Annotated in this window: 70 protein-coding genes and 2 pseudogenes (1 of these 72 running past the window's edge); 42 read left to right on the plus strand and 30 right to left on the minus strand. The window is 75.5% G+C overall.

Going from position 1 to position 115,343, the window contains the following annotated elements:
* The 3 genes and pseudogenes from ACFY2K_RS13930 to ACFY2K_RS13940 all read left to right on the plus strand — a co-directional run.
* Positions 1-1,164 (plus strand): annotated as a pseudogene (locus ACFY2K_RS13930) (hypothetical protein); the annotation flags it as partial.
* Positions 1,161-1,298, plus strand: a complete 138-nt coding sequence (locus tag ACFY2K_RS13935; RefSeq protein WP_387711441.1) for a hypothetical protein — start codon at positions 1,161-1,163, stop codon at positions 1,296-1,298. The pseudogene ACFY2K_RS13930 and the gene ACFY2K_RS13935, both read left to right, overlap by 4 nt.
* Positions 1,295-2,284 (plus strand): ABC transporter ATP-binding protein, encoded by a 990-nt coding sequence (locus tag ACFY2K_RS13940; protein ID WP_380526129.1) that lies wholly within the window; start codon positions 1,295-1,297, stop codon positions 2,282-2,284. The genes ACFY2K_RS13935 and ACFY2K_RS13940 overlap by 4 nt, the downstream gene beginning before the upstream one ends.
* A gap of 12 nt (positions 2,285-2,296) precedes the next feature.
* On the opposite strand, the gene ACFY2K_RS13945 is transcribed toward ACFY2K_RS13940, so the two are convergent.
* Both ACFY2K_RS13945 and ACFY2K_RS13950 read right to left on the minus strand, forming a co-directional pair.
* Complete coding sequence (locus ACFY2K_RS13945) at positions 2,297-2,479, minus strand: hypothetical protein (protein WP_380399440.1); 183 nt, start codon at positions 2,477-2,479, stop codon at positions 2,297-2,299.
* 150 nt (positions 2,480-2,629) lie between these two features.
* Positions 2,630-4,174 (minus strand): AMP-binding protein, encoded by a 1,545-nt coding sequence (locus tag ACFY2K_RS13950; RefSeq protein WP_380589334.1) that lies wholly within the window; start codon positions 4,172-4,174, stop codon positions 2,630-2,632.
* Positions 4,175-4,319: 145 nt separating this feature from the next.
* On the opposite strand from ACFY2K_RS13950, the gene ACFY2K_RS13955 reads away from it, so the two are divergent.
* The 5 genes from ACFY2K_RS13955 to ACFY2K_RS13975 all read left to right on the plus strand — a co-directional run bounded on the left by ACFY2K_RS13955 (position 4,320) and on the right by ACFY2K_RS13975 (position 8,423).
* Positions 4,320-4,988, plus strand: coding sequence for an AAA family ATPase (locus ACFY2K_RS13955; RefSeq protein ID WP_387711444.1), 669 nt, complete (start codon positions 4,320-4,322; stop codon positions 4,986-4,988).
* Positions 4,989-5,016: 28 nt separating this feature from the next.
* Complete coding sequence (locus tag ACFY2K_RS13960) at positions 5,017-5,592, plus strand: O-methyltransferase (protein ID WP_387711446.1); 576 nt, start codon at positions 5,017-5,019, stop codon at positions 5,590-5,592.
* A gap of 42 nt (positions 5,593-5,634) precedes the next feature.
* Positions 5,635-6,177, plus strand: a complete 543-nt coding sequence (locus tag ACFY2K_RS13965) for a GNAT family N-acetyltransferase (RefSeq protein ID WP_380589343.1) — start codon at positions 5,635-5,637, stop codon at positions 6,175-6,177.
* 119 nt (positions 6,178-6,296) lie between these two features.
* Positions 6,297-7,538 (plus strand): serpin family protein, encoded by a 1,242-nt coding sequence (locus ACFY2K_RS13970; RefSeq protein WP_387711448.1) that lies wholly within the window; start codon positions 6,297-6,299, stop codon positions 7,536-7,538.
* Between the two features lie 132 nt (positions 7,539-7,670).
* The gene (locus tag ACFY2K_RS13975; RefSeq protein ID WP_380526117.1) at positions 7,671-8,423 is read left to right on the plus strand and encodes a thioesterase II family protein; all 753 of its coding nucleotides are present in this window, start codon (positions 7,671-7,673) and stop codon (positions 8,421-8,423) included.
* A 72-nt stretch (positions 8,424-8,495) separates the two neighbouring features.
* On the opposite strand, the gene argJ is transcribed toward ACFY2K_RS13975, so the two are convergent.
* On the minus strand, positions 8,496-9,650 hold the full coding sequence (argJ, locus tag ACFY2K_RS13980; RefSeq protein ID WP_380526115.1) for a bifunctional glutamate N-acetyltransferase/amino-acid acetyltransferase ArgJ: 1,155 nt from the start codon (positions 9,648-9,650) through the stop codon (positions 8,496-8,498).
* Positions 9,651-9,949: 299 nt separating this feature from the next.
* Here argJ and ACFY2K_RS13985 point away from each other — a divergent pair, with 299 nt between their 5' ends.
* The gene (locus ACFY2K_RS13985) at positions 9,950-11,188 is read left to right on the plus strand and encodes a styrene monooxygenase/indole monooxygenase family protein (protein WP_387711451.1); all 1,239 of its coding nucleotides are present in this window, start codon (positions 9,950-9,952) and stop codon (positions 11,186-11,188) included.
* 46 nt (positions 11,189-11,234) lie between these two features.
* Here the strand turns inward: ACFY2K_RS13985 and ACFY2K_RS13990 are convergent, their stop codons facing one another.
* Positions 11,235-12,725, minus strand: a complete 1,491-nt coding sequence (locus ACFY2K_RS13990) for a carboxylesterase/lipase family protein (RefSeq protein WP_387711452.1) — start codon at positions 12,723-12,725, stop codon at positions 11,235-11,237.
* Between the two features lie 222 nt (positions 12,726-12,947).
* On the opposite strand from ACFY2K_RS13990, the gene ACFY2K_RS13995 reads away from it, so the two are divergent.
* The 5 genes from ACFY2K_RS13995 (at position 12,948) to ACFY2K_RS14015 (ending at position 17,819) form a co-directional block, all read left to right on the plus strand.
* Positions 12,948-13,994, plus strand: coding sequence for a TIGR03617 family F420-dependent LLM class oxidoreductase (locus ACFY2K_RS13995; protein ID WP_387711454.1), 1,047 nt, complete (start codon positions 12,948-12,950; stop codon positions 13,992-13,994).
* Positions 13,995-14,206: 212 nt separating this feature from the next.
* Positions 14,207-14,650 (plus strand): hypothetical protein, encoded by a 444-nt coding sequence (locus tag ACFY2K_RS14000; RefSeq protein ID WP_387711456.1) that lies wholly within the window; start codon positions 14,207-14,209, stop codon positions 14,648-14,650.
* Positions 14,647-16,437: a GMC family oxidoreductase gene (locus tag ACFY2K_RS14005; RefSeq protein WP_387711458.1), complete on the plus strand. Its 1,791-nt coding sequence runs from the start codon at positions 14,647-14,649 to the stop codon at positions 16,435-16,437. The genes ACFY2K_RS14000 and ACFY2K_RS14005 overlap by 4 nt, the downstream gene beginning before the upstream one ends.
* The gene (locus tag ACFY2K_RS14010; RefSeq protein ID WP_380526102.1) at positions 16,434-17,276 is read left to right on the plus strand and encodes a hypothetical protein; all 843 of its coding nucleotides are present in this window, start codon (positions 16,434-16,436) and stop codon (positions 17,274-17,276) included. Before ACFY2K_RS14005 ends, ACFY2K_RS14010 begins: the two co-directional genes overlap by 4 nt.
* 69 nt (positions 17,277-17,345) lie before the next feature.
* Positions 17,346-17,819 carry a hypothetical protein gene (locus ACFY2K_RS14015; RefSeq protein WP_380526100.1) on the plus strand — a complete coding sequence of 158 codons (474 nt, stop codon included), beginning with the start codon at positions 17,346-17,348 and terminating at the stop codon, positions 17,817-17,819.
* Here ACFY2K_RS14015 and ACFY2K_RS14020 read toward each other — a convergent pair.
* From ACFY2K_RS14020 to ACFY2K_RS14040, 5 genes are all read right to left on the minus strand, one after another.
* A complete protein-coding gene (locus tag ACFY2K_RS14020; RefSeq protein WP_387711460.1) occupies positions 17,785-18,828 on the minus strand; it encodes a bile acid:sodium symporter family protein in 1,044 nt (347 codons plus the stop codon). The genes ACFY2K_RS14015 and ACFY2K_RS14020 overlap by 35 nt on opposite strands.
* A complete protein-coding gene (locus tag ACFY2K_RS14025; protein ID WP_380526096.1) occupies positions 18,825-19,142 on the minus strand; it encodes a hypothetical protein in 318 nt (105 codons plus the stop codon). Before ACFY2K_RS14025 ends, ACFY2K_RS14020 begins: the two co-directional genes overlap by 4 nt.
* The gene (locus ACFY2K_RS14030) at positions 19,139-20,023 is read right to left on the minus strand and encodes an oxaloacetate decarboxylase (RefSeq protein WP_380526094.1); all 885 of its coding nucleotides are present in this window, start codon (positions 20,021-20,023) and stop codon (positions 19,139-19,141) included. Before ACFY2K_RS14030 ends, ACFY2K_RS14025 begins: the two co-directional genes overlap by 4 nt.
* Positions 20,024-20,437: 414 nt before the next feature.
* Entirely contained in the window at positions 20,438-21,313 is an 876-nt protein-coding gene (locus ACFY2K_RS14035; protein ID WP_380526092.1) for a class I SAM-dependent methyltransferase, read from the minus strand.
* A gap of 236 nt (positions 21,314-21,549) precedes the next feature.
* Positions 21,550-22,101 (minus strand): PadR family transcriptional regulator, encoded by a 552-nt coding sequence (locus ACFY2K_RS14040; protein WP_380526090.1) that lies wholly within the window; start codon positions 22,099-22,101, stop codon positions 21,550-21,552.
* Between the two features lie 147 nt (positions 22,102-22,248).
* On the opposite strand from ACFY2K_RS14040, the gene ACFY2K_RS14045 reads away from it, so the two are divergent.
* The gene (locus tag ACFY2K_RS14045; protein WP_387711463.1) at positions 22,249-23,586 is read left to right on the plus strand and encodes an MATE family efflux transporter; all 1,338 of its coding nucleotides are present in this window, start codon (positions 22,249-22,251) and stop codon (positions 23,584-23,586) included.
* Between the two features lie 65 nt (positions 23,587-23,651).
* Here ACFY2K_RS14045 and ACFY2K_RS14050 read toward each other — a convergent pair whose 3' ends face one another.
* Positions 23,652-24,140: a flavodoxin family protein gene (locus ACFY2K_RS14050; protein ID WP_380589381.1), complete on the minus strand. Its 489-nt coding sequence runs from the start codon at positions 24,138-24,140 to the stop codon at positions 23,652-23,654.
* Between the two features lie 1,059 nt (positions 24,141-25,199).
* Here ACFY2K_RS14050 and ACFY2K_RS14055 point away from each other — a divergent pair.
* The 6 genes from ACFY2K_RS14055 to ACFY2K_RS14080 all read left to right on the plus strand — a co-directional run bounded on the left by ACFY2K_RS14055 (position 25,200) and on the right by ACFY2K_RS14080 (position 67,075).
* Entirely contained in the window at positions 25,200-26,582 is a 1,383-nt protein-coding gene (locus ACFY2K_RS14055) for a serine hydrolase domain-containing protein (protein WP_387711465.1), read from the plus strand.
* 165 nt (positions 26,583-26,747) lie between these two features.
* Positions 26,748-45,554 carry a non-ribosomal peptide synthase/polyketide synthase gene (locus tag ACFY2K_RS14060; protein WP_387711467.1) on the plus strand — a complete coding sequence of 6,269 codons (18,807 nt, stop codon included), beginning with the start codon at positions 26,748-26,750 and terminating at the stop codon, positions 45,552-45,554.
* Positions 45,555-45,567: 13 nt separating this feature from the next.
* Positions 45,568-65,682: a non-ribosomal peptide synthase/polyketide synthase gene (locus ACFY2K_RS14065; RefSeq protein ID WP_387711469.1), complete on the plus strand. Its 20,115-nt coding sequence runs from the start codon at positions 45,568-45,570 to the stop codon at positions 65,680-65,682.
* Between the two features lie 40 nt (positions 65,683-65,722).
* Complete coding sequence (locus ACFY2K_RS14070) at positions 65,723-65,926, plus strand: MbtH family protein (RefSeq protein WP_375897473.1); 204 nt, start codon at positions 65,723-65,725, stop codon at positions 65,924-65,926.
* Positions 65,927-65,961: 35 nt separating this feature from the next.
* Positions 65,962-66,474, plus strand: coding sequence for a GNAT family N-acetyltransferase (locus ACFY2K_RS14075; RefSeq protein ID WP_380530687.1), 513 nt, complete (start codon positions 65,962-65,964; stop codon positions 66,472-66,474).
* 73 nt (positions 66,475-66,547) lie between these two features.
* Positions 66,548-67,075, plus strand: a complete 528-nt coding sequence (locus tag ACFY2K_RS14080; RefSeq protein WP_387711471.1) for a DinB family protein — start codon at positions 66,548-66,550, stop codon at positions 67,073-67,075.
* Here ACFY2K_RS14080 and ACFY2K_RS14085 read toward each other — a convergent pair.
* Together ACFY2K_RS14085 and ACFY2K_RS14090 are read right to left on the minus strand one after the other, a co-directional pair.
* Positions 67,062-68,438 carry an MFS transporter gene (locus ACFY2K_RS14085; RefSeq protein ID WP_380589392.1) on the minus strand — a complete coding sequence of 459 codons (1,377 nt, stop codon included), beginning with the start codon at positions 68,436-68,438 and terminating at the stop codon, positions 67,062-67,064. The genes ACFY2K_RS14080 and ACFY2K_RS14085 overlap by 14 nt on opposite strands.
* Complete coding sequence (locus ACFY2K_RS14090) at positions 68,435-69,055, minus strand: TetR/AcrR family transcriptional regulator (protein ID WP_387711473.1); 621 nt, start codon at positions 69,053-69,055, stop codon at positions 68,435-68,437. The genes ACFY2K_RS14085 and ACFY2K_RS14090 overlap by 4 nt, the downstream gene beginning before the upstream one ends.
* A 74-nt stretch (positions 69,056-69,129) precedes the next feature.
* Between ACFY2K_RS14090 and ACFY2K_RS14095 the strand changes: the two genes are divergently transcribed.
* The gene (locus ACFY2K_RS14095) at positions 69,130-69,309 is read left to right on the plus strand and encodes a hypothetical protein (RefSeq protein ID WP_380530675.1); all 180 of its coding nucleotides are present in this window, start codon (positions 69,130-69,132) and stop codon (positions 69,307-69,309) included.
* A 39-nt stretch (positions 69,310-69,348) separates the two neighbouring features.
* Here ACFY2K_RS14095 and ACFY2K_RS14100 read toward each other — a convergent pair whose 3' ends face one another.
* Positions 69,349-69,525 carry an antitoxin gene (locus ACFY2K_RS14100; protein WP_380530672.1) on the minus strand — a complete coding sequence of 59 codons (177 nt, stop codon included), beginning with the start codon at positions 69,523-69,525 and terminating at the stop codon, positions 69,349-69,351.
* Positions 69,526-69,672: 147 nt separating this feature from the next.
* Between ACFY2K_RS14100 and ACFY2K_RS14105 the strand changes: the two genes are divergently transcribed.
* Together ACFY2K_RS14105 and lpdA are read left to right on the plus strand one after the other, a co-directional pair.
* Positions 69,673-71,265, plus strand: a complete 1,593-nt coding sequence (locus ACFY2K_RS14105) for a M28 family metallopeptidase (RefSeq protein WP_380530669.1) — start codon at positions 69,673-69,675, stop codon at positions 71,263-71,265.
* 275 nt (positions 71,266-71,540) lie between these two features.
* Positions 71,541-72,947, plus strand: a complete 1,407-nt coding sequence (gene lpdA / locus ACFY2K_RS14110; RefSeq protein ID WP_380399381.1) for a dihydrolipoyl dehydrogenase — start codon at positions 71,541-71,543, stop codon at positions 72,945-72,947.
* 64 nt (positions 72,948-73,011) lie between these two features.
* Here lpdA and ACFY2K_RS14115 read toward each other — a convergent pair whose 3' ends face one another.
* Together ACFY2K_RS14115 and ACFY2K_RS14120 are read right to left on the minus strand one after the other, a co-directional pair.
* Entirely contained in the window at positions 73,012-73,743 is a 732-nt protein-coding gene (locus tag ACFY2K_RS14115; RefSeq protein ID WP_380533089.1) for a sigma 54 modulation/S30EA ribosomal C-terminal domain-containing protein, read from the minus strand.
* A gap of 121 nt (positions 73,744-73,864) precedes the next feature.
* Entirely contained in the window at positions 73,865-74,203 is a 339-nt protein-coding gene (locus tag ACFY2K_RS14120) for a GNAT family N-acetyltransferase (protein ID WP_380399378.1), read from the minus strand.
* Positions 74,204-74,452: 249 nt separating this feature from the next.
* On the opposite strand from ACFY2K_RS14120, the gene ACFY2K_RS14125 reads away from it, so the two are divergent.
* Positions 74,453-75,664, plus strand: a complete 1,212-nt coding sequence (locus tag ACFY2K_RS14125; RefSeq protein WP_380589425.1) for a PP2C family protein-serine/threonine phosphatase — start codon at positions 74,453-74,455, stop codon at positions 75,662-75,664.
* Between the two features lie 35 nt (positions 75,665-75,699).
* On the opposite strand, the gene ACFY2K_RS14130 is transcribed toward ACFY2K_RS14125, so the two are convergent.
* Positions 75,700-76,953, minus strand: a complete 1,254-nt coding sequence (locus ACFY2K_RS14130) for a threonine/serine exporter family protein (RefSeq protein WP_380399374.1) — start codon at positions 76,951-76,953, stop codon at positions 75,700-75,702.
* Positions 76,954-77,047: 94 nt separating this feature from the next.
* A complete protein-coding gene (locus ACFY2K_RS14135; protein ID WP_387711475.1) occupies positions 77,048-77,734 on the minus strand; it encodes a Tat pathway signal sequence domain protein in 687 nt (228 codons plus the stop codon).
* Positions 77,735-78,015: 281 nt separating this feature from the next.
* Between ACFY2K_RS14135 and ACFY2K_RS14140 the strand changes: the two genes are divergently transcribed.
* Entirely contained in the window at positions 78,016-79,608 is a 1,593-nt protein-coding gene (locus ACFY2K_RS14140; protein WP_387711479.1) for an alpha/beta fold hydrolase, read from the plus strand.
* Between the two features lie 69 nt (positions 79,609-79,677).
* On the opposite strand, the gene ACFY2K_RS14145 is transcribed toward ACFY2K_RS14140, so the two are convergent.
* Complete coding sequence (locus ACFY2K_RS14145; protein WP_380522922.1) at positions 79,678-80,319, minus strand: DedA family protein; 642 nt, start codon at positions 80,317-80,319, stop codon at positions 79,678-79,680.
* 243 nt (positions 80,320-80,562) lie between these two features.
* Here ACFY2K_RS14145 and ACFY2K_RS14150 point away from each other — a divergent pair, with 243 nt between their 5' ends.
* The 3 genes from ACFY2K_RS14150 to ACFY2K_RS14160 are packed head-to-tail and all read left to right on the plus strand — an operon-like array spanning position 80,563 to position 84,018.
* Positions 80,563-81,936, plus strand: coding sequence for an MFS transporter (locus ACFY2K_RS14150; protein WP_380522923.1), 1,374 nt, complete (start codon positions 80,563-80,565; stop codon positions 81,934-81,936).
* 25 nt (positions 81,937-81,961) lie between these two features.
* Entirely contained in the window at positions 81,962-82,642 is a 681-nt protein-coding gene (locus ACFY2K_RS14155; protein ID WP_380522924.1) for a response regulator transcription factor, read from the plus strand.
* Positions 82,639-84,018 (plus strand): sensor histidine kinase, encoded by a 1,380-nt coding sequence (locus tag ACFY2K_RS14160; RefSeq protein ID WP_380522925.1) that lies wholly within the window; start codon positions 82,639-82,641, stop codon positions 84,016-84,018. The genes ACFY2K_RS14155 and ACFY2K_RS14160 overlap by 4 nt, the downstream gene beginning before the upstream one ends.
* A gap of 28 nt (positions 84,019-84,046) precedes the next feature.
* Here ACFY2K_RS14160 and ACFY2K_RS14165 read toward each other — a convergent pair whose 3' ends face one another.
* From ACFY2K_RS14165 to ACFY2K_RS14200, 8 genes and pseudogenes are all read right to left on the minus strand, one after another.
* Positions 84,047-84,418: a fic family toxin-antitoxin system, toxin component gene (locus tag ACFY2K_RS14165; RefSeq protein WP_380522926.1), complete on the minus strand. Its 372-nt coding sequence runs from the start codon at positions 84,416-84,418 to the stop codon at positions 84,047-84,049.
* Between the two features lie 167 nt (positions 84,419-84,585).
* Positions 84,586-84,945: pseudogene (locus tag ACFY2K_RS14170) on the minus strand (hypothetical protein); the annotation flags it as partial.
* Between the two features lie 252 nt (positions 84,946-85,197).
* Positions 85,198-86,154, minus strand: coding sequence for a TAXI family TRAP transporter solute-binding subunit (locus ACFY2K_RS14175; RefSeq protein ID WP_387711483.1), 957 nt, complete (start codon positions 86,152-86,154; stop codon positions 85,198-85,200).
* A 119-nt stretch (positions 86,155-86,273) separates the two neighbouring features.
* Positions 86,274-88,100: a phospholipase C gene (locus tag ACFY2K_RS14180; RefSeq protein ID WP_380589443.1), complete on the minus strand. Its 1,827-nt coding sequence runs from the start codon at positions 88,098-88,100 to the stop codon at positions 86,274-86,276.
* Between the two features lie 415 nt (positions 88,101-88,515).
* A complete protein-coding gene (locus ACFY2K_RS14185; RefSeq protein WP_387711485.1) occupies positions 88,516-90,012 on the minus strand; it encodes a SufS family cysteine desulfurase in 1,497 nt (498 codons plus the stop codon).
* Positions 89,999-91,414 carry a family 2B encapsulin nanocompartment shell protein gene (locus ACFY2K_RS14190; protein ID WP_380642517.1) on the minus strand — a complete coding sequence of 472 codons (1,416 nt, stop codon included), beginning with the start codon at positions 91,412-91,414 and terminating at the stop codon, positions 89,999-90,001. The genes ACFY2K_RS14185 and ACFY2K_RS14190 overlap by 14 nt, the downstream gene beginning before the upstream one ends.
* Positions 91,415-91,711: 297 nt before the next feature.
* Positions 91,712-92,233, minus strand: a complete 522-nt coding sequence (locus tag ACFY2K_RS14195) for a signal peptide protein (protein ID WP_380522931.1) — start codon at positions 92,231-92,233, stop codon at positions 91,712-91,714.
* 159 nt (positions 92,234-92,392) lie between these two features.
* Positions 92,393-94,339: a glycoside hydrolase family 5 protein gene (locus ACFY2K_RS14200; protein WP_387711487.1), complete on the minus strand. Its 1,947-nt coding sequence runs from the start codon at positions 94,337-94,339 to the stop codon at positions 92,393-92,395.
* 350 nt (positions 94,340-94,689) lie between these two features.
* Between ACFY2K_RS14200 and ACFY2K_RS14205 the strand changes: the two genes are divergently transcribed.
* From ACFY2K_RS14205 to ACFY2K_RS14215, 3 genes are all read left to right on the plus strand, one after another.
* The gene (locus ACFY2K_RS14205) at positions 94,690-94,845 is read left to right on the plus strand and encodes a DUF6131 family protein (protein WP_380522933.1); all 156 of its coding nucleotides are present in this window, start codon (positions 94,690-94,692) and stop codon (positions 94,843-94,845) included.
* A gap of 236 nt (positions 94,846-95,081) precedes the next feature.
* The gene (locus ACFY2K_RS14210) at positions 95,082-96,500 is read left to right on the plus strand and encodes an APC family permease (protein WP_387711490.1); all 1,419 of its coding nucleotides are present in this window, start codon (positions 95,082-95,084) and stop codon (positions 96,498-96,500) included.
* A gap of 93 nt (positions 96,501-96,593) precedes the next feature.
* Positions 96,594-98,231 carry an amidohydrolase gene (locus ACFY2K_RS14215; protein ID WP_380522935.1) on the plus strand — a complete coding sequence of 546 codons (1,638 nt, stop codon included), beginning with the start codon at positions 96,594-96,596 and terminating at the stop codon, positions 98,229-98,231.
* 18 nt (positions 98,232-98,249) lie between these two features.
* On the opposite strand, the gene ACFY2K_RS14220 is transcribed toward ACFY2K_RS14215, so the two are convergent.
* Positions 98,250-98,888 (minus strand): TetR family transcriptional regulator, encoded by a 639-nt coding sequence (locus ACFY2K_RS14220; RefSeq protein ID WP_387711492.1) that lies wholly within the window; start codon positions 98,886-98,888, stop codon positions 98,250-98,252.
* A gap of 66 nt (positions 98,889-98,954) precedes the next feature.
* Here ACFY2K_RS14220 and ACFY2K_RS14225 point away from each other — a divergent pair, with 66 nt between their 5' ends.
* Positions 98,955-100,418 carry an FAD-dependent monooxygenase gene (locus ACFY2K_RS14225; RefSeq protein ID WP_380642526.1) on the plus strand — a complete coding sequence of 488 codons (1,464 nt, stop codon included), beginning with the start codon at positions 98,955-98,957 and terminating at the stop codon, positions 100,416-100,418.
* A 60-nt stretch (positions 100,419-100,478) separates the two neighbouring features.
* Here ACFY2K_RS14225 and ACFY2K_RS14230 read toward each other — a convergent pair whose 3' ends face one another.
* Complete coding sequence (locus ACFY2K_RS14230) at positions 100,479-101,180, minus strand: TetR/AcrR family transcriptional regulator (protein WP_380642528.1); 702 nt, start codon at positions 101,178-101,180, stop codon at positions 100,479-100,481.
* Positions 101,181-101,647: 467 nt separating this feature from the next.
* Between ACFY2K_RS14230 and ACFY2K_RS14235 the strand changes: the two genes are divergently transcribed.
* The gene (locus ACFY2K_RS14235; RefSeq protein WP_387711495.1) at positions 101,648-104,425 is read left to right on the plus strand and encodes an SdrD B-like domain-containing protein; all 2,778 of its coding nucleotides are present in this window, start codon (positions 101,648-101,650) and stop codon (positions 104,423-104,425) included.
* 170 nt (positions 104,426-104,595) lie between these two features.
* Complete coding sequence (locus ACFY2K_RS14240) at positions 104,596-105,390, plus strand: hypothetical protein (RefSeq protein WP_387711496.1); 795 nt, start codon at positions 104,596-104,598, stop codon at positions 105,388-105,390.
* Positions 105,391-105,414: 24 nt separating this feature from the next.
* On the opposite strand, the gene ACFY2K_RS14245 is transcribed toward ACFY2K_RS14240, so the two are convergent.
* Positions 105,415-107,091, minus strand: a complete 1,677-nt coding sequence (locus tag ACFY2K_RS14245; protein WP_387711498.1) for an FAD-binding dehydrogenase — start codon at positions 107,089-107,091, stop codon at positions 105,415-105,417.
* Positions 107,092-107,206: 115 nt separating this feature from the next.
* On the opposite strand from ACFY2K_RS14245, the gene ACFY2K_RS14250 reads away from it, so the two are divergent.
* The 5 genes from ACFY2K_RS14250 (at position 107,207) to ACFY2K_RS14270 (ending at position 112,161) form a co-directional block, all read left to right on the plus strand.
* Complete coding sequence (locus ACFY2K_RS14250) at positions 107,207-108,382, plus strand: helix-turn-helix domain-containing protein (RefSeq protein WP_387711500.1); 1,176 nt, start codon at positions 107,207-107,209, stop codon at positions 108,380-108,382.
* An 89-nt stretch (positions 108,383-108,471) separates the two neighbouring features.
* Positions 108,472-109,680, plus strand: a complete 1,209-nt coding sequence (locus ACFY2K_RS14255) for a glycosyltransferase (RefSeq protein WP_387711502.1) — start codon at positions 108,472-108,474, stop codon at positions 109,678-109,680.
* Positions 109,681-109,828: 148 nt separating this feature from the next.
* Positions 109,829-110,812 carry an aldo/keto reductase gene (locus tag ACFY2K_RS14260; protein WP_380642544.1) on the plus strand — a complete coding sequence of 328 codons (984 nt, stop codon included), beginning with the start codon at positions 109,829-109,831 and terminating at the stop codon, positions 110,810-110,812.
* A 40-nt stretch (positions 110,813-110,852) separates the two neighbouring features.
* Positions 110,853-111,200, plus strand: a complete 348-nt coding sequence (locus tag ACFY2K_RS14265; protein ID WP_380593066.1) for a hypothetical protein — start codon at positions 110,853-110,855, stop codon at positions 111,198-111,200.
* Positions 111,201-111,327: 127 nt separating this feature from the next.
* Positions 111,328-112,161: a polysaccharide deacetylase family protein gene (locus tag ACFY2K_RS14270; RefSeq protein WP_380593067.1), complete on the plus strand. Its 834-nt coding sequence runs from the start codon at positions 111,328-111,330 to the stop codon at positions 112,159-112,161.
* A gap of 60 nt (positions 112,162-112,221) precedes the next feature.
* On the opposite strand, the gene ACFY2K_RS14275 is transcribed toward ACFY2K_RS14270, so the two are convergent.
* Entirely contained in the window at positions 112,222-113,802 is a 1,581-nt protein-coding gene (locus ACFY2K_RS14275) for an acyl-CoA synthetase (protein ID WP_387711505.1), read from the minus strand.
* 355 nt (positions 113,803-114,157) lie between these two features.
* Between ACFY2K_RS14275 and ACFY2K_RS14280 the strand changes: the two genes are divergently transcribed.
* Entirely contained in the window at positions 114,158-114,409 is a 252-nt protein-coding gene (locus ACFY2K_RS14280) for a DUF6296 family protein (RefSeq protein WP_380593069.1), read from the plus strand.
* A gap of 219 nt (positions 114,410-114,628) precedes the next feature.
* Positions 114,629-115,343, plus strand: the beginning of a protein-coding gene (locus tag ACFY2K_RS14285; protein ID WP_387711507.1) for a hypothetical protein. It continues 716 nt past the right edge of the window; the window shows 715 of its 1,431 coding nt (coding positions 1-715); it begins with the start codon at positions 114,629-114,631; its stop codon lies beyond the right edge, outside the window.

Consider the following 115,343-nt stretch of genomic DNA (forward strand, 5'->3'; position numbering starts at 1 on the left):
GGTGCCACCGTGCTCGACACCGTCGACCACGTCCGCACCCGGGCCGCGCGGATCGCCACCGGCGGGGACATCGGCGTCTCCCTGCCCGACTACGCCACCCTCACCGAGTCCTTCACCAAGGCCGCCGACGCCCTGCCCGGCGTCCACGCCTCCACCGGTGCGTGGGTCGAGCCCAAGGCCCGCTTCGTCGGCGCCGACCAGGACTACACCGAGGCCTACCTGGTGGTGGTGGATCCGGCGGCCTACGCCGAGATCTCCCGCACGGTCGGGGTCGGCGAGTTCGACGGGGCGAAACTGGCCGGCACGTCGGGCGGCCGGGACACCCCGGTGCCCGCCCTGGTCAGCCGCGACCTGGCCAAGCGGCTGGCCGCCGGGCCGCCCCAGGTGCGCACGCCCAACGGCAACGCCCTGCGCCTGAGCGTCGTCGCGACCGTCGCCGCGACCCCGGCCCTGCCGGACCCGGGCAAGCCCTTCGTCGTGGTTCCGGCCGGTCCCGCCTGGGAGCGGCTGCCGGACGCGAAGCGGGTGAACAAGTGGTTCGCCGTCGGGGACATCGACCCCGAACGGGTCAGGTCGACCCTGCGGGACAACGGCGGCGCCCAGCCGACGGGTCTGGCCAAGCTGGTCGCGGACGACGCCGCGGCCGCCGGCAAGGGCACCCACGGCCTGCCCGTGGGGTACACGGTGCACAGCAGCGCGGAGACGGTCACCGTGCTCGCCGACGATCCGTTGCAGCACGCCGCCGAGCGGCTGTTCTGGTACGCGGCCGCCGCCGGAGCCGGCTACGCCCTGCTCGCCGTCCTGCTGACGCTGTTCCGCGCCGCACCCGAGCGCACCGCCGTCCTCGCCCGCCTGCGCACCATGGGCCTGCGCCCCCGCCAAGGACTCGCACTGATCATCACCGAGGCACTGCCGCAGACCCTCGCGGCCGCCGTCGGCGGCGGCCTGGCCGCCCTCGCGGCCGTCGCCCTGCTCGGCGGCGCCTTCGACATCTCCACCCTCGTCGGCGCCAAGGTCGGCGACGCCATCACCCCCGTCCTGCTCCCCGTCCTGCTGCCCACCACCGGCCTCGCCCTGCTGGTCGGCCTCGGCATCGTCCTGGAGACCCTCATCGCCGGCCGACGCCAGATCGCCACCGAACTCCGCGCCGGGGAACAGGCATGACGCCGCGAGGGGCGGCCCGCGCCGCCGCCGTGGGAACCACCGGCACCGGCCGGGCCGAGCGCACCGACCGGACCGCACAGACAGACCGCACCGACCGGGCCGACCGGACCGTCGAGACAGGAGAGCAGCCGTGAAGAGCACCCCCCAGGAGCGGCCGGCGGTCGAGGCCCCCAGCCTCCAGGAGCTCCGGCAGCGGGCCCTGGCCGCCGCCTCGCCCAAGGCCTACGGAGCGGGCTCGGCCATCGTCTGCGACCGGCTGGTCCGGATCTTCAGCGCCGAGGGCATCGAGGTCCAGGCGCTGCAGGGTCTGGAACTGACCATCCAGCAGGGCGACCTGGTGGGCCTGGTCGGTGCCTCCGGCAGTGGCAAGTCGACCCTGCTGACCATCCTCGCCGGACTCGACGTGCCGACTGCGGGCACCGCCACCGTCGCGGGCTGCGACCTGCTGGAGATGTCCGCCAAGGAACGGCTGCGCTACCGCCGCGAGGTGGTCGGCTTCATCTGGCAGCAGACGGCCCGCAACCTGCTGCCGTTCCTGACCGCGGCCGAGAACATCGCCCTGCCGATGCAGTTGCGCGGCCGCCGGAGCGGGGGGACCGGCCCGAAGCAGCAGGCCGCCCGGGTGGCCGAGCTGATGGAGGCCCTGGAGATCGGGGAACTCGCCCACCGGCGCCCCAACGAGCTCTCCGGCGGCCAGCAGCAGCGGGTCGCCATCGCGGTGGCGATGGCCAACAACCCGCCGGTGCTGCTCGCCGACGAGCCGACCGGTGAGCTGGACTCCGAGACCGCGGGGGTGATCTTCGAGTCCTTCCGCACCGTCAATCGGGAGCTCGGCACCACCGTCGTGATCGTCACCCACGACCCGATGGTCGCGGGCGAGGTCCGCCGCACGGTGGCCATCCGGGACGGGCGGACCAGCAGCGAGGTGCTGCGCCGCACCGTGACGGACGAGCACGGCGAGGAGTCGGTCAGCGAGCGCGAGTACGTGATGCTCGACCGCGCCGGCCGGGTCCAACTGCCCGTCAAGTTCCTGGAGTCGCTCGGCATGGAGCACCGGGTGGCGGTCGACCTCGCGGCCGACCACATCGAGGTCCGTCCGGACGACCTCGCGGGGAGCTGAGGGGGCGGTTCCTCAGCCGTCGCCGCCCGTCCGCTGGAAGAGGCCGCTGCCCTCGGCCTCCTGCCGGAGGTCGGGTGGCGCGGCTCCGCCGGTGCGCTCCCCCCGGGAGGGGGCGGTGCAGCGGGCGAAGAGGAACAGGGCACCGGCCGCCGCGGCGAGGATGCCGAGTGCGGTCAGGACGCGTAGCCAGGTCAAGGGGTGCCTCCTGGGGGCGGTGCGAGGGAGCGCCGCCGGGGTGTATCGGCAGCTCGGCCCGCACGGTCGAGTGCCCACCGTGGGGTTCTTCCCGTCGGCTGGTGCGCAACAGGTGGCCTACGCGGGCGCTCGAAGCACCGGAGGGGCGCGTCACATGGTTTCGCGCGCCCCTGTGGCGATGACGGTCCGCCCGCGCCGCTCCTCGGCCAGCGTGCGCAGGGCCGGCAGGTCGGGCTTGCCCAGCCCGGTCAGCGGGATCGCGGGGAGCAGCAGGACGGTGTCCGGGACGCACCGGGCGTCCCCGCGCTCCCGGACCCAGCGGCGCAGCTGGTCCGCCGTCACCCGGGCGCGCGGAGCCACCGCGACGGCGGCGTGGACGCGCTCCAGGCGGTCCGGGTCGGTGCTGGTGAACATCACCGCCTCGTGCACGTCCGGATGGCTGCGCAGCGGCTCCTCGACCTGGTGGGGGAACACATTGTGCCCCTCGACAACGGCCATCGCGTCCCGTCGGCCCGCCACCGTCAGATAGCCCGCCGCGTCCAGGCTGCCCAGGTCCCCGGTGTGCAGCCAGCCCTCCCGCAGCACCCGCGCGGTCAGCTCCGGGTCCCGCCAGTACCCGGCCATCGCGGTCGGGGTGCGGACGCAGATCTCCCCGGTCCGGCCCGGCGGCAGCGGCGCGCCCTCCTCGTCCAGGATCCGCACCCCGGTGTCCGGGTACGGGCGCCCGGCGGTGCTCAGCAGCCTCGGGTCCAGGTGCTCGTCCGGACTCAGCCGGGAGACCGGCCCGCACTCCGTCAGGCTGTACGTCTGGTGCAGCACCCGGCCCAGCCGCCGGGTCGCCTCCGCCAGCCGGCGCGGCGAGGGCGGACAGCCGGTGTAGCCGACCCGGCGCAGGCTGCCGGTGTCCGTCCCGGCCAGCAACGGGTGGTCCAGCAGCCGGTAGAGCAGGTGCGGCGGCAGGTACACCCGGGACACCCGGTGCCGCTCCACGGCCGCGAGCACCTCCTCGGCCGCGAAGCCCTCCTGCAGCACCACCGTGCCCCCGGCCGCCAGGGCGAGGTCCGCACTCGTGCCGCCGCCGTGCGCGAGCGGGGTGCAGAGCAGGAAGGACGCCCCGGACAGCAGCGCGGGCCGGGGCGGACGGGCGAAGCGGCGCAGCACGCCCTTCGGCCGGCCGGTGGTGCCACTGGTGAACCGGATCGCCATCACGTCCTCGGGGCGGCAGCGCGGCTCCAGCGGGGCGGCGGAGCAGGCCGCGGCGAGCTCGACGAGGTCCGTGCCGAAGGCCGTCGGGCCGAGGGCGAACACCCCCGCGGCGGGCAGCGCCCGCGCCACCGCCCCGGCCGCCGCGGCGTACCGGAGGGGGTCGAAGACCAGCGCCGCGGTCTCGGCGAACCCGGCCAGCGCCACCACGTCGGCGACCGGGAGGTCCGGGCCGGGCATCGCCACCCGGCAGCCCAGCAGGTTGGCCGCCAGCCGGACCAGCACCGCCTCCGGGGTGTTCCCGGCGAGCACGGTGACGCCGTCCCCGCGCCCGAGCCCGGCCCGGTCCAGCGCGCGGGCCGTCCGGAACACCGCGTCCAGGCACTCCCGGGCGGTCAGCGCCGTGGTGCCGCGGGACAGGGCCGTCCGCCCCGGATCCCGCGCGAGTCCGTCCAGCACCAGCCCGGTGTACGTCCCGCCGGCCTCTGTCATGCCCACCCTTCCGCTGTCTGACGAGGCGTCAGTCTAGGGCGCGGCACCACCACGGGTGCCCGGTGGGTGGGGCCCGCTCCGTACGACGGTGCGGGCGCCCGGCTTGTTAGGGTCGGCGGTCGATCGGACAGGGAACAGGGGAGCGGTGGACAGCGGCGAGTCGGGGACGACGGGGACGGCGGAGATGACGGGGGCGGCGGTGCTGGCGCCGCGTGGGGTGCTGGACCTGCGGGGTGCGGCCGGGGGGCGGTTCGTCGTGGAGTACCCGGCCGGGGCCGTGGTGGTGGTCTCGGGCCTGCCCGGGGCCGGCAAGAGCACGCTGCTGCGCCGCTGGTCGGCCGGCGGCGGGGCCGCGACGGTGGACCCGCGGACGGTGCACGAGGCCTGCGAGGCGGTGATGCCCGCGCGCCTGCCGTACGCCGTCTACCGGCCGTGGGCGCGACTGGAGCACGTCCGGCTGCTGCGGAGCTCGGTGCGGCGCGGTGGACCGCTGCTGGTGCACGACTGCGGCAGCCGCGCCTGGATGCGACGCTGGCTCGCCCGGGAGGCCGGCCGGCAGGGCCGCGAACTGCACCTGGTGCTGCTCGACGTCGGCGCCGCCACCGCCCTCGACGGCCAGCGGGCCCGCGGACGGCACGCCTCCGCCCGGGTGTTCGCCCGGCACCACCAGGGCCTGGCACGGCTGTCGGCGGCGTTCACCCGGCACACCCGGTCCGGCGGACCGCCGCCGACCCCGGAGGCGGCCTCCGTCCTGCTGCTGGACGCCGTCTCCCGGTCGAGGGCGGAGACGGTCGCCTTCGGGCGGGCGGCATGATGGCCCGGAACCGGTGAAGGGGTGGCGGATGGCGGACGACGGGGAACGGGGCGTTCCCGAGCGGGTGGCGGCGGCCGAGCGGGGCGCCGCCCGGCTGGGGTTCGGGAAGAGCTGCACCCGGGAGGTCGGCCGGCTGCTGGCGTTCGCCGCGGCGGCCAAGCCGGGCGGTAGGGTCGCCGAGAGCGGCACGGGTGCGGGCGTCGGTACGGCCTGGCTGCGCAGCGGGCTCGGGCCGGGCGGGCGGCTGGTCACGGTCGAGCGGGACGGGCGACTGGCCCGGGAGGCCGCGGCGCTGTTCGCGGGGGACGAACGGGTGCGGGTGCTGCACGGGGACTGGCGGCTGCTGGCGGAACACGCGCCGTTCGACGTGTTCTTCTGCGACGGCGGCGGCAAACGCGACGACCCCGACCGCGTGGTCGACCTGCTCGCCCCCGGCGGCCTGCTGCTGATGGACGACTTCACGCCCTCGCCGCACTGGCCGCCCCGCTACGGCGGTGAGGTCGACCGGCTGCGCCTGCACTACCTGACGCATCCGGCGCTGGCGGCGAGCGAGGTGCTGACCACGCCCGGCAGTTCGGCCGTGCTGGCGGTGCGACGGGCCTGACCCCGGCCCGGTGGCGGGGACGAACGGGGGGATGATGGGCGGATGGTGACGATCGAGACCTCCCGGCTGGTCCTGCGGCGCTGGCGCGAGAGCGACGTGCCGGTGATGGCCGAGGTGCACGCGGACCCCGAGGTGATGCGGTGGATCGGCGACCGGCGCGTCCTCGGCCCGGAGCTGAGCCGGGCGGCGGTCGAGCGGTGGGAACGGGCCTGGGAGGACGAGGGGTTCGGCCTGTTCGCGGTGGAGCTGCGCGAGACCGGCGAACTCGCCGGGTTCGCGGGCCTGGCGGTGCCGCTGTTCCTGCCCGAGGTGCTGCCCGCCGTCGAGATCGGCTGGCGGCTCGGCCGGTCGTTCTGGGGCCGGGGCATCGCCACCGAGGCGGCGACGGCGGCGCTGCGGTTCGGCTTCGAGGACTGCGGGTTGGAGCGGGTCGTCAGCATCGCCCAGATCGGCAACACCGCCTCCGAGCGGGTGATGGCCAAGCTCGGTCTGCGGGTCGAGCGGGAGACCACCGTCCCCGGCAACGGCAACGCCGTCCGGGTCCACGAACTGACCCGCGCGCGGTACCTGGGCCGGGAGTCCTGACCGGGAGTTCTGACCGGGAGTCCTGACCGGAGAGCCCCGGCCGGGAAAACCGCTGGCCCCGCCCGGTGCGACGGTCCTAGAGTCTGCGCGCACCGGAACCAGCGAGCACGGGGGAGCAGATGAGCAGGGCCGAGGCCGTACGGGCCGCGAACGCGTTGGGGGAGCGCTGGGTCGGGGAGGCCGGTCTGCGGCAGGGGTCCGTCCTGATGCCGGCCGGCGTCTGGCCGCTGCTCGGGCTGCTGGCCCCGGCCGGAAGCGCCCCCGTCCAAGGCGAGTTGGCGCAGGCGCTCGGGGTGCCGGTCGCGGCCGCCGCCGAGCGCGCCCGCGAACTGCTCGGCCTGTTGCGGGACATCCCCGCGGTGCGCTCCGCGCTGGGGGTCTGGACCGACGACCGGCTGCGGCTGCGCCCGGAGTGGCGGGCCTCCGTCCCGGCGGACCTGGTCGGGCGGTTGAGCGGTGACACGGAGCAGGACAAGAAGCTGCTGGACGCCTGGGCGAGCGAGCAGACCGACGGAGCGATCGACGAGATGCCGGTCGGGTTGAACCCGGACAGCCGGCTGGTGCTGGCCTCGGCGCTCACCCTGCGGACGGACTGGATCCGGCCGTTCCAGGACTTGGGGGGAATCGGCGGGAACCACACGGACGACTGGGGCCGGCCCGTCCGCTACCTGACCGGGGCGACGCGCCTGCTGGACCGTGCAGCCCTGCTGGAGACGCCCGCGGGCCCGGTCACCGAGTTCCAGGTGCTGGGGTACGGCGACATCACCGTGCACCTGCTGCTCGGCGAGCCGACGGCCGATCCCGGCAGCGTGCTGGCCGCCGGGATCGGGTCGCTCTCGCAGCGCCACCGCCGCACCACCGCCGACCGGTTGCCGGTCGGCACCACCGGCCCCGGGCTCTCGGTCGGGGCGCTGGCGCGGTACGAGCCGGAGGACCTGCTGACCGTGGGCGTCCCGCAGTTCACCGTGGCGGCCGACCACGATCTGCTGGCCCGCAAGGAACTCTTCGGGCTGACGACGCTCAGCACCCCGTCCGCGACGGAGGACCGGCTGCCCGGCCTCCAGGTCGGCGGGCTGCCGCTGTTCGCCGACAGCGCGCGCCAGAAGGCCACCGCGACCTTCGGCGCCCGCGGGTTCCGGGCTTCCGCGGTGACGGCGATCGGGATCATGGCGGGCGGCGCCGCGGCCGTGTCGCGGCCGCCGTTCCTGCAGCGCCACGTCAGCGTGGAGTTCGGCGGCCCGTTCGGCTTCCTCGCCGTCCACCGGCTCTCCCGGCTGGTGCTGGCGGCGGGCTGGGTGACCGAACCGGACGCGGCCGTGGACCCCAGGGGGGACTGGTCGGAGGAGGACGAGGACTGGTGAGGACGGGCAGGTGTCGGCGCGGTGTCCGGAGCGCCGGAATCCGGGTCGCCCACCGTAACCGCCCCCGGTGGCGCGGGTGCACTGCGAGACTGGGGTGAGCAGAGTCCGTCACGGAGAGAGGTCACACCCCGCATGCCCAGCAGCGCAGCCGTCGACAACCCGTGGTTCCGCCGGTTCAACCCGTCCGACTTCGCTCCCGCCCGGATCGTGATCTTCCCGCACGCCGGCGGATCGGCCAGCTACTACATGGACTACACCAACGCGCTGGCGCCGTACGCCGACGTGCTGGCCGTCCAGTACCCGGGCCGGCAGAACCGCTACGCGGAGCCGACGATCGACTCGGTGCCGGAACTCGCCGAGCAGGTCTACCAGGAGCTGCGCGGCTGGATGGACCGCCCGGTCGTGTTCTTCGGGCACAGCATGGGCGCGGCGGTCGCCTTCGAGGTCACCCGCCGCTTCGCCCGGGACGGCCTGGCCGGGCCGGAGCGGCTGTTCGTCTCGGCCGGCCGCGCGCCGTCGCTGCCCCGGGACAGCGCGGTGCACCTGAGGTCGGACGACGGCATGCTGGAGGAGATCGTCCGGCTCGGCGGTACGGACGAGCGGATCCTCGACGTGCCGGCCCTGCGCGAGCTGATCCTCCCGGCGCTGCGGGCCGACTACACCGCCATCGAGACCTACCTCGCCGCGCCGGACGCCGTCGTCCCGCAGCCGATCACCGCCCTGGTGGGGGAGAGCGACGCCAACGCCACGGTGGAGCAGGTCGCCCAGTGGGAGCGGCACACCACCGGGGGGTTCAGCCTGCGGGTCTTCCCGGGCGGGCACTTCTACCTGGCGGAGCAGATCGACGCCGTGGTGCGGCTGCTCACCGCGCACCTGCGGGGCTGACGGTACGTCGCGTTCCTGTCCCGGCCCTGGTTCCGGCCCCGTCCCGAGGGGGAGCGGGGCCGGGCCGGGGCGTCAGGTGGTGTAGGCGGAGTTGAGCCGGACGTACTCCTCGGTGAGGTCGCAGCCGTAGACGGTGAAGGCGCCGTCGGCGATGCCCAGGTCGATCCGGATCACCACCTCGTCGCCGCCGAGGTAGCGGCGGGCCTGGTCGAGCAGGGCCTCGCCCGGCTCCTCCGGGTACATCGGGAGCTCGTCGAAGCCGATCCGGACGGCGGCCGGGTCGATGTCGGTCTCGTCCCGGAGCTTGCCGACGGCCATGGTGATGCGGCCCCAGTTCGGGTCGGCCCCGTGCACGGCGGCCTTGACCAGCGGGGAGTTGACCACGCTCTTGCCGACGCGCTTCGCCTGGGCGGCGTCACGGGCACCGGTCACCCGGACCTCGATCAGCTTGGACGCGCCCTCGCCGTCCGAGGCGATCTCCCGTACGAGGTGCAACGCGCACTCGTCCAGGGCCTGTTCGAAGGCGGCCGGGTCGACCGGGCCGGCCAGTCCGTTGGCGAAGAGCGCCGCGGTGTCGCTGGTGGAGGTGTCGGTGTCGATGCTGAGCGCGTTGAAGGTCCGGTCCATGACGCGCCGGAACAGGGTGTCGAGCCGGTCGGCGGGAAGGTCGGCGTCGGTGAAGAAGAAGGTCAGCAGGGTCGCCATGTCGGGTTCGATCATGCCGACGCCCTTGGCGATGCCGACCAGGACGGCGTCGCCGCAGCGGACCCGGACCTCCTTGTGGCGGGTGTCCGTGGTCATGATGGCCTTGGCCGCCGCGGTGTAATCGGCCGCCGGGAAGGGCCAGTTCAGGGCGGAGAGCCCGGCGCGGATGCCGTCCATGGGGTACGGGCGACCGATCACGCCGGTGGAGGCGATGACGAGTTCCTCCGGGGGGATCCCGACGATCCCGGCGACCCGGTCGCGCACCTCGGCGGCGTTGTCCGCCCCGGTGCGCCCGGTGGCGACGTTGGCGTTGCGGGACAGCACGACCATCCCGCGACAGGCCCCGAGGGCGGCCGCCCCGCGGCTGAGCAGGACGCTGGGGCCGGCGAAGCGGGAGCGGGTGAACACCGCGGCCGACCGGCAGGGGACTTCGGAGACGACGGCCGCGAAGTCGTCCTCGACGTCCTTGAGGCCCATGTTGGTCGTGACGGCGCGGAAGCCGCGGGGTGCGACGGGCTGCATGGTGGATCGATCCCTCTCCGAGTGGGCCCGGCGCGGGGCGCGGTGGGCGGCCTCGAACCCGGAGTCGGTGAATAGATTTGCGGAGAACTGAATACATCAAACATTTCGGCGTGGTCAATGAGTTATCTCAGTGCATGACTATGCGAACGGGTTCGACGGTCGGAGCGGCCCGGGAGAGGGCTCGGGGTTCCGTCGCGTCCGGCCCCTGCCGGTGGCCCGGCGGCTCGACTACTGTGCCTGGTTGATGGACCGTCAACGGATCGTCAACGGATCGTCGACAGAGCCCGGGAGGCTGCCGCATGCGCCGGATCGCCGTCGTCGGAGCGGGCCAGGCCGGCCTCCAGCTCGCGCTCGGGCTGCTGGCCGACGGCTGCGAGGTGACGCTGGTCGCCGAGCGCACCCCGGACCAGCTGCGGGACGGGCGGGTGCTGTCCACCCAGGCGATGTTCGGCCCGGCGCTGCGGATCGAGGCGGCGGCCGGGCTGGACCTGTGGGCGGCCGAGGCCCCGGCGGTGCACTCGGTGGACGCGGCGCTGGTGGTGCCGCCGGGCGTCCGCGCGCTGGAGTTCACCATGACCCTCGACGAGCCGGCCCGGTCCGTCGACCAGCGGATCAAACTGTCCCGCTGGCTGGAGCTGTTCGCCGAGCGCGGAGGCTCGGTCGAGTACCGCTCCCTGGACCGAATCGGGCTGCACGAACTGGCCCGCCGGCACCAGCTGACCGTGGTCGCGACCGGGCGCGGCGAGCTCGCCGGGATCTTCCAGCGCGACCCCCGGCGCTCGCCGTTCGACCGGCCGCAGCGCGCCCTGTCCTGCCTCTACGCGCACGGCGTCGGGGCGCCCGACCCGGCCGCCGGGCCCAGGGCCCGGATGCACGCCCTGCCCGGCCTGGGTGAGCTCTACCTCCAGCCGGCCCTGACCCGTACCGGCCCGTGCGACATCCTGCTCTGGGAGGCGCTGCCCGGCGGCCCGCTGGACGTGTTCGGCGACGGGCCCGCACCCGACGTCCACCTCGACCGGATCCGCGCCCTGCTGGCCGAGCACCTGCCCTGGGAGGCGGAGCTGTGGCGGGAGGCCGAACCCACCGATGCCGGGGCCGGGCTGTCGGGTGCGGTCACCCCGACCGTCCGCCGGCCGGTGGCCGAACTGGGCTCGGGCGTCGACGCCGTGCACGTGCTGGGTGTGGGCGACGCGGTGGTGGTCAACGACCCGATCACCGGCCAGGGCGCCAACGGCGCCGCCCGCGCGGCGCAGGCGTACCGGCGGGCGATCCGCGAGCACGGCGACGCCCCGTTCACCGCGGACTGGATGTGCCGCACCGCCGAAGGGTTCTGGCAGCGGCACGCCCGCCACGCCGTCGACTTCACCACGGCCCTGCTGACCATGCCGGACCACCTCCAGGGCGTCTTCGCGGGCGCGGCGGAGCACCCGGAGGTCGCCCGTCGGCTGGCCAACACCTACGCCGAGCCGAGCGACCACGCCGCCTGGCTGGCCACGCCCGAGCTGACCGCCGGGTACCTGGCCTCGGTCGGGCGCTGAACGTCCATACGGGCGGGGGGAGGACCCCGCCCGGGCCGGGGGAGCGTCAGACCAGGTCGAAGCGGGTCGGACCGCCCTGCGCCCAGATGCCGCGGGAGGCCTGGTCCGGGTAGCGGACGGTCTCCGAACGGGCGCTGAGGACCCGGGTGAGCTGCTGCTCCGGCTCGTGGGCGGCCCAGCCCGGGTCGCCGGTGCCGACGAAGCGGACCCAGGCCTGCTGGAGCTCCCGGGAGACCGCGACGGCCTCCGGGGCGGGCGGGTCGCCGAGGAAGTGCCGGCCCATCGGGCTGTCCAGGGAGCCGAAGGCCAGTGGGACGTCCAGGCCGTGGCAGGCGCCGAACGCCCCGCCCAGGGCCGGGGCCGGGTAGGCGAGTTGGAAGAGGTGGGAGGTGCCGCCGGCCGCCGTGTTGCCCTCGGCGAGGTGGAGCGAGGGGATCCGGAACAGCGCGTCGGAGAAGACGGCCCCGACCAGGGTGTCGGGCGTGGCGCCGGGGAAGGCGGCGCGGTAGGCGTCCGGGCCGCCCGGGTGCGGGGCGAGCAGCGCCAGCGCGGTGCGGGCGTCCTCCTCGGTGAAGGCGCCGTGCCGGCCGGCCAGGACGGCGAACAGCCGGAACTCCTCCCGGGCGTGACCGACCAGCAGCTCGATGCCCTCGGCCCGTCCGGCGGCCAGTGCCGTCCAGGGCTCCTCGGTGAGGAGCTCGCCGTCGACCACCGGCACGGTGGGGACGCCGGTCTGGGCGAGCCGGCCCCAGCGCGCGAGATGCCCGGGGAGGGCGGCGCCGAGCCCGGTGACGGCCTCGGCCAGCTGCCAGGGGTCGATGCCGGCGAGGCCGGCCGCGGTGGGGGCGGCGCCGAGCCGCTCCGCCAGGGCGGCGGTGATCTCGGCGGCCAGCGCGGGGGTGGCGAGGTTGCCGCCGACGGAGTGGGCGATCGCCCGGTGGAACAGGCCGCGGGCCCGCGGCACGGCCAGCAGCGCGGCCACCGAGGAGGCCCCGGCCGACTGGCCGGCGACGGTGACCCGGGCGGGATCGCCGCCGAACGCGGCGATGTTGTGCCGCACCCACTCCAGGGCCGCGATCTGGTCGAGGAAGGCGCGGTTGGCCGGGGCGCCGTCGAGGAGGGCGAAACCCTCGGCGCCCACCCGGTAGTTGACGGTCACCACGACCAGGCCGGCCCGGGCCAGCTCGGTCTGGTCGTACAGCGGGTCGCCCGCGGTGCCGGAGATGAAGCCGCCGCCGTGCAGCCAGACCAGCACCGGCAGCCCGGCCGAGTCCGGGTGCGGGGTGCAGACGTTGAGCGTCAACCAGTCGGTGCCGGTGGTCGGTTCGGCCTGGAGGGGGCCGGACTGGGGGACGACGGGGCCGTACGCGACGGCCTCGCGGACGCCGTCCCAGGGCTCGGGCGGTACGGGGGCGGCGAAGCGGAGCGGGCCGACCGGGGGCCGGCCGTAGGGGATGCCGCGGAAGGCGGCGAGGCCGCGGTCCACGAAGCCGCGGACGGCTCCTGCGGTGGTGCGGGCGACGGGCTGCACGAGCACGGGACGCTCCTCCCTCGGAATGCCTCCAGCGTTGTCGGTCAGTTGTACATCAGCCGGATGGGCGCCGGGTACGTCCCGGGGGCGCTGTACGGGGAGGAGGTCCGGCCGGCCCGTGACGGCGTGGCAGGCTGGGCGGGTACCGCCGCCGCACGGCACCGGACCACCGCCGTCCCCACCGCACCAGCCCCGCACGACGCAAGCCCCGCGACCAGGAGCACCCGCATGGACCGACCCGCCTCCCTCCGCCTCGACGCCACCGCCTCCGGGCACCCGGCCGGCATCCTCGACGCCGCCGAACAGGCCGAACGCCGGGGCATGGACCGGCTGGTGGTCGCCGAGACCGCGTACGACCCGTTCCTGCAGCTCGCCCGCGCGGCCGACCGCACCGCGTCGATCGAGCTGGCCACCGGCATCGCGGTGGCCTTCGCCCGCACCCCGATGACGCTGGCCTACCAGGCCTGGGGGCTGCACGCGGCCTCCGGCGGTCGGGCCGTCATCGGGCTGGGCTCGCAGGTCAAGCCGCACATCGAGAAGCGCTTCGGGATGCCCTGGGACCGGCCGGCCGTCCGGATGCGGGAGTACGTGCACGCGGTGCGGGCGATCTGGCACAGCTGGCAGACCGGTGAACGGCTGCGGTTCCGGGGCGAGTTCTACACCCACACGGTGATGACGCCGGTGTTCTCGCCCGACCCGGTCCCCTCCGGGGTGCCCCGGATCCTGCTCGCGGGCGTCGGGCCGCTGATGACCCGCACCGCCGGGGCGGTGGCGGACGGCTTCCTCGCGCACCCGTTCTCCTCCACCGCCTACCTGACCGAGCAGGTACTGCCCGGGCTGGTCGAGGCGCGGGCACGGGCGGAGGCCGAGGGGGCGGAGTGGACCGGGCGGCCGTTCGAGACGGTCGGCAATGTGCTCACCGCCACCGGCCGGACCGAGGAGGAGCTGGCGGCCAACCGGGCGGGGGTGCGCGAGCGGCTGGCCTTCTACGCCTCCACCCCGGCCTACCGCCCGGTGCTGGCGCAGCACGGCTGGGAGGGGTTGCAGGAGGAGCTGCACACCCACTCGGTGCGCGGGCGCTGGGCCGAGATGACGGCGCTGGTCTCCGACGAGGTGTTCGACGCCTTCGCGGTCTCCGGCACGGTCGAGGAGGCCGCCCGGGAGATCCACCGCCGGTACGCGGGGCTGGTCACCCGGCTGTCCGTCAACCTGCCCGAGGACGCGGATCCGGCGCTCGGCCTGGACGTGCTGGCGGCGGTGCGCGCGCTGGGCTGAGCGGAAACTGTCCAGGAACTGCCGTACAGGGATGGTGATCGGTCGTGAACTGATCAAGATGCGTCACATTCGGGCAAGCCGCCCTCGGTGGTCCGCCCGGGAGGGAGGATCACGCTGAGCAGGCGGACCGTGCCCGGTGGGCAGCGGCCTGTCATGTCTTGGCCATCCGCTCCTGGCCGTCCGCCGACGATCCCGGGGGTGCCCGCGTGTCCGTGTCCGACGATCGCACCGCAGCCGACGACCCGTACGGGCCCTGGGGGCCCGCCGAGGAGGACGAACTCGCCGACCTCGACGAGTTCCTGCGCGTCAGCGCCGAACTCACCGGCTTCGACGTCCCCGAACTCCGCGCCACCGGCATGGCCGACGAGCACCACCGCACCACCCTGGCCCACCGGGTCCGGGACGAGCACGCCCTGGTCCACCTCTGGTACGTCGGTGCCTGGCCCGGCGAGGCCCCGAGCTCCACCCGCGCCCACGACCACGGACTGGTCTGGCGGACCTTCCGGGGCAGCCCGCCCGGCGCCGCCGCCCCCGGGTACGGCAGCTGGGCCGAGGCCCCGTCCGGCAGTGCCCCGTCCGGTAGTGCCGCGTCCAGCACTGCCGCGTCCGGCAGCGCCCCGTTCGGCGGCGCGTCGTCCGGAGGTGAGCAGCAGTGAGCGCCCACTGGGACGCCGTCGTGGTCGGGGCCGGCTTCGCCGGCAGCCTGGTCGCCCAGCGCCTCGGCGCCCGGGGATGGCGGGTCCTCGTCCTGGAAGCCGGCCGGCCCGCACCGGGCAGCGCCGAGACCTCCGCCGCCCACCGCGCGGCCGGCGGCGGCCCGCCCACCTCGCCCTACCCGCACAACCCCGACGCCCCCTCACCCGACGTCACCGACCTCACCGGCCACCCGGACGGCGGCTACACCGCCGACGGGCACCTGCGCCAGTACGGCCCGCTGCCCTACGCCAGCGGCTACCTGCGCGCCAACGGCGGCACCGGACTGCTCTGGACCGGCCTCACCCCGCGCATGCACCCCGAGGACTTCCGCACCGGCGACCTCGGCCACGGCCGCAGCTGGCCGATCGGCTACCACGACCTGGAACCCCACTACCGCGACGCCGAACAGGAACTCGGCGTCGCCGCCGACGCCGAGGAACAGCGCCGCGCCGTCGGCCTGCCCCTCCCCGCGGGCTACGCCTACCCGATGCGGGCGATCCCGGCCAGCCACCTCGACCGGCAGCTGGCCCGCGCCCTCGACGGCCGGACGGTGCGCGACCCCGCCATGACCGACCCGGCCCGGCTCGCCGTCACCCGCACCCCGCACGCCCGCAACGGCCTGCCCACCCGGCCCGGCACCGGCCACGGCGCGCCCTGCGCCGGGAGCGCGAGCTGCGTCCCCGCCTGCCCGGGCGGCGCCAAGTACACCCCGCTGCGCACCCAGGCCCGCTGGGCGCCCGCCGTCGAACTGCGCACCGAGGCCGTGGTCAGCCGGGTGCTCGCCGACCCGGGGACCGGACGGGCCACCGGGGTCGAGTACCTGGCCGGCGGCACGGCGCACCGGGTGACCGCCGACCTGGTGGTGATCGCCGCGCACGCGATCGAGAACGCCCGGCTGCTGCTGCTGTCCGGCCTGGCCAACCGCAGCGACCAGGTCGGCCGGAACCTGATGGACCACCCCGCGCTGCTCACCTGGGGGCTGATGCCCGGCCAGGTCGGCCCCTACCGGGGGCCCGGCTCCACCAGCGGACTGGAGGCCTTCCGCTTCGGCGGGGCCCGCCGGCACCGGGCGCCGTTCCGGATCGAGATCGGCAACTGGGGCTGGTCCTGGGCCGGCGGCGACCCGGCGACCGAGGCCGCCGCGCTGCTCGCCGCCGGGCTGCGCGGCAAGGAGCTGCGCGAACGCCTCGGTGACCGGCTCGGGCGGCAGTTCTCGCTCCAGTTCGAACTGGAGCAGCCCGCCGACCCGGCCAACCGGGTCACCCTCGACCCGCAGCGGCGCGACCCGCTCGGCCTGCCCGCCCCCGCGATCCACTACGACCTGGACGGCTACGTCCGCGAGGGCATGGCCTCCGCCCGGGCCGTCTCCGACCAGCTCTTCGCCCTGCTGGGCGCCGAGGACCACACCGCCTACCCGGGCGCGGGCTGGCCCGGCCGGCTGGAGCACCGCGGCGCCGTCCACGGCTACCGGGGAGCCGGCCACGCCGGCGGCACCCACCTGATGGGCGATTCCCCCGGCAACTCCGTGGTCGACCAGTGGCAGCGCTGCTGGGACCACCCCAACCTGTACGCCGTCGGCTGCGGCTCGATGCCCTCGCTCGGCACCTCCAACCCCTCGCTCACCATGGCCGCCCTCGCGCTGCGCAGCGCCGAGCGGATGCACCAGGACCTGCTGGAGCTGCGGCGGCCGGCCGCCCTCTCCCCGCCCCGCACGCCCGTACCCCCCTCGATCTCGGAGCCCTCATGACCGGCCTGCCGCTGCCGCCCGTCCCGGAGCCGTACCACCTGCCCTTCCACTACGGCGCGCTGCACAACATCGGCGTCGACTACCTGGTGGACCCGGAGCGGGCCCGCCGGCTGCTCGACAAGCGCCACCCCGGGCTGAGCGCCGCGACCTTCGACGGCGGGGCCTGCGTCTCGCTCAACTACCAGCTGTACTTCGCCCAGTACCCGAACGGCGGCGGCATCACCGAGGAGCTGGAGATCAACCTGATCGCCCACCCGGTGTTCGCCGAGGACCGCATCCCGGTGGTCAACTACGGCCAGTACGCCCGGGGTTACGACCAGACCAAGCTGCTCGGCATCGCCCGGCTGCACGTGCTGTGCGACAACCCGCTCGCCATCGACGCCGGGCGCCGGCTGTACGCCGAACCCAAGCACCCCGGCTGGTTCGAGACCACCCTGCCCTCCCTCAACGCGGCCGCCGTGCGCGAACGGTGGAGCATCTCCTGCCGCCGGGGCGAACTCGGTCCGGAGGGGCTGCGCCGCCACCAGGAGGAGATCCTCGCCCTGGACGTCGACCTGGTCGGCCTCACCCCCGAGCCGGTGAACAACACCCCGATCACCGGCTACGGCACCGACGACGAGGGCCGACTGCTCGCCGGACCGCTCAACGTCCACCAGCCGTACCGCTACTACGCCCTGGACGACCGCACCGCCGACCGGGTCCGGCTCGACCTCGGCAACCCGGCCGAGGAGGCCGCCCGCGACCTCGCCCAGCTGATCGGCGAGGCCCCGGCGGCCGGTGTCTGGACCTACCAGTCCGCGCCGGTGGCCGCCCACCACCGCGCCTACTACGTCCGGTGACGGCGCGCCCCTCTCCGGAGTGAAACCGCGTCGCCGAGGAGGACGGGCCCCGCTAGTCTCGCGTCCGACATGGACGACACCCACGAGATCGACGGGCTGAGCGACTTCGAGGCGCTCGACCACCTGCACGAGCCCGGGGCCTACCTGCGGCTGGCCCGACGGACCGCCCAGCCCGGGGTGCTGCGCGTGCTGGCCCGGTGCGAGTACTCCTTCGTCTGGCACGAGATCGCCCGTAACTCCGCTGCGCCCGTCGATGTGCTGGTCGCCCTCGCACCCCGGCGGCACGACAGTTGGGACGACAACTGCCTGCTGCGGTTGTTAGCCGCCCGCCCAGAGCTCACCGGCGAGGCCCTGGACGGGGTGGTCGAGCTGGTGGCCGAGCGGCTGCGGGAGGGCGAGCGGCCGTACGCCGCGGTGCTGCTGCTGGCCCGGCGGCCGGGGGTGACGGAGGAACGGCTGAGCCGGCTGGGGCACCTGCCCGGTGCCTCCAGCCGGCTCCGCCGGGGGATCAGCCGTGCGCTGGCGGCCCGCCCGCCGGGCTGAGTTCGGCCGCGGGCTGCCCGCCGGTCGCGGCCGGCTCGGGTGCCCGGGCGGCCCAGCGCCCGGCCAGGACGGTGCCGACCACCAGTTGGAGCTGGTGGTAGGCCATCAGCGGCAGCACCATCACCCCCGCCTCCGACCCGAACAGCACGGTGGCCATCGGCAGCCCGTTGGCCAGGCTCTTCTGCGAACCGCACAGCATCGCCGCGATCGCGGCCGGGCGGTCCAGCCCCAGCCCGCGCGCCCCGAGCCCGGTGGCCGCCAGGGTGGCGGCGAGCAGCGCCAGCAGCACCACGACCATGCCGAGCAGGGCGAACGGCGTCGCCTGGTGCCAGATGCCCTGGGCCACCGCCGCGCTGAACGCCGTGTAGACGACCAGCAGGATCGAGCCGCGGTCCACCGGGGTCAGCAGCCGTTTGTGACGGGCCACCAGGCCGCCGATCCACGGCCGCAACACCTGCCCCAGCAGGAACGGCGCCAGCAGCTGGAGCCCGATCCGCAGCAGCCCGTCCGCCGACAGCCCGGCGTGCGAGCCGAGCAGTCCGGCGACCAGCAGCGGGGTGAGCACCAGCCCGGCCAGGCTGGAGTACGTCCCCGCGCAGATCGCCGCCGGGACGTCGCCCCCGGCGGCGCCGGTCAGCGCCACCGAGGACTGCACCGTGGACGGCACCAGGCAGAGGAACAGCACCCCGGCCTGCAGCTGTTCGGTCAGCGGAACCGGCGTCAGCAGCGCGGTGGCCAGGCCGAGCAGCGGGAAGAGACCGAAGGTGGCGGCGAGCACCAGGCCGTGCAGTCTCAGGTGGCGCAGCCCGGCCAAGGTCTCCCGGGTGGACAGCCGGGCGCCGTAGAGGAAGAACAGCAGGGCCACGGCGAGGTCGCAGGCCGTCGCGGCGAACCGGGCCCCGGCGCCGGAGGCCGGGAACAGCGCGGCCAGGCCCACCGTGCCCGCCAGCGCCAGCAGGTACGGGTCGAACCTGCGCCACCACGACGGGCGTTGGGCGCGGGCCGTCACGGCCCGGCTCCGCCGCCGACCGGGCTGCCGGCCGGGCCCCCGGTCAGGCTTCCGGCCAGGCCCCCGACCAGGGACCCGGCGCCGTCGTGGTCGCTGCCCGCCGAGCCGCCGCCCTGTTGGAGGTTGGCCGTGCGGTCGACCTCCAGCCAGGAGTCGGCGTGCGAGTTGTCGACGACCGTGATCAGGCTGCCGCCCGCGGCGGCCGGGGCCGCGCCGACCGCGAGCAGGGCGCACGCCCCGGTCAGCCCCAGGACGGTGGCCCGCAGCGCGGCGGCCGCCGAGGACGGGGCGGGCCGGCGCGGCCCGGGGCTCAAGCCGTCACGTCCGCGAGCCGCCGGGAGCGCGTGATGTTGCGCTCCAGCAGTTCGGTGGACTCCCGCACGCCGACCGGCTTGGCCAGCTCGGCCTGGGAGGGCAGGCGCCCGTCGGCGCTCTTGAGGCCGGTGAGCGCCTCGTCGATCGCCCGGTGGGCCGCGAACAGGCACGGCGTGCTGTAGATCGCGACATCCACCCCGAGCTCGGTGAGCTCGGTGAGGGACAGCCGGGGGGACTTGCCGCCCGCGATCTGGTTGAACAGCAGGGGCTTGTCGCCGACCTCCTTGCGGATCCGGCGGATCCACTCCTCGCTGCGCACGCCGTCCACCAGGACCACGTCGGCGTCCGTCTCGGCGAGCGCGCGGGCGCGGCGCAGGATGTCCGCCTCCTCGGTGGCGTCGGTGCGGGCGACCACCAGGAGGTCGGTGCGGTCGGCGAGGACGAGTTCGAGCTTCGTCAGGTACTCCTCCAGCGGGAGGACCTGCTTGCCGTCGGCGTGCCCGCAGCGGCGCGGGCGCTTCTGGTCCTCCAGGATCACGCCGGAGGCGCCGATGGCCTCCAGCCGGCGCACCACGTGGCAGGCGACCTCGGGATCGACGTAGCCGTCGTCGATGTCGACCAGCAGGTGGTGCGTGGGGAACGCGCCGCGCAGCCGTTCGACGAAGGCGACCATGTCGGGCCAGGCGATGAAGCCGATGTCCGGCAGGCCGTAGTACGAGGCGGCGAAGCCGAAGCCGGAGACGAACATGCCGTCGTAGTGCTCGGCCGCGATGGAGGCCGAGTACATGTCGTGGACGCCGATCAGGGGCGTGGTGCCCTGGTCCGCGATCGCCGCGCGGAGCCGCTGCCCGGGGCCCGCGGAGGTGGAAGCGTGGAACATGGGTCTCTCCTGACTCGCAAGGATTTTGCCTGAACTTGGCTTTCTCAAGACCAAATCGAGGTGCCATCACTATGCGGTCTTTAAAGGTCCATGGGCAAACCTTTAATAGAGATTCACCCATGTGAGTGAACGAATTTTCGACAATGCGTCAGTCATATGAAGTAAACATTCCGGGTCTGATCTGAGTTCGATACGAGTCCGGGATGACGGCCGGGTGACGGCGGTGCCACGGCCCGCTCAACGGCGCGGAGCGGCGCCGCAACGCGGACCGCCGCCGCAGCGGTCGCTGCGACGGCGGTGGTGGCGGAGGTGCTGGTGGGGCTCCGGCGGGCCCCCGGGACGGTGTCCGGGGGCGCGTCGGATCTGTCGGGATCGCGCCGGAGCGGGGCCGGGGCCGGGGCTGCTCCGGTGGGGTCAGGCGCTCGGGGTGGGGCGCACGGCGCGGCGTTCGCGCAGGGTGCGCAGGACCCGGCGGGTGGCGCGGGTGGCGACCGGGGGGAGGAGGTCCAGGGCGATCCGGCGGGAGGCCGAGCGCTGGAGCTGGGCGGGCGTCTTGACCTGGTAGTTGAGGCGGAGGACCTGGTGGCCGGCGATGCTGTCCTCGTCGACGGCGTAGTCCTCGGCCCGCCAGTCGCGGGCCAGCAGGGTCCGGCGGGCGGCGGCGGCGTCCCCCCAGGTGCCGTAGAACTTCATCGGGGTGAGCAGCACCGGCTGGAGTCCGCCGGTGAAGACGGCCTCCCAGACGGCGGCCGAGACGCCCGGGGTGTGCTCCGAGCGGTAGTCGTCCAGCGAGATCAGACCGTCCTCGGCGAGCGCGGCCCGGGCCACCAGGATGTCCCCGCTGACGTGCTCGTACAGGTGCGAGGCGTCGACGTGGACGAAGCGGCAGCTGCCCGCCGGGATCCGGCCGTCGGCCAGCACCGAGGTGGGGGCCTGGACGATCTCGGGCAACTCGGCGTGGAAGGCGAGGTAGTTGGACTCGAAGGCGCTGCGGGTGAGGGTCTTGCGGTAGGACATGGACATCTCGGCGGCGTTCTCCGCGTCGGAGGCCTCGGAGTCGAAGAGGTCGCAGACGGTCAGCCGCTCGCCCGGCCGGAGGTGGTCCCCGAGCAGGACGGCGCTGCGGCCGAGGTAGCTGCCCAGCTCCAGGATGTCCCCGCTGACCCCGGCGGCCGTCTGGGCGGACAGCAGATGGGAGAACGCGGCCCGGTCCAGGCCGAAGAACCAGCCCGGGATGTCGTCCCGCCGGAGCGGGGCGGGGCCGGTGGCTGCGGTCTCTTCACTGGGCACGGCTGCCTCCAGGGGGCGGGCGGGGCGCGGTGGTGGATCACGCCGGCGGAGGGTCGCCGTGGTCGTGAGGCAGGCCATCATAGCCACGCCCGGGCTGCCCCGGGGCGGGTTCGGAGGGCGTGGTTCCGCGCCGGGGCGGGGCCGTTCGACGTGCCGTTCGGGCCGCTGGTCCGCGCCCCTTGGGGCGCCCGGGCGGTTCGGGCGCCACCGGTTCGCGGTGAGGCGCTGTCAGGGGGTCACCGCGGACCGGCGGCGCCCGCGGCGCCCTCCAGCCCGGCGATGGTCTCGGTCAGCCAGGCGCGCTCGGCGGCGCCGGAGGCCCGGGCGACCAGCAGCATGCCGCGCCGGAACGGGTTCGGCTCCCGCTCGGCGGTGACCGGTCGGCCGTCCCCGTCGTAGAAGAAGCTGCTCGGCGCCTCCAGGAAGTCCAGTCGGCGCCGGAGCACGGCGGCCTGCCGGTCCGGGTCGGCCAGGTGGTGGAGGAAGGCGGCGAGGGTGAAGAAGCGGATCTGGTCGGTGATCTCGGCCTGTTCGGGGTCGGCCAGTCGCCGCAGCAGCTCCACCCGGCCCTCCGGGGAGAGTTCCAGGGTCTGGCGCGGTGCGGCGCCGCTGCCGGGTTCGGTGCGGCGGTGCAGCAGGGCGGCCTTCTCCAGCCGGGTGATCGCGGGGTAGAGCGCGCCGTCGCTGACCGGACGGACGTGACCGGCCAGCCCGGTGATCCGGGACTTGAGTTCGTAGCCGTGCAGGGGCTGGTCGTACAGGAAGCCGAGGATCGCGAGGGTCAGCACGGTCGGAGCCCTTTCGTCGGAGTGCGCCCCATGATGCGCCCCGTACCGCGGATGATGCTACCTCTTGTCGAGGTGCCTCGATTCGATGTATATCCATTCGAGGCAGTCGCCCGCTCCGGTGCGGGTGGCGCGACGATGGGGGAACCCGTGCGTGAACAGTCCGTCCGGCTGGCCTTGTTGGCCGGACCGGTCTACGCGGAACTGCTGTCCGGAGTGGTCGCCACGGTGATCGGGACGCTCTGGGTGGCCGGGCTCGGCGGGGCCGCCGTCGCCGCCGTCACCCTGGCCGGAACCCTGGAGAACCTGCTGCTCGGACTCGTCCTGGTGGTGTCCTCCGGCGTCAGCGTCCGGCTCGCCCGGGCCCTCGGCGCCGGGGACCGGGACGGGGCCGGGCGGATCACCCACGCCGCCTGGCGGCTCTGCGCGCTCGGCACCCTCGCCCTCGCCGCCCCCGGCTTCCTGCTCCGGGACCGGATCGCGGAGGCCTTCCTCGACGGCGAGGCCGCCGTCAGGGCCGCCGAATACCTCACCGTCGCCTTCCCGGCCTTCGGGCTCTTCTTCGCCCAGCGGGTCGCCGACGAACTCTTCAAGGGCGCCGGCGACACCCGCACCCCGATGCGGATCGCGCTGCTCTCCAACGCCCTGCTGCTGGTCCTCGACCCGCTGCTGATCCTCGGCGCCGGCCCGCTGCCCGCCCTCGGCGTGACCGGCGCGGCGCTCGCCCTGACCGCCTCCCGGGCGATCGCCCTCGCCGTCACCCTGCGGTTGCGGCCCCGGGCCGGCGGGCCGGTCCGGGGCGTCGGCCCGGCGGCCGTCGGCATCCTGCGGGCCGGTGCGCCGTTCGGACTGGACTTCACCGCCCGGATGGCCGTCGGCACGGCCCAACTCGCCCTGGTCGCGGGCTTCGGGGTGGCGGCGGTGGCCGGGTACGGCATCGGCTACCGGCTGCTGCTCCTGCTCACCATGGCCTTCTACGCGCTGCGCCAGGCCGCCGCCCTCCGGGCCGCCCACCTCGCCGGGGCCGGCGCGCCCGAGCCGCTGCGCGACCTCCGGCACGCCACCGCCCGGCTCGCCGTCGGGCTGGGCGCCGCGGCGGCGCTGCTGGCGGCGGGCGCGGCCGGCCCGCTCACCGCGCTGTTCGCCGACGACCCGGCGGTGGCCGCCCAGGCCACGGGGTTCCTCCACCTGACGGCCCTCTACCTGCTGCCGTACGCCCCGGCGGTCGCCCTCGGCGGCTACCACCAGGCGACCGGGGCCGGGCGGGCGCTGGTGGTGTCGGCGGTGTGCGGGCTGGGTGGGCAGTTGGGGGCGGCGGTGGTGCTGTCGCACTGGTGGGGGGTGGACGGGGTGTGGGTCGGCCAGGGGGTCGGTGCGGTGGTGCAGTTGGTGCTGTTGGTGGTGCTCACCCGGCGTGGGGACGGTGGCGGAGGGGATCCGGGGCTGGGCGTGGCGCGGGCCCGGGTGGCGGGCCTCCGGGGCAGGTAGGCGGTCCGGTGGTCGGGCGGGGGCCCGGCCACCGGACCCGGGGTGCGGGGTTCGGGACGTCGGGCTCAGGACGTCGGCGTGGTCGCGCTCCGCAGGCGCTCGGCGAAGGTGTGGGCGGCCGCGAGGTCGCGGCTGTCGGGGCGGTGCTTGTTGATCCCGCCGACCAGGCGGAACGGGAGCCAGGTGTCGTGGCCGCGGGCCGTGAAGCCGTCGACGATCCGGAAGCCCTTCACCGCCAGGGCGCGCTCCGTCGGCCGGGTGAAGGGGCGGAAGCCGGGTTCGGGCAGGCCGCTGGTGGCGAACACGAAGGCCCGGCAGGGGTGTTCGGCGGACGGGAGGACGGACGGAACGGTGCTCACGAAGCGCCGCAGGCGCGGGTGGAGGCGGCCGGTGAAGACGCCCGAGCCGAACCCGACCAGGTCGTAGCCGGTGAGATCGGCCGGGTCCAGCTCCTCCGGTGCGACCACCGGCGCGGCCAGCGGCCGGGCGATCGCCTCGGCGATCCGTCGGGTGTTGCCGTGGGACACCGAGACACACACGATGACGGCCTTCATGGTGAGGACGCTCCCTTCGTTCTTCGTCGTGCAGGTACCGGATGGACCGGGCAGCGCGGCGGAACGTGACATCGGGGGTCGTGGCATCGCGGGTCGTGCGCCGCCGAGCGGCGCGCGGCCCGGGCCCCGTGCGCCGCTGATCCCCGCGAGCCGTCCCGAGCCGCCGTGCGCCGTTGCGGAACGCGAGTCCCCCGGTACGGCGCACCACGGTGCGCCGCCGGCTCCGGGAACACCGCGCGGCACGTCCGAACCACGGGCCCTCCCCTTTCACCCCCGATATCCTCCGTCGCATTTCCGCACAGCCGTCCCGAGCGTCATTGTGGCCACTCTGCGGTGTCGGTGAAAATCTGGTTCCGGCCCGTCGGGATCCGACGGCCACGGTTTCGGCCAACCAATTCACAGGCGTCATCAGGTGTTCCGTCCGTGGTCGGGAGCCACACCAGGGATTTCGTCGGTCCGTTTCCCATGAGAATTGCTTTCCGTTCAATCGGAAGGGGTTGCGGGCGGGTGATCCGCCGTGAAGACTGTTCCGCGTTCGTCTTTCGAACGTTCGGTCCGTCAAGGATTGCGCTGTCTCCCGGGGCCGTTGCGGAGAGGGTTCCGCACGGTGGTCGCGGGGGAGGGGCGCAGGGGGGATTGCGATGCCGGGTGGGGCGACCCTGCGGGGTGCGGGCCGACGGGCCCGCAGGCCGGAGTGTCCGGGGTGCCAGTCCGGTCCCGTCGGCCCGGGCCGGGTATTCGGCCGCGCGGGGCTTTCCGCGTAGCGGGAAAAACGGGTCGTATTCGTGCCGTCCGGCCGCCGCGCGCCGTCGTGGCCCGGAGCGCCCCGTGTGCGCCGTCGTCGCGCCGTGCCGCGCCGGGAGGCGCCTCCATTCCCGTTCGTGTCGGGCCGGTTGCTGCCGGACGGCGTTCGGTCGATCGCGTTGTGCGCGCGGTACTTCGCGCTGCGCTGCGCCGCCGGCCGTGAATCCGGCAGAGCGTTCCTCGGCAATCCGGAATTCCTTCACGGGCGCGCCGTCGCGTCCGCACCCGAGAACCAGTCAACGGGAGCCACCGCCCATGCCGTACCCCGTTTCCGCGCCGGTCCGCGAGCGCGTTCCGCAGCTGCTGCGGCGCGAGTTGCAGCACCGGCTCGACACGCTCGCGCGCCGCCACCGGGTGCCCGGGGCCCAACTGGTCCTGGACACCGGGGCGGAGGTCGTCGCCCTGCACACCGGCGTGGCCGACGCCGCCACCGGCGCGCCGCTCACCGGGGACACCGCCGTACCGGTCGGGTCGCTCACCAAGCCGTACACCGCGGCCCTGGTGGTGCTGCTCGCCGACGACGGGGACCTCGACCTCGACGACCGGGTCGCCGCGCACCTCCCCGAATTCCGCCCGCTCCGCGAGGTGACGATCCGTCAACTCCTTGGCCACACCGGCGGACTGCCCACCGGACCGGACTCCGACACGGCCGCCCGGAGCACCGCGGCGCACTACCTGGCCGCGGTCTGCACCGCCCGGGACGCGCTGTTCCCGCCCGGGACGGGCTTCTCCTACTCCAACGCCGGCTACGTCGCCGCCGGGCGCCTGGTGGAGACGGTGACCGGGATGCCCTGGCCGGAGGCCGTCGCGACCCTGCTGCTGGAACCGCTGGACACCGTGCCCGCCTTCCTCGGTCCGCTGCCGGCCGGCCCGGCCGCGGCGGGGCGCCCGCTCGCCGCCGGGCACGCCTTCAACGCCGCGACCGGCCGGGTCCGGCCGGTCCGGCAGAACCTGGCCCCGGTGGAGGCGCCCGCCGGGGCGCTGCTGCTGAGCGCCGCCGACCTGGCCGTCTTCGGCGCCGCCGCGATCGGCCGGGCCAAGGCACTGCCCGCGGACGTCGCCGACGAACTGCGCCGCCCCCAGCCCGGGGCCCGCCCGGGCGCGCTCGCGGACGGCTGGGGCGCGGGCCTGGCGCTCTACCGGCAGGACGGGCGGCTCTGGTGCGGCCACGACGGCAACGCCATGGGCACCTCCTGCCACCTGCGGGCCGAACCGGACGGCGGGACGGTGGTCGCCTTCACCGGCAACGCGGGCAGCGCCACCGCACTCTGGCGGGAACTCGCGGCAGAACTGGCCGAGTTGACCGGAATCGCGGTGCCCGCCGCGATCGCCCCGGTGGCCGCGGGGGAGCAGGAGCCCCGGGGTGTCCCGGCCGAACTGCCGGAGTGCGCGGGCGACTACCGCAACGGCGGGATCCGGTACCGCGTCGAGGCGGCGCACGACGGAGGGCTCACCCTCTCCGTGGACGGCGACCTGCCGCTCCCGCTGCGCTGCTACGCCGACCTGCGCTACGACCTGATCGCGCCCGACACCGGCCTGCCCGAGCCGGGCGGGTGGTTCCACCGCGACCCGGCCACCGGGGTGGTCGACCTGGTGCAGGTGTCCGGGCGCACCGCGCGGCGGACCGGGCCCGCCTGAGCCGCCGCAGGCGGCGCCTGCCGTCGCACCGCCGCCGTACCACCGTCGTACCGCCGTGCACCCCCACGCTCGTGCACTGCCGCCACACCGTTCCCGCAGCACCGAGGGCCGGCCTCCGCCCGGGTGCCCGCGCAGCCTCCTCCCCGTCCGGAAGGACCTCCCGCCATGGCCGAGTGGCCCGCCCAGCCCGTGCGTCCGTCCGCCCCGCCGTCGGCCCGCGACACCGCCGGGGCGCCGGACGGCGTCACCGGCCCGCGCCCGGCGGGCCGTACCCTCGACGGTCTGTTCGCCGCCCGGGTGGCCGAGGCGCCGCACGCCCCGGCGCTGACCGACGGCTCGCGCACCTGGAGCTACCGGGAGCTGTCCGACCGGGTCGACCGGCTGGCCCGCGCGCTGAGACGGCGCGGCGCGGGCACGGACCGCACGGTGGCGCTGGTCCTGCCGCGCTCGATGGAACTGGTCGCCGCCGAGCTGGCCGTCGCCCGCTCCGGCGCCGCCTTCCTGCCGGTGGACCCGGACTACCCGGCCGAGCGGCGGGCGCTGATGCTCGCCGACGCCGCGCCCGCCGTGGTGCTGGACGACCCGGACCGGGTCGCCGCGGCGCTGGAGGCGGAAACAGAAGGAGCCGTGGAAGCCGAAGCCGGAGCCGCAGCCGCCGGGCCCGGCACCGACCACGCGGCGTACGTCATCTACACCTCGGGCTCCACCGGGACCCCCAAGGGCGTGGTGGTCACCCACCGGGGCATCGCCGGGTTCACCGCCGCGGCCGTCGAGCGCTACGCGGTGCGCCCCGGCGACCGGGTGCTGCAGTTCTCCTCGCCCAGCTTCGACGCCTCCGTGCTGGAACTGTTCATCTCCGTCCTGGCCGGTGCCACCCTGGTTGTCCCGCCGGACGGCCCCTGGCTGGGCGCGGAGCTCGCCGCGGTGCTGGACGAGCACCGGATCACCCACGCGCTCGTCCCGCCCGCCGCGCTGGCCACCGTGCCCGCCGGGGCCGGGCGCCACCTGCGCACCCTGATCGTCGGCGCCGAGGCCTGCCCCGCCGAGCTGGTCGACCGCTGGGCACCCGGCCGCCGCATGATCAACTCCTACGGCCCGACCGAGGCCACCATCGTCGCCACCTGGACCGGACCGCTCGCCGCCGGCAGCGGCACCCCGAGTATCGGCGCGGCGCTGCCGCACGCCCGGGCGTACGTGCTCGACGAACGGATGCGCCCCCGGCCGGCCGGCACCGACGGCGAGCTGTACCTCGGCGGCGAGGGCGTGGCCCGCGGCTACCTGGGCCGCCCCGGCCTGACCGCCGCGCGTTTCCTGCCCGACCCCTTCGGGCCGCCCGGCGCCCGGCTCTACCGCACCGGCGACCGCGCCCGGTGGACCGCCGACGGACAGCTGGAGTTCCTCGGCCGGCTCGACCGGCAGGTGAAGGTCCGCGGCTTCCGGATCGAACCGGGCGAGATCGAGGCCGCGCTGCGCGCCCACCCGGCCGTCGACCAGGCCGTCGTGGTGGTCCGGGAGGACGAGCCGGGCCGGACCCGGCTGGTCGGCTACGCCACCCCCGCCGACCCGCAGCACGCCCCCGACCCGGCCGGCCTGCGGTCCGCCCTGGCCGCGGCCCTGCCGGCCCACCTGGTGCCCTCCGCCGTGGTCGTCCTGCCCGCCCTGCCGCTCACCCCGCAGCTCAAGGTCGACCAGCGCGCCCTGCCCGCCCCCGCCCGCCCCGACACCGCCGAACCGCTCGCCCCGCGCACCGGCCGGGAACGCGCCCTCGCCGCCATCTGGGCGGAGGCCCTCGGCCTCGACGCGGTCGGCGTCGGCGAGGACTTCTTCGAGCTGGGCGGCGACTCGATCCTCGCCGCCCGCACCCTGGCCCGGATCGCCGAGCGGCTCGGCGCCCGGCTCACCCTCCGGGACGTCTTCACCGCCCGCACCGTCGCCGCCCTGGCCCCGCTGCTGGACGACCGGCCGGCGGACGCGGCGCCGGAGCCGATCCCGCCCGCCCCGCGCGGCGGTCCGCTGCCCGCCTCCAGCGCCCAGCGCCGGCTCTGGTTCCTCGACGACCTCGAGGCCGGCGGCACCGAGTACAACACCGGCGCGGCGCTGCGGCTGCGCGGGGTGCCCGACGTCGAGGCGCTGCGCCGCGCCCTGCACCGGCTGGCCGGCCGCCACGACGCGCTGCGCACCACCTTCGCCACCCTCGACGGCCGGCTCGTCCAGCACGTCGCCGGGACGGCCGAACTGCCGCTGCGCACCGCCGACCTGGCCGCGCTGCCCGCCGAGGAGCGCGCGGCGGCCGCCGAACGGCTGCTGACCGAGGAGCTCGGCCGCCCGTACGACCTGGCACAGGGGCCGCTCACCCGGGCGCTGCTGGTCCGGCTCGCCGCGGAGGACCACCTGCTGCTGCTCGGCCAGCACCACATCGTCACCGACGGCCGCTCGGTCGCCGTGCTCACCCGCGACCTCGCCGCGCTCTACCGGGCCGAGGCCACCGGCGCACCGGACGGGCTGCCCGAACCCGCCCTCCAGTACCCCGACTTCGCGCACTGGGAGCAGCACCGCCGGGGCACGGACCCAACCGCCGACCTCGCCCACTGGAAGCGCTGCCTGGCGGACCTCCAGCCGCTCCAACTGCCCACCGACCGGCCCCGGCCCGCGCTGCGCGGCACCGCCGGGGCGGCGCACCGCCACCATCTCCCGGCCGAACTGGTGGCCCGGCTGCGGAACCTCGCGACGGGCCGCGGCACCACCCTGTTCACCCTGTTCGCCGGGGCGTCCGCGCTGCTGTTCTCGCGCTACTCCGGCCAACGGGACGTCGCCTTCGGCACCGTCACCACCGGGCGCGACCGGCGGGAGCTGGAGGACGTCACCGGCTTCTTCGTCAACACCGTGGTGCTGCGCGCCGACGTGGACGGCAAGGCCACCGTCGACCGGTACGTGGAGGACCTGCGCGCCGTGCTGCTGGACGCCTTCGCGCACGCCGCCGCGCCGTTCGACCGGGTGGTCGAGGAACTCGCCCCGCCCCGGGACCCGAGCCGGACCCCGCTGGTGCAGGTGCTGGTCGTCCAGCAGAGCCCCACCGCCCCGGCCACCGCCGGCGGCCTGCACTTCGCCGACCACCCGCTGCCCCGCCCGGCCGCCCGGTTCGACCTGGTGCTGGAGTTCACCCCCGACGGGGCCGGCGGCTGCACGCTGACCGTCGAGTACAGCACCGACCTGTACGACGGGCGCACGGTGGCCCGGATGAGCCGGCACCTGCACCGCCTGCTGGCCGGCATGGCGGACGGTCCGCAGCGCGTCCTCGACGAACTGCCGATGCTCTCCGAGGAGGAGCAGCGCACCCTGCTCGACTCCTGGAACCCGCCGGCCACCGGCCGGGCCGGGGCGCCGGGCGCCGTCCTGCCCGCCCTGTTCGAGGCGAGGGCCGCCGAGGCCCCCGGGCGGACCGCCGTGGTGCACGGACCGGTGCGGCTGGACTACGCGGAGGTGAACCGGCGCGCCAACCGGCTCGCCCGGCTGCTGGTCTCCCGGGGCGCGGGCCCGGAGCGGCTGGTCGCGCTCTGCCTGCCGCGCTCGGCGGAACTGCCGGCGGCGGTGTGGGCGGTGCTGAAATCCGGTGCGGCGTACCTGCCGGTGGACCCGGCGTACCCGGCCGAGCGGATCCGGCTGCTGCTGGCGGACGCCCGGCCCGCGCTGGTCCTCGCCACCCGGGAGACGGCGGCCGCGCTGCCCGGGGGGTGCCCGGTGCTGCTGCTGGAGGACTGCGCCGCTGCTCCCGGGGCCGACGCCTCAGGGGTTGACGCCGACCTGACCGACGCCGACCGGCTCGGCCCGCTGCTGCCGGACCACCCCGCGTACGTCATCCACACCTCCGGCTCGACCGGCCGCCCCAAGGGCGTCGTGGTCACCCACCGCAGCGTCGCCGCGCTCGCGGACTGGGCGGCGGAGCGGTTCGGGGCCGACGGGCTGGCGCACGTGGTCGCCGCGACCTCGCTCAGCTTCGACGTCTCGGTCTTCGAACTGCTCTGCCCGCTGCTGGTGGGCGGGTCCGTCGAGGTGGTCGCGGACCTCACCGTCCTCGCCGAGGCCGGAGCCGAGGCCGAGGCCGACGCCGGGGGCCCGCGCCCGGTCGGCCTGCTCAGCGGCGTGCCCTCGGCGCTCTCCCGGCTGATCGCCGGGGGCACCGCCCCGGTCGCCCCGGACACCGTGGTGCTGGCCGGCGAGGCGCTCTCCGCCCGCGCGGTGCGCGACCTGCGGCGGGCCCTGCCCGGCAGCGCCGTCGCCAACCTCTACGGCCCCACCGAGGCCACCGTCTACGCCACCGCCTGGTTCGCCGGTGACCGGCTGCCGGACCGGGCGCCGCCGATCGGCCGCCCGCTGGGACTGACCAGGGCGTACGTCCTGGACGCCGGGCTGCGCCCGCAACCCCCGGGAGTGGTCGGCGAGTTGTACCTCGGCGGGGGCGGCCTGGCCCGCGGCTACCTGGGGCGCGGCGGGCTGACCGCGGCCCGCTTCGTGGCCGACCCGTACGGCGGGCCCGGGACGCGGATGTACCGCACCGGGGACCTGGTGCGGTGGAACGCCGACGGGGACCTGGAGTACCTCGGCCGGATCGACCAGCAGGTCAAGGTCCGCGGCTTCCGGATCGAACTGGGCGAGGTGGAGGAGGCGCTGCGGCGCTGCCCCGGCGTGGTCGAGGCGGCCGCCGCCGTCGCGGAGAGCGGCGGCCACCGGCGCCTGGTCGGCTACGTGGTGCCGGGCCCGGCGGGCGGGGTGGAGCCCGAGGCGGTGCGGCGCGCGCTCGCGCTGACCCTGCCGGACCACCTGGTGCCCGCGGTCGTCGTCCTGCTGCCCGCCCTGCCGCTCAACCCCAACGGGAAGCTCGACCGCGGCCGGCTGCCCGACCCGGGGCCGCTCGCCCGGACCGTCCGCCACGTCGCCCCCCGCACCCCCGCCGAGCAGGCGCTCGCCGCCATCTGGACGGATGTGCTGCGGCTGGAGCGGGTCGGCGCGGACGACAACTTCTTCGACCTCGGCGGCGATTCCATCCTCGGCATCCAGGTGGTCGCCCGGGCCCGGCAGGAGGGCCTGCCGCTGACCTCCCGGGACCTCTACCGGCACCAGACCGTCGCCGCGCTGGCCCGCTGCGCGGACGCGGCCGAACGGCCCGCCGCCGTCGCCCCGGTGGCCGCCACCGGGACGGCGGTGCCGACCCCGATCCAGCGCTGGTGGCTGGAACGTTCCGCCGGACGGGCCGGGCACTTCAACCAGGCGCTGTCACTGCTGCTGCCCGCGGAGGTGGATCCGGCGGCGCTGGAGGAGGCGCTGAACGACCTGGTCGCGCACCACGACGCCCTGCGGTCCTCGTTCGTGACGGCCGGTGGGGCGGAGGCCGCGCACTGGCGGGTCGAGGAGCGCACGCCCCGGCTGCGGCTGGGCCGGCACACCGGGCCCGACGGTGACACCCCCCACTTCGGACCTTTCGCGCTGCACGGCGCCGGACACCGCCCGCTGCTGCGCGCCGTACTGCACGACCGGGGCGCCGGGCGGCCGCCCGTGCTGCACCTCGCCGTCCACCACCTGGTGGTCGACGGGGTGTCCTGGCGGGTGCTGCTGGAGGACCTCGACACCGCCTACCGGGCCCGCCGCGCGGGCCGGGACGGCGCGGCCGCCCTGCCGCCGAAGTCCACCCCGCTGCGGCAGTGGGCCGAGCGGCTGGCCGGGTTCGCCGCCGCAGGAGGCTTCGAGGACGAGACGGAGTACTGGGCGCACGCCCTCCCCTCGCCGTCCGCGGACGGCCAGGACCCCGAGCCCTTCCCGGCCGAGGACCGGACGGCCCCCGACGACTACGCCTCGGCCCGCTCGGTGACCGTACGGCTCGACCCCGCCGCCACCGCCGCCCTGCTGCGCACCCTGCCCGAGACCTACCGCACCCGGGCCAACGACGTGCTGCTGTCCGCCCTCGGGCGGGCGCTGCGCGGGGCGGGCGGGCCGACGCAGGTGCTGGTGGACGTGGAGGGGCACGGGCGCGAGGAGCTCTTCGCCGAGCTCGAACTCGGCCGGACCGTCGGCTGGTTCACCACTCGGCACCCGGTCGCGCTGGCCGTGCCGTCCGAGGCCGGCTGGGACGCCGTGCTCAAGCAGGTCAAGGAGCAGCTGCGGGCCGTCCCCCGGCGCGGGCTCGGCTTCGACGCCCTGCGCCACCTGGGCCGCCCCGGCACGGCCCCGGCCGCGCCCACCGCCCGGATCAGCTTCAACTACCTGGGCCGGATGGACGTTTCGGGCGGAGGTGGCAGCGGTGACGACCGTGCGGACGACGGGGCCGGGCTGCTGCGCGGCACCTTCCGCCCGCTGGAGCTGGACGCCGACCCGGGGGTCGAGCGCCCGCACCCCCTGGAGATCGTCGGCCGACTCGTCGACGAGGCGGTGGAGTTCACCTTCCACTACGCCGAACCCCGGCACCGGCGGGCCACCGTCGAGGCGCTCGCCCGGCGCTACGCCGAGGACCTCGCCGACCTCGCCCGCTTCGCGGTCAGCCCCGGCGCCGCCGGGCGGACCCCGTCCGACTTCCCGCTGGCCCGGCTCGACCAGGCGGCCGTGGACCGGATCACCGGCGAGGACCCGGGCGCGGTCGCGGACGTCCTCCCGCTGACGCCCACCCAGGCCGGCATGCTCTTCCACGACCTCGCGGACGACGGCGGCGGCGCCTACTTCCAGCAGCTGGACTTCGTCCTGGACGGCGTGCCCGACCCCGGCCGGCTGGCCGCGGCCTGGCAGTGGGTCTCCGACCGGACCGAGGTGCTGCGCGCCCGGGTCCGCTGGCAGGACGTCCCCGAGCCGCTGCTGGTGGTACACCGCCGGGCGGAGCTGCCGGTCACCGAACTGGACTGGCGCGAGGTCCCCGAGCCCGAGCGCGCCACGCGGCTGGCCGACCTGCTGGACCGCGACCGGGCCCGCGGCCTCGACCTCGACCGGGCCCCGCTCCAGCGGCTGGCGCTGATCCGGCTCGGTGAGGACCGGGTGCGGGTGCTGTGGTCCTTCCACCACCTGGTGCTGGACGGCTGGAGCCTGTTCCAGGTGCTCACGGACGTCTTCGCGGCCCACGCCGCCCTGGCCCGGTCCGGCCCGGAGGGAGGCGCACCGTCCGGCACCGTCCCGCCCGGCACCGTCCCGCCCGGCACCGTCCCGTCCGGCACCGTCCCCGACCGCCGCCCCTACCGTGACTACCTCGCCTGGCTGGCCGGGCGGGACACCGCCGAGGCGGAGCGGCACTGGCGCACCCGGCTGGCCGGGGTCACCGAGCCGACCCCGCTGCCCTACGACCGCGAGCCGCGCGGCAGCCACCGCGCGGAGTCCAGCCGGACCCTGCCGTTCACCCTGCCCGCCGCCGCGACCCGGGCCCTGGAGGAGCTGGCCCGCGGCGCCGGCCTGACCCTGAACACCCTGGTCCAGGGCGCCTGGGCGGTCCTGCTCGGCCGCGGCGCGCACCGCGGCGACGTGCTGTTCGGCACCACCTCCTCGGGCCGCCCGCCCGAGCTGCCCGGGGTGGAGTCGATGACCGGGCTGTTCATCACCACCCTGCCCACCCGGACCGCGGTGCCCGCCGACGGCACCCTGCTGGACTGGCTGCGCGGGCTCCAACGGGAGCAGAGCGAGGACCGCCGGCACGGCTTCCTGCCGCTCACCCGGCTCCGGGAGGCCACCGGACTCCCCGAGCAGGCCGCCCTGTTCGACAGCATCGTGGTCTTCGAGAACTACCCGGTCGACGACGGTGCGGCGGCCGCCCACGGCCTGCGGCTGCGCGAGCTGGACGGGATCGAGACCACCAACTACCCGCTCGCCCTGCTGGCCCACCCGGGGCCGGAGCTGTCCCTGCGGCTGTGCTACGACCCGCGGCTGTTCGACCCCGGCACGATCCGGCGCACCGCCCGGCAGCTCACCGCCCTGCTGACCGCGCTGCCCGAGGGCGCCGACCGCCCGCCCGCGCGGATCCCGCTGCTGTCCGCGGGGGAGCGCCGGAAGGTCCTGGTCGACTGGAACGCCACCGCGGTCGAGCGGCCGGAGCGGGACGTCGCCGAGCTGTTCGCCGAGCAGGTGCGGCGGTCGCCCGGGGCGGTCGCCCTGGAAGCGGGCGAGGAGCGCCTGAGCTACCGCGAACTCGACGCCCGCGCGGCCGCCCTGGCCGCCCGGCTGGCGGCGCTCGGGGTCGGCCCGGAGCGCCCGGTCGGGGTCCTGATGGATCGTTCCGTCGCCCTGGTCGTCGCCCAGCTGGCGCTGGTCCGCACCGGCGGGGTGTACGTCCCGCTGGACGGCCGGGCCCCGCGCGAGCGGCTGCACGGGATGCTCACCGCCGCCGGTGCGGACCTGCTGCTCACCGACGCCGACCGGGCCGGCACCGCGGCCGGACTGCGCCCGGACGAGCGGGTGCTGCTGGTCGACGGCGGCCCGGCCGGCCCGGAGCCGGAGCGCTTCGAGCCGACGCCCGTCCACCCCGACCACCTCCAGTACCTGATGTTCACCTCCGGCTCCACCGGCACCCCCAAGGGCGTCGCCGTGCGCCGCCGGGACGTCGCCGCGCTCGCCCTGGACGGCGCCTTCGCCGGGCACGACCGGGTGCTGGTGCACTCCCCGCACGCCTTCGACGCCTCCACCTACGAGCTGTGGGTGCCGCTGCTGCGCGGCGGCACCGCCGTCCTGGCCCCGCCCGGGGACGTGGACGCCGCCGTGGTCCGCCGCGCCGTCACCGAACAGGGCGTGCGCTGCCTGTTCCTGACCATCGGCCTGTTCCGGGTGCTCGCCCAGGAGGACCCGGGCTGCCTGCGCGGCGCCCGCGAGGTGTGGACCGGCGGCGAGGCGGTGCCGGGCGCCGTGGTGCGCCGGGTGCTGGAGGCCTGCCCCGGACTCACCGTGGTCGACGTCTACGGCCCGACCGAGACCACCACCTTCGCCACCCGCCGGGCCTTCCGCACCGGCGACCCGCTGCCCGCCGTGCTGCCGATCGGCCGCCCGCTGGACAACACCCGGGCGTACGTCCTGGACGGCGCGCTCCAGCCGCAACCCCCGGGCACCACCGGCGAGTTGTACCTGGCCGGGGCCGGCCTCGCCCGGGGCTACACCGGGCGGCCGGGGGAGACCGCCGCCCGCTACCTCGCCGACCCGTACGGCCCGCCCGGCGGCCGGATGTACCGCACCGGGGACACCGTGCGCTGGAGCGAGGACGGCGACCTGGAGTTCGTCGGCCGCGCGGACGACCAGATCAAGATCCGCGGGTTCCGGATCGAACCCGCCGAGATCGAGGCCCGGCTGACCGCCCACCCGGCCGTCGCCGAGGCCGTGGTCGGCCTGCACCAGGACGGCAGCGGGCGCAAGCGGCTGGTCGCCCACCTGGTGCTCACCGAGAGCGCCGAGAGCGCCGACCATGCCGATACCCCCGATACCGCCGCGAACGCCGAACCCCCCACCGCCGCCGCCCTGCGCGCCCACCTGGCCGCCGAGCTGCCCGACTACATGCTGCCCACCGCCTTCGTCACGGTCCCCGCACTCCCGCTGACCGCCAACGGCAAGGTCGACCGCCGCCGGCTGCCCGCCCCCGACCGCGCCCCGGCCGGCGGCGCCGCCCACCGCGCCCCGCGCACCGACGCCGAACGCGCCCTGGCCGGGATCTGGGCGGAGCTGCTCGGGGTCGAGCGGGTCGGCCTCGACGACGACTTCTTCCTGCTCGGCGGCGACTCCATCCTCAGCATCCAGGTGGTCTCCCGCGCCCGCGCCGCCGGCCTCGCGCTCTCCCCGCGCGACCTCTTCCGGCACCCCACCGTCGCCGCCCTGGCCGCGGCCGCCGGCACCGCCGTGACCGTGGTCGGCACCGAACCGGTCGGCGGCGAGGTCGGCCTGACCCCCATCCAGCACTGGTTCCTCGACGCCGCCCCGGCCGAGGCCCACCACTTCAACCAGTCCGTGGTGGTGGAGACGCCCGGCACGGTCGACCAGGACGCCCTGCGCCGTGCCCTGGCCGCCCTCCGGGCGCACCACGACGCCCTGCGCTGCCGCTTCACCCCCGGCCCGGACGGCACCTGGCAGCAGCACTGCGAACCCGCCGACACCACCGCCCCCGAGCTGCTGACGGTCCACCACCGGGACGAGGAGGCGGCCGTGACCGCGGCCGCCCAGGCCGGCTTCCGGCTGGACACCGGCCCGCTGCTCACCGCCCGGCTGTTCCGGCCCGGCACCGCCGGCCCGGCCCGGCTGCTGCTCGTCGTCCACCACCTGGTGGTCGACGGCGTCTCCTGGCGGGTGCTGCTGGAGGACCTGGAGACCGCCTACCGGCAGGCCGTCGAGGGCCGCCCGCTGCGGCTGCCCGCCCGCACCACCTCCGTCCGGGAGTGGGCCCGCCTGCTGCGCGCCCGCGCCGAGTCCGGCGGCTTCGCCGGGCAGCGCGCCCACTGGGCCGAGGCCGCCCGGGCGTGCGCCGCCCCGCTGCCGGTGGACGGCGAGGGCGCCGACACCGCCGCCGAACTGCGCTCGGTGACCGTCCGGTTGGACCGCGAACGCACCGACCGGCTGCTGCGCCAGGTGCCCGCCGTCTACCGCACCCGGATCGACGACGTGCTGCTCACCGCGCTCGGCCGGGTGCTGGCGGACTGGACCGGGCGGCGCACGGTGGCGATCGGCCTGGAGGGCCACGGCCGGGAGGACGGCCTGTTCGAGGGCGTCGACCTGTCCCGTACGGTCGGCTGGTTCACCTCGCTGTACCCCGTCGCCCTGGACGTCCCCGACGCCCCCGGCGGGGACTGGGGCGCCGCGCTCAAGTCCGTCAAGGAGCAGCTGCGCGCGGTGCCGGACCACGGCCTCGGCTACGGCGCGCTGCGCCACCTGGCGCCCGACGGCGGACTCGCCGACGCCCCCGCGCCCGGCATCAGCTTCAACTACCTCGGCCGCTTCGACTGGTCCGCCGAGGGCGCCGCCCTGGTGCGCGCCGTCCCCGGCGGCCTGGGCGGTTCGGAGGCGCCCGGCACCGAGCGGCCCCACCTGCTGGACGTGGTCGCCCGGGTCGAGGGCGAGGAGCTGGAGATCGCCTGGTACTACGGCGCCGGCCGGCACCGCGCGGACACCGTCACCGCCCTCGCCGAGGCGATGCTGCGCGCGCTGGAGGGGATCCTCGCGCACTGCGCCGAACCGGGCGCCGGCGGGCGCACCCCCGCCGACTTCCCGCTGGCCCGGCTGGACCAGGCGGCGGTGGACCGGATCGTCGGGGACGGGCGCGAGGTCGCCGACGTCCTCCCGCTGACGCCGATGCAGGCGGGCATGCTGTTCCACAGCCTGCTGGAGCCGGCCGGGCGCACCTACGTCAACCAGGTGCAGCTGGTGCTCACCGGGGTCACCGACCCGGGGGCGCTCGCCGAGGCCTGGCAGCGGACCGCGGACGCCAACCCGGTGCTGCGCACCCGGCTCAGCTGGCAGGACACCGCCGAGCCGGTCCAGGTCGTGCGGCGCCGGGCGGCCCTGCCGATCGCCCACCACGACTGGTCGGACCGGCCCGCCGAGCGGGTCGCCCGGGACACCGCCCGGCTGCTCGCCGCCGACCGGGAGGCCGGGATCGACCTGGCCACCGGGCCGCTGCTGCGACTCTCCCTGGTCCGGCTGGGCGCCGACCGGGTGCGGGTGGTGTGGACCTTCCACCACGTGCTGCTCGACGGCTGGAGCGCGGCCCAGGTCTTCGACGAGGTCTGCGAGCGCTACGCCGCGCTGACCGAGGGCCGGCCGCCGCAGCTCGTCGAACGCGCCCCCTTTGCCGACCACCTGCGCTGGCTCGCCGCCCAGGACGGGGCGCGGGCCGAACGGTACTGGCGCGACACCCTGGCCGGCTTCCCCGCGCCCACCGAACTGCCCCGGGACCGGCGCCCCGCCGGGGCCCACCGGGCCAGCTCCGGTGCCAAGGTGCGGATCGGCCTCGGCGCCGAACTCTCCGAGCGGCTGCGCGACACCGCCCGGCAGGCCGGGCTGACCGTCAACACCGTCCTCCAGGGCGCCTGGGCGCTGCTGCTCTCCCGCTACGGCGGCGGGGACGACGTGGTGTTCGGCACCGTCGTCTCCGGGCGGCCCGCCGAACTCCCCGGCGTCACCTCGATGGTGGGGCTGTTCATCAACGCGCTGCCGACCCGGGCGCGGATCGACGAGCGCCGCCCGCTGCGGGAGTGGCTGCACGCGCTGCAGGGCGCCCAGTCGGAGGCCCGCCGGTACGACTCCGTCTCGCTGGCCCAGCTCCAGAACTGGAGCGAACTGCCCGGCGGGACGGCCCTGTTCGAGAGCATCGTGGTCTTCGAGAACTACCCCTTCGACGCCGGTGCGCTGAGCCGGCACGGCCTGGCGGTGGAGACCGAGAGCGTCCAGGAGCCGACCAGCTACCCGCTCAGCGTGGTGGTCGCCCCCGGCGATTCGGTCGTGATCGACCTCGACCACGACCCGGCCGCCTTCGACACCGCGACCGTCGAGGGCCTCGGGGCGAGCCTGCGCACGCTGCTGGCCGGGTTGGCGGCGGGCCTCGACCGGACCGCCGCCGAACTGCCCCTGCTGGCAACGGAGTCGGGCCGCGAGCTGGTCCGACGCCTCGGCGGCGCGGTGGTCGAGCCACCGGAGCGCACCCTGCCCGAGGCCTTCGCCCGGCAGGCCGCCCGCACCCCCGACGCCCCGGCCGTCCGCTCCGGCGGCACCGTGCTGAGCTACCGGGAGCTGGACGAGCGCTCCAACCGGCTGGCCCGGCTGCTGATCGCGGCCGGGGCCGGCCCCGAGCGCTTCGTCGCGCTCGCGCTGCCCCGCACCGCGGAGCTGGTGGTGGCCCTGCTGGCGGTGCTCAAGAGCGGCGCCGGCTACCTCCCGGTCGACCCCGGGTACCCGGCCGAGCGGATCGCGTACCTGTTCGAGGACGTCCGGCCCGAGGCCGTGATCACCGACTCCGGCGCCGGGCGGCGCCTCCCCGCGGGCGGGTTCACCCGGATCCTGCTCGACGACCCGGACTGCGCCGCCCGGCTCGCCGCCGCGCCCGCCGAGGCGCTGGACGTGCAGGAACGATCCGCCCCGCTGCTGCCCGGGCACCCGGCCTACGTCATCCACACCTCCGGCTCCACCGGCCGCCCCAAGGGCGTGGTGGTCGCCCAGGCCTCCGTGCTGGCCCTGACCGACTGGGCGGCAAGGGAGTTCACCGGCCGCGGCCTGGACCACGTGCTGGCCGCCACCTCGCTCAACTTCGACGTCTCGGTGTTCGAGATCTTCTCGCCGCTGCTCGCCGGCGGCTGCGTGGAGCTCGTCCGGGACCTCCTCGCCCTCACCGAGGGCTCCGGGCCCCGGCGGGCCGGGCTGGTCAGCGCGGTGCCCTCCGCCCTCGGCGGACTGCTGGCCGGGAACGCCGTCCGCCTCACCGCCGACACCGTGGTGCTGGCCGGCGAGGCGCTGCCCGCCCGCACCGTACGTCTGGTCCGGGAGGCCGTCCCCGGCTGCCGGGTCCTCAACGTCTACGGCCCCACCGAGGCCACCGTCTACGCCACCGCCGCCGTCTGCGACCCCGCCGACCCGGCCGACCCCGCTCGTCCCGCCGATCCCGCTGGCCCTGCCGACCCCGACCGCGACCCGCCGATCGGCCGCCCGGCCGGCGGCGCCCGGGCCTACGTGCTGGACGGGCGGCTGCGCCCGGTGCCGGTCGGCGCCCCCGGGGAGCTGTACCTGGCCGGCACCGGCGTGGCCCGCGGCTACCTGCGCCGCCCCGGCCTCACCGCCGCCCGCTTCCTGCCCGACCCCTTCGGCCCGGCCGGCGCCCGGATGTACCGCACCGGCGACCTGGTGCGCTGGGGTGCCGACGGCCGACTGCGCTACCTCGGCCGCGCCGACGACCAGGTCAAGGTGCGCGGCTTCCGGATCGAACTCGGCGAGCTGGAAGCCGCGTTGGCCCGCCACCCGGAGGTGGCGGCGGCCGCCGCCCGGGTGGTCGAGCAGGACGGCCACAAGCGGCTGGTCGGCTACGCCGTCCCCCGCGACGGCCGGCTGCCCGACCCCGTCGAGTGGCGGGACTTCCTCGGCCGGAGCCTGCCCGACCACCTGGTGCCCGCCCTCGTGGTGCCGCTGGAGCGGCTGCCGCTCGGCGCCACCGGCAAACTGGACCGGCGCGCCCTGCCCGTACCGCAGTGGCACGCCCCGGCCGACGCCGCCGCGCGGCCGCCCCGCACCGCCGCCGAACGCACCCTCGCCGCGATCTGGTCCGAGGTCCTCGGCGTGCCCGAAGTCGGCGCCGACGACAACTACTTCGCCCTCGGCGGCGACTCCATCCTGGGCATCCGGATCGTCTCCGCCGCCCGCCGGGCCGGCCTCGCCCTGACCCCCCGCCACCTGTTCGCCCACCAGACCCTGGCCGAACTCGCCCGCGCCGCCGAGGAGTCGCCGAACCCGGGCGGCACCGCCGAACAGGGCCCGGTGACCGGCGACGCCCCGCTCACCCCCGTCCAGCACTGGCTGTTCGACACCCTCGACGGGGACCCGGCCCGGCTCACCCAGTCGCTCGCCTTCCGGCTCGCCCCCGACACCGACGAACACCTGCTCCGGGCGGCGCTGGCCGCCGTCCTGGCACAGCACGACGCGCTCCGGCTGCGCTACCGGCGCCGGCCGGACGGCGGGTGGCGGCAGTACGGCAGCGCGCCCGGGCCGGACCCGGAGCTGCGCACCCACCACCTGCCGGGCGCACCGGAGTTCGAGGCGCTGCGCCGGGAGCTGACCGAGGGCTTCGACCTGGCCGCCGGACCGCTGCTGCGCGCCGCCCTCTGCCACCTCGCCGACGAACCCCACCCCGTCCTGCTGCTGGCCGCGCACCACCTGGTGGTGGACGCGGTGTCCTGGCGGCTGATCCTGGAGGACCTGGACACCGCCCACCGCGCCCTGCGCGCGGGGCAGCGGCCCGACCTCGGCCCCAAGACCACCTCCTTCCGCGCCTGGGCCGAACGGCTCGCCGCACACACCGCCGCCGGCGGCTTCGACGGCGAACTCGCCCACTGGCAAAGCCCGGAGGGCGAGGCCGGGGCCGTCCTGCCGACCGACCTGGACGGCGCCGACACCGCCGCCGTCGAGGAGTCGCTGACCGTCGCCCTGGACGCCGAGCGGACTGCCCGACTGCTCCAGGACGTCCCCGCGGCCTACCGCACCCGGATCGACGACGTACTGCTCTGCGCCCTCGGCCGGGTGCTGGCCCGCTGGACCGGACGCGACCGGGTGAGCGTCGCCCTGGAGGGCCACGGCCGGGCGGAACTCCTCGACGGCGTCGACCTCTCCCGCACCGTCGGCTGGTTCACCACGATGTACCCCGTCACCCTGGACGTCCCCCGGGCCGCCGACACCGGCACCGTGCTCAAGGCCGTCAAGGAGAACCTGCGCGCCGTCCCGCACGGCGGCCTCGGCCACGGCGCCCTGCGCCACCTGCGCAAGGCCCCCGGCCTCGCCGGAACCCCGCAGCTCGGCTTCAACTACCTGGGCCGGCAGGACTGGACGCCCGCCCCCGGCGGCCTGCTGCACGCCCCGTACGGCGCGCTCACCGGCGGGCTCGACCGCACCGCCCGGCGCCCCCACCTGCTCGACGTGCTCGGCCGGGTGGCGGACGGGCGGCTGGAGTTCACCTGGTCCTACTCCCGCGAACGGCACCACCGGGCCACCGTCGACCGGCTCGCCGCCGAACTCCTCGACGAACTGCGGGAGATCGTCCGCCACTGCGCCGAACCCGGCGCCGGCGGCCGCACCCCGTCCGACTTCCCGCTCGCCCCGCTGGACCAGGCCGCCGTCGACCGGCTGGTCGGCACCGGACGGGAGGTGACCGGGATCCAGCCGCTCACCCCCACCCAGACCGGCATGGTGCTGCACGGCCTGGACGAGGCCGAACACGGCCTGTACGTCGAGCAGCTCACCTTCGTGCTGGACGGCGCCCGCGACCCGGAGCCGCTGGCCGCCGCCTGGCAGCTGGTCGTCGACCGCACGCCCGTGCTGCGCACCGCCGTCGCCCTCCACGACGTGCCCGTCCCGCTGCAACTGGTGCACCGGCACGCCACCCTGCCGGTCACCCGGCACGACTGGAGCGGGCACACCGAGCGCGAGCGCACCCGGCGGCTGGAGGCGCTGCTCGCCGACCGGCGCTCCCGCCCGATGGCGCTGGACCGCGCCCCGCTGCTCCGGCTCGACCTGGTCCGGCTCGGGCCGGACAGCATCCGGGTGGTGTGGACCTTCCACCACGTGCTGCTGGACGGCTGGAGCGTCTTCCACGTGCTCGCCGACGTGCTGGCCGCGCACGCCGCACTCCTCGCCGGGCGGGCGCCGGAGCTGCCCGAACGCCGCCCCTTCGCGGACTACGTGAGCTGGCTCGCGGCCCGCGACACCGGCGCCGCCGCCGAGCACTGGCGCACCGCCCTGGCGGGCCTCACCGCGCCCACCGCCCTGCCCTACCACCGCAGGCCCGCCCCCGGCGACACCGCCCGCTCCGGGCAGTGGCTCTCGCACCGGCTGACCGCGGCCGACACGGCGCTGCTCCAGGCCTTCGCCCGCCGCCACCGGCTCACCCTCAACACCCTGGTGCAGGGCGCCTGGGCACTGCTGCTCGCCCACCGCAGCGGCGACGCCCGGGTGTGCTTCGGCACCACCGTCTCCGGGCGCCCCGCCGACCTGGCCGGCGCGGACGACATCGTCGGCCTGTTCATCACCACCCTGCCCGCCCTGGTCACCGTGGACGGCACCCGGCCCTGCGCCGACTGGCTGCGCGGCCTCCAGGAGGAGCGGGCCGAGGACCGCCGGTTCGAGCACCTGCCGCTCGCCGCGATCCGGGCGCTGAGCGAACTCCCGCCCGGCACACCGCTGTTCGACAGCCTGGTGGTGCTGGAGAACTACCCCGTCAGCGCGGCCTCGGCCGGCGCCCACGGGCTGCGGATCCGCGACCTGGACGCCCGGGAGGCCACCAACTACCCGCTCACCGTGGTCGTCTCGCCGGGCGAGCGGCTCGCCGTGGAGCTCGGCCACGACCCCCGCCACCTCGACCGCGCGACCGCCGAGAGCCTGGCCGACCAACTGCTGCACATCCTCACCGCGCTGGCCGGCAGCGACGGCGCCGCCAGGCTGGACGACCTCGACCTGCTGCCGCCCCGGGAACGGCGGAGGCTGCTGCACGGGCCGGCCCGCCCGGCCCTCGACCCGGTCACCCCGGCCACCCTGCCCGCCCTGGTCGAGGCCGCCGTCGACCGCAGGCCGGACGCGGTGGCCCTGAGCGCCGACGGCTCGGAGCTGACCTACGCCCAACTTGAGGCCCACGCCAACCGGTTGGCGCACCGGCTGATCGCCCGCGGCGCCGGACCCGGCACCCTGGTCGCCCTGCTGCTGCCGCGCTCGGCGGACATGCTGCTCGCCGAACTCGCCGTGGCCAAGACCGGTGCCGCCTTCCTCCCCGTCGACCCCGCCTACCCGGACGAGCGGGTGGAGGCGATGCTGCGCGACGCGGCCCCCGCGCTCACCCTGGACGCCAAGGAGACCGCCGCCCTGCTCGCCGCCGGACCGGACGGCGGCCCCGAGCACCGCCCCACCGACACCGACCGGACCCGCCCGCTCGACCTCGACGACCCCGCCTACGTCATCTACACCTCCGGCTCCACCGGCACCCCCAAGGGCGTCGTGCTCACCCACCGCGGCCTGGCCGCCTTCGCCGCCGCCGAGGCCGCCCACTACCGGATCGCCCCCGGCGACCGGGTGCTGGCCTTCGCCACCCCCAGCTTCGACGCCTCCGTGCTGGAACTCTGCCTGGCCCTGCCGCACGGCGCCCGCCTGGTGGTGCCCGCCCCCGGGCCGCTGCTCGGCGACCGGCTCGCCGGCCTGCTGCGCGCCGAGCGGATCACCCACACCCTGCTGCCGCCCGCCGCCCTGGCCACCCTGCCCGCCGACACCCCCGGGACGCTGCCGGACCTCAGGACCCTGATCGTCGGCGCCGAGGCCTGCGGCCCCGAGCTGGTCGCCCGCTGGGCCCCGCACCACCGCATGGTCAACTCCTACGGCCCGACCGAGGCCACCGTGGTCGCCACCTGGTCTGCGCCGCTGACGGCGGACGGCGCCGCACCGCCGATCGGCCGCCCGCTGCCCGGCACCGGAGCCCGCGTCCTGGACGCCCGGCTGCGGCCGGTGCCCGACGGCACGCCGGGCGAACTGTGGCTGAGCGGGCCCGGGTTGGCCCGCGGCTACCTCGGCCGGCCCGGACTGACCGCCGCCCGGTTCACCGCCGACCCGTACGGACCGCCCGGCAGCCGGATGTACCGCACCGGCGACCTGGTGTGCCGCGACCACCGGGGCGAACTGCACTTCCTGGGCCGCACCGACCACCAGCTCAAGCTGCGCGGCCACCGGATCGAGGCGGGCGAGGTCGAGGCCGTCCTGGTGCGCCACCCCGCGGTGCTGGACGCGGTGGTGAGCATCCGCGAGGACGAGCCCGGACTGCCCCGGCTGGTCGCCCACGTGCTCGCCTCGCCCGGCGAGCCACCGACCGGTGCGGAACTGCGGGCGCTGGCCGCCCGCTCACTGCCCGGCCACATGGTCCCCACCGCCTTCGCCGTCCTCGACCGCTTCCCGCTCACCCCCGGCGGCAAGACCGACCGCGCCGCGCTGCCCGCACCCCGGCCGGTCGAACCGGGCCCCGCCGAGCGGGTGGCACCCCGCACGCCCACCGAGGAGGCGGTCGCCGCGATCTGGGCCGACACCCTGGGCACCGCCGTCGGCGTCACCGACGACTTCTTCCTGCTCGGCGGCGACTCCGTGCGGGCCCTGCTGATCGCCTCCCGCGCCAACGATGCCTTCGGCGTCACGCTCACCCCCCGCGACGTGCTGGTCTCCCGCACCGTGGCCGACCTGGCCGACCTGGTGGAGGACCAGGTGCTGAGCGAACTCGAAGCCGCCGCGTCCGGCGGCCCCGACGATGACGAACGGTGAGGATCCGACGACCATGACGCCTTCGACGCCTTCGACACCCCCGGGGCCCGCCCGGCGGGACCGCGCGGCCGCCCTCCCCGCCGACCTGCGGGAAGCGCTCCGGCTCCGGCTGGCCGGGAAGTCCGCCGCCGCCCCGGCGGGCATCCCGCGCGCCGACCGCGACCGGCCGCTGCCGCCGTCCTCCGTCCAGCAGCGGCTCTGGTTCCTGGACCGGCTGCGGCCCGGCGACCCGCGCTACAACAGCGCGCTCGCCGTCCGGTTCACCGGGCCGCTGGACGCCACGGCGCTCCGCGGGGCGCTGGCCGCCGTGGTCGCCCGGCACGAGGCGCTGCGGACCGTCTTCGAGGAGGCCGACGGCCGCCCGGTGCCGACCGTACGGCCGGCCGGGCCGGTGCCGCTGCCGGTCCACGAGGTCGACGGCTCCGACCTCGACGCCCTGCTCCTCGCCGAGTACTCCCGCCCGTTCGACCTGCGGCACGGCCCGCTGCTGCGCGCCCTGCTGCTGCGCGAGTCCGCGCACTCCCACGTGCTCCAGCTGACCGCCCACCACATCGTCACCGACGGCTGGTCGATGGGCGTGGTCCTGGACGAACTGTGCACCGGCTACGCGGCGCTGGCCCGCGGCGAGGCCCCGCAGCTGCCGCCCGTCGCCGTCCAGTACCCGGACTACGCGGCCTGGCAGCGCGAGCAGCAGACCGGGGCCCGGGCGGACAGACAGCTGGCCCACTGGAAGGAACGCCTGACCGGAGCGGTGCCCCCCGAACTGCCGCTGGACCACCCCCGGCGCGGCGAGGAGGCCGGCCCCGGCGCCGTCCACCCCTTCACCGTCCCCGCCGCGCTCACCGCCCGGCTGCGCGAGCTCGCCGCCGAGCGGCAGGGCACCCTGAACACCGCCCTGACGGCCGGCGTCCAGGCGCTGCTGGCCCGCTGGTCCGGGCAGGCGGACGTCACCGTCGGCTCGCTGACGCCCGGGCGCGTCCGCACCGAACTGGAGCGGGCCGTCGGCTGCTTCGTCAACACGGTCGTGCTGCGCACCCGGGTCGACCCGGCCGGCTCCTTCCGCGACCTGCTGACGGCCGCCACCGGGACCGGCAACGACGCCCTCGCGCACGGCGACACACCCTTCGAGCGGGTGGTCGAGGCGGTGGCCGCGCCCCGCGAGGCCGGCCGCAACCCGCTGTTCGACGTCCTGGTGCTGCTGCACCCCGCACCGCCCGCGGCCACCGCCCCGGCCGGTACCGCGATCACCCCGGTGGACGTGCCCCGGCAGGCCGCCACCTTCGACCTCAGCGTGGAGTTCGTCCCCGACGGCGAGGCGCTCACCGGCCTGCTGGAGTACCGCGCCGACCTCATCGACCCGGCCACCGCCCGCCGCACCGCCGACCAGCTGCTGCGCCTGCTGGCCGGCGCCGCCGCCGAACCGGACCGCCCGCTCGGCACCCTGCCGCTGCTCTCCCCGGCGCAGACCCGGCAGCTCCTCCACGACTGGAGCGGCACCGGGCTGCCCGTCGAACCCGCCACCCACCCCGACCTGCTGGCGCGCCGGGCGGCCCTGACGCCCGACGCCCCGGCCCTGGTCGCCGGGGGCGAGGCGCTCGGCTACGCGGAGCTCAACACCCGCGCCAACCGGCTCGCCCACCAGCTGATCGCCCGCGGCATCGGCCCCGAACAGCTGGTCGCGCTGCACCTGCCGCGCACCGCCGACATGATCACCGCGATCCTGGCCGTCTGGAAGACCGGCGCCGGCTACCTGCCGCTGGACCGCGCGCTGCCCGCCGAACGCGTCGCGTTCCTGCTCGCGGACGCCCGCCCGGCGCTCGTCCTGGACGAGGCGGCGCTGCGCGCGCTGCCCGCCGACGGCCCCGCCACCGACCCCGGCGACGCCGACCGCACCGCCCCGCTCGACCCCGCCAACACCGCCTACGTGCTGTACACCTCCGGCTCCACCGGCCGCCCCAAGGGCGTCGCCGTGCCGCACCGCGCGCTTGCCAACCTGCTCGCCGCCCACCGGGCCGGGTTCGTCGCCGAGGCCGGCGGCGGCCCGCTGCGGGTCGCGCTGACCGCCTCGTTCTCCTTCGACACCTCCCTGGAGGGCGTGCTGCTGCTGGCCGACGGCCACCCGCTGCACCTGGTCGACGAGACCACCCGGACCGACCCGGCCGCGCTGGTCGAGTACGTGGTCCGCCACCGCATCGACTTCCTCGACCTCACCCCCTCCTACCTGCGCCAACTGCTGCCCGCCGGGCTGCTCGACGACCCCCGGCACCGCCCCCGGGTGCTGATGCTCGGCGGCGAGGCGGTCGGGCCCCGGCTCTGGCGCGAACTCGCCGCCCACCCGGACGTCGCCGCGTACAACTACTACGGCCCCACCGAGTGCACCGTCGACGCGCTGGCCTGCCGGATCGCCGCCGAGGACCGCCCGCTGATCGGGCGTCCGCTGCCCAACCTGCGGGCGTACGTCCTGGACGACCGGCTCCGGCCGGTGCCGCCCGGGGTCGGCGGCCAGCTCCACCTGGCCGGCGAGCAGCTCGCCCGCGGCTACGCCGGCCGCCCCGGGCTGACCGCCGCCCGGTTCACCGCCGACCCGTACGGGCCGCCCGGCGCCCGGATGTACCGCACCGGCGACCTGGCCCGCTGGACGGCCGACGGACGGCTGGAGTACCTGGGGCGCGCCGACGACCAGGTCAAGGTGCGCGGCCACCGGATCGAGCCCGGCGAGGTCGAGGCGGCCCTGCTGGACCTGCCCGGGGTCGCCGCGGCCGCCGTCGCCGCCGTACCCGACGGGCACGGCCACACCCGGCTGGCCGCCTACCTGGTGTTCGCCGACGGCGCCGCCCGGACCGCCGCCGACCTGCGGGCGGCGCTGCGCCGCACCCTGCCCGACCACCTGGTGCCCTCCTCCTACACCGCCCTGGAGGCGCTGCCGCTCAGCACCAGCGGCAAGCTGGACCGCCGGGCCCTGCCCGCCCCCGAAGTCCACGTGACGGAAAGGGAGTTCGTCGCCCCGCGGACCCCCGAGGAGCAGACCCTGGCGGCGATCTGGGCCGAGGTGCTCGGCCTGCCCCGGGTCGGCGCCACCGACAACTTCTTCGAACTCGGCGGCGACTCCATCCTGAGCATCCAGGCCGTCTCCCGGGCCCGCGCGGCCGGGCTGCTGATCGGCTCCCAGGACGTCTTCCGCCACCAGAGCGTCGCCGACCTGGCCGCCGCCTGCCTGGCCGCCGCCGCCCGCCCGGCCGCCACCGCACCGGCGCCGCGCCGTCCGGACGGACCCGCCCCGCTCACCCCGGTGCAGGACTGGTTCCTTGCCGACCACGGCCCGCTGCGGCACTTCACCATGTCGCTGCTGCTCGACCTGCCGCACCGGCTCGACCGCCCCGCCCTGGAAGCCGCCCTGCGGGCCCTGGTCACCGCCCATCCGGCGCTGCGCACCCGCTTCACCGACGGCCCCGGCAGCCGACGGCAACAGCCCGTGGACACCCCGCCGGACGCCGCCCTGCTGAGCACGGCCGACCCGGCCGGCGACCGGGCCGAGGCCGCCGACGCCGCCCGCGCCCGCCTCGACCCGGCCACCGGCGCCCTGCTGGGCGCCGTGCTGTGCCCTCCGGCTGACGACGGCGCCCGGCCCCAACTCCTGCTGACCGCCCACCACCTGGCCGTGGACAGCGTCTCCTGGCGGGTGCTGCTCGCCGACCTCGAACAGGCCTACCGGCAGGCCGAGTCCGGCGCCACGCCCGAGCTGGAGCCCGAGCCGGTCCCGTTCACCGACTGGGCCCACCGGCTCGCCGGACACGTCCGCGCAGGCGCCCTCGACCCGGCCCTCCCGTACTGGACGGACCAGGCCGGGCAGCCGGCCCACCCGCTGCCCGTCGACCACCCCGGCACCCCGACCGCCGGCTCCGTCCGCACCCTGCGCACCCGGCTGGACGCCGCCACCACCGCGGCCCTGCTGCGCAGCGTCCCCGAGGTCTACCGCACCCAGGTCAACGACGTGCTGCTGAGCGCCCTCGGCCGGGCCCTCGCCGACTGGACCGGCCGGGCGGAGGTCACCGTCGCCCTGGAGGGCCACGGCCGCGAGGACCTCTTCGACGGCCTCGACCTCAGCCGTACGGTCGGCTGGTTCACCACCCGGTACCCCGTCACCCTCGCCCCCGCCGGGACGGCCGACGCCCCCGACTGGGGCGCCACCCTCAAGCGGGTCAAGGAGCGGCTGCGCTCTCTCCCGCACCGGGGCCTGAGCTTCGAGGCACTGGCCAGGCTGCGCCGGGACGACCCGGCGGCCCGCGCCCTGCGGGACGTCCCGCTGCCGCAGGTCTGCTTCAACTACCACGGCCAGTGGACCGCGCCCGCCGGTGGCGACTTCGCCCCGGCCGGCCCGGCGCCCGGCCGGGAGCTCGCCCCCGGCGAGCCGCTGGACCACCTGCTGGACGTCTCCGCCGTGGTCGCCGACGGCGAGCTGGAACTCACCTGGCACTACAGCGACCAGGTGCACGCGAGCGCCACCGTCCGCGCCCTCGCCGACGCCACCGCGGCCGCGCTGACCGCCGTCGTCGAGCACTGCGCCCGCCCCGGCGCGGGCGGCCGCACCCCCTCCGACTTCCCGCTCGCCGGGCTGGACCAGGCCGCCCTGGACCGGACCGTCGGCGACGGCCGGGACGTCGAGGACCTGCTGCCGCTCACCCCGCTCCAGGAGGGCATGCTCTTCCACCGCCTGGTCGGCGGCCCCGACGACGTCTACCTCGACCAGGCCGCCCTGCTGCTGGAGGGCGTCACCGACCCGCAGGCCTTCGCCCTGGCCTGGCAGCGGGTCACCGACCGCACGCCCGCCCTGCGCACCTCGGTGGTCTGGGAGGGCGTCCCCGCCCCGCTCCAGCTGGTGCGCCGCGGCGTCCGGCTGCCCGTCACGGTGCACGACCTGCGGGCCCTGGACCCGGCGCAGCGCGCCGAACGCCTGGAGCGGCTGCGCGCCGAGGACCTCGCCCGGGGCCTGGACATCGCCACCGCCCCGCTGACCAGGCTCACCCTGGTCCGGCTGCCGGAGGCCCGGGTGCAGCTGCTCTGGACCTCCCACCACCTGATCCTGGACGGCTGGAGCCTCGCCCAGGTGCTCACCGAGGTGTTCGAGGAGTACGCCGCCGTCACCACCGGCACCGCCCCCGCCCCTGCGGTGCGCCGCCCCTTCGGCGACTACGTCCGCTGGCTGGCCGCCCAGGACGCCGCCGCCGCCCGGGCCCACTGGCGCGGCGTGCTGGCGGGCTTCGCCGGCGCCACCGCGCTGCCCGTCGACCGGGCCCGGCGCGAGGCCCACCGGGCCCGCTCGGCGCAGAGCCACCGCGCGGGCCTGTCCGAGGAGGTCTCCGGACGGCTCGCCGACACGGCCCGCCGGGCCGGGCTCACCCTCGGCACCGTGGTGCAGGGCGCCTGGGCGCTGCTGCTGGCCCGGTACGCCGGTGAGCCGGAGGTGCTGTTCGGCACCACGGTCTCCGGCCGCCCCGAGGACCTGCCCGGCGTGGAGTCGATGATCGGCCTGTTCATCAACACCCTGCCCACCCGGGTCCGGGTGGAGAGCGGGCGCACCGCCGCCGACTGGCTGCGCGCCCTCCAGGAGGCCCAGGCCGAGGCCCGGCGGCACGCCGCCGTCTCGCTCGCCGAACTCACCGGGTACAGCGACCTGCCCCCCGGCGGCGCGCTGTTCGACAGCATCGTCGCCTTCGAGAACTACCCCTTCGACGACGCCCGCGCGGCCGGCGCCGGGGTGCGGCTGGCCGAGGTCTCCTCCCGGGACGCCACCAACTTCCCGCTGGTGCTGCGCGCCCACCAGGGGGAGCGGCTCGGCCTCGACCTCGGGTACGACCCGGAGCTGTTCGACGCCGACACCGTCCGCGCGCTCGCCGGGCGGCTCTGCCTGCTGCTCGCCGGGCTGGCCGACGGCCTGGACCGGCCGCTGCGCGAACTCGCCTGGACCACGCCCGAGGAGCGCCGCCGGGCGACCGGGCCGGTCACCCTCCCGGCCCGGCCCCGGAACACCCTGGTGGACCTCTTCGAGGCCCAGGCCGCCCGCACCCCGCACGCCCGGGCCGTCAGCCACGGCACCGAGCACCTCGACTACGCCCAACTGGACGCCCGGGCCTCCCGGGTGGCCCACCGGCTGGCCGAACTCGGCGCCGGGCCCGAGCGGTTCGTCGCCCTGGCGCTGCCCCGGACGGCCGACCTGGTGGTGGCCGTGCTCGCCGTGCTCAAGGCCGGTGCGGCCTACCTGCCGCTCGACCCGGACCTGCCTGCCGAACGCCGCGCCGAACTGCTCGGCGACGCCGCCCCGGTGGCCCTGGTGACGCTCGACCGCACCGACGCGGACGTCCCCGTCCTGGCACTGGCCGACCCGGCCGTGCGCGCCGACCTGGAGCGCCGCCCGGCCGCCCCGCTCGGCCCCCGCCACCGCCCGCTGCCCGACAACCCCGCCTACGCCATCTACACCTCCGGCTCCACCGGCCGCCCCAAGGGCGTCGTGGTGCCGCACGCCAACGTGGTCCGGCTGTTCGACCACACCCGGGAACTCCTCGGCTTCGGCCCGCAGGACGTCTGGACGCTGTTCCACTCCTACACCTTCGACTTCTCGGTCTGGGAGCTCTGGGGCCCGCTGCTGCACGGCGGCCGACTGGTCGTGGTGCCCGCGGACACCGCCCGCGACCCGGAGGCGTTCCTGCGGCTGCTCGCCGACGAGGGCGTCACCGTGCTCAACCAGACCCCGTCCGCGTTCCTGCCGCTGGTCCGCGCCGACGCCGAACACCCCGAACTCTCCCGGCGGTCGGCGCTGCGCACGGTCGTCTTCGGCGGCGAGGCGCTGGACGTCACCCGGCTCGCCGACTGGTACGCCCGCCACCCCCAGGACGCCCCGCGCCTGGTCAACATGTACGGCATCACCGAGACCACCGTGCACGTCACCCACGCCCCGCTGGACGCCGCCACCGCCGCCGCGGGCGGCCCGGCCCCGCTCGGCGACGGCCTGGCCGACCTGCGGCTGTACCTGCTGGACGCCGACCTCGCAGCCGTCCCCCCGGGCGCGGTCGGCGAGCTGTACGTGGCGGGGGAGGGGCTGGCCCGCGGCTACCTCGACCGGCCCGGGCTGACCGCCACCCGCTTCCTCGCCGACCCCTTCGGCGCCCCCGGCACCCGGATGTACCGCACCGGCGACCGGGCCCGCCGCTCGGCCGACGGCAGCACCCTGCACTACCTGGGCCGGTCCGACCAGCAGGTCAAGATCCGCGGCTTCCGGATCGAGCCCGGCGAGGTCGAGGCCGCCCTGCTCACCCACCCCGGCGTCGGCCAGGCCGCCGTGGGGGTGCACCAGGACGCCGCCGGCACCCGCCGGCTGGTCGCCCACGTCGTCGCCGGGGAGGGCGCGACCGAGCCGCCGTCCGCCGCCGACCTGCGCGCCCACCTGGAGCGGCTGCTGCCCGCCTACCTGGTGCCCGCCGGCTACGTCCCGATGGCGGCGCTGCCGCTCACCCCCAACGGCAAGCTCGACCGGCGCGCGCTGCCCGCCCCCGGCCCGGACGGCTACCCGGGCACGGCCGGCCGGGACCGCACCGCACCGCGCACCCCGGCCGAGCAGCTGGTGGCGCGGGCCTGGGCGGCCGTGCTGGACACCGGCGAGGTCGCCGCCGAGGACGACTTCTTCGCGCTCGGCGGCGACTCCATCCTCGCCGTCCGGGCCACCGCCCGGCTGCGCGAGGCCTTCGGGCGGGCGGACCTGTCCCCCCGGGTGCTGTTCGACCACCCGGTGCTGGCCCGGCTCGCCGAGGCCCTCAGCGCCGGGGGAGGGCAGCCCGCCGGATCCCGCCCCGCCGACGGCCCCGTCATCCCGGCCGTCATCCCGGTCCTCGCGGACGCCGACGCCGCCGAACCGCCGCTGTCGTACGCCCAGCAGCGGCTCTGGTTCCTCGACCGCTTCCAGCCGGGCGGCACCGACTGGACCACGCTGTCCGTGCTGCGGCTGCGCGGCACGCTCGACCGGGGCGCGCTGGGCGCGGCCCTGGACGCCCTGGTCGCCCGGCACCCGGCGCTGCGCACCACCTTCGCCGAACGGGACGGCGTGGCCCGGCAGGTGGTCCACCCGCCGTACCCCGTCGAGCTGCCCTGCGAGGACCTCGACCCGGCCGCCCTGGACGCGCTGCTGGAGCGGATCGCCGCGACCCCCTTCGACCTGGCCGCCGGCCCGCTGCTGCGCGCCCGGCTGGCCCGGACGGCGGCGGAGGAGCACGTGCTGGTCCTGGCGGTGCACCACATCGTCACCGACGGCTGGTCGATCGGCGTGCTCGGCCGCGACCTCGCCGAGCTGTACGCCGCCGCGCTCACCGGCCGCCGCCCCGAACTGCCCGAACTGCCCGTCCGCTACGCCGACTTCGCCGCCTGGCAACGCGGCCGCGGCGACCGGGCCGAGGCGGAGCTCGACCACTGGCGGGAGACCCTGGCCGGGCTGCCGCCGCTGGAGCTGCCCACCGACCGTCCGCGTCCGGCCGTCCGCGGCACCGAGGGCGCGCTGGTCAGCTTCACCCTGCCCGCCGAGCTGACCGGGCGGCTGCGCGAGCGCGGCCGGGAGGCCGACGGCACCCTGTACACCGTGCTGCTGGCGGCCTGCCAGGTGCTGCTGGCCCGCTGGTCCGGTCAGCGGGACTTCGCCGTCGGCACCGTCACCTCCGGCCGCGAGCACGGCGAACTCCACGACGTGGTCGGCATGTTCGTCAACACCCTGGTGCTGCGCGGCAGCGTCCGCCCGGAGGAGCCGTTCCGGGCGCTGCTGGCCCGCGCCCGGGGCACCCTGCTCGACGCCCTGGCCCACCAGGAGGTGCCCTTCGAACGACTGGTGGACGCCCTCCAGCCGGAGCGGGACACCAGCCGCACCCCGCTGTTCCAGGTCATGGTGGCCCTGCACAACCTCGGCGCCGAGGCGCCCCGGCTGCCCGGGCTGACGGCGGAGCCGCTGACCCCGCCGGTGCGCACCGCCGGCTTCGACCTCTCCTTCGACTTCGTCGAACGCGACGGCGGCCTCACCGGCCACCTGGAGTACAGCACCGGGCTGTTCGACACCCGCACCGCCGAACTGCTGGCCGAGCGGCTGACCGTGCTGCTGACGGCCGTCGCCGACGGCCCGGACACCCCCGTCGGCGACCTGCCGCTGATGACCGCCCAGGAGCGCGAGCGCACCCTGCGGCAGGGGCGCGGCGAACCGCTGCCGCAGGCACCCGACACCACCTTCACCGCCCTGTTCGAGGCCCAGGCCGCCCGCACCCCGCACGCCACCGCCCTGGTCGCCCGGGACACCACCCTCGACTACGCCGCGCTCAACGCCCGGGCCAACCGGCTGGCCCGCCACCTGGTCGCCCTCGGCGCCGGCCCCGAACAGCTGGTCGCGGTCCGGCTGCCGCGCACCTCCGCGCTGGTGGTCGCCCTGTTCGCGGTGCTCAAGACCGGCGCCGCGGTGCTCTTCGTCGACCCGGAGCTGCCCGAGGAACGCGCAGCCCTGCTGCTCGACGACGCCCGGCCACGGGCCGTGCTGACCGAACGGACCCTGCGCGACACGGCCTGGCAGGCCCTGCCCGACCACGACCTGACCGACGCCGACCGGACGTCGCCGCTGCACCCGGCCGGCACGGCGTACGTGGTCTTCACCTCCGGCTCCACCGGCCGCCCCAAGGGCGTCGCCGTCGAACACCGCCAACTGGTCAACCTCTGCCGGGACCACCGGCTCGGCCTGGTCGACCCGCACACCGCCGACGGCGAGCGGCTGCGGGTCGCACTCAGCGCCTCCTTCTCCTTCGACACCAGCTGGGAGGGCCCGCTGCTGCTCGCCCTCGGCCAGGAGATCCACCTGATCGACGAGGACGTCCGGCTGGACCCGCAGGCCTTCTGCGCGCTGGTCGCCGACCGCCGCCTCGACCTGGTCAACGTCACCCCGTCCTTCCTGCGCGAACTCACCGCCGCCGGGCTGCTCGCCCCCGGCCGCCACCACCCCCGGCTGCTGCTGGTCGGCGGCGAGGCCGTCCCCGCCACCACCTGGCGGCAACTCGCCGCCGCCCGCGCCGACTTCGGCGTCACCGCCTACAACGTGTACGGGCCCACCGAGTGCACCGTCGACGCCACCTGGGCCCGCTGCGCCGACCACCCCGAGCACCCCGTCATCGGCCGCCCCGGCCGGGGCCTGAGCGCCCACGTACTGGACGGCGCCCTGCGCCCGGTGCCGCCCGGCATGCCGGGGGAGCTCTACCTGGCCGGCGCCCAGGTCGCCCGCGGCTACCTGAACCGGCCGGGCCTGACCGCCGCCCGCTTCCTCGCCGACCCGTACGGCCCGCCCGGCTCCCGGATGTACCGCACCGGCGACCTGGCCCGCCGCAATGCCCGCGGCCAGCTGGAGTTCCTCGGCCGGGCCGACGAACAGGTCAAGATCCGCGGCTTCCGGATCGAACCCGGCGAGGTGGAGGCCGCCCTGCTGGCCCACCCGGACCTCGCCGACTGCGCGGTCGCCGCCCGCGAGCACGCCGGACGCACCGTGCTGGTCGGCTACCCGGTCCCGGCCGCCGACCGGGTGCCACCCGCCGACGAGCTGCGGACCTGGCTGCGCCGCACCCTGCCCGACCACCTGGTGCCCGCCGCCTTCGTCCCGCTGGCCCGGATCCCGCGCACCGTCAGCGGCAAGACCGACCGCCGCGCCCTGCCCGCACCGCCCGCCCAGCCCGACCGCTCCACCCCGTACGTCGCCCCGGCGCCCGGCACCGAGCAGCGGCTCGCCGAGATCTGGGCCCAGGTGCTCGGCGTCGAACGGGTCGGCGCCCGGGACAACTTCTTCGCGCTCGGCGGCGACTCCATCCTGAGCATCCAGATCGTCTCCCGCGCCAGGTCCGCCGGGCTGGCGCTGACCACCAAGGACGTCTTCCGGCACCAGAGCGTGGCCGAACTCGCCCTGATCACCGAAGAAGTGATCGAACGTCAGGAGACCGGGCCGGAGCCCGCCGAGGCGCCGCTCACCCCGATCCAGCGCTGGTACCTGGACGCCCGCCGCCCCGGCGAGCCGCTGCGCTTCACCATGACCCAGCGCCTGGAACTCGCCCCCGGTACCGACCCGACGGCCCTGCGCGAAGCCGTCCACGCCCTGGTCCGGCACCACCCGGCGCTGCGCACCCGCTTCCGCCCCGGCCCGGACGGCTGGCGCCAGGAGGTGGCCGAGCAGCCGCCCGGCGGCCTGTTCGCCCACCACCCGGCCGCCGGCCTCGACCCCGCCGCCCTGGAGGCCGAGGTCCAGCAGGCCACCGACGCCGCCCAGCGCTCGCTCGACCCGGTCGAGGGCCGCACCGTGCACGCCCTGTTCTTCGACCGCGGCGAGCGGCAGCCCGGCCAACTCGTCCTCACCGTCCACCACCTGGCCGTCGACGGGGTCTCCTGGCGGATCCTGCTCGCCGACCTCGAAACCGCCCACCACGCCGCCCGCACCGGCGCCCCGGTCGAGCTCCCGCCGGAGGGCACCACCCACGGCCGGTGGGCCGCCCGGCTGGAGCGGCACACCCGCGCGGGCGCCCTGGACGCCCACGCCGCGTATTGGACCCGCACCGGCGCCGCCCCGGCCGGGCTCCCCGCCGGCCGCCCCGGCGCCAACACCCACGCCGGCGCCGCCACCCTCGCCGTGACCCTGGACCGGGCCACCACCGCGGCCCTGCTGCGCGAGGCGCCCGCCGCCTACCGGACCCAGGTCAACGACGTGCTGCTCAGCGCCCTGGGCCGCACCCTGGCCCGCTGGTGCGGCCGGGACGAGGTGCTGATCGGCGTCGAGGGGCACGGCCGCGAGGACCTCTTCGACGACCTCGACCTCTCCCGCACGGTCGGCTGGTTCACCGCCGAGTTCCCGCTCGCCCTGCGCGTCGACCCGGACGCCGACTGGCACCACACCCTGCGGGCCGTCAAGGAGCAGCTGCGGGCCGTCCCGCTGCGCGGCCTCAGCCACGGCGCGCTGCGCCACCTCCACCCGGACGGCCCGCTGACCGGCGGCGCCGCCCCGCAGGTCGGCTTCAACTACCACGGCCGCTTCGACCCCGGCGGCGTCGGATCCGGCGACGGCCCCGGCTCCGACGGCCTGGTCCGCGGCCAGCTGCCCCCGGCCGGGCGCGACACCGACCCGGACGAGCCGCGCCCCTACCTGCTGGAGGTCACCGGAGCGGTCCAGGACGGCCGCCTCGAACTGGCCTGGACCTACCCCGCGGAGATCTACGGCGAGGCCACCGTCCGGGGCCTCGCCGAGGAGATGCGCACCGCCCTGCGGGAACTGGCCGAGCACTGCGCCCGGCCCGGCGCCGGCGGGCGCACCCCGTCCGACTTCCCGCTGGCCGGCCTGGACCAGGAGCAGTTGGACCGGCTGGTCGGCGACGGCCGCGCGGTCGAGGACGTGCTGCCGCTGACCCCGCTGCAGTCCGGCATGCTCTTCCACGGCCTGGTCGACAGCGCCGGCACCGGCGGCACCGATGCCACCGGCGGCACCGAAGCCACCGACGAGGCCGACGGCACCGGCGACGCCTACGTCGACCGGATCGCGGTGCGCCTCGCCGGGATCGCCGACCCGCGGGCCTTCGCCGCCGCCTGGCAGCAGGTCGCCGACCGCACCCCGGCGCTGCGCTCCGCCGTGCACTGGCGCGGGCTGCCGCACCCCGTCCAACTGGTCGCCCGGCACGCCGCGCTGCCCGTACGGCACCTCGACCTCGGCATCGACCCGGCCGACCCCGGACAGCTGGCCGCGGTGACCGAACAGCTGCTGGCCGAGGAGCGGGCCACCCCGATGGAGCTGACCACCGCGCCGCTCACCCGGCTCACCCTGGCCGCCCTGCCCGGCGACGAGCTGCTGCTGCTGTGGTCCACCCACCACCTCGCCCTGGACGGCTGGAGCACCGGCCAACTGCTCACCGAGGTCTGCGAGGAGTACGCCGCGCTCACCGGCGGCCCCCAGGCCCCGCGCCCGGTCCGCCGCCCCTTCGCGGACTTCCTGGGCTGGCTGGCCGAACGCGACCGGCCCGCCGCCGAGGCGCACTGGAGCGCCGCCCTGGAGGGCTTCACCGCCCGCACCCCGCTCCCGTACGACCGCCGCCCGGCGCAGGCCCACCGGGCCCGCTCCACCGCCGCCGTCCACCGCGAGCTGGACGAGGCGCTCACCCGGCGGCTGCGCGAACGGGCCGCCGCCGCCGGACTGACCGTGAACACCGTGCTGGAGGGCGCCTGGGGCCTGCTGCTGGCCCGGCACGGCGGCGGCGAGGACGTCGTCTTCGGCACCACCGTGTCCGGACGCCCCGCCGAACTGCCCGGCGTGGAGGCGATGATCGGCCTGTTCATCAACACCGTCCCCACCCGGGTCCGGCTCGCCCCCGGCGGCGTGCTGCCCTGGCTGCGGGAGCTCCAGGCGCGCCAGAGCGAGGCCCGCGCCCACGACCACCTGTCCCTGACCCGGATCCGGGCACTCGGCGAACTGCCCCCCGGGGAGCCGCTGTTCGACAGCATGCTGGTCTTCGAGAACTACCCCGTGGACGAGTCCGCCGAAGCCCGCACCGGGGTCCGGGTGGTCGAGGTGCGCGCCGACGACGCCACCACCTTCCCCTGGTGCCTGCGCGCCCACCTGGGCGAGCGCCTCGGCCTCGACCTCGGGTACGACCCCGCGCTGTTCGACCACCGGACCGCCGAGGACGCCGCCGACCGGCTCGCCCTGCTGCTCACCGCCCTCACCGAGGCCCTCACCGACGGCCGCGACCTCGACACGCTGGAGCCGCTCACCCCGGCCGACCGCGCCCTGCTGGCCGACTGGCAGGCCACCGCCCGCCCGGCCGTACCCCGCAGCCCGCTGACCGTCCTCGCCGGGCACGTCCGGCGCACCCCCGACGCCCCCGCCGTGCGCGAGGGCGAACACCGGCTGACCTACCGGCAGCTCGACGAGTGGTCCGACCGGCTCGCCGGCCGGCTGCTCACCGAGGGGCTGGCCCCCGAGGAGCGGGTCGCGCTGGAGCTGGAGCGCTCGACCGCCCTGGTCGTCGCCCAACTCGCCGTCCTCAAGGCGGGCGGCGCCTACCTGCCCGTCGACCTCCGCGCCCCCGAGGAGCGCCGCCGCACCCTGCTCGCCCGGGCCGGTGCCACCCGGCGGCTCACCGCCGACCTGGTCGCCGCCGCCCGCACCGCCGCCGCCCGCACCGAGGCCACCGGCACGGCCCTGCCGCCCGCCGACCCCGACCGGCTGGCCTACGTGATGTACACCTCCGGCTCCACCGGCGAGCCCAAGGCCGTCGCCGTCCGGCACCGCGACGTGGCCTCGCTCGGCACCGACGGCCGCTTCGCCGACGGCCGCTGCGCCCGGGTCCTGCTGCACTCCCCGGTGGCCTTCGACGCCGCCACCTTCGAGGTCTGGGCCCCGCTGCTGACCGGCGGCTGCGTGCTCGTCGCCCCCGCCGGGCCGGTGGACGCCGCGCTGCTGCGCCGCCTCGCCGGACCGCAGGGCCCGACCGCGCTGTGGCTCACCGCCGGACTGTTCCGGCTGCTCGCCCAGGACGCCCCGGACTGCTTCGCCGGCCTGCGCACGCTGTGGACCGGCGGCGACGTGGTGCCCGCCGCGGCCGTGCGCCGGGTGCTCGCCGCCTGCCCCGGGCTGACCGTGGTGGACGGCTACGGCCCCACCGAGACCACCACCTTCGCCACCGCCCACGAACTCGCCGACCCCGCCGCCGTACCCGACACCCTGCCGATCGGCCGCCCGCTGGACGACCGGCGCCTGCACGTCCTGGACGGCCGGCTGCGGCCCGTCCCGCCCGGCTGCGCGGGCGAGCTGTACCTCGCCGGTGAGGGCGTGGCCCGCGGCTACCTCGGCCGTCCCGGCGCGACCGCCGCCCGCTTCCTCGCCGACCCGTCCGGCCCGCCCGGCACCCGGATGTACCGCACCGGGGACGTGGCCCGGCGCCGCCCCGACGGCACCGTCGAGTTCCTCGGCCGGGCCGACGACCAGGTCAAGATCCGCGGCTTCCGGGTCGAGCCCGCCGAGGTGGAGGCCGCCCTCGCCGCCCACCCCGGGGTGACCGACGTCGCCGTGGTCGCCCGCACCGACCGGCCCGGCGCCCGCCGGCTGGTCGCCTACACCGTCGGCGCCGCCGACCCCGAGAGCCTGCGGGACCTCGCCGCCCGCACCCTGCCCGACTACCTGGTGCCCGCCGCCTTCGTCCCGCTCGCCGCCCTCCCGCTCAGCCGCAACGGCAAGGTCGACCGCGCCGCGCTCCCCGCACCGGAGCAGCGGCACACCGCCGGAGCCGCCGACCGGACCGAGCCGCGCACCGAGCCGCGCACCGAGGCCGAGCGCCGCACCGTCGAGGTCTTCGGCGAGGTGCTGGGCATCCACCCGCCCGGGGTGACGGAGGGCTTCTTCGCGCTCGGCGGCGACTCCATCCTCAGCATCCGGCTCGCCGGCCGCCTCGCCGAGGCCTTCGGCACCGAACTGACGCCCCGCGCGGTGTTCGACCACCCGACCCCGGCCGGTCTCGCCGCACTGCTCACCGGGCGGTCCGGCCCGGGCCGACCGCCCGCCGTCCCCGCCGCCCCCGTGGCGCCCCTGGTCCCGGTCGCCCGGGACGGCGCGGCGCCGATGTCCTACGCCCAGCAACGCCTCTGGTTCCTGGAGGAGTTCGCACCCGGCGGCGCCGAGTACGTGACCGCCCTCGCCCTGCGGCTGCGCGGCCCGCTGGAGGGCGACGCCCTCGGCGCGGCGCTGACCGCCCTGGCCGCCCGGCACGAGTCGCTGCGCACCACCTTCGACGGCGTCGACGGCCACGGCGTCCAACTCGTCCACCCGCCGCAGCCGGTGCCGCTGCCCCGCCACGACCTCGCCCAACTGCCCTCCGGGGAACGGGAGGAGGCCCTGCGCGCCCTGCTCGCCGCCGAACGCGCCCGCCCCTTCGACCTGCGCCGGGGCCCGCTGCTGCGCCCCGCGCTGGTCCGGCTCGCCGCCGACGACCACGTACTCGCCCTGACCCTGCACCACATCGTCACCGACGGCTGGTCCAACGCCGTCCTGCTCACCGACCTGGCCCACCTCTACCGCGCCGCCCTCGACCCGGCCCACCCGCCGCTCGCCCCGCTGCCGGTGCAGTACGCCGACCACGCCCACTGGCAGCGCGCCAACGACGCCACCGACCAGCTCGCCTACTGGAAGGGCCAGTTGGCCGACCTGGACCCCGTCCGGCTGCCGCTCGACCGGCCCCGGCCGACGGTCCGCACCAGCTCCGGGAGCAGCGTCCGGATCGACCTGCCCGCCGACACCGCCCGCGGGCTCGCCCGGGTCGCCCGCGGCGGCGACACCACCCTGTTCACCACCCTGGTCGCCGCCGCCCAGGCCTACCTGGCCCGGCTCGGCGGCGACCGGGACATCGCCGTCGGCACCGTCACCGCCGGCCGCGAGCACCCCGGCACCCAGCGGCTGATCGGCTTCTTCGTCAACACCCTGGTGCTGCGCTCCCGGATCGAACCCCGGCAGCCCTTCACCGCCTTCCTCGCCGAGGTCCGGCAAACCGTCCGGGACGCCTTCGCCCACCAGGACGTGCCCTTCGAGCGGGTCGTCGACGAGGTGCAGCCGGTGCGCGACACCAGCCGCAGCCCGCTCTTCCAGGTGCTGGTCGTGCTGCAGAACACCCCCGCGGCCGAACTCGACCTGCCGGGCCTGGCGGTGACCGACGTCGAGACCGACGCCACCGGCACGGCCTTCGACCTGGTGCTGGAGTTCGCCCACGCCGACGACGGTGCGCTTCACGGCCAACTCACCTACAACACCGACCTGTTCGAGACCGCCACCGCCGAGCGGATGGCCGAGCAGCTGGCCACCCTGCTGACCGCCGTCACCGCCGACCCGCAGTGCGCCCTCGGCTCCCTGCCGCTGGCCGGCCCCGACCGGCTCGCCGCCGAACTCGCCCTGGCCACTGGCGACTTCCCCCCGGTGCCGGAGGCCACCCTGCCCCAGCTGTTCGAACGGCAGGCGGCCCGCACCCCCGACGCCCCCGCCCTGCGCGACGGCGACCGGGTGATCGGCTACGCCGAACTCGACCGGGCGGCCAACCGCCTGGCCCGGCAGCTGATCCGCGACGGCGTCGGTCCGGAACGGCTGGTCGCCCTCGCCCTGCCCCGCTCGGCGGCCGCCGTGGTCGCCCAACTCGCCGTCGCCAAGGCCGGCGGCGCCTACCTCCCGGTCGACCCCGCCTACCCGGCCGCCCGGCGGGAGTTCATGGTCCGCGACGCGGGCGCCACCGTCCTGATCGACGACCCCGCCCGGGTGTGGGCCGCCGACGGCCCCGACACCGCCCCCACCGACGCCGACCGCACCACCCCCCTCACCCCCGGCCACCCGGCGTACGTCGTCTACACCTCCGGCTCCACCGGCACCCCCAAGGGCGTCGTGGTCACCCACGCCGGACTCGCCTCCTTCGCGGCCGCAGCCGCCCGCCAGTACGCCGTCGGCCCCGGCGACCGGGTGCTCCAGTTCGCCTCGCCCAGCTTCGACGCCTCCGTCCTGGAACTGTGCATCTCCCTGCTCAGCGGCGCCGCCCTGGTCACCGGCGAGGAGGGCCCGCTGGTCGGCGAACGCCTCGCCGAGGCCCTGGCCGGACGCCGGATCAGCCACGCCCTGATCCCCCCGGCGGCCCTGGCCACCCTCGAACCCGGCACCGCCGGCGCGCTGCCCGAGCTGCGCACCCTGGTGGTCGGCGCCGAGGCCTGCCCCGCCGACCTGGTCGACACCTGGGCCCCCGGCCGCCGCATGGTCAACTCCTACGGCCCCACCGAGGCCACCGTGGTCGCCACCTGGACCGGCCCGCTCACCCCCGGCACCGGCACCGCCCCCGCCATCGGCCACCCCAGCGGCGCCACCCGCGCCTACCTGCTCGACGCCGCCCTGCGCCCCGTCCCGCCCGGCGTGACCGGCGAACTCCACCTGGCCGGCCCCGGCCTGGCCCGCGGCTACCTCGGCCGCCCCGGCCTGACCGCCCGGCGCTTCCTGCCCGACCCGTACGGCGCCCCCGGCGAGCGGATGTACCGCACCGGGGACCTCGCCCGCCGCGACGCCGACGGGCGGCTGCGCTACTGCGGCCGCGCCGACGACCAGATCAAGCTGCGCGGCTTCCGGATCGAACCGGGCGAGATCGAGAGCGCACTGCGCCGCAGCCCGCTGGTGCGCGACGCCGTCGTCACCGTCCGCACCGACGCCCCCGGCGGCGGCCGGCTGGTCGCGTACGTGGTGCCCGCCGACCCCTGCGGGGAAGCCGACCCGGCCGGCACCGCCCTCGAACTGCGCGCCCAGCTCGCCGAGTCGCTGCCCCCGCACCTCGTCCCCGCCGTGTTCGTCCCGCTGGAGCGGCTGCCGCTCACCCCCAACGGCAAGACCGACCGCCGGGCCCTGCCCGACCCCGGACCGGTGCGGGCCGCGGCCGGCCCGCACCGCCCCCCGCAGAACGACACCGAACGCCGGATCGCCCGGATCTGGGCCGACGTCCTCGGCGTCGAACGGGTCGGCGCCGACGACAACTTCTTCCTGCTCGGCGGCGACTCCATCCTCAGCATGCAGGTGGTCTCCCGACTGCGCCGGGACGGCCTGCACCTGGCCACCCGCGACCTCTTCACCCACCAGACCGTCGCCGAACTCGCCACCGTGGTGCGCGACGCCCCCGACCGCGCCGACGACGGACCGGTCACCGGTGCCGTGCCGCTCACCCCGATCCAGGCGTGGTTCCTCACCACCCCGCGCGCCGCCCACCACCACTTCAACCAGTCCGCGCTGCTCGAACTCGGCCCCGACCCCGACCACCCCGCCCTGCGCGCCGCCCTGGACACCGCCCTGAACGCCCTGCTGGAGCACCACGACGCGCTGCGGATGCGCTTCACCCACGACGCCTCCGGCTGGCACCAGTTCAACCCGCCGCCCGCCCGCACCGAGGACCTCCTGGTCCACCACGACCTGACCGGCCAGTCGCCCGAGTCCGCCGACGCCGCCCTCGCCAAGGCCGCCGACGAGCTGCACGGCGGCTTCGACCTGGCCCGCGGCCCGCTGCTGCGCGCCGCCCTGTTCACCTTCACCGGCGAACCGGACCGTCCGCCGCTGCTCCTGCTGGTCGCCCACCACCTGGTGATCGACGCCGTCTCCTGGCGGGTGCTGCGCGACGACCTGGAGAGCGCCTACCACCAGGCCCGGGCGGGCGGCCCGATCGACCTTGGGGAGCGCGGCACCTCCTTCCGGGACTGGGCCCGGCGGCTCGCCGCCCACGTCGCCGAGGGCGGCCTCGACCACGAACTGCCCTACTGGGAGCAGGCGGTGACGGGCCGAGCCGAACCGCCCGCGCGCCCCGCCGACGCCCCCGGCTCCAGCACCGGCACAGCCGCCGGGACCGGGGCCGTCACGGTGGAACTCGACGAGGCCGACACCGAGGCCCTGCTGCGCGCCGCCCCCGCCGCCTACCGCACCCGGGTCAACGACGTGCTGCTCGCGGCCCTCGCGCTCGCCCTGGCCCGCTGGACCGGACAGCCGCGGATCCGCCTCGACCTGGAGGGCCACGGCCGGGAGGACCTGCTCGACGGCGTCGACCTGTTCCGTACGGTCGGCTGGTTTACCACCGTCCACCCGGTCGGCCTCGACGTCCCCGCGCCCGAACAGCTCGGCCCCGACCGCGACTGGCGCGCCCTGGTCAAGGCCGTCCGCCGGCAACTGCGCGCCGTGCCCGGCAACGGGCTCGGCTTCGGCGCCCTGCGCGCCTTCGGCCCGCCCGAGGTCCGCGAACGCCTCGCCGCCGCCGCCCACGGCCAGGTGGTCTTCAACTACCTTGGCCAGTGGGACGCCCGCCCCGAAGCCGCGGGCGGGGGCCTGGTCCGCGCCGAACTCGGCTCCTGCGGCCAGGACCACGACCCCCGCGACCCCGGCTCCCACCCGCTGGAGGTGGTCGGCGCCGCCCAGCGGGGCCGGCTCGCCTTCACCTGGCACCACCGCCCCGCCGTCCACGACCCGGCCGAAGTGCGCCGGGCCGCCGAGGAGTTCGCCGAGGCGCTGCGCCACATCGCCCGGCACGCCCGGAACGGCCGGCCGGGCCGCTGACCGGCACCACCCCACGAGAACGAGAAGAGGCAGGAACGACATGGACGAGAACACCCGCTTCCAGGTGCTGCGCAACGACGAGGAGCAGTACTCGCTCTGGCCGGTCGACCTCGACGTCCCGGCCGGCTGGCAGCCGGTCGGCCGGGAGGGCACCGAGGCCGAGTGCTCCGCCTACGTCGACGAGGTGTGGACCGACATGCGCCCGCGCAGCCTGCGCGAGCGCATGGAGAACGCCGAGGCCTGACCCGACCGTCCCACCACGAGGAAGAGGAGTCCGCCGTGACCCCCGTGCTGCACACCGAACGCCTGGAGTTCGTCCCCTACCGGCCCGAGGACGAGGACGCCTTCGTCGCCCTGCTCCGCGACGCGGAGGTCTGCCGCTGGATGGGCCAGGACCTGGTGCCCGAACCGCAGCTGCGCACGCTGTTCCGCGCGATCCTGAGCGATGTGTACCCCCAGCGGCTCTTCGACGTCTGGGGCCTGTGGCTGGACGGCGCCTACGCGGGCCACGCGGAGGTGAAGCGGACCGGGAACGTCGACGGGCACGAGCTGGTCGCCGCCCTCGCCCCCGGCTTCTGGGGCCGCGGCCTGGGCACCGAGGTGGTCCGCGGCCTGATCCGCTACGCCGCCGACGAGTTGGGGCTCAAGGAGGTCTACGGCCTGGTGGGCGCCGAGAACACGCCGAGCCTGGCGATGTGCGAGAAGCTGGGCTTCCGCCACCTGCGGGACTCGGTGGACGAGGACGGCACGGTGGCCAGGGTGGTGGTGGTCTCCACGACCGGCGAGGCCTGACCCCGGGCCCGGCCCCCGGCGTGCTCGGCCGCGCCGGGGGCCGCTGTCAGTGGTGGATGGCACAGTGGCGGCCATGACACTCATGCCTGACGGCCGGGCCTTCCCGCCGCCGCACGCCGACGAACGCGCCACGCTGGAGGGCTGGCTGGAGTTCCAGCGGGCCACGCTGCTGCAGAAGGTCTCCGGGCTCGACGACCGGCAGGTGCGGCTGGCCTCGGTGCCGCCGTCGACGCTGACGCTGCTCGGCCTGGTGCAGCACCTCACCGAGGTCGAACGCACCTGGTACCAGCGGGTGTTCGCCGGCCGCACGGTGCCGCCGGTGTACGGCCCGGAGAATCCGGACGGCTACGGCCTGGACGAGGCCCGGGGGATGACGGAGGCGCTGGCGAACTGGCGGGCCGAGGTCGAGCACGGCCGCGAGCTGGCCGGGGGAGCGCCGCTGGACTCACCGGGCCCGCTGGACCGGCGGATCGCCGGGATCGTCGGCTCGGACACCGTCTCGCTGCGCTGGGTCCTGGTGCACCTGATCGAGGAGTACGCCCGCCACAACGGTCATGCCGACCTGCTCCGGGAGGGCATCGACGGCGTCACGGGCGTCTGAGGGGCACCGGCGCCGGGACCGGCCGCGCGGCCGGGCGGGGGAGCCGCAGCGCCAGCAGAGCTCCCGCCGCCGCCACCCCGGTCGTCGCCAGGGCGACCGGGGTGAGCGCCGTGCCGGGTGCGGCACGGCCGGCGACGGTGGTGGCGAGGGCGATGCCGAGGGCCGGTCCGATGTTCATCACGGTCTGCTGGAGCCCTCCGGCGACTCCCGACTCGGCGTCCGCCGCACCCCGGACGACGGCGGAGGTCGCGGTCGCCATCACCGCGCCGAGGCCGCCGCCGAGCAGCAGGAAGCAGCAGCCGATCGCGGTGTCGCCCGAGTCCGGTCCGAGCCGGGAGGTGAGCAGGGTGCCCGTGGTGATCAGTGCCATGCCCGTGAAGACGGTGGCGCGCACGCCGTGACGCCTCGCCAGCCAGGCCGAGGCGGGCGCGCCCACGATCATCGCCACGGCGAGCGGCAGCCCCCGCAGGGCGTTGTGCAGCGGATCCAGCCCGAGCACCTCCTGGAGGAAGTAGGTCGCGGGGAAGAGCGTGCCGAGCACCGCCGCCGATGCCGCGAGCAGGACGCCGAGCGCCGGCCCGACGGCCGGTGAGCGGAGCAGGGCGGGCGGTACCAGCGGGCAGGCGGTCCGGCGCTCGTGCCGGGCGAAGGCGAGGGCGGCGAGCCCGGCCGTCGCGAGGCCGAGGACCGTCCCCGTCGACCAGCCGTCGGTCGGGAGGACGGCCAGGGTGTGCACCAGGCAGACCAGGGCGAGTGCCAGCAGTCCCGCGCCGGGCAGGTCGAGGCCGCCGCCGGCCGGCTCGGTACGGGCCGCGGGCACGGCGAGGGCCGCGACCAGCGCCGCGGCGGCGGGCAGCAGGCCGAGCAGGAAGACCGCCCGCCAGCCGAAGTGGGTGGTGAGCGCGCCGCCGACCAGCGGCCCGGCGGCGACCGCGAGGCCGAGGGCGGCGGTGCGCACGGCGATCGCGCGGGGTAGCAGGTCGGCGGGCCAGACGGCCCGCAGCATGCCGATGGTGGCGGGCTGGAGCAGGGCGCCCGCGAGGCCCTGGGCCACGCGCAGCGCGATCACCCAGCCGATGCCGGGTGCCAGGGCGATCGCGGCGGAGGTGGCGGCGAAGCAGACCACCCCCGCCACGAAGAGCCGCCGGTGGCCGTACCGGTCGCCGAGCCGCCCGGCGAAGACGAGGAGCGCGGCGACGGTGACGAGGTAGCCGCTGCTGGTCCACTGGACGGCGGCCAGGGAGGCGTGCAGGTCGCGCTGCAGGGTGGGCTGGGCGACCGTGAGCACCGTGCCGTCGACGGCGACCAGGACGGCGCCGGTGATGCTCGCGGCGAGGGCGAGCCCCCGGTGGCGGGCGGTCACCGGTCGGCCGGGCCGAGGTGGGCGGTCAGGGCGGCGCGCAGCACGGGTTCGATGCTGTTGCTGTTGCTGTTGCTGTTGCTGTCGCTGTCGCTGCCGGTGGCCAGGGCGAGGCTGCCCCAGCTGCGGAGTTGGGCCAAGCCGTGCAGGTTGGACCAGAGCGCGGCGGTGGCGGCGGTCGGGTCCCCGCCCTGCGGGTGGAGTTCGCCGACCAGGCCGACGAGGGTGCGGAACAGCGGCAGGGTGGAGCGGCGCAGTTCGGTGCCGCTGCCCTCCAGCAGGTCGTGGCGGAACATCAGCTCGAACAGGCCGGGGTTGGCCGCGGCGAAGCCGAGGTAGCCGCGGGCGAGGGCCTCGATCCGGGCCCGGGGGTCGGCCCCGGTGCCGGCGGCGAGGGCGTCGGCACCGGCCAGGGTGTCGGTGAGCCGGCCGAAGCCGTGTCGGGCGACGGCGGCGAGCAGTTCTCGGTGGGTGGGGAAGTAGCGGCGCGGTGCTCCGTGGGAGACCCCGGCGCGGCGGGCGATCTCCCGCAGCCCGAGGGCGTGGACGCCCTCCTCGGTCACCAGCTCGATGCCGGCGGCCACCAGCCGGGCGCGCAGGTCGCGGTCCTGTTCGGTCATGGACACTGTCTACCGGATCGCCGTAGACAGTGTCTAATCGCCGGGCCGCGGGTCCGCCGGGCAGAATCGCGGGCATGGACGAAGGCGGCGAGTCGGCCTGCTGGCTGGACCGGGTGTGCCCGGAGTGCGGGCGGTTGCGGGAGCGGCCCGGCCGGGGGCCGTGCGAGAACTGCGGCGCGGGCGGGGATCCGGTCGGTGCGGCGGACGGCGAGCCGGACGGGGACGCCGAACGGCCGGGCCGGGGCGACGCCTGATCGCCGCCGCCGGCCCGGCCGGGCAGTGCCGGGGCCGCGCTACTGCGGCGGCTGGTCGCGGAACTGCTCCTTGAGCTTGTCCTGGGCGGTGTCGACCTGGCTCTGGTACTTGCCCTGGGTGCGTTCGTCGACGTAGTCGCCGGCCTTGTCGACACCCTTCTCGGCCTGGTCCTCGTGGCCCTTCAGCATGGCCTTGAGCTTATCCAGCATGGACATGTGGTCACCCTCCTGGATGAGACGCCCCCACCCCTCCAGGATCACCGCCCAGGGCGTCCCGCGCACCTCGCGGCCGCGCGGCGCCCTTGGCAAGGCGGTCCGCGTCCTGTCAAATCGTGAACCCACCGACCGTCGGAAGGAGTCGCCTTGAAGCCCCGCTCCCGTCACCGATCCCGTTTCCGGACGTCCCCGCTCGCCGCCCTGACCGCCGCCGCCCTGGTCGCCCCGTTACTCCTGGTCGGCGCGGGCAGCGCCAACGCCGACCCGGACCCGGCCCGCCGCGGCGCCAAGCTGGCCGAGCGGCTGGTCGGGGCCAGCAGCGCCGAGGACGCCCGGGACACCCTGGTCGCGCTGCAACGGTTCGCCGACCGCAACGGCGGTACCAGGGCGGCCGGTTCGAAGGGCCACGACCTGTCCGCGCGGTACATCGCCGAACAGGCGCGGCGGGCCGGGCTCAAGGTCTCCCGGCAGGACTTCGAGTACACCTTCTTCGACGCCCGCTCCCAGCGCCTGGACGTGCTGTCACCGAAGGCGGAGTCGGTACCGGTCCTGGCGATGACCTACTCGGTGAGCGGCCCGGAGGCGGGCCTGACCGCCGAGTTGGGCGTCGCCCCGGTGGGCGCCGCCACCGGCTGCACGCCCGCCGACTACCCGGCGGGCTCCGTCACCGGCCGGATCGCGCTGATCCGGCGCGGCGGGTGCAGCTTCGCCGAGAAGCAGGCGGCCGCGGCCACGGCCGGCGCCCTCGGGGCGCTGATCTACAACAACACCGACGGCGAGCTGAACGGGACCCTCGGCGAGCCCACCGCCGGGAAGGTCCCGACCGGCGGGATCGCCAAGGCGGCCGGCGAGGCGCTGGCCGCCCAGGCCGCCGCCGGGCCGGTGCGGGTGACCCTGGACCTCCGCACCTTCATGGAGCAGCGCAAGACCTGGAACGTCATCGCCGAGACCCGGGGCGGTGATCCGGCGAACACCGTGATGATCGGCGCCCACCTGGACTCCGTCCCGGCCGGGCCCGGCATCAACGACAACGGCTCCGGCGCGGCCGGCATCCTGGAGGTCGCGAAGAACCTCGGCACCCGGCCGGTGAAGAACAAGGTCCGGTTCGCCTGGTGGTCCGCCGAGGAGTTCGGCCTCAAGGGCTCCGAGGCGTACGTGAAGTCGCTCTCCGACGCGGACCGGAAGAACATCCGGCTCTACCTCAACTTCGACATGATCGCGTCCCCCAACTACGCGCAGTTCGTCTACAACGGCTCCGGCAGCGCGGGCGGCGGCGCGGGCCCGGAGGGCTCGGCCCAGATCGAGCGGTTCCTCACCGACTACCTGGACGGCCGCGAGCTGCCGCACGACCCGTCCGCCTTCAACGGCCGCTCCGACTACGGTCCGTTCATCGACGCGGGCATCCCGGCCGGCGGCACCGACACCGGCGCCGAGGTGATCAAGACCCCCGAGCAGCAGTCCCGTTACGGCGGCACGGCGGGCACCGCCTTCGACGCCTGCTACCACAAGGCCTGTGACGACCTGGACAACCTCGACCCGGCGGCCTTCGACGTCAACATCGACGTGATCGCCCACGCCGTCGGCACCTACGCCTGGGACCTCTCCTCACTGCAACGGCCCGTGCCCGGGCAGCGCCCGGCCGCTCGGGCGGCCGCCGGAGCGGGTACGGACACCCCGGGCGGCACCGGAGCCGGCGATGCCGGAGCGGGCGGCGCCGACGCCCACGCGGTGGCGGCCTGACGCCCGGGTGGGCCCGCTGCCGTCCTCGGGCGGCGGGCCCACCCACCGGCCGTGCGCACACCGTCCATCCGGCACCTCCCGTCGGCCATCGCCCCTGGTGGGTCAGGGTACGGGCCACCGTAGTGGACGCCACTGACAATCGGCCCCCGGCCCTGTACGGTGCCGCGCGGAGCGCATCCGCCGAGACCCGGTGGGTGCGCCGAGTCCGGTCCTGACACCATGGGACCGAGATCACGAGATCACGACACCGTGACACCCTCGGAGGAGTCAGCAACATGAGCACGCACTACGACGTCGTCGTCCTCGGCGCGGGCCCCGGCGGCTACACCGCCGCCGTCCGTTCGGCCCAGCTGGGCCTGAAGGTCGCGGTCATCGAGGCCAAGTACTGGGGCGGCGTCTGCCTCAACGTCGGCTGCATCCCCTCCAAGGCCCTGCTGCGCAACGCCGAGCTCGCCCACATCTTCACCAAGGAGGCCAAGACCTTCGGCATCAAGGTCGAGGGCCAGGTGACCTTCGACTTCTCCGAGGCCTTCAAGCGCAGCCGCTCGGTGGCCGACGGCCGGGTCAAGGGCGTCCACTACCTGATGAAGAAGAACGGCATCACCGAGTACGACGGCTGGGGCACCTTCGTCGACGACCACACCCTCCAGGTCGCGCTCAGCGGCGGCGGCTTCGACGTGGTCACCTTCGACCACTGCGTCATCGCCTCCGGTGCCACCACCCGCCTGCTGCCCGGCACCAGCCTGAGCGAGCGCGTGGTGACCTACGAGGAGCAGATCCTCACCGAGCAGCTGCCGGAGAGCATCATCATCGCGGGCGCCGGCGCGATCGGCGTCGAGTTCGCCTACGTGCTGCACAACTACGGCGTGAAGGTCACCATCGTCGAGTTCCTGGACCGCGTGGTGCCGTTGGAGGACGTCGAGGTCTCCACCGAACTGGCCAAGCAGTACCGCAAGCTGGGCATCGAGGTGCTCACCTCGACCCGGGTCGAGTCGATCGACGACAGCGACCCGAACGCCAAGGTGCGGGTGACCGTCAGCAAGGACGGGCAGCAGCAGGTGCTGGAGGCCGACAAGGTGCTCCAGGCGATCGGTTTCGCGCCGCGGGTCAACGGCTACGGCCTGGAGAACACCGGCGTCAAGCTGACCGACCGCAACGCCATCGCGGTCGACGGCCGCGGCCGTACCAGCGTCGACCACATCTTCGCGATCGGCGACGTCACCGCCAAGCTGATGCTCGCGCACGCCGCCGAGACGATGGCCGTGATCGCCGCCGAGACGATCGGCGGGGCGGAGACCATGGAGGTCGACTTCGCCATGATCCCGCGCGCCACCTACTGCCAGCCGCAGATCGCCTCCTTCGGCTACACCGAGGCCCAGGCCCGCGACCTCGGCTACGACGTCAAGGTCGCCAAGTTCCCGTTCACCGCGAACGGCAAGGCGCACGGCCTCGGCCACCCGATCGGCTTCGTCAAGGTGATCTGCGACAACACCCACGGCGAGCTGCTCGGCGCCCACCTGATCGGCCCCGAGGTCACCGAGCTGCTGCCCGAGCTGACGCTGGCCCAGCAGTGGGACCTCACCGTCCACGAGGTCGCCCGCAACGTGCACGCCCACCCGACCCTGGGCGAGGCGGTCAAGGAGGCCATCCACGGCCTCGCCGGTCACATGATCAACATGTGACGACCCGGACGTGCCGACGGTGCGGCCCCGCTCCGGCGGGGTCGCACCGTCGTGCCTTCCCCTCTCAGCCCCGGCCCGAGATCAGGCCCAACCGGCCGTCGAAGCGCCGGTAGAGCACCCGGCCCCGGCCGCCCGCCGGGTGGGCGAAGAACAGGAACGGCAGCTCCGCCCCCACCAGCCGCCGGACGGCCTGCCGCTCGGTGAGCGTCGGCGCGCCGTGCGGGCTGAGCGTGATCGGCGCCGTGCGGCGCCCGGACGGGCCGTCCGGCCTGGTCCGGGCCAGCCGGTAGCCGGTGGGGCCGACCCGGTAGACCACGGCGTCGGTCTCGGTGACCGGGTCGGTGAACAAGTGGATGTCGTAGTCCATCGCGTCCATCGTCCGGGCGGCCGCCTCGGGCGTGCACCGGACCAGAGCCGGCTCCTTGCGGCGGACGATCCGGTCCGCACCCTCGGCGGCCACCGGGGGAGCGGGCGTCGCCGGGGCGGGCCACGGGCGCGGTGCCCAGCTGCCGGTGACGGACCGGATCCGGCCGAGCAGGGACTCGGCGACCCGGTCGAGCGAGGCGCCCGGCTCGGCGGCGGCCCGCTGGACCCGGATCCGCCGTCCGTCCACCTCGGCGTTCGCCTGCGCCAGCACCCCGCCGGCCACGGCGCTCAGCCGGATCCGCAGCGCCTCCACCAGCGTGCCGGCCCCGCCGGCGAGGGCCTCACCCGCCGCGATCCGCCCCCGGGCCTCGGCCAGGGCCTCAGCCGCCGCGCCGCCCTCGAACGCCCCCACCGTGATCAACCCGCCCATCGCCCAGGCCCTTCCGCCGCCGCGCGCCGCGTCCCTCCGGCGCGACCGGCGACCAGGATCCCGACAGGCCCGGGGCGGCGGCCAGGGCCCAACGACCCCACCGCCCCGGGCCGGACAGGGCTTAGCTGTGCAGCTGGCCGCGCAGCCAGGCCTTGACCTCGGGGGTGACCTCGTCGGTGAGGTCCGCGAACTCGTGGTGCTTGGTCAGGAACTTGGCCACGTACGGGCAGATCGGCACGATGCGCTTCCCGGCGGCCCGGACGTCCGTCAGCGCCTCCTGGACCAGCTGCCCGGCCAGGCCGCGGCCGGCGAAGGCCTCCTCGACCAGGGTGTGGTAGAAGACGCGCTGCCCGTCGTGGTCCAAGTACTCGGTGAAACCGGCGAGTTCGCCGTCGACCAGGATCTCGTAGCGGTGCCGGTCGTCCGACCGCTCGACGACGGGGGTGCTGGGGGTGCTCATCGGGAAAGGCCTCTCACGGTGCGGGTACGGTCTTGCGGTGCGGGGGCCAGGTTAGCCCTGGCCGGGTGGGGCGGTCGGCTCCGGGCCGTGCCGGGTGCCCACCCCGCCGCGCCGCGCGAGGGGCCGGCCGGCTGGGCCGGACGGGTGCGGGCCGAGGGGCGAGGGGCGCCCCGGCCCTCTAACGTGGGCGCGACGGTGCCGGGCCCGGCACCGTCGCGACACCGGAGGAGAGCGGAGGGGCCGTTGCGGGTGCGTGCCGCGGAGGCGTTCGGGCCGGCCCGGCCGCCGTCCGACCCGGGGCCCCAGCTGCCGGTGCTGGTCCGGTACGGGCACCGGTCCTGGCTGATCCCCGCCGTGCTGCTGGCGGCGGTGGTGGCCGTGGACGCCCTCACCCCCAGCTCCTTCGAGTCGCTCAGCTGGCTGGCCCTGGTCCCGGTGGTCGCCGCGGGGCTGTGCGGTCCGGCGGTCACCGTGGCCTTCGCCGGTCTCGCCGTCGCCGCCTACCCCGGGCTGAACGGCCTCTGGGGCAAGTCCCACGGGATCGAGGACTTCCTGCTGGTGATCGCCGGCTGCGTCCTCGCGTATCCACTCAGCGTCTTCCGGGCCCGGGCCGCCGCCTACGTCCGCCATCTCCAGGGCGCCGCCGAGACCACCCGGCAGGTGGTGCTGCGCCCGGTGCCGCCGGGCTGGGGCGGGGTGGACGCGGAGGCCCGCTACCTGGCCGCCGACGTGGAGGCCCGGGTGGGCGGCGACTTCTACGACGTGGTGGCCACCCCGTACGGCGCGCGGGTCGTCCTCGGCGACGTCCAGGGGAAGGGCCTGCCGGCGGTCGCCACGGCGGCGGCGCTGGTCGGCTGCTTCCGGGAGGCGGCCTTCCGGGAGGAGGGCCTGGCGACGGTCGCCTCCTGGCTGGAGGAGCGGGTGCACCGGCAGAACCGGCTCTCCGCCCGGCTGGGGGAGGAGGACGAGCGGTTCGCCACGGCGGTGGTCGTCTGGTTCCCCGACGACGCCCCCGGGGAGATCCAGGTGGTCAACTTCGGCCACGACTGCCCGTACGTCCTGGGCCCGGACGGGGTCCGGCAGCTGCCGCCGGGTGACGGCGTCCCGCTGGGCCTCGCCCCGCTGGCCGGGCGGCTCCCGCAGGTGCAGCGGCTCCGGCTGGGCGCGGACGAGACCGTGCTGATCGTCACGGACGGGGTGACCGAGGCCCGGGACCGCCAGGGCGACTTCTTCGACCTGCGCGCCCACCTGGAGGGCCTGGCCGGCCTGCCCGGGGCCGGGGAGCCGGAGCGCCTGGTGGGGGCCGTCGTCGGCGCCGTCCTCCGACACAGCGGCGGGCGCCTGACGGACGACACCGCGCTGCTCGCGGTCCGCAACGGCAAGGGCAACGGAAACGGGAGCGGCAACGGAAACGGCAGTGGCAACGGAGACGGAGACGGAAACGGCGCGGCCTCCGGCTGAGCCGGGGGCCGCGCCGGTCGGGCGTGCGGAGGGGGTCAGGCCCGGAGCTGGGCGACGGCGAGCGAGGGGCGCGGGATCCGGCTGATCACCGAGCCGATCAGGGTGCCGATCGACACCCCGAACACCGCGGACACGGCGGCCAGCACCGACTGGGCGCCGTTGCCGACCTCGATCTGCGCGGTGTTCAGCAGGCCGAAGGAGCCGGGCACCACGATCCAGAACGCGGGCAGGTAGAGCACCTGCCAGAGCGGTCCGCCGGGCAGCCAGTGCACCACGGTGGCCGCGACCGCGGCGCTGACGGCGCCCGCCAGCCCGCCTATCGCCGCGCCGTGGACCGATCCGACCACCACCTGCACGGTGACGCTGACCGCGATCACCGCGACGATCCACGGGATCGCCGGGGGAGGGGTGTTCACATTGACCACGACGCCGGCCACGGCGATCGCCAGCCCCACCGCGATCACCCACCAACTCGGCTTGGCCACCTGGATGTTGGCCAGCGCACTGGCCGGTACGCCGAGCGCGGTGGTGGCCGCCGCCACCCCGGCGAGGAACAGCGCCAGCTGCACCGCGCCGGACACCAGCCGGGCCGTCCCGGCGCTGGCGGCGCCCGCCGCGACCTCCGACAGCCCGGTGACCAGCAGTCCGCCCGGCAGCAGGATCGCCAGGGTGGCCACGATCGTGCGCAGCGGGCCCTCCAGCAGGCCGGCCCGGGTGAGCGACAGGACGAGCAGGGCCACCAGGAACCCGGCGGTGACCGGCAGCAGCGGGCGCAGCCTGGGCAGCCGGCGGGCCAGGACGGTCAGGCCCGCCACGATCAGCGAGCCGGCCCCGGCGGCCAGCACGTTCGCCGTCACCGGCTGGAGGAACAGGCAGACGCCCACCCCGACCGGCAGCGCCCCCAGGTCCGCCACCCAGGCGGGCCAGCGGGCGGGGGCGAGCCGGATGGCGTCCAGCTCGGCCAGCGCCCGGGGGCCGTCCAGCTCGCCGGCGCGCAGCCGGTGCACCAGGTGCAGGACGTCCGCGGTCTGCTCGAACCGCAGCGCGGCGCCGACCGGCGCGAAGCTGGTGGCCTCCACCGCGTCGAGGGCGACGAACAGGCCGTTGGTGAGCGCGGCGACCCGCACCTCGGGAGCCCCCAGTGCCCGTCCGAGCCCGCGGAGTTCCTCCTCGACCTCATGGACGGGAAGGCCCCCGCCCAGCAGGGCGTCGCCCAGTTCGAGCAGCAGGCGGCGGAGCGGGTCGGCGGGGGCCTCGTTGCCCCGGACCGGCGGAGACTTGCTAGACATGGCAGGTATCGTCCCATCCCGCCCGCTTGGGTCCGAATCTGCCCTGGTCTGATCGTTTCGTGCCGCCGCCGTCGGGCTGCCGCTGGCCCGGGGATCAGTTCACGTAGACCGCCGGGGCGCCGGACTGGCTGGTGTCGGCGACCGGGCCGTAGCTCGCCGAGAAGTAGCCGTCGCCGGGGCAGAGGCCGGAGCCGCCGCTCTTGGCGAAGTGCTCGTTGGTGAAGGTCAGGCTCTGGCCGCCGTTGTCGGCGGTGCCGGTGAAGGCTCCGCTGAGCCGGTAGGTGCAGGTGATGGTGCCGAACCAGCTGTTCAGGACGGCGGTGGCCTGGATCTGCCCGGCGCTGCCACCGGTCAGGGTGACGGGCAGGCCGGTGCCGTCGTCGATCGAGACGCCGTACGGCAGGGTGTCGACCGTCAGGCTCTGTACCGAGGTGACGCCGGTGACGTTGGCGGTGCAGGAGTCGAAGGTGAGGCCGGTCATCGACTCGGTGGCGGTGCCGGGGGCGGTCGGGTTGGTCAGCACGGTGGCGGACAGCTGGGAGGTCGCGCAGGTGACGCCGGTGGTGCTGGTGGCGGTGGAGTAGAAGGTGGCGGAGCCGCCGGCGAGCGTCGCGGCGAGGGCGTCGCCCGCGGCGACGGCGGCGCCGCCCGTGCTGCCGGTGGTGAGCACGGGGCCGGCGTCGTCTGCCGGAACCGCGGAGGCGGGGGCCGCGGCGGCCAGGGCGAGCACGGCGAGTACGGCGAGGGCCAGGGGCGCGGTGCGGTGGAGGGGTGCGCGCATGGGAAAGCCTCTTCCTCGGTGAGGGGCGAGAAGGCGAACGTCCGCTGCTCCCAAGGGACTTCCGAGGGGCGGGGAGCGGGGGAGCTGACTCCGTTGTAGGACCGTGTCGGTGGGCCGTCAAGGCGCGGCGGAGAACTTGCTGACGATTCGTCAACAGTGGCGGACCGGGCCTGCCGGCGAGCTGTCAGTGATCGGAGAGCAGGATGTCAGTGCCCTGACAGTGGGGGCCGGAAGACTCCGTGGCGCCCGATCACATGATCAACAACGGAGAGAGCCCGCCCGTGCCCCGACCCCGCCCCCTCACCGCCCTCCGCACCACCACCCTCCGTGCCGCCGCGGCCACCGCCGCCGGCCTGCTGCTGGCCGCCCTCACCCCGGCCGCCGCCTCGGCCGCCGCGCCCGCCCCGCCGGTGCCGGCCCTGACCTGGACCAAGCCCTGCACCCCGGGCTTCCAGTGCGACACCGCCCAGGTGCCGCTGGACTACCGCGACCCGCACGGCCGCTCCATCGACCTGGCGCTCATCCGCCGTCCCGCCGACGACCGGGCGCACCGGATCGGCACCCTGTTCTACAACCCGGGCGGCCCGGCGATCCCCGGCACCCTGGCGCTGCCCTCCACCACCCCGCTGTTCCCCGAGGACGTCCGCCGGCGCTTCGACATCGTCAGCTTCGACCCGCGCGGCGTCGGCGCCTCCACCACCCTGCGGTGCTTCCCCGACCCGGGCGGCGAACAGGCCCTGCTCGGCGGACTCCCCGCCGGCTACCCGATCGGCGCCGAACAGCAGTCACGCTGGGCCGACACCTACGCGCAACTGGGCCGCCACTGCGCCGACAACGACGACACCGGCCTGCTCGCCCACCTGTCCACCGCCGACGTCGCCCGCGACCTCGACCTGCTGCGCCAGGCCGTCGGCGACCGCAGGCTCAGCTACCTCGGCACCTCCTACGGGACGTACCTCGGCGCCACCTACGCCAACCTCTTCCCCGGCCGGGTCCGCGCCATGGTCCTGGACAGCGCCGCCGACCCGGTGGCCTGGTCCACCGGCCGCACCCCGCAGGACCGCGCGCTGCCGCCGTTCCTGCGCACCGGCAGCGACCTCGGCTCGGCCCGCGCCCTGGACGACTTCCTCGACCGCTGCGGCGCCGCCTCCCCGGCCGCCTGCGCCTTCTCCGCGGGCAGCCCGGAGGCGACCAGGGCCAAGTACGCCGCGCTGACGGACCGCCTGGCGCACGGACCGGTCACCGTCGGCACCGGGGCGCAGGCCGTCACCTACGACGAGGCGAGCGCCGTCTCGGCCGTCGCGCTGCTGCTCTACTCGGCCCAGCCGCTGCCGCAGCTCGGGAGCCCCGGCTGGGCCGCCCTGGGCGGGCAGTTGCAGAGCCTGTGGACCGCCGCCGACACCCCGGCGGCACCCCTGCCGACCGGCGCGCAGCCCGGCCAGACGCAGGTCCTCGGCGTGCTGTGCGCCGACACCGTCAACCCGCCCGCCGGCGCCGACTACCCGGCGCTCGCCGACCTCGCCCGGGAGCGCTCCGGCGCCCTCGGCCCGTACTGGGTCTGGCAGACCCAGCGCTGCGCCGCCTGGCCGGCCGAGGCCGCCCGGGACCGCTACACCGGGCCCTGGGACCGCTACACCGCCGCGCCCGTGCTGGTCGTCGCCAACACCGGCGACCCGGCCTGGCCGTACGAGGGCTCCCGCGCGCTGGCCGACACCCTGGCCCGCGGCCGGCTGCTGACCGTCGACGGCCCGGGCCACAGCGTGCTCGGCAACCCGAGCGGCTGCGCCGCCGGCTACGAGGCGCGCTACCTGGTGGACGGCGACCTGCCGCCGCGCGGCCGGGTCTGCGCGCCGGACGCGCCGCCGTTCCGGTAGCGCTCGGTGACCGGCGGGCCTGCCCGATGGGGCGTGCCCGGATCGGTGACGGTCCGGGCACGCCCCCGTTCAGCGCTCCCCGCCGCCGTCCTCGTCCGACGGCTCGTGGCCGCGCGCGTGGTGGCGCCGCAGGAACCAGACCAGCAGCGCGACGGCGACGAGACCGGCGATCGTGATGGCGGCGACCCGGCCGACGGTGCCCTCCACCCTGGTGTACGCGGCCCCGGCGAAGTAGCCCAGCAGGGTGAAGCCGAAGGCCCAGGCCAGCCCGCCGAGGGCGTTGTAGAGCAGGAACCGGCGGTACGGCATCCGGGACATCCCGGCCAGCGAGGGCACCAGCGGGCGGAAGAAGGCGATGAAGCGGCCGACGAACACGGCGGCCGGCCCGCGCCGGCGGATCAGGTCCTGCGCCGTCCCGACCCGCTTCGCGTGCCGCTGCAGCGGGCGGGTGCGCAGGATCGCCGGGCCGAGGTGGCGGCCGATCTCGTAGCCGGCGGAGTCCCCGAGGACGGCCGCGCAGACCACCACCAGGATCATCCAGCCGAGCGAGACGCTGCCCTGGTGGGCGATGAAGCCGCCGAGGACGGCGGCCGTCTCGCCCGGGATGAAGAAGCTGAAGAACAGCGCGTCCTCGGTGAAGACCATGGCGCCGACCACCGCGTACACGACCGGGCCGGACAGTCCGCGCAGCCAGTCGGTGATCGCGTGCATCCGCCGCACCTCGCCGGTGATCGGTCCGCTTTCCGCCCCAATGTAACGCTTGTCCCCCGACTCGCCCCTGGTGGAGGCCCGGGCCGGCCCCCGGCGGAGGCCCCGGGCCCGCCCCCGGCGGGTGGGCACCGGGGGCGGCTTCCTTAGCGGAACGTAAGATCTGCGCGGCGCTCCTTGCCGCCGCCCCGCGGGCGGCGGCACGCTCTGGGACACCCACCCGCCGTACCAGTCCCCGGAGCCGCCATGTCCCCGTCCGCCGCCGTCCCGGCCGCCCCCGCTCCCCGCCCGCAGCCGCCCGGCGGGGACCGCGCCCGGCGGCGGCGCGCCCTGATCGGCGGGTCGCTGGGCAACCTGGTGGAGTGGTACGACTGGTTCGTCTACGCCAGCTTCGCCGTCTACTTCGCCGACGACTTCTTCCCCGGCAGCGACTCCACCGCCAAGCTGATGAACACCGCCGGCATCTTCGCGGTCGGCTTCCTGATGCGCCCGGTCGGCGGCTGGCTGCTCGGCCGGGCCGCCGACCGGCACGGCCGCAAGAGCGCGCTCACCCTGACCGTCACCATGATGTCCGCGGCCGCCGTACTGATCGCCGTCGCCCCGACCTACGCGCGGGCCGGCTACCTCGGCGCCGCCGTGCTGCTGCTCGCCCGGCTGCTCCAGGGGCTGAGCATCGGCGGCGAGTACGCGGCCAGCGCCACCTACCTCACCGAGGCCTCCGCACCGAACCGGCGGGGCCTCGGCTCCTCCTTCCAGTACGTCTCGATGACCTGCGGCCAACTCCTCGGCCTGGGCATCCTGATCGTCCTGCAGCACACCCTGACCAGCGCCCAACTGCACGCCTGGGGCTGGCGGTTGCCGTTCCTGCTCGGCGCCGTGCTGGCCGTCGTGGTGCTCTGGCTGCGCCGCCGGCTGCCGGAGACCGAGGCCTTCACCGCCGAGTCCGCCGGCCGGGAGCGGGCCGACGCCCGCGGCACCCTGCGCAGCCTGTGGGAGCACCGGCGCCAGGCCGCCCTGGTGATGGCCCTGACCCTCGGCGGCACCGTCGCCTACTACACGTACACCACCTACCTGACCAAGTACCTGATCGGCAGCGCCGGGCTCGCCAAGAACACCGCGACCCTGGTCAGCTTCACCGCGCTCGCCGTGTTCGCCGCCGTCCAGCCGCTGGCCGGACTGCTCTCCGACCGGATCGGCCGCCGCCCGCTGCTGATCACCTTCGCGCTCGGCTGCACCGTCGGCACCTACCCGCTGATGACCGCCCTCGGCTCGGCCTCCGGCTACTGGTCCGCGCTCGGCCTCTCGCTCGTCGCCCTGCTCGTCGTCACCGGCTACACCTCGATCAACGCGGCCGTGAAGGCCGAACTCTTCCCCACCCGGATCCGCGCGCTCGGCGTCGCGCTCCCGTACGCCCTCGCCAACGCGCTGTTCGGCGGCACCGCCGAGTACATCGCGCTCTGGTTCAAGAACAGCGGCCACGAGTCCGGCTTCTTCTGGTACGTCTCCGGCTGCGCGCTGGTCTCCCTGGTCGTCTACGTGCTGATGCCCGACACCCGGCACGCCGTGCTCGACCCCCGGGAGGCCCCGGCGGTGGCCGCCGCGGCGGAGCCCGTACGGTAGTCACCTCAATCCCGGGGAGGGCTCCGTGCACATGCTGCTGGTCGAGGACGACGACCGGATGGCGCAGGCCCTCGCCACCGCGCTCGCCCGGCGCGGCCACACCGTGCGCCGGGTGGTCCGCGCCGCCGAGGCGCTGCGGCACGCCCGGGAGGCCGAGTTCGTCCTGCTCGACCTCGGCCTGCCCGACCTGGACGGCCTCGACCTGCTCCGCAAGCTGCGCACGGTCTGCGCGGTGCCGCTGATCGTGGTCACCGCGCGCAGCGAGGAGCGGGACGTCCTCCAGGGCCTGCGGGCCGGCGCCGACGACTACGTGGTCAAGCCGTTCCGGATGGCCGAACTCATCGCCCGGATCGACACCGTGCGCCGCCGCACCGGCGGCGCCGCCCCCGAACCGGCCGACGGGCGGCGGCAGGTGCGCACCGGGGACGTCACGATCGACCTGGCGGCCCGCAGCGTGACCGTGGACGGCGCCGAAGTCCGGCTCACGCGGCGCGAGTTCGACGTGCTCGCGCTGCTCGCCGCGCAACCCGGCGACGTCCGCTCCCGCGAGGAGATCCTCGACCGGATCTGGGGCGACGCCTTCCTCGCCTCCTCCCGCTCGCTCGACGTGCACGTGGCCGGCATCCGGGCCAAGACCGGCCGGGCCGCCCTGCTCCGCACCATCCGCGGCTACGGCTACCAACTCGGCGCCCTGGACGGCCGGTGAGGCGCCGGCTGCTGGCCGTGCTCACCGCGCTCATCGGTACGGCCGTGCTGCTGCTCGCCCTGCCGCTGGCCGACTCCTACGCCCGCGGCCGCACCGAACACCTGCTGCTGCAACGCCGGGCCGACGGCGTCCGCTTCGCCGAACTCGCCGACCGGATCCGCACCGACGCCGACCGCCGCGAACTCGACGCCGAACTCACCCGCTACGCCCAGCTCTACGGCGCCGCCGTGACCGTGGTCGACACCGTCGGGCACACCGTCGGCCGGGCCGGCCCGGCCCCGGTCGGCCCGGCCGCCCGGCAGGCCGAGGACCGCGCCTTGACCGGCCGCTCCACCGAGGCCCTGCCCACCGTCCTGCCCTGGGGGCCGGACACCGTGGTGCTGGCCGAACCGGTCGGCCAGGACGAACGGGTCGGCGGCGCCGTCCTGTTGACCGTCCCCACCGGCGCGGCGCGGCACGACGTGCTGGTCCGCTGGACGCTGATCGCGGCCGGCGCCGTCACCGCCTTCGGTGCCGCCGCGCTGGTCGCGGCCGGCATCGCCCGCTGGCTGCTGCGGCCCGTCCACGAACTCGACCGCGCGGTCGCCACCATGGCCGACGGCCGCTTCGAAGCGCGCGCCGCCGTCGCTGCCGCCGCCGACACCGGCCCGCCCGAACTGCGGCGGCTGCGCGAGCACTTCGACGGCATGGCGGCGGCGGTCGGTGAATCGCTGCGCCGCCGGCGGGACTTCGTCGCCGACGCCTCGCACCAGCTGCGCAACCCGCTGGCCACCCTGGTGCTGCAACTGGAGAACGCCGAGCCGTACGTCGAACCGGGCCCCGGCCGTACGGCGCACGCCCTCGCCCTGGACGAGGCGGACCGGCTGGGCGAGCTGCTCGACGGCCTGCTGGCCCTCGCCCGGCTGGAGGCGGCCGCCGCTCCGGTCGAGGAGCAGGACGTCTCCGCGGCCGTGGCCGAGCGGGTGGCGGCCTGGGCCCCGGTGTTCGAGGCGGGCGGCCCGGAGCTGACCGCCGACGTCGCCCCCGGGCTGCGCGCCCGCACCCTGCCCGACGCGGCCGGGCGGATCCTGGACGCCCTGCTGGACAACGCCGGCAAGTTCGTTCCGCCGGGCGCCCGCGTCCGGGTGACCGCCCGGCCCGGCCCGGACGGCGGCGCGGTGGTCCGGGTCCGGGACACCGGCCCCGGTGTCCCGACCGCCCAACTCCCCCTGCTGCTGGGGCGCTTCGCCCGTGCGCCGGAGCACCAGAACCTCCCCGGCACCGGCCTCGGCCTGGCCATCGCGGACGAACTCGCCCGCGCCGGCGGCGGAACGCTCACCGTCGCCGCGACGAGCCCCCACGGACTGACCGTCGAGTTCCGGCTGGCCGCGCCCTGAGCCCTGAGCTCCGCAGCGGTTCAGCGGTTCAGCGGTACCAGGCGCGGAGGGCCGTCGCGGTCTCCCGGACGTCGGCGCGCCCGTCCCGGATGCGGGCGGCGAGCTCGGTTGCGGCCTTCGGCCCGACGGTGACGGTGACGCCGGAGGCGGTGAGGTAGGCGGCGGCGACGACCGCGGCGAAGTGCTCGTTGCCGGACTCCAACGCCGGGACCCGGATGAGCTGGTGCATGAGCGCGGCCGCGCGCTGGTGCGGGCCCTCGTACACGGGGACGTCCATGACCTCGTCGGCGTGCCGGGCGACGGCGGCGCTGAGGGTGCCGTAGTCCGTGATGTCGGGGTCGGTGGGCAGGAAGCGGTGGGCGATGTCGAGCAGCCAGGCCCGGTCGATGCGCAGGATCACGCCGCGTCCAGGGCGGGTCCGCGCCGTCGGCGCGCGTGCTGTTCGGGGGCCTGGTGGAGCCGGCGCCGCTGCCCCGGCCGGACGTTCAACCGCATGAGGTGCAGCGTAGCCAGCCGTAGCGGCCGCTACCAAACGGGCTTGACGGCGCCTCGGCAGCGGCCCCGGGCTCACTCGTGGGAGCTGATCACTCCGCCGGTGCTGAGCACGATGTACACGCCGTTGGCGTCGAGCCCGGCGTCGTGCTGGTCGGACTCGACGGTGCCCATCACGGCGTTCCCGTGGCCGATGATGTCGGCGCGGTAGTGGAGTTCGCCGACCTTGGTGACCTTGGCCGTCCACCCGCCCGCCAACTGGAAGGTGCCCGGGCCCTGGTGGGCGCCGCCCGTCCAGGCGTGCACCGTGCCGTCCATCGCGAGCACCACGAACATGCCGTTGGCGTCGAGCCCGGTGTCCCGGCCGTCCGCCTCGATCGTGCCGAGCACCTGGCCGCCGTTGACGAGCTTGCCGACGTAGTGCAGGTCGCCGAGCTAAGGAGGAGCGCATCCGCGACCGATTCAGGTTCCATGACGCGACAGCGGAGTCCGTCATCCAGCACTACGCCGGTCAGGACCTCGTCGTCACGGTCGATGCCGCCGGTACGCACGAGCAGATAGCCGGGCGCGTGTTCAGCGCGCTCCACGGACCTGGCCGCTGACCGGGCTTCGGCGGGGTGAGCCAGCCGTCGGAGGGTGGGCGCCGGCCGCACGCCGTCAGGCCGGCGCGGGCCTGACGGCGTGCTGCTACCCGTACACCGAGCGGTAGTAGGCCGCCGCCCCCGGGTGCAGGGGGACGGCCCCGGTGGAGACGGCGAACCGGGGCTCCAGCCGGGCGCCGGCCGTGACCGAGCGCAGCAGGGTGGCCCACCGGTCGAAGAGGATGCCGAGCAGCCGTCGTACGGCGTCCTCGGGGACGCCCGGGCGGGCGGTCAGGTAGTTGCCGACGCCGAGGGTGGGGACGGGGCCGGCCAGGCCGTAGGCCCCGGCGGGCAGGGTGACGGCGGTGTACACCGGGCCGTAGCGCTCCCGCAGCAGCGCGGCGACGGCGTCCAACGGCACGAAGCGCAGCGGCAGTTCACGGGCCAGCGCGGCCACCGCGGGGGTCGGCACGCCGCCGGACCAGAACACCGCGTCCAGCGTGCCCGCGCGCAGCGCGTCCAGCGACTCGGCCAGTCCGAGGGACCGCTGCCCGACGGAGATCCCCGCCCGGCGCAGCAGCCGCCCGGCCGTCACCTGGTTGCCGGAGCCGACCGCGCCGGTGGCCACCCGGCGGCCCGCCAGGTCGGCCAGCTCGCGCACCGGCCCGTCGGCGGGGGCGAGCAGGTGGAGGTAGTTGACGTACACCCGGGCCAGCGCCGTCAGGCCGAGCGGACGGTCGAAGGTGTCCCGGCCCAGGACGGCGTCCTCGGCGACGTCGGCGGTGGTGAGCGCGAGGTCCACCGCGCCGTCGGCGAGCTGTCGCAGGTTGTCGACGCTGGCCGCGCTGCCCACCGGGGTGAGGGTGAGCTGGCCGCTCGCGTTCACGGCCTCGGTGAAGGAGTGCCCGAAGGCGTTGTACGGCCCGCCCTCGGGCCCGGTGGCCAGCCGCAGCGCGCGGGGCGGTGCGTCCTCGGCGGAGCAGCCGGTCGCGCCGCCCGCGGTGAGGGCCGCCACCAGGGCCGCGCCCAGCAGGGTGCGGCGGTGGGGAGCGCTGGCGGTCATGGCGGGAAGGGTAGCCCGGCCCGGGACGCGGCGGCAGATCGGCCCGGGAACGCGGACACCGCCGGGCCCTGGGAGCAGGACCCGGCGGTGCCGGGGGTGTTGCGCGTGTGGGCCGTGCGTCAGGCGCGGCGGCCGCGCTTGCGACGGGCCAGGAAGACCGCTCCGCCGCCGACCGCCAGCAGGGCGACGGCCGCGGCCGCGATCGGCCCGGTGTGGGAGTCGGCGCCGGTCTCGGCCAGCGGCGGGCCGGAGACGCTGCTGGTGGCCCCGGCGACGGCGGTGGAGCCGTTGGCCGAGGTCGCCGAGCCGGCCGGGGTGGTGGCGGAGGAGCCGCCGGTGGGCTGTCCGCTCGGGCTGTCGCCGCCGACCGGGGCGCCGGTGGTCGGGTCCAGGATCAGGGTGGCCGACTGCGGGTTCTTGAAGTCGAACATGCCCTCGATGGAGCCGGCGTGCTCGTCGAAGGAGGAGTCGCCGATCCGGCCGGTCTTCCAGTTGTCCTCGACGAAGCGCAGGACCGAGGTCTGGTCGGTCTGGGTGTGGTCGACGAAGTTGGCCTTGGCGTACGGGGAGACGACCAGCAGCGGCAGGCGCGGGCCGAAGCCGCAGCGGTCGGCGTAGCCGCCCCAGCCGGCGTCCTTGCCGCACTGGCCGGCGCCGCTCAGGCTGTCGTTGGCCGGGTCCTTGGAGCCGTTGACCGGCTCGGCGAACTTGTGGTCGTACCAGCCGTCCGAGTCGTCGTAGGCGATGACGACGGCGGTGGAGGCCCAGTCCTTGGACTTCTGCAGCTTGTTGACGGTGTCGACGACGAAGTGCTGCTCGTCCAGCGGGTCGGAGTAACCGGCGTGGCCGTCCTGGTAGTTGGCGGCCTTGAGGTAGCTGACGGCGGGCAGGTTGCCGTGCTGGAGGGCGGCGTCGAAGTCGGTCAGGTCGTACTGGTGGTTGGCCTGGCCGGCGTGGCCGATCTCCTCGACGTCCTTCGGAGCGAGGTGCTTCGGGTTGGCCGTGGACTTGTAGTACTGGAAGGGCTCGTGGTGCGGGTTGTAGTCGGTCTGCGAGGCGCCCACGATGTTCTTGTGCGCGGAGTCGCAGGCCGCCTTGCCGTCCTTGGTGCCGGTCGGCTTGAAGCCGCCCTGGAACCAGCCCCAGCTGACGCCCTTGTCGTTGAGCAGGTCGCCGACGTTCTTGCCGGTCATCACCAGCTGGTTGTGCGCGGGGCTGGAGCAGTCGTCGTAGCCCGGGTCCGGGTCGTTGATGACGGTGCCGATGCCCTTGGCGTCCGGGGAGGCCACCACGTAGGCGTCGGTGGTCTGCTGGCCGGTCTTCGGGTCGACCGGGTAGCCGCCGTGGGTGTTGCCGGTGACCAGGTTGATCGCGCCGGGGGTGGAGGGCCCGTAGTTGGTCCCGAAGGAGTTGTCGCTCATCGCGAAGTGCTGGGCGTAGTTCCAGTAGCCGGTGACGGTGTTGCCGTCGTAGTAGTCCATCACCAGGCCGGGCGCGGTGTACATCGGAGCCTTGCAGTTCTCGATGTCGGTGTGCTCGACGAACTTGTCCATCTTGCCGCCGTCGAAGGCGAGCTGCTCGTCCTTGTAGGTGTGGTCCTGGTCGCAGGTGACCGCCTGGGACGGGCTCAGCCGGACCGGGTTGTTGCGGTTCGGGTTCTTGTGCAGCAGGTCGTCGCTCAGGCCGTCCACCTTGGGGGTGTCGGGCTTGGCGGTGAACTTCACCTTGTCGTCGGCGGTGTTGGCCGCGTTCGGGTAGGTGCCGAAGTAGTGGTCGAAGGAGACGTTCTCCTGGAATATCACCACCAGGTGCTTGACCGGGGTGGCGGTCTGCGGGCCGTCGGCGGCGAAGGCCGCGGGGGCACCGCCGAAGGCGGTCAGCGAGGCAGCGCCGATCAGGCCGGCACCGTAGCGGAGCCACCTGTTGCGGGAGGGAACTGCGGGCATGGTCGGATCCTCGACGTCATCGTCATGTGTGTCAGAAGTAGGGGCCGTGACGCGCGTAGCACGAGCGGCGCGGCGGCTAGACGCTAGAGCGTAGCGGTGAACACGGTTGACGAGTGCATGTGAACACGCGGTAAATCGCCGAGGGACGGAACTCTTCGCCCGGACTGCCGTCGGGAAGACAAGTCCGTTGAATGCCCCCCGAATCCGACGAATACGGGACGTCTTCCGACGGTTTCCGGCCAGAAATGTCGCTTCCGTCCCGGCCGGGGCCGCTGACGGGCCCGGCACGAAACCGTGGTCGATCTCACGGAACGGCCCCGGTCCCGCTGCGCGAGCGGGGCCGGGGCCGGGGATCGGGATGGGGCCGGGACCGTTCCGGGGGCGGGGGTGGTCGGGGCGCCCGCCCCCGGTCGGGTCAGGCTCCGGCCGCCGCGGACTCCGCCTGGACGCCCTGGAGCGCGGCGACCAGGGCGTCGACGTCCTGCACGGTGTTGTACAGGGCCAGCGAGGCCCGGGCCGCGCTCTGCAACCCGTAGGCGGCGAGGGCGGGTTGGGCGCAGTGGTGGCCCGCCCGGATGGCGATGCCCTGCTGGTCGAGGGCCCCGGCGAGGGCGATCGGGTCCGTCCCGGCGAGCAGGAAGGTGAGCACCCCGATCTTGCCCGGGGCCTCGCCGATCAGCCGCAGCCCGGGCACCGTGCGCAGCGCCGCGGTGGCGTACGCGGTGAGCTGCTCCTCGTGCGCGGTGGCGGCCGCGCGGTCCAGCCCGGCGACGTACCGCAGGGCGGCCCGCAGCCCGGCGACCCCGCCGATGTGGCCGGTGCCGGCCTCCAGGCGGTGCGGGACGGGGGCGTAGCTGGTCTCCTCGAAGCTCACCGAGTCGATCATGTTGCCGCCGCCCTGCCACGGGGGCATGGCCTCCAGCAGTTCCCGCTTCCCGTAGAGCGCGCCGATCCCGGTCGGGGCGAAGATCTTGTGCCCCGAGAAGGCGTAGAAGTCGGCGTCCAGCGCGGTGACGTCCACCGGGAAGTGGGCCACCGCCTGGGCGCCGTCGACCAGCACCTTGGCGCCGTAGCGGTGGGCCAGCGCCGTCATCTCGGCCACCGGCGGCACCGTCCCCAGCACGTTGGAGGCGTGGGTGAGGGCCACCAGCTTGGTCCGGAAGCCGAGCAGGTCCCGGTAGGCGTCCTGGTCCAGCTGCCCGTCCGGCAGCAGCGGGATCGGGACGACCCGGGCCCGGCGCTCCTTGGCGATCAGCTGCCAGGGCACCAGGTTGGAGTGGTGCTCGGCGGCGGAGACCAGGATCTCGTCGCCGACGCCGAGGTTGGCCCGGCCCCAGGTCTGGGCCACCAGGTTGACGGCCTCGGTGGTGCCCCGGACGAAGACGATCTCGTCCGGGTCCGGGGCGCCGAGCAGCTTGGCGGCCTCGGCGCGGCCCTCCTCGTAGATCTGGGTGGCCTGCTTGGCGAGGGTGTGCGCCCCGCGGTGGACGTTGGAGGTGCCCGCCGAGTAGTGCTCGCCGACCGCCTCGACCACCTGGCGGGGCTTGAGGGTGGTGGCGCCGTTGTCCAGCCAGACCAGCGGGCGGCCGTTGACCTCGCGGTGCAGCTGGGGGAAGTCGCGGCGGACGGCCTCGACGTCGAAGCCCGCGGCGGGGGCGGTGGGCGGTGACGTCCGGTCGGCCCGGGTGGGCAGCCAGTAGCGCGGGCCGCCGGCGGCGTGGGCGAGGGCCTCGGGGAGCGGGAACGGGGGCGCGGCGGCGGGGGAGGCGGTGAGTCCGCCCGGCGCGGCGGGTGCGGCCTGGGCTCCCGGTGCGGCCGGGGCCCCCGGCGCGGTCCGGGCTCCCGGAACGGCCGGTGCGCCCGGGGCCGCGTTGACGCCGGTGCCGCGCCCGAATCCGTCAGGAGTAGTCATGGTAGTTGGACACCTCGACGTTCTGCAGCACGGCGACGGCGTCGTCCACCAGCGCGGCGGTCGAGAAGTAACTGGTCACCAGGTAGGAGGTGATGGCCTGTCGGTCGACGCCCATCGCGCGCACCGCCAGCCCGGGCTCGACCTCGTCCGGGACCTTGGCCGGCCGCAGGCCCACCACGCCCTGGCGCTCCTCGCCGACCCGCATCAGCAGGATGTTGGTGGTGCCGGGCGCCGAGTTGGCCGAGCCCTTGAGGTCCAGCTTGTCGGAGGGCAGCAGCGGCACGCCGCGCCAGGTCAGGAACGGACTGCCGAACAGCTCGACGATCTGCGGCGGCACCCCGCGCCGGGTGCACTCGCGGCCGAACGCGGCGATCGCCCGCGGGTGGGCCAGGAAGAAGGCGGGCTGCTTCCAGACCCGGGCGAGCAGCTCGTCCAGGTCGTCCGGGGTGGGCGCGCCGCCGCGGGTGCGCACCCGCTGGGTGGGCACCACGTTGTTGAGCAGGCCGTACTCGGGGTGGTTGAGCATCTCCCACTCCTGGCGCTCGCGCAACGCCTCGACGGTCAGCCGGAGTTGGGCCTGGACCTGGTCCATGTCGGAGTTGTAGATGTCCGCGACGCGGGTGTGCACCTTGAGCACGGTCTGGGCGATGCTCAGCTCGTACTCGCGCGGGGCCTCGTCGTAGTCGACGAAGGTCTCCGGCAGGTACGGCTCGCCGGAGTGGCCCGAGCTGAGGTCGATCGGGTGCTCGGCGTCGACCTGGCCCCGGGCGGCCGCGAACTCGTCCAGCTGGGCGCGCAACGAGGGCTCCCGGGCGGCGAGTTCGGTGAGCAGGCGGCGGTCCAGGGTGAGCACGGTACAGGAGCTGACGGCCTTCACCCGGTACGGCATCGCGGTGCCGGCCGCCCAGGCGGCGGCGTCGAAGAAGTCGCCGTCGCCGAGCATGCCTAGCAGGGCGTCCTGGCCGTACTCGCCGGTGGCGCGCTTCTCGGCCCGCCCGGAGGAGATGATGTGCAGCTGCTCGGCCGGGGCGTCGGCATCGACGATCAGCTCGCCGGGCGCGACCTCGCGCTCGGCGAACCCGGCGGCCAGGGCGGTGAGCACCGGGCCGTCGACCTGGCTGAGGAAGGCCAGTTCGCGCAGGTCCTCGGGGATGACCCGGGCGGCGCCGGAGCCGTCGACGTACGTGCCGACCAGGCCGTCGCCGAGGATGAAGCCCCGGCGGCGGTTGACCCGGAAGACGCCCGCCTCCAGGTCGACCCAGGGCAGCACCCGCAGCAGGTAGCGCGGGGTGATCCCGAGCATCTGCGGCACGGTCTTGGTGGTGGTGGCGAGGTTGCGGGCGGCGGAGGTACTCAGGCTCTGCTGGCTGGGCTGGTTCTGCGGAACGGCCTCGGTGGTCACGGCTGGTCCCCTCTGCGGCAGGTGTGGGAGGACGGGGTCCGACCGGTGTCGGACCGCCTCGCCGATTCTTGCCGCTGCAACGGAGTGCCGTGGGCACGTTTGAGGGCACCGGATAGCGGACACGCCGCTGCACGAATGAGCGACTCATGGCCGCCAAACTCACTCGATCGAGTGAGTTTCCTATAACGGGCACCGATGCTTCCCCAAGCACGGCTTGGAAGCACGGGGGGCGGTCGGAGGCGCACAACCGGGGCACCCCGGACCGGCCCGATCCGGAGCGCCCCTCGGGGGGACCGCTCAGGCGTAGACCGCGATCCGCGGCTCGACGGTGCCCCGGGCGGGCGCGTGCAGGACGGTGAGCCGGTAGCTCTCGGTGAGGGTGTGGCCGGAGTGCAGGACGATCTTCGCCGGGACCAGCGCGGTGTACAGCGTGCCGGTCTGGCTGGCCAGCGGCACGGTGCGCCAGCTGCCGTCCGTCCCGCGCATCTCCAGCCGGACGTCGGAGGGGCTGAGGAACGGGCCCCGCTGGGGTGACTCGACCAGGATCTGCGGGGCGACCGTCTGATCCTTCGGGGTGTCGTTGCGGTAGCGGAAGGTGATCCGGTGCGGTGCCCGGTCGGTCGGCAGCGCGGAGTCCGGCAGGTCCACGAAGCGCACCGGCACGGCAGCGGCCGGACCGGATGCCGCTACCGTGGCCGCCGGGGGCGCGGAGGGCCCGGAGGCCGCCCGCGCGGGCGCCGTGAGCGCCGTGGCGGGCAGGACGGCGAGGGCGGCGGCGGTCAGCACCAGAGCCCGACGGGGGATCGTCCTGGACGGCATGGCGCCTCCTTCGGTCGAGGGGCGGCTGGGGGCCGCTCGCCCGGCGGACGGTGTCCGCGGGGCCACGGACGGTCGCCGGCCGGGCGTTTCGTACTCCACCACCTTGCACGTGCCCGGCGGATGGCGCATCCGCCGGGCACGTGCCCCCCGCCGCGGTGGTCAGCGCAGCGGGCGGCAGAGCAGCGCGTCCGGGACGCCGTACTGGAGCCCGCGCCAGGTGTCGGCGACACCGGCGACGTACTCGCCGTCGGCGCACTGGCCCTTGTAGGAGCCGGGCGCCCAGTCACCGGCGAGCGAGCCGCCGTTCGCCGGCCGGTTGTCGCCGCGGTCGAACCAGACCGTGCGACCGGTGCTCGGCAGCGCGGTGGTGGCCGGGGCGCAGAGCAGTGCGGACATCGCGTTGTCGTGGACGCCGTAGCCCACGGCGAAGGTGTTGTCCGGGCACTGGAGCTTGTCGTAGCCGGAGGCCCAGTCGCCGCCGGTGACGTAGCGCTGGTCGGTGACGGTCACCCAGTCCCCGGTGCCGAGCGGCGGCTGCCCCGCGTCGGTGCACAGGCCCCGGCTGCTGCCGCGGCCGAGGCCGGCCAGCCGCTGGCCGTCGGGGCAGTCGCCCTTGCGGTTGCCGGGGCTCCAGTCGGGCCGGGCCAGCATCCGGGCCGAGACGTTCTGGTCACCGTGGTCGAGGTCGAGCATGTTCCAGCGGGCGACCGGGGCGACCGGACCGGTGTACGAGGGGGCGTTCACCAGCTTGTTCCAGTCCGCGGCCCGCCAGTCGCCCGGGTCGTTCAGGCCGAGCTGCCGGCCGCCGGTGTCGTAGGAGAGCAGCGCCCAGCTGTCGTTCGGGACGCCGTCGTGCTGCCAGCCGACCAGCGGCCAGACCGCGAAGTCGGTGTCGTTGGCGGCCAGCACGTCGGTGAAGCGGTCGAACCAGGCCTGTTCCTTGGCGTCGGTGGAGCCGCGCCCGCCGGCGCCGAACTCGCTGACCCAGACCGGGGCGGTGAAGTGCTGGCCGTCCTGGGTGACGAACAGGGCCTCCTGGTTCACCACCTGGGCGAGCTGCTCGGGGGTGAAGTCCTCGTAGCGCGGGTCGGAGGTCGAGCCCGGGCCGCTGCCCGCGCCGGTGTTGGCCGGGCCGGTGTAGGCGTAGAAGTGCGCCGCGTAGACCAGTTTGTCGGACCGGATCAGGGTGTTGGACAGGTTCGCCACCGGGGTGAGCATCGGCCGGCCGTGGGAGAACCCGGCGGCGGGGATGCCGTACCAGTTGATGCCCTCCATGACGACCAGCAGGTCAGGGTCGGCCTGGAGGATCCGGTTGCCCGCCTCCTCGAAGGCCGCGTACTCGTCGTGGGCGTCGCCCAGGCCCCAGTTGGGGTCGTCCCAGGTGTCGCGGCGCACCTCGTTGCGCAGGTCCGCGCCGACCACCCGCTTGTCGGCCTTGTAGCGGTTCGCCATGAACACCCAGTCGTCCTCCCACTGCTGGGTGCTCTGACCGCTGTTCCAGCGCTCGTTGCCGTCCAGGCCGCAGCAGAAGCGGTAGCTGGTGGTGTGGTTGTTGAGGACGACCGCGAACCCGTCGGCGGTCAGTGCGGCCACCACGGCGTCGTAGACCTGCAGCGGGGTGCTGCCCCGGAGCTGCGGGTTGGCCGCGACGGCGGCGTCCGGGACGGCGGCGGTGTCGTGGATCATCGCGTTGGCGAACGGCAGCCGGACGGCGTTCAGGCCCAGGCCGTGGAAGCCCGCCAGGATCCGGTCGATCGGGGCCCGGTCCAGCCCGAGCGGGATGTTGTACGAGACCTGGCCGGCCTGGTTGTCCGCGGGGTCCGTGGTCGAGCCGCTGCCCTCCCAAGTCCCCTGTGCTCCGGCCCAGTTGCCGGCCTTGAGCTTGAACCGGTCGCCGTTGGCGTCGACCACGTACCGCCCCCGGGTGCTGAGCGGGCCGGTCCAGGAGGCGGCCAGCCGGGCGCCGCTCGACGCGGGCGCGGCGGCGGCGGAGGCGGTCGGGGCGGCGGGGGCGGCCGCCTGTGCGGGTGGGGCGGCGTTGAGGAGTGCGGCCAGCAGGCCGGCCACCGCGAGCACGGCGGTGCGGGCCTTTCGAAGGGGTGTCACGGATGCTCCGGTGAGGGTGACGGGGGCAGGGCTTGTTGACGGTACGTCAAGACCACCGTCCGGGACGAGGCCCGTGGGCCGGTCGCAGGGGGATCGGTCGCAGCGTGGAGCGGGCGCAGGGTGGAGCGGGGTGCGACCACGCACCGTGCGCTGGTCGACCCGGTCGACCCGGTCGACCCGGTCGATCTCGTCGCCCCGGCCCACCCGGCCAACCCGGCCCGTGGGCGTCCGGCGGTGGTCGCCGAGGAAATTCCGGGATTCCTGAATCGAAACCCGAGAACGGGGAAGGCGCAGCATGCCTCCGCACCAGCGGAGGAACCCACCGGGAGGGCGAAAGAACGGAGCTCGTCGTGATCGTCCTCGGAGTCATCCTCCTCGTCATCGGATTCGTCAGCGGCATCTCCATCCTGTGGACCGTCGGCGTCATCCTGCTCCTCATCGGCCTCGTCCTGCTGGTCATGGGCACGGTCGGTCGCGAGGTCGGCGGCCGCCGCCACTACTGGTAGGCACCCACCGTTCCCGGCCCGACTCCGTTCGAGGAGTCGGGCCCGAGCGCTTATGACAACAGCATTGACGTGAAACGACACCGCCGGTTTCATGGCTCGCACTTCCCCCACCCCCGGGCGCCCCCCGAACATCCGCGCCCGCCCCCACCCCCCACGAGCAAGGCGGTGATCCGTTGGCATCGACGCTGAGGGACGACACGGGCAGCGGCCCGAGAACCGGCGCGCAGCACGGCGCCATGCACAGGTCCATCGGCCTGCTGGACGGCGCGGCCATCGCCGCCTCCAGCACGGCCGCCACCAGCAGCATCGGGATCGGCCTCGGCCTGATGGCGGGCGTCGTCGGCCTCCACCTGCCCGCGATCATGCTGCTGGCCTTCCTCCCCGTGCTCGCCATCGCGGGCGGCTACGGACGTCTGAACGCCGTCGAACCCGACGCCGGCAGCAGCTACCGCTGGGTCGGCCGTACCCTCAGCCCCTGGCTGGGCTTCCTCACCGGCTGGGTGAACACCGTCGGCACCGTGGTCTTCATGGCCTACACCACCACCGTCACCGGCTCGGCCGTCATCCAGCTCCTCGACCAGGCCCACCTGCGCAGCATCGCCGGGCTGCGCCTGGACGCCGACTCCACCGTCCAGTGCACCCTGCTCGGCCTGGCCGTCCTGATCGGCGCCGCCCTGGTCGCCGTCCGCGGCCTCGACCTCGCCGCCCGACTCCAGAAGGCCCTGCTGGTCTTCGAGTACGCCGTGCTGCTCGGCTTCTGCGGCTACGGCCTGTTCGCCGGCGACCAGCCCTTCTCGCTCCACTGGTTCAACCCCTTCGACCTGCCCTCCTTCGGCGCCCTGGCCCAGGGCATGGTGCTCGCGGTGTTCTGCTACTGGGGGTTCGAGTCGGTGTTCAGCGTCGGCGAGGAGGTCCGCGACCCGCGGGACGCCTCGCGCGGCGGCTTCCTGGCCCTGGTGGTCATGATGCTGCTCTTCCTGCTCGCCGGGACGGCCTTCCAACGGGTGCTCCCGCTCGGCGAGTTGGCCGACAACGGCGCCCACGGACTCACCTACTTCGGCGCCGCCCTCGCCCACCAGCCGCTTGCCGCACTGCCGTTGATCGCGCTCACCTTCTCCGCGGTGGCCTCGCTCCAGGCCTCGGTGATCCCGACCGCGCGCGGGATGTACGCGATGGGGCGCGACGGCGTGCTCGGCCCGGTCTGGACCAGGCTGCACCCCCGGCACGCCACCCCCGCCGTCGGCACCCTGCTGGTCACCGGCTTCGCCGCGCTGCTCGCCCTCGCCTCGATCGCCATTCCGACCGTCAACGACCTGATCTCGGCCGCCGTCAACGCGATCGGCATCATCGTCGCCCTCTACTACGCGCTCACCGCCGTCGCCTCCGCCGTCCGTTTCCGCGGCCTGCTGCGCACCGACCCGGTGCAGGGCCTGCGCGCGGTGGTCGGCCCGCTGCTCGGCGCGGCGACACTGCTCGCCGTGGGCGGCTACCTGGCCTGGACCTTCTACGACTCCACCGACCACTTCGAACTCGCCGCGGACAACGGCTGGTTCGAACTGACCGTGGTGGCGCTGATGATCGTCACCGGCCTCCCGTCGGCGGCCTGGGCCCGCTGGCGGCGCCGCTCGCCGTACTTCCTCGACCCGGCCGCCTGAGCCGTACCGTCTGACCCGGCTGCCCGACCCGGCCGCCCGACCCCACCGCCCGACCCGACAGCCCTGCCGCACCGGCACGAAGGAGCACCACCCATGACCGAGGCCGACCTCGTCCTCACCCACGGCCCCGTCCACACCGGCGACGCCGCCCGCACCCGGGCGAGCAGCCTGGCCGTGACCGGAGGGCGGATCACCGCCGTCGGCCACGACGAGGTCCACCAACTGATCGGGCCGCGCACCGAGGTCGTGGACCTCACCGGCAGGCTGCTGCTGCCCGGCTTCCAGGACGCCCACGTCCACGCGGTCTACGGCGGCGTCGAGTTGGCCGCCTGCGACCTCACCGGCACGGTCGGCGTGGCCGAGTACCTGGACCGGATCCGCGCCTACGCCGGGGCCAACCCCGACCAGGAGTGGATCACCGGCAGCGGCTGGTCCCTGGAGAGCTTCGAAGGCGGCCTGCCCACCCGGCAGTTGCTCGACTCCGCCGTCCCCGACCGCCCGGTCTACCTGACCAACCGGGACCACCACGGCGCCTGGGCCAACACCCGGGCCCTGGAGCTGGCCGGCCTCACCCGGGACACCCCCGACCCGGCCGACGGCCGGATCGAACGCGAACCCGACGGCACCCCGGCGGGCACCCTCCAGGAGGGCGCCACCACGCTGGTCGCCCGCCTGGTGCCGCCGGCCACCGCCGCCCAGCGGCTGGCCGGCCTGCTCCGGGCCCAGCGCCTGCTGCACTCGCTCGGCATCACCGGCTGGCAGGACGCCCTGCTCGGCGAGTTCAACGGCCAGCCGGACCCGTCCGACGCCTACCTCGCCGCCGCCCGCTCCGGCGAACTGACCGCCCGGGTCACCGGCGCGCTCTGGTGGGACCGCGCCCGCGGCGCCGAACAGATCCCCGAACTCGTCCGGCGCCGCGCCGAGTTGAGCCACGGCCGGTTCCGGGCCGGCTCGGTGAAGATCATGCAGGACGGCATCGCGGAGAACTTCACCGCCGCGATGACCAGCCCCTACCTGGACGGCTGCGGCTGCGCCACCGCCAACTCCGGCCTCAGCTTCGTCGATCCGGCCGCGCTGTGCGGATACGTCACCGAACTCGACGCGCTCGGCTTCCAGGTGCACTTCCACGCCCTCGGCGACCGGGCCGTCCGCGAGGCGCTGGACGCCGTCGAGGCCGCCCGGGCGAAGAACGGCCGACGCGACACCCGGCACCACCTCGCCCACCTCCAGGTGGTCCACCCGGACGACCTGCCCCGCTTCGCCCGGCTCGGCGCCGTCGCCAACATCCAGCCGCTGTGGGCCGCGCACGAACCGCAGATGGACGAACTCACCATCCCCTTCCTCGGCCCCGAACGCGCCGCCCGGCAGTACCCGTTCGGCGGGCTCCAGCGGGCGGGCGCCACCCTCGCGGCGGGCAGCGACTGGCCGGTGAGCAGCCCCGACCCGCTGGCGGGCCTGCACGTCGCCGTCCACCGGATGGAGCCCGGCGCCACCCACGGCCGGGTCTTCCTGCCCGAGCAGCGCCTCGACCTCGCCTCCGCCCTCGCCGCCTACACCGCCGGATCCGCCCACGTGAACGGCCACGACGACGCCGGCACCCTCGCCGTCGGGCACCTCGCCGACCTGGTCGTGCTCGACCGCGACATCCTCACCGGCCCTCCGGAGGAGATCGCCGAGGCCCGGGTGCTGCGCACCTACGTGGGGGGTGAACTCGTCCACGCGGCCGAGTGAGCGCGGGCGGCCGCCCGCTCAGGCCAGGTCGACGCCCCGGTCCAGCCCGCCGCTCAGCAGGTCGAAGGCGAGCTCCGCCGCCCGGACCGCCGCCGGGTAGTGGTCGTCGGCGGAGGTGCCGGCGGCCAGGTGCTCCTGGTTCACGGTGGCGAGCTCCCGCTGCACCACGATCACCTGGGCGGCCACCAGGCGGGCGGCGAGCGGGTCGACGCCCGCCTCCCGCAGGGCCGCGCCCAGGGCTTCGGCGCCGCGTCCCGAGTAGCGCGCCAACCGTGCGGCCAGGCTCTCGGTGTCGCTGATCAGGTGGAGGAAGGCCATCACCTCGGGGTCGTCGCACAGGCCGGTGTTCGGATCGCGCCGGGCCAGGGCGTCGAGGTGGGCGGCGCGCAGCGCCTCCAGCGGGGGGAGGCCGTCCGGGCGGGCGCGGACGGTGCGGGCCGCCTCGTCCTCGTGGTCGGCGAAGCGCTGGAGGACGAGGTCCTCCTTCGTGGGGAAGTAGGCGAAGAGGGTGCGCCGGGAGACGTCCGCCGCCTCGGCGATCTCGGTGATCGACACCTGGTCGAAGCCCTTGTCGAGGAAGAGCCGGATCGCCGTCGCGCCGATCGTCTCCCGGGTGCGTTCCTTCTTGCGTTCCCGTAGGCCCATCTGCTGATTCATGCACTCAGTCTACCTCGTGGTAGACTGAGTGCAGAATTGCACCTGGTTCTTCTCGCGGAGGTTGCTGTGCAGACCGAAGTCATCGTCGTGGGGGCGGGCCCGACCGGGCTGATGCTGGCGAACGAGCTGACGCTGGCCGGGATCCCGGTCGTCGTCACGGAGAAGCTGCTCACCCGGAGCACCCAGTCCCGGGCCGGCAGCCTCCAGCCGCGCACCGCCGAAGTGCTGGACCTGCGGGGGCTGCTGGAGCCGCTGCTCGCGGAGCTGCCGCCCCGGAAGAGCTCGGGCGGGCACTTCGCCACCCTGCCGGTCGAGCTGGACTGCACGCCGTGGCGCACCCGCTACCCGCACCCGGTCGCCGTCCCGCAGGCCGCGCTGGAGGCCCTCCTCGAAGGGCTCCTCACCGAGCGGGGCGTACCCGTGCTGCGCGGCCGCGAGGTGACGGCGATCGCCCAGGACGCGGACGGCGTGACCGTCGGGTGGCGGGCCGAGGACGGCGGCAGCGGCGAGCTCCGGGGCCGCTACCTCGTCGCCTGCGACGGCGGGCACAGCTCCGTCCGCCGACTGCTGGGCGTGGACTTCCCCGGCCGGGAGCGGCGGATGTCCGCCGTGGCCGCGGACCTCACGCTCGCCGCGCGCTCGGCGGAAGTCCGCACCGAGCCCGGGCACTTCAGCGCGTTCGCGAAGTCGGCCAACGGCTTCCACTCGATCCTGCACCCCATCGGCCCGGACCTGTACCGGATGCTGTTCGGCAAGCTCTCCGGCGACGGCCCGGACCACGCGTCACCGGTCTCCGCGGACGAGGTCCAGGAGGCCCTGCACGCCGTCTACGGGCCCGGGACGCAGCTCGGCGAACTGCGCGCGGCCTCCCGGTTCGGCGATGCCGTGCGCCAGGTCGAGCGCTACCGCGAGGGCCGGGTGTTCTTCGCCGGGGACGCGGCGCACATCCACATGCCGATCGGCGGACAGGGCGTCAACCTGGGCGTCCAGGACGCCGTCAACCTGGGCTGGAAGCTCGCCGGCACGATCAACGGCTGGGCCCCCGCCGGGCTGCTCGACAGCTACCACGAGGAGCGGCACCCGGTCGCCGCACGGGTGCTGCGCCACACCCGGGCACAGAACGTGATCATGAACCCGGGGCGGGACGAGGAGCTCGCCACGGTCCGCGAGTTCGTCACCGAGCTGCTGCGGCTGCCCGACGCCCACCGGTACGTCTCGGGCATGATGTCCGGCCTGGACCTCCAGTACCCGGGGGTCGGCCCCCGGCTGATCGACCTGGAGCTGACCACCGAGGCCGGGCCGGTGCGGGCGAGCTCCCTGATGGGCTCCGGCCGTGGCCTGCTGCTGTCCCTGGACGGCACCCGGCGGTCGGTCGGCGACCGGGCCGACCGGGTCGAGCACGTCCTGGCGAAGACCGACGAGGACGTCGACGGGGCCGGGGCCCTCCTGATCCGCCCCGACGGCTACCTCGCCTGGACCGACCGGGACGGCACGCCGCTGGACACGGCCCTCGCCCGCTGGTTCGGCTGACCGGCACCGGCCGGGCGCTTTGACGGTGCCCGCCGGGCCGGCCGTCGGCCTCGTGCTCCCTCAGTCGGCCGCCAGCCGGGCCGCCGCGGCGTCGAGCAGCAGGTCGAGGGCGTACGGGTAGCCGCTGCGGCGCATGTCGGTGGAGAGCAGGTGGGCGGTGGCGGCGATGTGGGGGTGGGTGGCGGCGTCGAGGCGGGCGTAGGAGGCCTGCCAGACCTGGAGGTCGGCCGTGGCCGCGGCGGCGGGGAGGGCGAGGGCGGCGGCGTCCAGGGCGGCGAAGCCGAGGCTCTGGTCGACGAAGGCGTGGTAGATCGCGACGGCCTCCGGGTCGGGGAAGCCGGCGGTGCGCAGCACGCCGAGGATCGTCTCGACGGCGGCCGTCTCGTGGCCGCGTCCGGTGGTGCGGTGGGCGGCGAGCAGGGCGGCCTGGGGGTGGGCGAGGTAGGCGGTGTGGATCCGCAGGCCGATGGCGCGCAGGTCGGTGCGCCAGTCTCCGGTGGGGCGCCAGCCGGCCTGGGCGCGGCCGATGAGTTCGTCGGCGATGGCCAGCAGCAGGTCGTCGGTGCTGTGGAAGTAGCGGTAGACGGCGCTGGGGTCGGCGCCGAGCGCGGTCCCGAGCCGGCGGACGGTGAGCGCCTCGGCGCCGTGCTGCCCGACCAGCCGCAGCGCGGTGTCGATGATCAGCTCCCGGGAGAGCACGACGCCCTGCTTGGTGGGTCGCCGTCGACGGCGCTGGGGCTCGGGGACCACGCGTTCGCTCATGCCCCGCAGGTTATGTCAGCGGTGTTGACGCAGGACAGGGGTGGACGGTGCCGTTCGCGGCCGGACCGTGGGGGAGGTCGAGCGCGGGCAAACGTTGCTCCTGGGACTGGTGGGTTGGAATGAATCGTGGACAGTTCTGTGCGGGCCGTGCCGAATTCCCGGGGCATTCGTAGTGCCGTTCGAGGTTCGGTCACCCTCCGTGGTCGGGCGGCTTTGTCGACATGGCGCTCATTCCGTGTCGAGAGCTTGTCCGGGTCCGGATTCCCGCTGGTGGGAGAGGGTGAGACATGACGAGCCGTCAGGGGAGTCGTGGTGGATACGTCTGACAGGTCATCAAAGTTCCACGATCGACCACCCGGTTGGGTGAATTCCCTTTAAGCTCACGTTAACCACGGCGGATTCAGGCCACGCTGTGGGCTCCCTCATGAAGTCGGGCCATTTGGGCTCTTTGGACGATGAGAGCAGGGATGAACACAACGAATGAACTGATGAACGGCGCCGCGCGCGGCCCGGACCGGTCACGGCCGGGCCGCTCCGGACGCCGCGTCGTGGGCCGGATCGCGGCGCTCGCCGTCGTCGTCGGCAGCAGCTCGCTGGCGGCGGTCCCGGCGGCGGTCTCGCAGACCGGCGACGGGACGGTCACGGTCCGGGTGATCCGGGCCGTGGACGACTCCGGCACCTGGACGCCCGCGCTGGAGCCGAACATGGCGGGCGTCAAGGTGACGCTCACCGACGACGCCGGGGTGTCGATCGACGGCACCACGGCGGCGGACGGCACGGTCACCCTGGCGCCCGCGACCAGCAAGGCCACCGGCGGCAAGTACCGCGTCCAGGTGGTGAATCCGAAGCCGGGCGTGCTGTTCCCGGCCTTCGCCTCCCGCCAGGGCCTGGACGGCGCGCCCAGCCAGCTCAGCTCCAACGAGGAGTTCGTCGACCTCAGCGGGGGCAAGAGCGTCTCCTACACCACCGGGCTGTGGAACCCGGCGGACTACTGCCAGAAGAACGCACCGCTGGTGACCGCCTGCCAGACGCCCACCTACCAGGGCAAGTCCCAGCGCACCCTGGTCTCCTTCCCGTACGACTCGCGCGGTCAGGAGGGCCCGGGCAAGGACGTCGTCGCGACGAACGTCGCCACCGACGCCGACACCGGGACGATCTTCGGCATCGCCTGGAACAAGGCCGACAAGCGGGTGTTCTCCGCGGCGACGGCCAAGCGCACCACCGACTACGGCCCCGCCGGCTCCGGCGGGATCTACGTCACCGACATGAGCGACCCCGCCAAGCCGGGGAGGACGAGCGTCTTCACCACCGTCCCGAACGCGGGTGGCACCGCGCACGGGGCCGGGACGGACGACGCCTTCCTCGACGTCCCCGGGAAGGAGAGCCTGGGCGGCATCAAGATCACCGACGACGGCAAGGACCTGTTCGTCGTCAACCTGAACGACCGCAAGCTCTACCGCTACGACGCCACCGCGCCGACGGCCTCGGCGCCGAAGGCCGCCTACCCGATCCCGGACCCGGGCTGCCCGTCGGCTGCGGACTGGCGCCCCTACGGTCTGGGGCTGCAGGACGGCACCGGCTTCCTCGGCGGGGTCTGCTCCGGCGAGTCCACCGGCAAGCTCACGGACGTGCGCGCCCTGGTGCTGCCGTTCGACCTGGGCACCGGGGCGTTCGGCAAGCCGGTGCTCGACCAGCCGATGGACTACCCGCGGCAGTCCACGGTCGGCAGCGGCCCGTGCGACGGCGCGGGCTGGTTCGCCTGGACCAGCACTTTCCCGGCCTCGCAGAACGGCAAGGTCTGCGGCAACAGCACCATCGCGTTCCCCGAGCCCGAGCTCGGCGAGATCCTGTTCGAGACCGACGGCTCGATGCTGCTGGCCTTCAAGGACCGCTTCGCCGACCGCGGACCGGGCGCCCCGGCGCCCAACTCGGCCACCGTGATGTCCGGCGGCGACCTGAACAAGGCCTGCCCGTCGAACGGCACGTACGTGATGGACGTCAACCTCGGCTGCGGCAAGACCGTCCGCGGTGCCCGGTTCTTCTCCACCGGCTGGGACGCGGTCGGCCACCACAACACGGTGTTCGCCGGCATCGCGCTCTCGAAGGTCGAGAGCACCGTGGCGGGCTCCGCCTTCGACCCGGACCACACCGCGGTCGGCTACGGCACCTCCTTCATGGAGCGCGCGGACGGCAGCCACGACCCGAAGTTCGGCCTGCGGCTGACCCCGGCGGGGACCGGCTCCCCGTTCGGCAAGGGCGCGGCCATGGGTGACCTGGAAGTGCTCTGCGACCAGGCGCCGCTGCAGATCGGCAACCGGGTCTGGTACGACCCCGAGCGCAAGGGCATCCAGAACCCGGGCCAGACCCCGGTCAAGGGCGCCACCGTGAACCTCTACGACGAGTCGGGGAAGGTCCTCGGCACCACGAAGACCACGGCGCGCGGCGAGTACTACTTCGACAACAGCAACGTCCCCGGAGGCCTCAAGCCCCACACCAAGTACACCATCCGGATCGACAACCCCGCCGACTACGCCAAGGGCGGCCCGCTGTACCACTGGGTGCCCACCGACCACGACGTCGGCGACAACCACTTCATCGACTCGAAGGGCATCGTCCCCGCCGGCGCCAAGTTCCCCGAACGGGCGCTGACCACCGGCGGACCGGGCGAGAACGACCACACCTTCGACTTCGGCTACCGCCAGCAGGAGGGCGCGCTCAAGCTGGTCAAGAACGACCAGGACGGCAAGCCGCTCGCCGGCGCCAAGTTCCAGCTCTGGCACGAGACCAACGGCACCGACGGCCTCCAGGCCACCGGGGCCAAGCCGGACACGCCCGTCGGTGACCCGTGCACCACCGGCAAGGACGGCATCTGCCAGGGCACCGGCGTGCCCGGGACGTACTACTGGCAGGAGTTGAGCCCGCCCGACGGCTACTCGGCGCCCGACAACACGGTCTTCGGACCGCTGGTGCTCACCGCCGACAACCTGGAGGACGGGGTCGGCGTCACGGCCGTCAACAAGCTGATCCCCACCCCGACGCCCACCGCCTCGTCGACGCCGACCCCGACGCCGACGACGACCCCGCCGAGCACGCCGCTCCCACCGGCGCCCGCTCCCGGCGGCGAACTCCCGCACACCGGAGCCAGCAGCGGCATGCCGCTGATCGCGGCCGGCGGCGCGGTGCTGATCGCCCTCGGCGCGGGACTGTTCCTGGTGGTGCGCCGACGCCGGGGCCAGCACCAGTAGCCCTGCTGTCGGCCACCCACCCCGGCCTGACGGGGTGAGGCCCGGACCGGGCGGGTACGCGGACCGAGAGGACCGCGGACCCGCCCGGTTCCCGTACCCGGCCGGCTCGCCTTCTCACCCGCCGGCTTCCTGCCGTCCGCCCGCAACGACCGATCGGAGCACACCCCCGCATGGCCCGGAAGACGAAGGCCCCCGCCGCCGAACCGCCCCGGCGCCGCCGCCCCCGCTGGTTGACGGCGCTGGTCGCGTGCGCGGTGTGCGCCGCCGTCGCGGGCGGCGTCGCCGCGTACCGGACGACCTCCGACCAGGCCTCGGAACGGCCGGTCAGCAGCGACGAGGCCGCCCGGCTGGCACTGTCCCGGCTGAACCTCTACCAGGCCAGCCCCGTCAACGTGGTGCTCACCGCGGACGAGGGCGGGGGAGTGCGGATCCGGGTCGAGGGGGTCGTCGACTACCGCACCCACCGGGGCGCCGGCCGCTACACGTCCACCGGAGCGGGCGGACCGCTCGACCACGGGCTGGTGGTCTGGGACACCGGCGGCCTCGGCCTCGCCCCCGAACCCGCGGGCGACCGGAGCCCGCCCTGGCAGCAGGCCGAACACGTCCCCCGTTCCGGCTGGTCGCCGCGCTCGTACACCGCCGACCCGCTGGACGCCGGCCTCCAACTGCTCACCCAGCTCGGCGCCGACCGCCCCGACAACCCGGTGCTGCTCGCCCAGTCCGGCGCCCGCTGGCTCGGCCAGGACCGGATCGACGGCCGCAGCTACGACCGCTTCTCCGGCCCGCGCGCCCAGGGCGCCGCACCGGACGGCAACCGCTCGCCGCTCACCTACTGGGTGGACGGCGACGGCTCGCTGCGCCGGGTCACCATGCGGGTGGCGGGCCTGGGCACGCCGGCCACCGTGGAGTTCGCCGGCCGCAACGCCGACGCCAAGCTCCCCGAGGCGCCCTGGCTGACCAGCTGATCTTCTGGCGAAGTGTCAAGTCGGCTAGCGGGCGCGGGAGATGGCGAGGCCGGCCGCCCGCCCCGAGAAGATGCACCCGCCGAGGAAGGTGCCCTCCAGGGCGTTGTACCCGTGCACGCCCCCGCCGCCGAAGCCGGCCACCTCCCCGGCGGCGTACAGGCCGGGGACGGGCGCCCCGTCGGCGCCGACCACCCGCGAGTCCAGGTCGGTCTGCAGGCCGCCGAGGGTCTTGCGGGACAGGATGTTGAGCCGTACGCCGATCAGCGGGCCGTGCGCCGGGTCGAGGATCCGGTGCGGCCTGGCGACCCGGGCGATCCGGTCGGTCAGCGACCGGCGGGCGTTGTGGATCGCCATCACCTGCACGTCCTTGCTGAAATCGTTGCCCAACTCCCGGTCCCTGGCGACAATCTGACGCTCAATCATGGCGGCGTCGAGCTTCGGGCCGCGGGCGATCCCGTTCATCGCCGCGACCAGCTCGGGCAGGGTCCGGGCGACGACGAAGTCCTCGCCGTGCTGTTTGAACCGCTCCACCGGGCCCGGAGCGCCCTTCGCCAACCGGCTCCGCAGCGCGAACCCCAGGTCGCGGCCGGTCAGATCGGGGTTCTGCTCCGAGCCGGAGAGTGCGAACTCCTTCTCGATGATCGACTGGGTCAGGACGAACCAGGAGTAGTCGTGGCCGGTGGCCAGGATCTGCTTCATCGCGCCGATAGAGTCGGCCCCCGGCACGCCGGACATCCCGGTCAGCCGGCGCCCCTCGGCGTCGAACCACATCGAGGACGGGCCGGGCAGGATCCGGATGGCGTGGTCCGGCCAGACCGGGTCCCAGTTGTGCACGCCCTCGGTGTACGCCCACATCCGGTCGCGGTTGACCACCCGGCCGCCCGCCCGCTCGGTGATGGCCAGCATCCGCCCGTCGACGTGGGCGGGCACGCCGGAGATCAGGTGCTCGGGGGCCGGACCGACCCGCTCGGTCGGCCAGTTGGCGCGCATCAGCGCATGGTTGTGCCCGATGCCGCCGGAGGTCACCACGACCGCCGCCGCCCGCTCCTCGAACGGGCCGGTCACCTCCCGCGAGGACTTGACCCCGCGCGCCGAGTCGTCCGGCGCCAGCACCGAGCCCCGGACGCCGACCACCGCGCCGCCCCCGCCCTCCTCCGTCAGCAGCTCGTCCACCTGGTGCCGGAAGGCGAACCGCACCAGCCCGGCGCGCTCCGCCCGCAGCACCGGGCGCAGGAAGGCCTCCACCACACCGGGCCCGGTACCCCAGGTGATGTGGAAGCGCGGCACCGAGTTGCCGTGGCCGGTGGCCGAACCGGCACCCCGCTCCGCCCACCCCACCAGCGGCACCACCCGGTGGCCCAGCTCCCGCAGGTAGCCGCGCTTGCCGCCCGCCGCCCACGCCAGGTACGCCTCGGCCCACCGCCGGCCCCAGACGTCCTCGTCGTCCGGGCGGTCGAAGCCCGCCGAACCGAGCCAGTCCTGCCGGGCCAGCTCCAGGGAGTCCTTGATCCCGGCCCGCCGCTGCTCCGGACTGTCGACGAAGAAGAGCCCACCGAGCGACCAGAACGCCTGGCCGCCGAGGTTGCGCCGGTTCTCCTGCTCGACGACCAGCACCCGCCGACCGGCCTTGGCCAGCTCGTGCGTCGCCACCAGTCCGGCCAGGCCGGCCCCGACCACGATCACCTCAGGCTGGAACGGCATGCAGCTCTCCCTCGGGGGAATCCGCCGTCGCCCGGGCGCGACGGCCGTACGGTCCCCATGGCCGTACGGTCCCCATGCTCGGGCGGGCCGCGGGGGCGGGCGCTAGGTTTGTCAGATGGTGATGAAGAAGACTGTGCCACCGGAGCACGGCACCCGGGTAGGGGGCGCGTCGTCGGCCGCCCGGTCTGCTGCGGACCGGCCCGCGGCCGACCGGTCCGCGGCCGACCGCCCTGCCGTCGACCGCTCCGCCGCCGTGGCGCGGATCCTGGCGGACGAGCCGGGCATGGTCGAGGCCGCCCTGGCCGCCGTCACCCGGGAGATCCCCGCCTACGCCAACCTCGACGCCCGCCAGCTCGAAGAGGTCCGCTCCCTGATCGTCTGGACCCTCCGCCGGGTGCTCGAACTGTGGTCGGTGGACGGCGCCCTGGACGCCGGCGACCTCCGGATGTTCCGCGGCGTCGGCGCCGTCCGGGCCCGGGACGCCCGCCCGCTGGCGGCCGTACTGCGCGCCTACCGGGTGGCCGCGCTGGCCTTCTTCGACCGGATCGGCGAACGCTTCCCCGACACCGTCCCGTCGCGCGACCTCAGTGCGCTGGCCCGGGTCTGGCTGACGGTGCTCGACCAGTCCTCGGAGGCGGTCTTCGACGGCTACGAGTCCACCGGCCGCATCCTCAGCGAGGACCGCGAACGCGCACTCCGCGGCCTCCTCGCGGACCTGCTGCTCGGCCGGCAGAGCCACGCCGGCACCCTGCGCGCGCGGTTGCGCGAACTCGACGCCGAACTGCCCGCCACCTTCGACCTGTTGGTGGTCTCCCCGGCCGCCGGTGCCGCCGGTTCCGCCGACGACGCGGCACGGGCGGCCGCACTGGCGGCCACGGCCCTCGACGCCCGAACCGCAGCCGACCGGGCCGGCGACCTCGAACTCACCTCGCTGCACACCGTCATGGACGGCGTCGGGGTCGCCCTGCTCAAGGCCGTCGACCCGGCGGCACTGGACCGCCTGACCGGCGCGCACGCCCTCACCGGCGCCCGGCTCACCGGCGTCACCGCCGCCCCCGCCCGGGTCACCGATGCCGTACTCGGCCACCTCGCCCAGGACGACGACACCCGTCGGACCCTCGACGCGGTCATCTACGCCGACGGCGCCGCCGGCGCGGCCGCCCGCCTCCACCTCCACCCCCAAACCGTCCGCTACCGCCTCCGCCGCCTCGCCACCACCACCGGCCGCGACCCCCGCACCCCGTGGAACCGCTTCGTCTTCCAGACCGCCCTCCTCACAGCCACCCCCTGACACCCCCGCGCCGAGCCGACGTCTTCGCCCTCGTCCGCAACGGCAGCGCGTGGGCACGGAGTTGCGGCGGGAGGCGGCAGAATCGGGCCATGCGCATTCTGATCGTCACGGCCGGTTCACGCGGAGACGTCGCGCCCTACACCGGGCTGGGGCGGCAACTGCTGGAGGCGGGCCACCAAGTCGCCGTGGCCGCCCACGCGTCCTTCGCCGGGCTCCTCGCCGACTGCGGGCTCGAACACCGGCCCGTGCCGGGAGACCCGCACGAGCTGGTCCGGGAGTTCTCCCGGGCGGCGCTGCGGGCCTACACGGACGGGCTGGCCGACGGGGTCGCGGAGGCGGCGGCGGGCGGGGCCGACGTGGTGCTCACCGCCTTCGGCCCGGCACCGCTGAGCCGGGCGGCGGGCGAGGCGCTCGGTGTCCCCGTCGTCGGCACCTACCTCGCCCCGTCGTTCGCCACCCGGGAGTTCGCGCTGCCCAACGCCCGGAACGCGGACGACCTGGGGCCGGAGGGCAACCTCGCGGCGGGCCGGGACGTGCTGAGGCGCGCGGAAGGGCTCTTCGTGGACGCCGTCACCAGGCTGCGCGCCCGGCTCGGGCTGCCCGCCGACCCGCCCACGGCGGCGGCCGACATCCGGCCGGCCTTCCACGGCTACAGTCCGCTGGTGCTGCCGCGCCCCGCCGACTGGCCGTCCCGGGCCCGGGTGGCGGGCTACTGGTGGCCCGCGCGGCCGGCCGGCTGGCAGCCCCCGGCCGACCTGCTCGACTTCCTCCGGGCCGGCCCGCCCCCGGTGTTCATCGGGTTCGGCAGCATGGCGGTCGGGGAGGGGGAGCGGCTCAGCGGGCTGGTCGCCACGGCGGTCGAGCGGGCGGGCGTACGGGCGGTGGTGCAGGCGGGCTGGGCCGGGCTGAACGGCTGCGGCGACGACGTCCTGACCGTCGGTGACGTCCCGCACGACTGGCTGTTCCCCCGCACCGCCGCCGTCGTCCACCACGCCGGAGCGGGCACCACGGCGGCCGCCCTACGGGCCGGGGTGCCCGCCGTCGCCGTGCCCGTCATGGCCGACCAGCCGTTCTGGGCGGCCCGGCTGCACACCCTGGGCGTCGCCCCCCGCCCCGTCCCGTTCCAGGACCTCACCGCCGAAGCCCTCGCCGACGCGATCACCACCTGCCTGACCGACCCGACCCACCACCACCGCGCCACCCACCTCGCCCGCGGACTCGCCACCGAGGACGGCGCCGCCCCCCTGCTCGCCCACCTCGCCTCACTGCCCGACAACCCGAGCGCGAAGCCGCGGTAGCGCCGCTCTGACCAACACTCACCGAGAGCGGACGCGGCGCCCGGTCCGGGGAGTCGGAACGGCAACCGGACCGGGTCCCGGCGGGGTCGCCTTCGGCTGCTGCCGGGCCCGGGCGGCGTCGGGTGGGGTGGCGTGAGAGGCTCCTGGTATGGAACAGCGCGTACTCGGCCGGACCGGCCGTCCCGTTTCGGTGGTCGGACTCGGCACTTGGCAGCTCGGTGCGGACTGGGGTGACGTCCGGGAGGAGGACGCCCTGGCCGTGTTGGAGGCGTCGGTGGAGGCGGGGGTCACGCTCTTCGACACCGCGGACGTCTACGGGGACGGTCGCAGTGAGCGGCTGATCGGCCGGTTCCGGAAGGAGCGGCCGGACGCGGAGGTGTTCGTCGCGACCAAGTTCGGCCGCCGGGTCGAGCAGCGGCCCGAGCACTACCGCCTCGCCAACTTCCGTGCCTGGGCGGACCGTTCGCGGGAGAACCTGGGCGTGGAGCGGCTGGACCTGGTGCAGCTGCACTGCCCGCCGACGCCGGTCTACTCCTCGGACGAGGTGTTCGACGCCCTGGACACCCTGGTGGCAGAGGAGCGGATCGCGGCCTACGGGGTGAGCGTGGAGACCTGCGCGGAGGCGCTGACCGCGATCGCGCGTCCGGGCGTCGCCAGTGTGCAGATCATCCTGAACGCCTTCCGGCTCAAGCCGCTGGAGCGGGTGCTGCCCGCGGCGGAGGCGGCCGGGGTGGGGATCCTGGCGCGTGTGCCGCTCGCCTCGGGGCTGCTCTCGGGCCGCTACAGCGAGCGGACCGTCTTCGGCCCGGACGACCACCGCACCTACAACCGCCACGGCGAGGCCTTCGACCAGGGCGAGACCTTCTCCGGCGTGGACTTCGCCACGGGCGTCGAGGCGGCCCGGGAGTTCGCCGCGCTCGCACCCGAGGGCGCCACGGCGGCGCAGACGGCCCTGCGGTGGATCATCCAGCAGCCCGGGGTCACGACGGTGATCCCCGGCGCCCGCAACGTGGCGCAGGCCCGCTCCAACGCCGCGGCCGCCGAGCAGGCCCCGCTGCCCGCGGCCACGCTCGACGCCGTACGGGAGCTGTACGACCGCCGCATCCGGCCGCAGGTGCACGACCGCTGGTAGGAGCGTCGCCGGCGGTCGCCGCCGGGTCTGGAGGGGATCGGTGGCACTACCGGCACTGGTCGAGGTCCGGTACCGGGCGGACCAGATGGCGGATCCCGGCCGTCTCACCTCCGTCGAGGACGTCGATCGCCTGATCGACGAACTCCTCGACGGCTCGGCGTACGAGAACCTGGCTCAGCTGACCCACCTGGCCAGGGGGATCGTCAAGCCGAGAGTTCCGGGCCACGACTTCCCGGCGGTCCCTGACCACGACTTCCAGGTCGGAGTCGACCGCGAGCAGGACGTCGGGGTGCTGCTCTTCATCGACGGCAGTGGGAACTTCGTGACGGCAGGCCCGCCGGAGTCGCGCAACGCCCCGCGTACTACCTCGGACTCGTCGCTCCACTGAGCGTCAGCGCGTTCCGGCGGGAAATGTCACCGGTCTGCTACGCGCGTCGAAGCGGGGAACCCCGGTGGGGTGGTTGACGTCCTCGACCTCGGAGAACACGCAGGTGGAGTCGGGGGAGGGGTCGTTGATGGACATCAAGGCGCGCATGGGGACCGTGGGCAACCGGTCGCGGGCGGCCGTCGCGGTGGCGGTCGTCGTCGCCGCGGCGACGGCTTGGGCGGTTCCCGCGGTCACCGCGACGGTCCCCGGCCATGACCGGAACGTCGCCCAGGCGCAGGACGGGTCCGCCGAAGGGCAGGGCGGCCAGGACGGTGCCCAGGGCAGCGGCGGCGGTGCGCAGTCCGGCGGCATACCCGAGGGCATAGCCCACGCCTCGGAGGCCGGGGGCAACGCCGTCAACATCACCATCGACGACGGGCCCGACCCGGTGTGGACCCCGAAGGTCCTCGACGTGCTCAAGCGGTACGGGGTGAAGGCGACCTTCTGCATGATCGGACCGCAGGCCAAGGCCCACCCGGACCTGGTCAAGCAGGTGGTGGCGGCCGGTCACCGGCTCTGCGACCACACCGTGGACCACGACACCACGATGGACAAGAAGCCCGTCGCCTACCAGGAGCGGGAGATCCTGGACGCGAAGAAGATGATCGAGCAGGCCGCGGGCGGCGCCGAGGTCATGTACTACCGGGCCCCCGGCGGCTCGTTCACCCCCGACAGCCGGCGGATCGCCGCCGCGAACGGCATGCGCCCGCTCGGCTGGAACGTCGACTCGAAGGACTTCGAGAAGCCCGGCACGGCGGCCATCGTCGAGACGGTGAAGAAGGAGCTCGCCCTCGGCCCGACCGTCCTGTTCCACGATGGTGGCGGCGACCGGCAGCAGACCGTCGAGGCCCTCGGCCAGGTGCTCACCTGGTTGAAGAGCCAGGGCCGCGCCACCGGCTTCCCGGTCCGGACCACTCCGTGACCGTCGTCGTCCCAGCCGTCCCAGCCGTCCCAGCCGTCCCGGCCGTCTGGGCCGGCCGGGCTAGCGGATCCCGGAGGCCCGGGCCCGGAGTTCGCGCTTGAGGAGCTTGCCGCTCTGGTTGCGGGGCAGTTCGGTGACGAAGAGGACCTTCTTCGGCACCTTGAACGGTGCGAGCCGGCTCCTGACGTGGGCGATCAGTTCCGCCTCGGTGGGGGCGGGACTGCCGGGGCGGAGCACGACGAAGGCGGTGACCGCCTCGATCCACTTGTCGTCGGGGACGCCGATCACCGCGACCTCGGCCACGGCGGGGTGGCTGTAGACGGCCTCCTCGACCTCCCGGGAGGCGACCAGCACCCCGCCGGTGTTGATGACGTCCTTGATCCGGTCGACCACGGTCAGGTAGCCGGCCTCGTCGGCGACCACCAGGTCCCCGGAGTGGAACCAGCCGTCCTTGAAGGCCTCGGCGGTCTGCTCGGGCGAGTCCCAGTAGCCGAGGCACAACTGCGGTGACCGGTAGACGACTTCGCCCGGGGTGCCGGGCGGCACCTCGGTGCCGGTCCGGTCCACGACGCGGGTCTCCACGAACAGCACCGGGCGTCCGCAGGAGGCCGGGCGGTCGAGGTGCTCCTCCGGCCGGAGCACCGTGGACAGCGGGCCGATCTCGGACTGGCCGAAGCAGTTGTAGAAGCCGACCTGCGGGTAGCGGGCACGCAGCCGGTCGAGCACCGCCACCGGCATGATCGAGGCGCCGTACTGGGCCTTGCGCAGGGAGGACAGATCGTGCCGGTCGAGGTCCGGGTGGTTGGCCAGCGGAACCCACACGGTCGGTGCCAGGAACAGCGAGCCGATCCGGTCGGCCTCGATCCGGCGGAGCAGCTCGGGGATGTCGGGCGACTCCAGCAGCAGGACGGAGGCGCCGACGGCGAGGTACGGGAGCAGGAAGACGTGCAGGGCCGCCGAGTGGTAGAGCGGCATGCAGATCAGCGGCCGGTCGTCCTCGCGCAGGTCGAGGGCGTGGAGGGCGGACAGGTAGGCGTGCACCAGGGCGCGGTGGGGCATCATCGCGCCCTTGGGGCGGGAGGTGGTGCCGGAGGTGTAGAGCAGCTGGGCGAGCTCGGTCTCGGCCGGACCGGTGCCGAGTTCGGGCACGGGGCCGGCCGACGCGGCCTCCAGCAGGCCGGTTCCCAGTAGTCCGGTGCCCGAGAGCCCGCTCCCCGGCAGCCCGGCCGGGTCCTCCCGCAGCGGTAGCACGTGTTCGACGGCCAGGCCGTCCCGGACCCGCTCGACCTCCGGCGCGAGCGCCGGGTCGCTGAGCACCGCGCGGGTGCCGGACTGGCCGAGCAGGTAGCGCAGTTCCTTGCCGGTGAGGGCGTGGTTGACCGGGACGTGCACCAGTCCGGCCCGGGCGCAGGCGAGGAAGGCGATCGCGTAGGCGTCGGAGTTGCGCCCGTACGCGGCGACCCGGTCGCCGGGCCGCAGCCTGAGCCCGAGCAGGTGCCCGGCGGCACGGCTGACCGCCTCGTCGAGCTGCCGGTAGGTCCAGCTGCGGTCGGCGAACGTGAGGGCGACGCGGTCGGGGGCCCGGCGGGCGCTCCGGCGCAGCAGCCCGTCGACGGTGCCGGCTCGGGGGTCGTCGCTCATGGTCACGGTCACGGTCTCGCTTTCGTACGGCGGGGCGGCGGGGTGGCTGAACGGCTGGGAGGCCGGGCGGCTGCGCCCGGTCCGGACGACCGGAGCGGGCAGGAGCAGCCTGCCCGGTCCGGACCGCTCGCACCAGGGCCTGCGCCCGGCCGGTCCGTCCGCCCGGTCCGTCGGGTGCGTGCGGGCGTGTGCATCGGCCCCGGCCGGGTAGGTGCCCGGGTAACCATCGATTCCGGGGCCCGGCACCGTGCCGGGCCGAAGGGTGCTGCGAAGACGGTCACCGTTCGTATGCGACGGCCCGACCTCGGAGGAGAATCGACGCCACCGGGCGGGGAGTCCGACGAGGAGGCCGGCCATGAAGAGCCTTGAACGCCGCTACGCGGTGACCCTGCCCGGGTCGATCGGCGGGCACGCTCCGCCGCCGGTCGTCGTGGTCCGCGTCACCGAGGCCGTGGGCCCCGGCGGCGGACCGGTCTGGACGAACCGCGCCGGCGACCTCCGGGTGGAGATCATCGGCGAGGTCGCCACCGTCCTGTCCGCCCCGGACGGCATGGGGCGGCACCCCTGCCTGCACGCGGTGCCGCTGCCGGACCGCCTCGCGCCGTAGCACGCATGCCTGCACACGCCCGGGGCGGCGGGAGGCTTCGCGGAAATGCCGTTCCGCCGGAATTCAGGAACTGCGGAATTCGCTTCCGGCTTTGACGCTGCGAAGTCGCGCTGTTACGATCAAATGAGTCTTGATTGATCATTCGACAAAACCCCCCACCGCCGCGAATGCCGTCGCGAAGAACGACGGAAGGCCGCTGGGAGGAATCGAAGCCATGACATGACGACGCACCCCCTGGCCGTGCTGAGAATCGCGATCGGCCTTTCCCAGTCCGCGTACGCCCAGCTGATCGCCCGTACGCACGCGGAACTCGGCTACGGGCCGATGGCCGCGCGGCGCGAGAAGGTCTCCCGCTGGGAATCGGGCCGGATCGCTCCGGAACTCGGCGCCCAGCTCGCCATCGCCCGTATCCACCAGGTGGACCGGGAGATCGTGCTGCGCCTGGGCTGGCCGCAGTGGCTGTTCGTCGCCGGCGGCGACGGTGCACTGCTGCGGCAGCCGTGGAATCCGCAGGCCGCCGTCGACATCACCTGGGCCGCCGCGGGCGGGCCGGGGAATCCCGGCCCGGGCCCTGCACTGATCGCCACCGGTGCCACGCTCACCGCCCAGATCCGCGGCGCCGTGGCGGCACTCGCCGACGGCCCGTGCCCGCCCGTGCACGAAGGCCCCCGGATCGGCCCCGGAACGCTCGGCTGGGCCGAGACCCGCATCCGCACCCTGGAAGAACTGGAGGCCGGCAGCCCGATCCCGCAGGACGCGCTCCACGCCGCCGCCCGGGCCGAGTACCGGCTCGTCGGTGACCTCCTGGCGCGCCACCGGTACGACCGGACCACCGGCACCCGGCTGTTCCTGCTCGCGGCACGCAGCGCGGCCCTGTGCACCTGGACCAGCGGCGCCCTGGGGGAGGAGGGCCGCGCCGAGCGCTACGCCCTGG

Origin of the sequence: Kitasatospora sp. NPDC001309, assembly GCF_042896295.1 — a bacterium.
Classification (GTDB): domain Bacteria; phylum Actinomycetota; class Actinomycetes; order Streptomycetales; family Streptomycetaceae; genus Kitasatospora.

Bases quoted from the DNA above. Each gene is read 5' to 3' on its own strand.
- ACFY2K_RS13935 (WP_387711441.1), top strand. From the start codon at position 1,161: ATGACGCCGCGAGGGGCGGCCCGCGCCGCCGCCGTGGGAACCACCGGC.
- ACFY2K_RS13950 (WP_380589334.1), bottom strand. From the start codon at position 4,174: ATGACAGAGGCCGGCGGGACGTACACCGGGCTGGTGCTGGACGGACTC.
- ACFY2K_RS13960 (WP_387711446.1), top strand. From the start codon at position 5,017: ATGGCGGACGACGGGGAACGGGGCGTTCCCGAGCGGGTGGCGGCGGCC.
- ACFY2K_RS13965 (WP_380589343.1), top strand. From the start codon at position 5,635: ATGGTGACGATCGAGACCTCCCGGCTGGTCCTGCGGCGCTGGCGCGAG.
- ACFY2K_RS13970 (WP_387711448.1), top strand. From the start codon at position 6,297: ATGAGCAGGGCCGAGGCCGTACGGGCCGCGAACGCGTTGGGGGAGCGC.
- ACFY2K_RS13975 (WP_380526117.1), top strand. From the start codon at position 7,671: ATGCCCAGCAGCGCAGCCGTCGACAACCCGTGGTTCCGCCGGTTCAAC.
- argJ (WP_380526115.1), bottom strand. From the start codon at position 9,650: ATGCAGCCCGTCGCACCCCGCGGCTTCCGCGCCGTCACGACCAACATG.
- ACFY2K_RS13985 (WP_387711451.1), top strand. From the start codon at position 9,950: ATGCGCCGGATCGCCGTCGTCGGAGCGGGCCAGGCCGGCCTCCAGCTC.
- ACFY2K_RS13995 (WP_387711454.1), top strand. From the start codon at position 12,948: ATGGACCGACCCGCCTCCCTCCGCCTCGACGCCACCGCCTCCGGGCAC.
- ACFY2K_RS14010 (WP_380526102.1), top strand. From the start codon at position 16,434: ATGACCGGCCTGCCGCTGCCGCCCGTCCCGGAGCCGTACCACCTGCCC.
- ACFY2K_RS14015 (WP_380526100.1), top strand. From the start codon at position 17,346: ATGGACGACACCCACGAGATCGACGGGCTGAGCGACTTCGAGGCGCTC.
- ACFY2K_RS14030 (WP_380526094.1), bottom strand. From the start codon at position 20,023: ATGTTCCACGCTTCCACCTCCGCGGGCCCCGGGCAGCGGCTCCGCGCG.
- ACFY2K_RS14050 (WP_380589381.1), bottom strand. From the start codon at position 24,140: ATGAAGGCCGTCATCGTGTGTGTCTCGGTGTCCCACGGCAACACCCGA.
- ACFY2K_RS14055 (WP_387711465.1), top strand. From the start codon at position 25,200: ATGCCGTACCCCGTTTCCGCGCCGGTCCGCGAGCGCGTTCCGCAGCTG.
- ACFY2K_RS14060 (WP_387711467.1), top strand. From the start codon at position 26,748: ATGGCCGAGTGGCCCGCCCAGCCCGTGCGTCCGTCCGCCCCGCCGTCG.
- ACFY2K_RS14065 (WP_387711469.1), top strand. From the start codon at position 45,568: ATGACGCCTTCGACGCCTTCGACACCCCCGGGGCCCGCCCGGCGGGAC.
- ACFY2K_RS14070 (WP_375897473.1), top strand. From the start codon at position 65,723: ATGGACGAGAACACCCGCTTCCAGGTGCTGCGCAACGACGAGGAGCAG.
- ACFY2K_RS14080 (WP_387711471.1), top strand. From the start codon at position 66,548: ATGACACTCATGCCTGACGGCCGGGCCTTCCCGCCGCCGCACGCCGAC.
- ACFY2K_RS14090 (WP_387711473.1), bottom strand. From the start codon at position 69,055: ATGACCGAACAGGACCGCGACCTGCGCGCCCGGCTGGTGGCCGCCGGC.
- ACFY2K_RS14095 (WP_380530675.1), top strand. From the start codon at position 69,130: ATGGACGAAGGCGGCGAGTCGGCCTGCTGGCTGGACCGGGTGTGCCCG.
- ACFY2K_RS14100 (WP_380530672.1), bottom strand. From the start codon at position 69,525: ATGTCCATGCTGGATAAGCTCAAGGCCATGCTGAAGGGCCACGAGGAC.
- lpdA (WP_380399381.1), top strand. From the start codon at position 71,541: ATGAGCACGCACTACGACGTCGTCGTCCTCGGCGCGGGCCCCGGCGGC.
- ACFY2K_RS14115 (WP_380533089.1), bottom strand. From the start codon at position 73,743: ATGGGCGGGTTGATCACGGTGGGGGCGTTCGAGGGCGGCGCGGCGGCT.
- ACFY2K_RS14120 (WP_380399378.1), bottom strand. From the start codon at position 74,203: ATGAGCACCCCCAGCACCCCCGTCGTCGAGCGGTCGGACGACCGGCAC.
- ACFY2K_RS14130 (WP_380399374.1), bottom strand. From the start codon at position 76,953: ATGTCTAGCAAGTCTCCGCCGGTCCGGGGCAACGAGGCCCCCGCCGAC.
- ACFY2K_RS14135 (WP_387711475.1), bottom strand. From the start codon at position 77,734: ATGCGCGCACCCCTCCACCGCACCGCGCCCCTGGCCCTCGCCGTACTC.
- ACFY2K_RS14145 (WP_380522922.1), bottom strand. From the start codon at position 80,319: ATGCACGCGATCACCGACTGGCTGCGCGGACTGTCCGGCCCGGTCGTG.
- ACFY2K_RS14150 (WP_380522923.1), top strand. From the start codon at position 80,563: ATGTCCCCGTCCGCCGCCGTCCCGGCCGCCCCCGCTCCCCGCCCGCAG.
- ACFY2K_RS14175 (WP_387711483.1), bottom strand. From the start codon at position 86,154: ATGACCGCCAGCGCTCCCCACCGCCGCACCCTGCTGGGCGCGGCCCTG.
- ACFY2K_RS14180 (WP_380589443.1), bottom strand. From the start codon at position 88,100: ATGCCCGCAGTTCCCTCCCGCAACAGGTGGCTCCGCTACGGTGCCGGC.
- ACFY2K_RS14185 (WP_387711485.1), bottom strand. From the start codon at position 90,012: ATGACTACTCCTGACGGATTCGGGCGCGGCACCGGCGTCAACGCGGCC.
- ACFY2K_RS14195 (WP_380522931.1), bottom strand. From the start codon at position 92,233: ATGCCGTCCAGGACGATCCCCCGTCGGGCTCTGGTGCTGACCGCCGCC.
- ACFY2K_RS14210 (WP_387711490.1), top strand. From the start codon at position 95,082: ATGCACAGGTCCATCGGCCTGCTGGACGGCGCGGCCATCGCCGCCTCC.
- ACFY2K_RS14215 (WP_380522935.1), top strand. From the start codon at position 96,594: ATGACCGAGGCCGACCTCGTCCTCACCCACGGCCCCGTCCACACCGGC.
- ACFY2K_RS14220 (WP_387711492.1), bottom strand. From the start codon at position 98,888: ATGAATCAGCAGATGGGCCTACGGGAACGCAAGAAGGAACGCACCCGG.
- ACFY2K_RS14230 (WP_380642528.1), bottom strand. From the start codon at position 101,180: ATGAGCGAACGCGTGGTCCCCGAGCCCCAGCGCCGTCGACGGCGACCC.
- ACFY2K_RS14235 (WP_387711495.1), top strand. From the start codon at position 101,648: ATGAACACAACGAATGAACTGATGAACGGCGCCGCGCGCGGCCCGGAC.
- ACFY2K_RS14240 (WP_387711496.1), top strand. From the start codon at position 104,596: ATGGCCCGGAAGACGAAGGCCCCCGCCGCCGAACCGCCCCGGCGCCGC.
- ACFY2K_RS14245 (WP_387711498.1), bottom strand. From the start codon at position 107,091: ATGCCGTTCCAGCCTGAGGTGATCGTGGTCGGGGCCGGCCTGGCCGGA.
- ACFY2K_RS14250 (WP_387711500.1), top strand. From the start codon at position 107,207: ATGGTGATGAAGAAGACTGTGCCACCGGAGCACGGCACCCGGGTAGGG.
- ACFY2K_RS14255 (WP_387711502.1), top strand. From the start codon at position 108,472: ATGCGCATTCTGATCGTCACGGCCGGTTCACGCGGAGACGTCGCGCCC.
- ACFY2K_RS14260 (WP_380642544.1), top strand. From the start codon at position 109,829: ATGGAACAGCGCGTACTCGGCCGGACCGGCCGTCCCGTTTCGGTGGTC.
- ACFY2K_RS14270 (WP_380593067.1), top strand. From the start codon at position 111,328: ATGGACATCAAGGCGCGCATGGGGACCGTGGGCAACCGGTCGCGGGCG.
- ACFY2K_RS14275 (WP_387711505.1), bottom strand. From the start codon at position 113,802: ATGAGCGACGACCCCCGAGCCGGCACCGTCGACGGGCTGCTGCGCCGG.
- ACFY2K_RS14280 (WP_380593069.1), top strand. From the start codon at position 114,158: ATGAAGAGCCTTGAACGCCGCTACGCGGTGACCCTGCCCGGGTCGATC.